Below are 113,508 nucleotides of genomic sequence, written 5' to 3'. Positions count from 1 at the left end.
CGGCGCCTGGCTCGACGTGCTCCCCGGGTGGCTCACCGGATCGGACGCCCTGTTCGAACAGCTGGCGGCCGAGGTGCCGTGGCGCGCCGAGCGCCGCACGATGTACGACCACGTCGTCGACGTCCCCCGACTGCTCTGCTTCTACGGCCCCGAGGACCCGCTGCCCCACCCGGTGCTGACCGAGGCGCGCCGGGCGCTCTCGGCGCACTACGCCGACGAGCTGGGCGAACCCTTCACCACGGCGGGCCTGTGCTACTACCGCGACGGCCGCGACAGCGTCGCCTGGCACGGCGACCGGATCGGGCGGGGCTCGCACGAGGACACCATGGTCGCCATCCTCTCCGTGGGCGCGCCCCGTGACCTGCTGCTGCGCCCGATGGGCGGGGGCCGTGCCGAACGGCACCCACTGGGGCACGGCGACCTCGTCGTGATGGGCGGCTCCTGCCAGCGGACGTGGGAACACGCCGTACCGAAGAGCACACGCGCCACGGGACCGCGCATCAGCATCCAGTTCCGCCCGCACGGCGTGCAGTAGGGCATCCCCGGCACTCGGTCCGCCACCGCGGCCCGGGCGGCCTCGCTCGCGGTGATCCTCGTGGTGTACGAGTACCTGGTGCGCCGGACCCGGGTGACACGGTTCCTGTTCGGGATGCGGACCGACCCGCCGATCAGGCCGGTTTCCTGATCTGCTTTGCTGTGTGCCGTCGGGCACGGACCTCACCACGCGGGACGATCATGCGGGCAGAAGTGCAGCAAGTCGCCGACGGCACCTATCTGGTGCACGGCTCCAACACCAACTGGGTGATCCTCACCGAGGGCGACTCCGCCACCCTGGTCGACACGGGCTACCCGGGCGACCGCGAGCTGGTCCTCGATTCCCTGGCGCAGGTGGGCAGTTCGCCCGAGGCGGTCGCGGCGGTGCTGATCACCCACGCCCACAACGACCACCTGGGCTCGGCGGAGTACCTGCGCGCCGCCCACGGCACGCCGATCTACCTCCACGAGGCCGAAGTGCCGCACGCACGCCGGGAGTTCCTGCACCAGGTCACCGTCGGCGAGGTGCTCAAGAACGGCTGGCGGCCCGGTGTGCTGCCGTGGGCGGTGCACGCGATCCGGTCCGGCGGCACCGCGAAGGCGCCGGTGACCGCCCCCGAGCCGTTCCCGGCGGCCGGCGCGCTCGACCTGCCCGGCCGGCCCGTGCCCGTGCACACCCCCGGCCACACCCTCGGGCACTGCGCCTTCCACCTGCCCGACACGGGGGTGCTGATCTCCGGGGACGCCCTGGTGAGCGGCCACCCCACCTCGCGCGAGCAGGGCCCGCAGCTGCTGCCCGACATGTTCCACCACGAGCGCGGCCGCGCCGTCGCCTCGCTGGACGTACTCGAAGGGCTGGCGGGCGACCTGCTGTTGCCGGGGCACGGGCCGGTGCACCGGGGGACGGTGCGACGTGCGGCACAGCGCGCACGCGAGCTGGCGGTTTAAGGTCGGGCCATGGCATTGCAGATCAGCGCCACGAACCCGGAGCACCCCACGCTCCTGCTCACCCTGCCGTGGCACCTGCCGCTGGAGGAGTGGCCCGAGGAGTACCTGGTGCCGCTGCCGCGCGGCATCTCCCGCCACGTCGTGCGCTACGCCCGTGCGGGCGACGAGGTGATCGCCGTCAAGGAGCTCGCCGAGCGGCCCGCGCTGCGCGAGTACGAGCTGCTGCGCGACCTCGACCGGATCGGCATCCCCTCGGTGGACCCCCTCGCCGTGGTCACCGGACGCCTCGACGGGGTGGGCGAGCCGCTGGAGCCGGTGCTGATCACCCGGCACCTCGGCGGCTCGATGCCGTACCGGTCGATGTTCGAGACGACGATGCGCCCGGCGACCATGCACCGTCTGATGGACGCGCTGGCCGTGCTGCTGGTCCGCCTGCACCTCGCCGGGTTCGCCTGGGGCGACTGCTCGCTGTCCAACACGCTCTTCCGGCGCGACGCGGGCGCCTACGCCGCCTACCTCGTGGACGCCGAGACCGGCGACCTGCATCCGCAGCTGAGCACCGGGCAGCGCGAGTACGACCTCGACCTCGCGCGCGTGAACATCAGCGGCGAACTGCTCGACCTGGAGGCGTCCGGAGCGCTGCACCCCTCGGTGGACCCGATCGAGTTCGGCACGGAGATCTGCGGCCGCTACGGGAGCCTGTGGGAGGAGCTGACCCGCACCTCCGTCTACCCGGCGGGCAAGTACCACTACATCGAGCGCCGGATCCGGCGGCTGAACGAGCTCGGGTTCGACGTGGCGGAGATGCAGATCGAGCACTCCACCAACGGCGACACGGTCACCTTCGTGCCCAAGGTGGTCGACGCGGGCCACCACCAGCGGCAGCTGCTGCGGCTGACCGGCCTGGACACCGAGGAGAACCAGGCCAGGCGGCTGCTGAACGACCTGGAGAGCTGGATGGCCACTCAGGACGACTACGCGCCGGGCGATCCCCTCGCCGCCCGCCCCGAGGTGCTCGCCCACCGCTGGGTGCGGGACGTGTTCCGGCCCACCGTGCGGCAGATCCCCCTCGAGCTGCGCGGCTCCATGGACCCCGCGGAGATCTACCACGAGCTCCTGGAGCACCGCTGGTTCCTCTCGGAGCACGCGCAGCACGACATCGGGCTCGACGTCGCGGTCGAGGACTACATCGAGAACATCCTGCCGAAGGCGCGCGAGACGCTGGTGCCGACGACGCCCGAGTGACGCAGTCGTGCGTCAGTCGTGTGGGACCACGGCGACCGGGCAGTCCGCGTGGTGGAGGACGCCGTGCGCCACGGAGCCGATCCGTGCGCCCACGGCGGTGCGGTGGGCGCGGCGGCCGACGACCATCAGCTGGGCCCGCCCGGCCTCCGACAGCAGGACCTGCCCCGCGCTGCCCATCTCCACGTGCTCGACCACCGGCACGTCCGGGAAGCGCTCCCGCCACGGCTGAACGGCCGCGGCCAGCGCCTTCTTCTCGTACGGCTCCAGGCCGCCGGCCTCGTCGAGCATCTTCAGCGAACCGGGGCTGTAGGCGAAGACGGGCGGCAGCGTCCAGGCCCGTACGGCTCGGACGGTGGCGCCGCGTGCGGCGGCCGTCTCGAAGGCGAACCGCAGGGCCGCGGCGCTGTCGTCGGGGTCGCCCTGCTGGCCGACGACGATCTCGCGGCCGGCCGCCTCGCCGGTGGGCTCGTCGCCGGCGCGCACCAGCACGACGGGCCGGGCGGTCTCGGCGATCACCTGCTGGCCGACGGAGCCGAGCAGGAAGCCGACGACCGGTCCGTGGCCGCGCGATCCGAGGACCAGCAGTTCGGCGTCGGCCGCCGCGGCGGTCAGCGTCTCGACGGGAGCTCCCTCCAGCACCGCCGTGGCGGCCCCGAGACCGGGGTGCCGCTCGACGACCGTCCGCACGGCCTCCTCGACCCCGTCGCGCACCCACTGCTCCTGCGTGGCCCGGTCCGCCAGGTCCGACTGGAACCGCCAGGCGTGCACCACCCGCAACGGCAGTCCGCGGCGGACCGCCTCCCGGGCCGCCCAGGCCAGCGCGGCCAGGCTCTCCTCGGTTCCGTCGACCCCTGCCGTGATCGGGCGCGTCATGCGGATGTCTCCTCGTCTCGTAATTCCCGTGCCTCGGCCCCAGTCTTCACTACGCTGACCGTCATGACCTTGGAATGGGAACAGGTGATCGTCGACGCGACCGACCCCGTGGCGCTGGGCCGCTGGTGGGTTGAGGCGCTGGGGTGGGTGGTGGTGACCGACGCGCCCGACGAGTACGAGATCCGGCCCGCGCCGGACCGACTGCCGGGGCTCCTCTTCGTCCCGGTGCCGGAGGGCAAGACCGTCAAGAACCGGCTGCACCTCGATTTCCGCCCCGACGACCAGCGCACCGAGGTGCACCGGCTGCTGTCCCTGGGCGCGAGGTACGCGGACGTCGGCCAGGGCGAGCAGACGTGGGTGATCCTCACGGACCCGGAAGGAAACGAGTTCTGCGTGCTGAGCGGCCGCGTCTCGCATACCTGAGCGAAGGGGGACGATCGAACATACGATGGCGGAAGCCGGGCCGGTGACATGGGGGGCACCGACCCCTGAACCCGACCGCTCGGGGTGGGAGACGCATGCCAGAGGCCGCCGAAGCAGCGCGGACCGTCATCTTGACCGTGGACGACGACCCGGGAGTCTCCCGCGCCGTCGCCCGGGACCTGCGACGCCGCTACGGCGCGTCGTACCGGATCGTGCGCGCCGAGTCCGGCGAGTCGGCGCTCGAGGCGCTGCGCGAGCTGAAACTGCGCGGGGACCTCGTGGCCGTGATCCTGGCCGACTACCGGATGCCGCAGATGAACGGCATCGAGTTCCTCGAACAGGCCCTCGACGTGTATCCGGGCGCACGGCGGGTGCTGCTGACCGCGTACGCGGACACCAACGCGGCGATCGACGCGATCAACGTCGTCGACCTGGACCACTACCTGCTCAAGCCGTGGGATCCGCCCGAGGAGAAGCTCTACCCGGTCGTGGACGAGCTGCTGGAGGCGTGGCGGGCAAGCGACCACCGGCGGGTCCCCTCCACCAAGGTGGTCGGGCACCGCTTCTCGGCTCGCTCCTCGGACGTACGGGAGTTCCTGGCGCGCAACCAGGTGCCGTACCGCTGGTACTCCTCCGACGAGCCCGAGGGCCGGCGGCTGCTGGCGGCGGCCGGGCAGGACGGTGAGCGGCTGCCGCTCGTGGTCACCCCGGACGGAACGCCGCTGGTCGAGCCGGAGGCGCCCGACCTGGCGGCGCACGTGGGGCTGGCCACGACGCCGACGGCCGACTTTTACGACCTCGTCGTGATCGGCGGCGGCCCGGCCGGGCTCGGGGCGGCCGTCTACGGGGCCTCGGAGGGGCTGCGGACGGTACTGGTCGAGCGGTCGGCGACCGGCGGACAGGCCGGGCAGAGCTCTCGCATCGAGAACTACCTGGGCTTCCCCGACGGGGTGTCCGGCGCGCAACTCACCGACCGGGCCCGGCGGCAGGCGACGAAGTTCGGCGCTGAGATCCTCACCGCGCGCGAGGTGACGGGACTGGAGATCAACGGGGCCGCGCGGGTCGTACGGTTCTCCGACGGCTCGGCCATCGCCGCGCACAGCGTGATCCTGGCGACCGGCGTGTCGTACCGGGAGCTGGGCGCGCCGGGGGCGGACGACCTGACCGGCTGCGGGGTGTTCTACGGCTCGGCGCTGACCGAGGCGGCGTCCTGCCAGGGTCACGACGTGTACATCGTGGGCGGCGCCAACTCGGCCGGGCAGGCGGCGATGTACCTCTCCAAGGGCGCCAAGTCGGTGACGCTGCTGGTGCGCGGTGCCTCGCTGTCGGCGTCGATGTCGCACTACCTGATCCAGCAGATCTCCGAGTCCCCGAACATCTCGGTGCGCTGTGGCACGGTCGTCGAGGCGGCGCACGGCTCGGGCCATCTGGAGCAGCTGACGCTGCGGCACGTGGAGAGCGGCGAGAGCGAACTCGTCGACGCGCAGTGGATGTTCGTGTTCATCGGGGCGGCTCCGCTGACCGGCTGGCTGGACGGGACGGTGCTGCGCGACGAGCGCGGCTTCATCCTGGCCGGGCCGGACCTCACGCCGGACGGGCGGCCGCCGGCGGGCTGGGAGCTGGACCGGCCGCCGTACCACCTGGAGACCAACGTGCCCGGTGTGTTCGTGGCGGGCGACGCGCGCGCCGAGTCCGCCAAGCGGGTCGCGTCCGCCGTCGGAGAGGGAGCCATGGCCGTGATGCTCGTCCACCGGTATCTGGAGCAGTCGTGAGCGGGCGGGCGATGCCGTGCAGCCCCGCGGAGATCGGTTCGCTGTTCCTGTTCGAGAAGCTGACACCCGAGCAGCTCGGCAGCCTGTGCGCCGCGGGGCGGGTGGAGAAGTTCGAGCCCGGCCCGGTCTACTCCGAGGGTGACCCGGCCACCTGCTTCTACGTGATGATCGAGGGCACGGTCGTCATCTCCCGGCGGGTCGGCGGCGACGACGTGGAGGTCAACCGGACCTCGCACCCCGGGGTGTACGCGGGCTCCATGCAGGCCTATCTCGGGGACCGGGTGCCGCAGGTCTACGGCAGCTCCCTGCGCGTGACGGAACCGACGCGGTTCTTCGTGCTGCCCGCCGACACGTTCTCGGCGTTCATGCAGGAGTGGTTCCCGATGGCGGTCCACCTGCTGGAAGGGCTGTTCTTCGGTTCGAAGAACACCCAGCGGGCGATCGGGCAGCGGGAGCGGCTGCTGGCGCTCGGCTCGCTGTCGGCCGGGCTCACGCACGAGCTCAACAACCCCGCCGCGGCGGCCGTGCGGGCGACGGCGACCCTGCGGGAGCGGGTGGCGAAGATGCGGCACAAGCTGGCCGTGATCGCCCAGGGCTCCTACTCCGCCGAGACCCTCACCGGTCTCATCGACATCCAGGAGCGCACCGCCGAACGCGTCGCCAAGGCCCCGGCGCTGAGCCCCCTGGAGGCGTCCGACCGGGAGGACGAGCTCACCGACTGGCTCGACGACCACGGCATCCCGGAGGGCTGGCGCATCGCGCCCACCTTCGTGCAGGCCGGGCTCGACGTCGACTGGCTGGAACAGGTCGCGGCCGCCGTCGACGAGGAGATCCTGCCCGGGGCGATCGGCTGGCTCAACTACACCGTCGAGACCGAACTGTTGATGGACGAGATCGCGGACTCCACCACCCGCGTCTCCCACCTCGTCGACGCCGCCAAGCAGTACTCACAGCTCGACCGCGCCCCCTACCAGGTCGCCGACGTGCACGAACTCCTCGACAGCACGCTGCTGATGCTGTCCGGCAAGATCGGGCAACGGATCAAAGTGGTCAAGGAGTACGACCGTACGCTCCCGAAGGTCCCGGCGTACCCGGCGGAGCTCAACCAGGTGTGGACGAACCTCGTCGACAACGCGGTGTTCGCCATCAACAGCGCGGGCGGGGACGGCACGTTGACGGTGCGCACGGCCCGCGACCACGACCGGCTGCTGGTGGAGTTCCGCGACACGGGACCCGGGGTGCCGTCCGACATCCGCAGCCGTATCTTCGACCCCTTCTTCACCACCAAGCCCGTGGGTGAGGGCACCGGGCTCGGTCTGGACATCTCCTGGCGGATCGTCGTCAACAAGCACCATGGCTCCCTCCACGTCGAGTCCGCTCCGGGCGACACCCGCTTCCAGGTCCTGCTGCCGCTCACCGCGGCGGACCCCGACATCGCAGAGGAGCCGGAATGACCAGCGAGAACGCGATCGACCCCACGGCCCCGCCGAGCGGCGCGGGCTGTCAGGAGTGCGACGCCGGCGGCGGCTGGTGGTTCCATCTGCGGCGCTGCGCGACCTGCGGCCACGTCGGCTGCTGCGACTCCTCCCCCGCTCAGCACGCCACCGCCCACTACAAGGCCACGGGGCACCCGCTGGTGCGGAGTTTCGAGCCGGGCGAGGAGTGGTTCTGGGACTACGCCACCGACGAGCTGTACGAGTCGGGCCCGGACCTGGCGCCCCCGGCGAGCCATCCCCAGGACCAGCCCGTCCCCGGGCCGGCGGGACGGGTACCGGAGGACTGGGCGAGGCAGCTGCACCGCTAGTGCCCCGGCAGGCAACGTTTGCCCGTCAAGGAGCGGCGTCGTGGGGAGCCCTCCCGCTTTAGCGAAGCCGAGAGTGGGGGAGCGTGCTCTCGGCGTGCCGGCCGGAAGCCCTCGTACTGGATGTACTTGGGTTTTCGGCCGGTGCGGCGAGAGGGCGTGCCGGGCGTCGCGACGGGGCGAACGTTGCCTGTCGGGGCACTAGGGCCCCTGGTCGCAGGGGGCGTTGTCGGTCGCACGTGCCAGGATGGAGCCGTGCCGCAGACCGTTTTCACCCCGCCGCTGATCGGCCGGAACGACGAACTCGCCCGACTCGCCGGTGTCCTGGAGCGTGCCCGGGCCGGGGAGGCCCGGGCGGTGCTGCTCGCCGGGGACGCCGGCGTCGGCAAGACGCGGGTGCTGGACGAGGCCGCCGCCCGGGCCGCCGGGGCGGGGACGACCGTGCTCACCGGTCACTGCGTCGACCTCGGTGACGTCGGTCTGCCGTATCTGCCGTTCACCGAGATCCTCGGGGCGCTGTCGGGCGACGAGCGGTTCGCCGCCGTCCTCGCCGCGCATCCCGTCGTCGACCGGCTGCTGGGCGCCGGGACGGACGCCGTGCGGGACGTGGGAGGGCGGCTGCGGCTGTTCGAGGGCATGGCCGGTCTGCTGGCCGATCTGTCGGAGACCGCCCCGCTGCTGCTCGTCCTGGAGGACCTGCACTGGGCCGACCAGTCATCCCGGGACCTGCTGCGGTTCCTGCTCAGCCGAGGCATCCTGCAACGCCCCGCCGGCAGTGCGCCCGGCCACCGGCTCGCGGTCCTCGCCTCGTACCGCGCCGACGACCTGCACCGCCGTCATCCGCTGCGCCCGCTGCTGGCCGAACTGGTCCGGCTGCCCTCCGTGGAGCGCCTTGAGCTGCGGCCCATGGCGGACGCGGAGGTGACCCGGCTGGTGCGTGCGCTGGAGGAGCGTCCCCTGCCCGACGCCACGGTGCGCCGGATCGTGGAGCGCGCCGAGGGCAACGCCTTCTACGCCGAGGAGTTGCTCGCCGCGACGGACACCCGGGCCGGGGGCGTGCCCAGCGGGCTGGCCGACGTCCTCCTCATCCGCGTCGAGCAACTGTCCGACACCGCCCAGCAGGTGCTGCGCACGGCCGCCGTCGCCGGGCGCCGTGTGGAGCACGAGCTGCTGCGGGACGCGGTGCGTCTGCCCGAGGACGAGCTGGAGTCGGCGCTGCGCGAGGCCGTGGGACGCCAACTGCTGGTCGCCGGGGAGGGCGACACGTACGCCTTCCGGCACGCGCTCGCCCGGGAGGCCGTGTACGCGGATCTGCTTCCCGGCGAACGGGCCCGGCTGCACAGCGCGTTCGCGCGGCTGCTCGCGGGGGGCGGCCGGCCGGAGAACGCGGCGGAGCGCGCCCACCACTACCGCGAGAGCCACGAGCTCGCCGAGGCGCTGGCCGCCTCGCTGGAGGCCGCCGACCACGCCCAGCGGGTGGGCGCGCCCGCCGAGGAGCTGCGCCACCTGGAGGCGGTCCTCGACCTGTGGGCGGCGGTGGAACCTGCCGCGCGGCCCTCCGGCGACGGCGTCGAGCGGGTCACCCTCACCCTGCGCGCCTCGGCGGCGGCCGCGCACGCCGGGGACACGCACCGCGCGGTCGCCCTCGCCCGCTCCGCACTGGCCGGGGTCGCCCAGGACACCGACTCCGAGCTCGCCGCCCGGGTGCGCTACACGCTCGCCGGGAACCTGATGAACGTCGACAGCCTGTCGGCTGCCTTCGCCCACAGCAGCGAGGCGCTGGCGATGATCCCCGCCGAGCCGCCGTCGCCCACCTGGGTGTGGGCCGCGGCCACCCACGTCATGGCGGCACGGCACATCGGGGAGAACGACACCGCGCTGCGTGTCGCCCGCCAGGCGCTGGGCGCCGCCGAGGAGCTGGGCCTGGCGGACGCGCAGGCCGACCTGCTGGTGTCGCTCGCCGTCCTCGAGGGCGACGGCCGGCGAAGCGTGCCGGGCCGCGAACGGCTCCGTCAGGCCCGGGATCTGGCCCGGCGGTCGGGCAACGCGCCGGTGGAGATGCGGGCCCTGTTCAACCTCGCCGTCGGCTCCTTCGAGGCCGGGGCCCTGGAGGAGTGCGTGCCCTGGGTGACGGAGGGACTGGACCGCGCCCGCCGCGCGGGGCTGCTGTCGTCGCTGTATCCCCTGGAGATGCGCTACCTCCGACTGCTGGTGCTGTACACGCTGGGCCGCTGGGACGAGTGCCTGCGTGCGGCGGCGGACGACGCCGAGGTGCTGCCCGCGGCGGGCGGATACACGGTCGGGCCCGCGCTGTACGTGTCGCTGGCCCGGGGCGACCTGGGGGCCGCGGAGCGGGCCGAGGCGCTGCTGAAGGGGCGGTTCGACTGGATGGCCGTGCTCGTCGCGGGCATCGTCCTGACCGACGCGGCCGCGCTGCGCGGGGATCCGCAGGGGGCGGTGGCGCGGCTGCGGTCCACCGTCGAGGCCCTCACGGACGACGCGGGCAGCCGCCCCTACGTCACGGTGCGGCTCGCCGCGCTCGCCTTGTCGGCCGTCGCCGACACGGCCTGCGCCGCGCGCCTCAACGGCGACGAGGCGGCGGCGCGCCACTGGGCGGACACCGCGACCGAGCTGGAGGAGTTGGCCCGGCCGACGGTCCTGCGGGAGGGCGTGACGCTCCAGGGACCGGAGGGACTCGCCTGGCTGGCCCGCGCGGAGGCCGAGCGGACACGCGCCACGTCGGGGCCGGACGTGGCGGCCTGGGAGAAGGCGGTCGCCGCGTTCGACCACGGCGACGTGTACGAGCGGGCGCGCTGCCGACTACGGCTCGCCGAGGCTCTGTTGACGGCCGAGCGGCGCGAGGAGGCGGCCGCCGAGGCGGCTGCGGCGCGGGAGACGGCCGTGCGGCTCGGTGCCGTTCCGCTGCTGGAGCGGGTGGACGCGCTGATCCGCCGCGGCCGTCTCACGGAGGCCGCCGCCGGGGGCGCGTCCGCCGACCGCGCCTCGCCGCTCACGGCCCGGGAGCAGGAGGTGCTGCGGTTGCTCGCCCGGGGCCGCAGCAATCGCAGAATCGGCGAGGAGCTGTTCATCAGCGGCAAGACGGCGAGCGTGCACGTCTCCAACATCCTCGGCAAGCTCGGCGCGGCGAGCCGTACGGAGGCGGTGGCGATCGCCTATCGGCGGGGACTGATCGCACCGGAGCCGACGGCGTCCCCGTGACCCACCGGGTCCGCCGTCGGCGCCGGGCTGCCGTCAGTGCCGGTCGGCGGGCGTGTTCGCGGCGGTCACGTTGACGGCCGTCCACGACTTGTTGACCGTCTTGTACTCGACGCTGGTCGCGCCGTAGAGGTCCTTGGCCGCCTTCAGCGTCGCGATGCGCGCGTCGTGGAAGTCGGTCGAGGAGACCATGTAGCGGGTCAGGGCCCGGTAGTAGATGGCGGTGGCCTTGGCGCGGCCGATGCCCTTCACCGTGGAGCGGTCGTAGGTGGGCGAGTTGTAGGTGACGCGGCCGATGGTCTTGCGGCCGCTGCCCTCGGCGAGGAGGTAGTACGCGTGCGAGGAGACGCCGGAGCCGGCGTGGACCTCGGTGTTGTACACGGCCGGTGACCAGTAGTCGATCGCGCCCTCCAGCCGGTCGAGGGACGGGCGGTCCAGGCGGCGCAGGAACTTCTGGTCCAGGCCCAGCTTCTCGCCGACGAGGTAGTTCGGCGGGTTCTTCGGGTTGTTGGCGCTGAACTCGACGTTGGAGCCGAAGATGTCGGCGAGGGACTCGTTCAGGGAGCCGGGCTCGCCGTACTGGTTGCCCTGGCTGTCGACGCGTGTGGGCTCCAGTCGGGCGGTCGCGTCGACGACACCGTGGGTGAGTTCGTGGCCGGTGACGTCGAGGACGACCAGCGGCTTCTTGAGCAGGTCCCCGTCGCCGTCGCCGTAGAGCATGCAGCCGCAGTCCGGGTACCAGAACGCGTTGCCCACCTTGTTGCCGAAGTGGACCATGGCGAGGGCGCCCTTGCTGTTGTTCTTGATGCCCTTGCGGCCGAAGGTCTTCTTGTAGAAGTCCAGGGTCTGGGTGACGCCGTACTGGGCGTCGACGGCGGCGCTGGTGCGGTTGGAGACGGTCCCGTTGCCCCACTTGTTGTTCGTGGAGGTGAACTTCCTGCCCTGCGCGAAGTTCACCAGCTCCTGGCCCTTGGCGTCGCGGGTCTCCGTGCCCCAGCGGGTGGGGTCCTTCAGGAGATAGCTCGTACGGGCCGTGCGGGTGGTGGTGAGCTTGACCGTGCCGGCGAAGAGGGAGGTTCCGGTGCCGGCGGCGGTGGACGGGTAGGCGCCGGCGCCGGGCGCGGGCGCTGCGGTGAGGCCGTCGGCCTGCGGGGCGGTGCCGGTGGCCGGGTCGAGGGTCTCGTCGCGCTCGCGCAGGGTGTCGAGCAGCCGGGGCGAGAGGAACTCGTCGCTGTCGGGCGCGTTGCTGCGCACCTTGCCGGTGAGGGCGTCGACGACGACCGTCCGGGAGCCGCCGGCCCCGGTGGTGTCGGCGCCGGTCACGCGCACCTGGTAGGCGAGGGACGGGGTGGCGCCGCGGGCGTCGACCACGAGTTCGGCGGCGGCCGCCCGGCCCCCCGCGACGGCGGCGGCCTTCGTCTCGGCCTGCCGGGCCGTCAGCTTCGCCTTGACGGTGGCGGGCCGGACGGTGCGGTCGGCGGCGCGGGTGACACCGGCGTACGCCAGCCGCTCGGTGAGGTGCACGACGAGGTCGCCGCCGAGGACGGGCATGCCCTGGTGCGTCCGGACGAACCGGACGTGCCGTGCGCCCTCGGGGTCGATCAGGACGTCCTGGGGCGCCAGTTCGTCGCCGTCGGTGACGCCGGTCGCCGAGGCGTGGGCGAAGGCGGCGGCGCGGGCGGCCTCGACGACGGCCGCGGCCGGGGATCCGGCGGTGGCGGCGGCCGTGGCGCGGGTGTCCCCCGTGGACGGGGCCGCGAACGCCGTGCCCGCGAGGCCCGTGGCGGCCGTCGCCACGGCGACGGCGACCGCGAGGCTGCGTATGTGTGCTCTACGCACGGATGAGGGTTCCTTCGTTCACGGGCGGCAGCGGTCACCGGCCAGGGGTGGCCAACCGCCCAGGGGCATGGCGCGGTTGGGCGCCATGGGGGCTGGTCGTGCCCCGGGGGAAACCCTTACGGATACGTCATGTACATGTAAACCCGAAAGGCCGTATTGAAGGCACTTCGAGGCGATATCCTGCGAATCCGCGTCGCTCAGTGATCAACGGATGACCAACTGTGCGTCGACTGTGGAGATGTGATGGAGCGCGAGAAGGTTGCCCGTTCGGGATGTGATCGATCTCGCACAAAACCGCCGGGCAGGTCTCGGCGGAGAACAGGAGAAGAACCGGATGGTCTCAGCAACGGTGGGCAGGGGTACGGCGCTGGCGGCGGCCCTGCTGTCCCTCCTCGCGGTCCCGGCCCACGCGGCGCCGCAGGAGCCGCTCCCCGACCTCACCGGACTGCGCGACTTCCTGCGCACGGCACAGCAGCAGGGGGCGCCCGGGGCGATGGCGCGGATCGACGACAACGGCACGGTCAGCAAGCTCACCGTGGGGGTGGCCGACCGCACCACCGGGCGCGTCCTGAGCACCACCGACCGCTTCCGCATCGGCAGCGTCACCAAGACCTTCAGCGCCGTCGTCCTGCTGCAACTCGTCGACGAGGGGAAGCTGAGCCTGGACGCCTCCGTCAACCGCTACCTGCCGGGACTGCTGCCGGACGACCGCATCACCGTGCGGCACGTACTGAGCCACCGCAGCGGCCTGTACGACTACACCAACGACATGTTCGCGAAGACCGTCCCCGGCTTCGAGGCCGTCCGCACCAAGGTCTTCACCTACCGCCAACTGCTGGACCGGTCACTGCAGCACGCCAGTACCGGCGCGCCCGGTGCGGCCTACTCCTACTCCAACACCAACTTCGTCGTCGCCGGGATGCTCATCGAGAAGCTGACCGGGCACTTGGTGCGGACCGAGTACCAGAACCGGATCATCACGCCGCTGAACCTGCGCGACACCTTCTACGTGCACCCCGACACGCGCATCCCGGGCCGTTACGCCCGCGGCTATCTCACTCCCGACGAGTCCGGCGAGCCCCTGGTCGACGCCACCGAGCAGACGGCCTCCTGGGCCCAGAGCGCGGGTGCGATCGTCTCCAGCACGCAGGACCTCAACACCTTCCTCTCCGCCCTGCTCGGCGGCCGCCTGACCTCGGCGGCGCGACTGGCGCAGATGGAGCAGTGGCTGCCGGCGGGCACCGGCCAGGCGTACGGCCTGGGGCTGCGCCGCCGTGACCTGTCCTGCGGCGTCTCCGTCTACGGCCACACCGGCACCGTCCAGGGCTACTACACCTACGCCTTCGCCTCGAAGGACGGCCACCGCAGCCTCACCGCCGTCGCCAACACCTCCAACAGCAGCGCCGTACACAACACGATGCTGCGCACCCTGGAGTCGGCGTTCTGCGGCAGACCGACGGCGACGACACAGAGCGCCGGCGCCGGGCTCGTGGAGCGGCACGAGGACATCGCGCCGGGGGTCGTTCGCGACTGAGAGCGGGCCGGGGTCGTACTGGGGCACAACTCTTCGAACCTGAGGAGCAACCCCCACGCGGACAACGACGTCTCGCTCTACACATCGCGTATACACACGTTGTATACGCGGGTTGTGCGGACGAGACGAAAGGCACGCATGTACGGCAAGGCATTCGCCCCCGAGTACCAGGGCGCCCTCACCGCCCTCTCCGTGAATTCCGACCTGGCCGACGTACTGGCCGTAGGCACCGAGCAGCTGCGGGCCGCCGAGCGCGCCGGGCGCAGTGGTGAGGCGGCCCGCTCCGGGCTCGCGGTCGCCGAGGCGCACCGCCGGCTCGGCCAGGTGGGAGAAGCGGACCAGGCGTGGAAGGCGAGCTACCGAGCGGCCCGGGACGCCGGGGACACCGGAGCGATGGCGTGGGCTCTGTGGAGCGGCGGCACGCTGGCCCGGCAGCGCGGCGCGTTTCCGCTGGCCCGGCGACTGCTGGGACTCGCGGCCGAACTCGGCGAGCGCGGCGGCGACATCGTGGTCCGCGGCTACTCGCTGGCGGGCCTCGCCGAGACCGGCCGCATCCAGGGCGACTACGAGGCCGTCGGCAGGCTGCACGAGCAGCTGCTGGCCGAGGCCCGCAGGCGCGGCGAGGCCCGGCACACAGTGTGGGCCCTGGAGGGCATCGCGCAGATGCACCGCAACTCCGGGGCGTACGACACCGCGTACGCGTTGTTCGCGGAGGCGGCCGAGATAGCGGGGCGCGCCGACGACCGGCGCGGGCACGCCTGGGCGCTGCGCGGGCTGGCCGACATCGTCTCGGTGCGCGACGGCGACACCGAGCAGGCGCTGGCCCTGCTGTCCGAGGCGGAGACGACGTGCCGCGCGATGAGCCTGTCCAGCGCGCTGGCGTACAACCACAAGATGCGCGGCAACGTCCTGTACCGGGCCGGGCGTTACGCCGAGGCCCGCGACCTCTACGAGGAGGCCCTCGCGCAGTTCCGCGCGATGCGCGAGCCGCGCGGCGAGGCGCTGTCCCGGCTGGGCCTTGCGAAGTCCCTGGCCCGGCTGGGCCAGGGCCGTGCCGAGACAGCGGCCGAACTGGCCGAACTCGCAGGGATGCTGGGGCGGATCGGGCTCCGGCACGCGCGGGAGATGGTGGCGCGGGCGCAGGACGAGCTCGGCGTGTCAGTCGAGACTGCGGGGGCCGCCCGGTGACGGCGCTGCCCTCCATGGAGCGGACGAGGCTCCCTCTGCCCGCAGTGCTCGCCCGCAGCCGTGCGTTGGTGCGGCCCGCGCTGGCCGAGGCCGTGGGGCGGCTGCATCCGTGGGTGGCCGAGATGGCCGGCTACTCGTTCGGCTGGTGCGAGGTCGGCGGCGCGCCGGCCGTGGCGTCCGGCGGCAAGGGCGTCCGGCAGGCGCTGGCGGTGCTGGGCGCCGAGGCGGCCGGGGCGCCCGGGCGGGCCGGGGTCGCCGCGGCGGTCGCGGTGGAACTGGTGCACACCTTCTCACTGCTCCACGACGACATCATGGACGGCGATCCGACCCGACGCCGCCGCCCCACGGTGTGGAAGGCGTACGGTACGGGACCGGCCGTCCTGGCGGGCGACGCCCTGTTCGCGCTGGCCGTCGAGACGCTCGCCGCGCACCCGTCGGGCGCCGGTGGCGTACGACTGCTGTCCGGTGCGCTCAGCGAATTGGTGCGCGGGCAGGCCGACGACCTGCTGTTGGCCACCCGTCCCTGGACGGGCCCCGGGCGGGTGCGGCCGGACGCGTACCGGGCGATGGCCGAGGCCAAGACGGGCTCGCTGCTGGGCTGTGCCGCCGCGCTCGGTGCGGCGCTCGGCGGCGCTCCCCCGGCGACGGTCGGCGCGCTGGACCTGGCCGGGCGGCATCTGGGGGTCGCCTTCCAGGTGGCCGACGACGTGCTCGGGATCTGGGGAGACCCGGCGGTCACCGGCAAGCCCGTCCACGCCGATCTGCGGGAGCGCAAGAAGACGTTCCCCGTGCTGGCGGCCCTCGACTCGCCCGGCCCGGCGGCCCGGCGACTCGCGGTGCTGCTCGAGTCGGGCGGGGACCCGGGTGAGGCGGCCACGCTGATCGAGGAGGCCGGCGGGCGGACGGCCGCGCTGGCCGAGGCGCGCCGGCACCTGGCCGCCGTGGAGTCGGCCCTCGCCGCCGTGCCGCTGGAGGCGGCGTCCGCCGGCGAGCTGCGGTCCCTGCTGGACTTCGTCGTACGTCGTGATCTCTGAATCGAGTTGACCCCGCCCCGCGCTCGGGTCAGGGTGCGAAGCGGCGCGGACCACCACCCACCGCGCCGGAGGGATGGTTGCCTTGATCGGCATCTCGGACATCGAAGCCGCGGCCGAACGGATCGCCGGGCACGTCGTGCGCACCCCGACGGTGCCGAGCCCCGGCCTGTCCGCACTGCTCGGCGTCCCCGTCACCGCGAAGCTGGAACTTCTCCAGCGCACCGGCTCCTTCAAGGTCCGCGGGGCGACGGCCAAGCTGCTGTCGCTGAGCGAGGCGGAACGGGCCGCCGGGGTCGTGGCGGTCAGCGGCGGCAACCACGGGATCGCCCTCGCGGTCATGGCCGCCACGCTCGACGTCAAGGCGACGGTGGTCATGCCGCGCTCGGCACCCGCGCGTTCCGCCGCACTCGCCGAACAGGCGGGCGCGACGGTGCGGCTGACGGACGACATGGACGGGGCGTTCTCCCTGGTGACGCGGCTGCGGGACGAGGGGCTGACGCTGGTGCACCCGTTCGACGACCCCGTGGTGATCGCCGGGCAGGGCACCGTCGGGCTGGAGTTCGCCGAGGACGCCGAGGACGCCGGTGCACCGACCGACGTACTGGTCAGCATCGGGGGCGGCGGGCTGATCGCGGGCGTGGCTGCGGCGCTGCGCGCGCGGCGCCCCGGGGTGCGGGTCTGGGGTGTGGAGACCGAGGGCGCCGAGGCCATGTCCGCGGCGTTGGCGGCGGGCGGGCCGGTGCGGGTCGCGGTGTCGTCCATCTCGTCCACCCTCAGCGCGCCCGCCGTGTCGCAGCTGACCTATGACCATGTGTCGGCGCTGGTCGAGGACGTGCTGGTGGTCCCGGACCGGGAGGCCGTGCGGGGCTGTCTGGACCTCGCCGAGCACGCCAAGGTGTGGGCCGAGCCGGCCGCCGGCTGCCTCCTCCCGGCGGCCCGCGGGGTGCTGGAACGGGTCGGCCCCGACGCCCGGTTGGGCCTGGTGGTGTGCGGGGGCAACACGACGGCCGGGGACGTGACGGCCTGGGTGGAGCGCTTCGGGCTGCGCCGGTAAATCGGAAAGACGGTCCTGTGGAATACGTCGGCGCCCGGAGTTGGATTTCCGGGCGTCGACGGCTCGGTTTACCGCGGGTTACCACCAGTTCGACGTACGGATATTCGCACCACCGCCCTGCGCGGCGGAATTGCCCGGGCGGCGACGTGCGCGGGCACGGCACGCGTGCTTTTTGTCGCACATATGCTCGCCCCTCTTGAATGAAAGACAAGAAGCGGCCCGGATGTGCGGATATTTTGAACGCTCACCGGCGCACTCGCCGTACCACTGGGAAAGGGCCAGAACCGGGGGTTCAGCGAGGGATGACCATGGTCAAGGCGCACGTCTCCACACACGAGTTGGTCGCCGGAAGGTACCGCCTCCTCGATGTCGTCCACCGGGAGACGAACCGTGTGTGCTGGTACGGCGAGGACGTCGAGACCTCCCGGCCGTGTCTGCTCACCGGCATCGGGTTGCCGCCCGACGCGGGCGAGGAGACCACCGGGCGTGTGCTGCGCATGTCCGAGACGATGGCGCGCCTGTGCCCCGGTCAGGTCGCCCCCGTCGTGGGCGCCTTGACGGAGTCCGGCACCCTGTGGACCGTCACCGACTGCGTCGACGGCACGCCCCTGGGCGAAGTCCTGGCCCAGCAGAGCACGTTGGGCCACGTCAGGGCGGCCCGCATCGGCCTCGAACTGCTCGACGTGCTGGACACCGCGCACGGCCAGGGCATCACCCACGGCGAACTCAGCCCCGGCCAGGTGTTCGTGCGGGACCGCGGCCCGATCGTGGTCACCGGCTTCGGACTGGCGGGCGCGACCCTCGCGCCCCGGCTCACCGCACCGTCGTACGCCTCTCCCGAGCAGGCCAGCGACCAGCGCATCGGCCCCGCGGCCGATCTGTGGGCGCTGGGCGCGATGCTCTACACGATGGTCGAGGGGCGACCGCCCTTCCGGGACCGGGGCCGGCCCGAGGCCACGCTCAAGGGCGTGGACCGGCTGCCGCTGCGCACGCCGGTGCACGCAGGGCCCCTCAACCAGGTCGTGCAGGGGCTGCTGCGCAAGGACTCCCGGGAGCGGCTGACCCGCCCGGTGATCCGCGCGGCCCTCACCCGCGTCCTGACCGAGGAACCGGACGGGATGTTCGAGGAGGAGTCCGAGCCTCTGCTGCGCCGCGCCTACACGGCGGTCGTGCACGCCGGGCCCGGGTGGAGCGGGCGCACCATGGTCGCCGGGACGGCGCTGGCCGTGGTCACCGTCGCAGTCGCCGTCCTCGCCGCCACCGACCAGCTGACCGGCGCCGACAACTCGTCGTCCGACGCACAGGCCCGGCCGTCCGCCTCGGCCGACGCCTCCCTCACCCCGTCCCCTCCGTCGACGTCCGGCAGTGCGTCGGCCCAGAGCCCGGACGGGCAGGCGACCCGGCCGTCCGACACACCGACCGCAACCGCGTCGAAGTCGCCGTCGGCCTCCGCCTCGTTCTCGGCCCCCGAATCCGCGCCCGCCTCCTCCGCCGGTGGTCTGCCGCCCGGCTTCCACCGCTACGACGCGGCGGAGGGCTTCTCCGTCGCCCTCCCCGACGGCTGGAAGCGGCTGCAGACCCAGCGCCAGGGCGACCTGGCCTACCGCGTGACGTACGGCGCGTCGGGCGACCCCCGCACGCTCGCGGTGACCTACAGCCAACGCGTCGGCCCGGATCCGGTCGTCGTCTGGCGCGACGACGTCGAACCCGGGCTCAAGCGGGAGGACGGCTTCCGGCGCATCGGCGACATCGAGGCGACGACCTACCAGGGGTACAAGGCCGCCGACATGGAGTGGCTCACCGACTACGACGGCACCCGCATCCGCACCTTCGGCCGCGGCTTCCTCCTCGGCGGCCACCGCGGCTTCTCCCTCCGTTGGACGGCCCCCGCCGCCGACTGGGACGCCTCACCGAACCAACGCGCACTGGACACCGCGCTGGACACCTTCCGCCCGGCGTCGGACTGACGGGCGGGCCCCGGGTCCGGGAGCGTCAGCCCGACGGCCGCGGCGCGCGCAGCGACCGCAGCGGTGCTCCGTGCAGTGGTTCCGTTGCCCAGCGGGCCGTGAACGTGTGGTCCGGGAGGGAGCAGGTCAGCAGGAGGTGGTGCGGGGTTTCGAGGAACGCCACGTCGAGGGTGAGGGTGTCGGGGTCGGTCCAGCCGCCGCTGACCGCGGTCGGGAGCGGAGCCTCGGCCACGCTCCAGCCACCGTCGCCGAGCGACAGCTCCAGCCGGTTCCCGTCCTCGGTGAGGGTGACCGTCCAGCCGTCCGCACCGGACGCGACGGCGACCGAGCCCAGGGTCCGCTGGGCCGCGCAGACACCGCCGGCCGGGGTGAACTCGGCGGCGGACCACTCCTCGGCCCGCTCCGGCGGTGCGGGCTTGCCGGGGGCCGGTGGCAGCGCGAGCCGGGTCAGACGCTCCCGCAGGGTCGCGTCCGCGTCCTGCCCGTCGGGCAGCGGTCCGTCGGTGAACGCGGGCAGCAGGTGTTCCCAGGCCAGGTCGAGCAGGGCCTGCATGTCCCCGGTCGCCGCGGTGATCGCGATCACGGCGTCGTGCTCGGGCAGGACCAAGCAGAACTGGCCGTACGCGCCGTCGCCGCGGTAGCCGTGCCGTGACTGCCAGAACTGGAAGCCGTAGCCCTGGTCCCAGTCCTGCCGGTCCTCCTCGGGCACGCCGGCCCCCGTCGGGATGTGCTCGCGCGTCGCCTCTGCCACCCACTCCGGGGCCAGCAGGCGCTCGCCGTCCCACACGCCCCCGTTCAGATACAGCTGGCCGAGGCGGGCGACGACGTCCGTGGTGGCGTGCAGCCCGCTGAAGCCCAGCTCGCGGCCGGCCCGGCCGCGCAGCCACGCCACGTCACCGGCGCCGACCGGGTCCAGCAGCCGCGGCCGCAGGTAGTCGGTGAGCGACTGCCCGGTGACGCGCTGGACGATCGCGCCGAGGGTGTAGGTGGCGGGCTGGTTGTAGGCGAAGACGGTCCCGGGGTCGCGCTCCGGCGGCAACAACAGGAACCCCCGGACCAGCTCGTCGCGGTCGAGCGCGCGGGCCCGCTCGTAGGTCTCCTCCTCGTGCCCGCTGGCCATCGCCGCGACGTGCCGCACGAGCATCGCGCGGCTGCGCGGGTCGGTGATGTCGGCCTCGAACTCCGGGAAGTACGAGATCACCGGATCGTCGAGCCGGATCAGGCCCTCGGCGACGGCGAACCCGGCGGCCGTGGAGGTGAAGCTCTTGCTGAGCGAGTACAGGAGATGGAGACGCTCGGGGGTGTAAGGCGCCCACCAGCCGGAGGCCACGAGATGACCGTGGCGCAGGATCATCAGGCTGTGGGGTTCGATGTCCGGGGCGGCGTCGAGGGCATCCAGGAACGCGAGGACCCTGGTGGCGTCGACGCCCTGGGCGGCGGGCGTACTCGAAGGCAACGGGCGAACACTCATACGAGCATCCTGCCCCGGTGATCGGGCGGTGATCGACCCGTTTACCTCATCCCGTTTTCCTCATCCACGACCGGGGACTCGCACCGCATGGTGCAAATCGGATACACGATGATGACCGAGCAGGCCGGCCCCCGAGAGCTCGTGGACCATGTGGTGCGGGCGGAGGAGGCGGGCTTCGACTTCTCGGTGACCTCGGACCACTACTTCCCGTGGCTGCGTTCGCAGGGGCACTCGCCGTACGCGTGGGCCGTCCTGGGCGCCGCCGCGCAGGCCACGTCGCGCATTCCGCTGATGACGTACGTGACGTGTCCGACGTTCCGCTACCACCCGGCCGTCATCGCCCAGAAGGCGGCGACGCTGCAGTTGCTGTCCGAGGGCCGGTTCCGGCTGGGGCTCGGTTCCGGGGAGAACCTCAACGAGCACGTGGTGGGCGGGGGTTGGCCCGCCGTCGACGTGCGGCACGAGATGCTCGAGGAGGCCGTGGAGATCATCCGGGCGCTCTTCAAGGGCGGTCATGTCAACCACCGCGGCACGCACTTCGACGTGGAGTCGGCCCGGCTGTGGGACGTCCCCGACGAGCCGCCGCAGATCGGCGTCGCCGTCTCCGGCGAGCAGTCCTGCGCCCTCGCGGGCAGGCTCGCCGACCTGGTCATCGCCACGGAGCCCAAGGCCAACCTCCTGGAGGCCTTCGACCGGCACGGCGGCACGGGCAAGCCGCGCGTGGGCCAACTGCCCGTCTGCTACGACCCCGACCGCGACGCGGCCGTCAAGCGCGCCCACGAGCAGTTCCGCTGGTTCGGCAACGGCTGGAAGGTCAACTCCGAGCTGCCGCACCCGGACGCGTTCGAGTCGGCCACCCAGTTCGTCACGCCGGACGACGTCGCCGCCTCGATCCCCTGCGGTGACGACCCGCAGGACTTCGTCGAGGCCGTACGGCCGTACGCCGAGGCCGGGTTCACGGAGGTCGCCCTGGTGCAGATCGGGGGCGAGTCGCAGGAGGCGTACACCGACTGGGCGGCGAAGACCCTGCTGCCCGCGCTGCACGACGCCCTGGACTGAGGTGGGCGCACGGGGAGCTGAGTAGGCGTACTCATGCCGTCTCCGCCGCGCGCCGCGACCATGGGGCTCCCACGACAAGGAGCCCCACATGTCCACTGCGCACCCGGTCACCGCGCACCCGGCCCCGCGCCGCCGCCCCCTGCCCGCCCTGCTCGCGGGGTTGGTGGTCGGGGGGCTGGCCCTGTCCGCCTGGGCGCCCCACGACCGCACGACGTGGTTCCTGGAGACGGTGTGGGTGCTCGTGGGGCTGCCCCTGGTCGTGCTGGCCTGGCGGCGGTTCCCGCTGAGCGACCTGCTGTGCTGTCTGCTGGCGGCGCACGCGCTGGTGCTGGCCCTCGGCGGCCACTACACGTACGCGCAGGTGCCGCTGGGCGACTGGGCGCGCGACACGTTCGGCCTGGACCGCAACCCGTACGACCGGTTCGGCCACCTGATGCAGGGCTTCGTGCCCGCCATGCTGGTACGGGAGTTGCTGAGCCGTACCTCACCGCTGCGCGGCAGCCGGTGGCTGGCTCCGCTGACCGTGTGCGCGTGCCTGGCGTTCAGCGCGGTCTTCGAGATGTTCGAGTGGGCGGCGGCCGTGATCGGCGGGCAGGCGGCGGACGCCTTCCTCGCCACGCAGGGCGACGTGTGGGACACCCAGTGGGACATGTTCTGCGCCCTGATCGGAGCGACCGTCTCGCTCCTGCTGCTGAGCCGGCTGCACGACCGGCAGCTGGCGGCCTCGCACCTCACGCCTCGCCTCGCCCCTCAGCGCGACGTGTAGCGGCGCCGAGTCCACAGGGGCAGCACGAACCAGCACAGCATGTACCACAGGACCACCGCGCCGACCAGCCAGGGCACGAACCCGTCGTGGGTCGCCACCCGCAGGATCAGCAGGAGCGCACAGGTCATCGTGCCGAGCAGCAGCACCAGGCCGACGAAGGTCAGCCGGGAGGCCCACTGCACCGCCTGGGGCTTCACCCGGCGCCCGGACACCAGGCGGTGCAGGGAGACGGGGCCTATGAGGGCGCCGGTGGCGCAGGCGCCCATGACGACGGTCACGATGTAGATGGTCTGGTTCGTGTCCGTCAGGGTCCGGTAGACCGGGGTGAACACCACGGTGAGCAGGAAGCCGAAGAGGATCTGGACGCCCGTCTGGGCCACCCGGACCTCCTGGATGAGCTCCCCCCACATCCGGTCGGCTCTCTCCTCCTCCGTCTCGTTGCGTCCCCTGCGCCTGTTCGCACCGTCACCGGTGGCCGTCACCTGTTCCTCCCGGGTTTCGAACGTCCTTACGCCCTCTGGTTCCCGCGAGTACCCCGTGAACGGCCTTTCTGACGGCGCGCCCCGCCGGTCCGCCTACCAGCGGCTCTCCACCTGGCCCTTGATCCGCCCCTCGTAGAGGTCCCGGATCGCGGCCAGCGTCTCGTCGGACAGCTCCGGCAGCCGGGCGGCGGCCGCGTTGGCGCGGGCCTGCTCGGGCGAGCGGGCACCGGGGATCACGGTGGTCACGCCGGGCTGCTGGACGACCCAGCGCAGGGCCAGCTGGGCCGGGGTGTACCCCTCGGGGGCGAGGGCGGCGAACTCGGCGGCGGCCTCCACGCCGGTGGCGTAGTCGACGCCGGAGAACGTCTCGCCCTGGTCGAAGGACTCGCCGTGCCGGTTGTAGGTGCGGTGGTCGTTCTCGGGGAAGACCGTGTCCTTGGTGTACTTGCCCGACAGCAATCCGGAGGCCAGCGGGACGCGCGCGATGATGCCGACACCCGCCTCCCGCGCCGCCGGAAGCACCTCGCGCAGGGGCTTCATGCGGAAGGGGTTGAGGATGATCTGCACGCTCGCCACGCCCGGCCGGGCGATCGCGGTGAGCGCCTCGGCGCAGGTCTCCACGCTGACGCCGTACGCGGCGATGCGCTCCTCCTCGACCAGGGTGTCAAGGGCGTCGAACACCTCGTCGCTGGAGTACACAGGCGTCGGCGGGCAGTGCAACTGCACGAGGTCGACGCGGTCGACGCCCAGGTTGCGCCGCGAGCGGTCGTTCCAGGCGCGGAAGTTGTCCAGGACGTAGTTCTCCGGGATCTGCTCGACGCGGCGGCCCATCTTGGTCGCCACCTGCACGTGCAGGTCGGGCCGGCCGCTGAGGAACGTGGCGATGGTCTGCTCGCTGCGCCCGTCGCCGTAGACGTCGGCGGTGTCGAAGAAGGTCACCCCCGACTCGGCCGCCGTCTCCAGCACCGACAGGGCTTCCTTGTCGTCCACGTCGCCCCAGTCGGCGCCCAGCTGCCAGGTGCCGAGACCGACGACGGATGCGTGCTGACCAGACCTACGGAATTCGCGCTCGTCCATGGCGTCAGTCTGTCACTCGTCACACCTGTCCGCGGACCCGGTCGCTCCGGCGCGGCCCCTCCTCGCCCCTTGTGAATCTTTCACCCACACGAGTGCGGATGTTCGACACGTGGGGATCACGCGTCAACGGACGCCTAGCGTAGGCCCGTGACTGATCGTTCATTGAGCAACTTCCAGTCGGCAGACCCCTCCTGGACCCGTCGGGTCTTTCTGCGCACCGCCGCCGCCCTGGCCGCCGTGCCCGTGCTCGTCGCGGCGGATCCGGCCGTCGCGGCCGAGGAGCTGCCGGACTTCCCCGCGGGCGTCTCCCTCGCGCGCACCGCGTACCGGAACTGGGACGGCGAGATCACCGCGACCGGACTGTGGGCCTGTGCGCCCGAGGCGCCCGAGCAGGTCGTCGCGGTGGTCAACTGGGCCTGGCGGCACGGCTGGACGGTCCGCCCCCGGGGCGCCTCGCACGGCTGGTCGCCGCTGACGATCCCGCCGGACACACCGGCGGACGCCCGGGTCCTCCTGGTCGACACCGCCCCGCACCTCACCGGCCTGTCCCTTCAGTCCCCGACCGCCGTGCGCGCCGGGACCGGGGTCACGCTGGAGTCCCTGCTCACCTACCTGGAGAAGCACGGCCTCGGCGTCACCGCGAGTCCGGCGCCCGGCGACCTCACCCTGGGCGGCGCCCTGGCCATCGACGCGCACGGCACGGCCGTACCGGCACGGGGCGAGGAGCGGACTGCGGGGCACACGTACGGCTCGCTCAGCAACCTCGTCCTCTCGCTCACCGCCGTGGTGTGGGACGAGGCCGACGGCGCCTACGCGCTGCGGACGTTCACCCGTGCCGAGGCCGACTCCGCCGCGCTCCTCACCCACCTCGGCCGGTCGCTGGTCACCGAGGTGGTCCTGCGGGTGGGCGCGAACGCCAACCTGCGCTGTGTCAGCCGTACGGACATCCCGGCGGCCGAGCTGTTCGCGGCGCCCGGGAGTGACGGGCGGACCCTCGCCAGCTTCCTGGAGTCCGACGGGCGGGTCGAGGCGATCTGGTTCGCCTTCACCGAGCACCCGTGGTTCAAGGTGTGGAGCGTCGCCCCGAGCAAACCGCTGACCTCGCGCCGTGTGACGAGGCCCTACCCCTACCCGTTCTCCGACAACGTCCCCACGCTCGTGGCGGACCTGGCCGGGCGGATGGTGTCGGACGCGGCCTGGTACCTGGCGCCGACGCTCGGCAACGCGCAGTTCGACGCGGCCGCGCTCGGGCTGGTGGCGACGCTGTCCGCCGACATCTGGGGGCCGTCGAAGAACACACTGCTGTACATCAAGCCGACCACGCTGCGGGTGCACGCGAACGGGTACGCGGTGCTGACCGGCCGGGACCAGGTGCAGCGTGTCGTCAGCGAGTTCACCGCCTTCTACCGGGAGCGGCTCACGGCGTACGCCGCACAGGGGCGCTTCCCGGTGAACGGCTCCGTCGAGATCAGGATCACCGGTCTCGACGACCCGGCGGACACCGAACTCGCGGGCGCCCGTACGCCGTCGCTGTCCGCGCTGCGGCCGGTCGACGGGCACCCCGAGTGGGACACGGCCGTCTGGCTGGACGTACTGACCCTTCCGGGCACCCCGCACGCGGACGCCTTCTACCGGGAGCTGGAGCGGTTCCTGCTCGACACGTACGACGGCACGCACGCGCTCACCCGGGTCGAGTGGTCCAAGGGGTGGGGGTACACGGACCAGGCCGCCTGGAGCGACGAGGAGGTGCTCGGGACGGCCGTCCCCGCGTCGTTCGGCTCCGCGTGGGACGAGGCGGCCGCCACGCTGCGGCGGCTCGATCCGCACCGGGTGTTCGCCACGCCCCTGCTGGACCGGCTGTTCGCGTGAGGCCAGGGTCCGAGCCTGGACCGTGCGGGCGCCCGTCGCGCTGCCGTACGGGACTGGGCCGTCCACCGTTCGGCCACACCGCGCACCACACGTTCGACACGGACCGATCCGCCACGGACTGAGCGCCGGGACAGTTTGCCCCGCAGGTCAGGGGTACTCGCGGCGACGTACCCGAGAGAACGAAGGAGGAGACGACCGTGACGAAGGTCGAGGAGTCCATCGAGGTCGGCGTCCCCGTGCACACGGCCTACAACCAGTGGACGCAGTTCGAGTCCTTCCCCGAGTTCATGAGCGGGGTGGAACGCATCGAGCAGCTCACCGACACACTCACCCACTGGGTGACCGACGTCAGCGGCGTACACCGGGAGTTCGACGCGGAGATCACCGAGCAGATCCCGGACGAGAGGGTCGCCTGGACGACGGTCGGCGGCGAGGCACGGCAGGCCGGCGTGGTGACCTTCCACCGCCTCGACGAAGAGCACACCAAGGTGATGCTCCAGCTGGACTTCGAGCCTGAGGGCATCAAGGAGACCGTCGGCGACAAGCTGGGGTTCGTGAAGCGGCAGACGAAGGGCGATCTCAAGCGTTTCAAGGAGTTCATCGAGGAACGCGGCCACGCGACCGGCGGCTGGCGCGGCGTGGTCACCTGACCGACGCCGGCCTCGGTCACCCGACGGCTGCCGTCCGGCACTCCGGGTGACCCCAGCCCTGGTCGTTCTTGGCGATCTGTTCCCCGGCCGCGTACGTGCGCCCGCACATGCAGCGGCCGGGGAACTTCGCCTTGATCGTGCGGGACGACGAACCGCCGCCGCGCTGTCGGGGCGCCTTGGCCCCGGCGGCGCGGCGGCGCGTCGTGCCGGACTGCGGGGTGTCGGGCGAGGGCGGCGGCTCGGGTGAGCCGACATCGCTGCCCGCTGCCTGCTGGGTGATCGCCGCCTGGCTGGCGGCCCGGTCGGCGAAGTCGTTGAGCGGGTCGCCGTCGGCCTGGTGGGCGGGCACGTAGCGGAAGTCGACCTCGCGTCCGCCGAGCAGTTCGTCGATGCGAACGACGAGCTCCTGGTTGGCGACCGGCTTACCCGCGGCCGTCTTCCAGCCGTTGCGCTTCCAGCCGGGCAGCCAGGTGGTGACCGCCTTCATGGCGTACTGCGAGTCCATCCGGACCTCGAGCGGCACGCCGGGGTCGGTCGCCGTCAACAGGCGCTCCAGCGCGGTCAGTTCGGCGACGTTGTTGGTGGCCTTGCCGAGCGGCCCCGCCTCCCATCGGGCCGGGGCCTCGGAGTCGTCGGAGACCACCCACGCCCAGCCTGCCGGTCCGGGATTTCCCTTCGAAGCCCCGTCGCACGCGGCCACCACACGTTCACGCATGCGCACGATCATGCCATGAGCCAAGGGGGCGTTCGGCCGTGGCTAGGAGACGTCCGTGGTCTTCGGCATCTCGCCCTCGGTCGTGGTGACGTCGATCACCGAGAAGTTCGCGCCCTGAGGGTCGGTCAGGCTCGCGAACCGGCCGTACGGGGTGCCCATCGGGCCGAACTGCAGGGTCGCGCCGAGCTTGGTGGCCTTGGCGACCGCGTCGTCGCAGTCGGGGACCGTGAAGTAGACGTTGATGTAGGGCGGCACCTCGGGCGGGAAGTCGTCGGTCATCTTCATCCGGCCGAAGGCCATGGCGTCGCCGACCTGGAACATGCGGAAGTCCATCGCCTCGTCCTGGAGCTGCTTCACCCCGTAGGTGAAGACGGCGGGGAAGAACGCGTCCACCTTCCCGGGCTCGCGGGTGAAGACCTCGGCCCAGGCGTACGCGCCGGGCACGCCCGTCGCCTCGAACCCCTCGTGCCGGCCTGCCTGCCACACGCCGAACACGGCACCGCTGGGTTCGCGGGCCAGGACCATCGTGCCGAAGTCACCGACCTGCATCGGCCCCATCAGCACCTCGCCGCCGTTGTCGCGGATCCGGGCGGCGGTGGCCTCCGCGTCGTCGGAGGCGAAGTAGAGGCACCACTGCGACGGTCCCTCCTGCCCCGGCATCGGCGGTACGACGGCGGCGACCGCCTTGCCGTCCGCGTAGGCCTGGGTGTAGTTGCCGTACTCCGACTGGGCATCGCCGAACGTCCAGCCGAGGACGTCACCGTAGAAGCTCTTGGCTCCCTCGACGTCACTGAACATCGCGTCGGCCCAACAGGGGGCTCCTGCAGGTTGTGCGGCCATGGTGCGGCCCTCTTCCCGGTCGATGGGGTGTCCGGAACTGACTTGTCCCAGATCCTCACGCTAGTCACCCGTCGGTCCGCTCGCGCGCCGAATGCCTGCTTCCGCACGAGACTGGAGGTCTCGGGCGGACGGACGGGGCGGTGGCATGGCGGACGCGGACGGGACGATGGGCGCGTGGTCGGTGGTGGCGCCGGGCCCGGTCGAGGACGGCTCCCTGCGGCTCGTCGAGAAGCCGGTGCCCGTGCCCGGCGCCGACGAGCTGCTCGTGCACATGCGCGCGTGCGGGGTGTGCCGTACCGACCTGCACGTCACCGAGGGGGATCTGCCGGTGCACCGGCCGGGCGTGACGCCGGGGCACGAGGTGGTGGGCGTGGTGGCGGGGCTCGGGTCGGCGGTGCGCGGCTTCGCGCTCGGCGACCGGGTGGGCGTGGCCTGGCTGCGCCGCACGGACGGGACCTGCGGGTACTGCGCGCGCGGGTCGGAGAACCTGTGCCCCGGCTCGCGGTACACCGGCTGGGACGCCGACGGCGGTTACGCCGAGTACACGACCGTACCGGCGGCGTTCGCCTACACGCTGCCCGGCGGCGTCGACGACGTGGCGCTCGCGCCGCTGCTGTGCGCGGGCATCATCGGCTTCCGCGCGCTGCGCCGCGCCGCCCTGCCGTCGGGCGGACGGCTCGGCCTGTACGGCTTCGGCGGCAGCGCCCATCTGTGCGCGCAGGTGGCACTGGCCGAGGGCGCCACGGTGCACGTCCTGACACGCGGGGCGGCGGCGCGGCGACTGGCGCTCGGCCTGGGGGCCGCCTCCGCGGGCGACGCGTACGACCCGCCGCCCGAGCCGTTGGACAGCGCGATCCTGTTCGCCCCGGTCGGCGACCTGGTGCCGGTCGCGCTGCGGGCCCTGGACCGGGGCGGCGTGCTGGCCGTCGCGGGCATCCACCTGAGCGACGTGCCGCCGCTGCGCTACGAGAGCGAGCTGTTCTACGAGAAGGAGCTGCGCAGCGTCACCTCCAACACCCGCGAGGACGGGCGGGAGTTCCTGGCGCTGGCCGCCCGGCACGGCGTACGCGCGACCACACACACCTATCCACTGTCGCGGGCCGCCGAGGCGCTGGGCGATCTCAAGGCCGGCCGTTTCGACGGGGCAGCCGTCCTGGTGAACGACCTTTCCTGAGCGCCGCCCTCCGGCGTGCGCACCTCCAGGGCCCTGACGGGGCGTCCAATTCGGTCGACAACCCGGCCGTCGGAACGGTGTCATGGGCACGTGTGTGCCATGAACATGAAGATGCGGCCGGACGAGATCGACCTCGACGCCCCGCTGGTGGCCGGGCTGATCGCGAAGCAGTTCCCGCGGTGGGCGTCGCTGCCCGTGGAGCGGCTGAAGTCCTCCGGCACGGAGAACGCGATGTTCCGGCTGGGCACAGACTTCGTCGTGCGGCTCCCCCGGTATCCGGGTGCCGTTCAGAGCGTGGAGCACGAACAGCGCTGGCTGCCCCGGCTCGGACCGCGGCTGCCCGTCGCGGCGCCCGAGCCGGTGGGACTGGGCGGGCCCGGCGCGGGATTCCCGTGGCCCTGGTCGGTGTACCGCTGGCTCGACGGGCGCAATCCCGTCGCGGGCGCCGTCGAGAAGCCCACGGCGCTCGCCGAGGACCTCGCGGCGTACATCACGGCCCTGCGGGGGATCGATGCGCGGGGCGGGCCGCCCAACCACCGTGGTGTCCCCCTGGCCTCCCGGGACGAGTTCACCCGCTCCGCGATCGACCAGCTGGGGGGCAGGGTCGACACGGACGCGGTGACGGCCCTGTGGGAGGAGGCCCTGCACGTCCCGCTGCGGACCGCGCCGCCCGTGTGGGCGCACGGTGATCTGTCGCCCGGGAACGTGCTGGTCGGGGACGGGCGCCTGGCGGCGGTGATCGACTTCGGCAGCGTGGGCGTGGGCGACCCCGCCGTCGACCTGATCGTGGCCTGGAACCTGCTTCCGGCGTCGGCCCGCGCCACCTTCCGGGAGGCGGTGGGCGCGGACGACGCCGAGTGGGCGCGTGGCCGGGGCTGGGCGCTGTCGATCTCCCTCATCCAGCTGCCGTACTACTGGGACACCAACCCGGTGCTCGCCGAGAACTCACGGCATGTGATCGGGGAGATCCTGGCCGAGGCCGCGTAGCGCCCCGGGCCGCGTGGGGCCGGCCTCGAGGGCATGGGCCGGCCGGGCCCGTGCCCTCGGCGGGTCGGTCACTCGCCGTCGTACGCCTTCTTCAGGGCGGCGATGTCGAGCTTGCCCATGGCGAGCATGGCCTTCATGGCCCGGGCGGCCTTCTCCTGGTCGGGGCCGGTGACCATCTCCATGAGCGCGCTGGGGACGACCTGCCAGGACACGCCGTACTTGTCCTTGAGCCAGCCGCAGGGGCCGGGCTCGCCGCCGCCCTCGAGGAGCTTGTTCCAGTAGAAGTCGACCTCCTCCTGGTCGGCGCAGTCGATCTGGAAGGAGATCGCCTCGTTGAACTTGAACTCGGGGCCGCCGTTCAGTGCGACGAACTTCTGGCCGTTCGCCGTGAAGTCCACGGTGAGCACGGACCCGGCGTTGCCCGGTCCGGCCTCGGTGTAGCGGGTGACCTTCCCGACGCTGGAGTTCTTGAAGATCGACACGTAGTGGTGGGCGGCTTCCTCGGCCTGGCCGTCGAACCAGAGACACGTGGTGAAACCGTCGGTGGTCATGAGTACCTCCTGGGGCGTGGAACGCGGTCACCTGTATCGACCGATCCTCGCCGCGGAACTCATCGGTCGGGCGGCCGACTGATCCGGATGGCCGTAGCACCGACACCCCCTGTGCGGCGCAACGCCGAGCGCACCGAGAACCTGGTGCGCTGGACGGAGTTCGACCGGGGCGGCCATTCCGCGGCGCTGAAGGAGCCCGACCTGCTGGTGGACGACGTACGGGCGTTCTTCCGGCAGCTGCGCGAGAAGAGCTGAGCGCACACTCTGCCCGTGGCGAATCTGCCCCGGGCAGAGAAACCGCCTGCGGACGTCACCGGCGGTCAAGAGTGGGGTCGACGGCATCCCGCGACCACGAGGAGACCCGATGCCTGCACTCAACATGCTTGCCCCGCGGGCCGAGGAGGGCGACACCCCTCCGACCCGCTTCGACGACCATCTGGCCGCCCAACTGCTCGCCCAGCGCATCGTTCTGCTGGGCACCCAGGTCGACGAGATCTCCGCCAACCGGGTCTGCGCCCAGCTGCTGATCCTGTCGGCGGAGGACCCGCGCACCGACGTCAGTCTCTACATCCACAGCCCCGGTGGGTCGGTGCACGCGGGCCTCGCCATCTACGACACGATGCGCCTCATCCCCAACGACGTCTCCACGCTCGCCATGGGGTTCGCGGCCAGCATGGGCCAGTTCCTGCTCTCCGTCGGGGCGCCCGGCAAGCGGTACGCGTTGCCGAACGCGCGCATCATGATGCACCAGCCGTCGGCCGGGATCGGCGGCACCACCGCGGACATCGAGATCCAGGCGGAGAACCTGGAGTTCACCAAGCGGACCATCGAGCGGATCACCGCCGAGCACACCGGCCAGACCCTGGAGACGATCGCCCGCGACGGCGACCGGGACCGCTGGTTCACGGCCGAGGAGGCCAAGGCGTACGGCATCGTGGACCGGGTCGTCGAGTCGCTGACCGACGTACGCCCCGCGTCCGCCCGACGACGGATGGGACTGTGACATGGGGACGTACACGATTCCGAACGTCGTCGAGCGGACCCCGCAGGGCGAGCGGTCCTACGACGTGTTCAGCCGGCTGCTGTCGGAGCGGATCATCTTCCTCAGCACCGAGATCGACGACGGCGTCGCCAACGTCGTCATCGCGCAACTCCTCCATCTGGAGTCGGCGGCGCCGGAGAGCGAGATCGCGATCTACATCAACTCGCCCGGCGGCTCGTTCACTTCGCTGATGGCGATCTACGACACGATGACGTACGTGCAGGCGCCGATCTCGACGTTCTGCGTCGGGCAGGCCGCCTCGACGGCGGCCGTGCTGCTGGCCGGAGGGGATCCGGGGCGGCGGTTCGTGCTGGAGCACGCGCGGGTGCTGCTCGGCCAGCCGGCCAGCGGCGGACGGCAGGGCACCGTCTCCGATCTGGCGCTCCAGGCCCAGGAGATGGTGCGGATCCGCTCCCAGGTCGAGGAGGTACTGGCCCGGCACACCCGCCACGACATCCCCACGCTGCGCGCGGACATGGACCGCGACAAGGTGTTCACCGCACAGGAGGCGGTGGCGTACGGGCTGGCCGACGAGGTGCTGAGCCGGCGCGTCCGGTGACGGTCTGAGGCGCCGGCCCGCGGGGCTCGTCAGGCGGCCAGGCAGAGCCCGTTGTACGCCGTCGTGCTCGGGCGGCCGCTCCTCGCGGAGGTCCGGGTGAGTTCACTGTGCGCCCGCGACAGCAGGTCGCCCAGGCCCAGGCCGAGCGCCTGGGCGGCGGCCGCGAGGACCTCGGAGGAGGCCTCCTTGCGGCCGCGCTCCACCTCGGACAGGTAGGGCATGGAGATCCGGGCGGCCTCCGCGACGTCCTTCAAGGTGCGTTCCTGGGCGAGGCGTTCGCGTCGCAGGACGTCACCGATCAGGTCGCGCCACAGGGGTTCCCGGGGTGCCGGTGCGGGGGCCGGCGCCGCGGGGCGGGCCGTCCCCTTCGGCGCGGGCGCGGGGCGCAGGGGGATGACGCGGGCTTGGTCGGTCGCTCGGCTGGTCACCCCCTCAGACTAGGAGGCCGTGCCGCCGCCGGAGCCGCTCACGCGTTGCGCCCTCGGTGGAATCGGACGAAACGCCACGGCTCCTGATCGGTCACCGGCCCCGACACGGGCTGCGAAGCGGTGATGTCACAACATAGAGTGAGCATCAGCACCCTGCGTGCACGCCGCAGCGATTTTTCGTCACTCCCACGGTTCAGGGGGCATGCGATGCGGAACCCCGGGTATTCGCCGTTCAGAGGGCCACGCGCCCTTCTTTGCGCAGCGGAGAGAAGTACACGTCGAACCGTGACTTTTAGGGAGAGGCAATGCACACCGCCGTGATCGGGTCGGAGGCTCAGGTCGTCGAGAAGACCGCCGGGACCAGCACGGGTGGCGGACCACTGCCCGGTGTCGAGCAACCGCGGAGCGTGGCTCCGCGGGACGCGCGGGAGCTGTCGAGGCAGTTCTTCCGGCGCCTCGCGGAACTCGAAGAGGGCACGCACGAATACCAGTACGCCCGCAACACCCTGATCGAGATGAACATCTCCCTCGTGCGCTTCGCGGCCGGGCGGTTCCGGGGCCGTGGGGACGACATGGAGGACATCGTCCAGACCGGCATGATCGGTCTGATCAAGGCCATCGACCGGTTCGAGCTGTCGCGCGAAGTCGAGTTCACGTCGTTCGCGCTCCCCTACATCGTGGGTGAGATCAAGCGTTTCTTCCGGGACACGACCTGGGCGGTGCACGTTCCCCGGCGGCTGCAGGAGCTGCGCGTCGAGTTGGCCAAGGCGCGTGACGAACTCTCCAGCCGTCTCGACCGGGAGCCCACCGTGGCGGAGCTCGCCACGCTGATGAACCTCTCCGAAAACCAGGTCGTCGAGGCCCAGATCGCCGCCAACGGGTACAACTCCTCGTCGCTGGACGCCGCGCTCACCGGCGACGGCCCCGAGAACGGCGAGGCGGTCCTCGCCGACTTCATCGGAGTGGAGGAGGAGGGGCTGCGACTCGTGGAGGACTTCCAGTCGCTCGCCCCGCTCATGGCCGAGCTCAGCGAACGCGACCGGCAGATCATCCACATGCGGTTCGTCGAGGAGGCCACCCAGGCGGAGATCGGCGAACGGCTCGGCTGCTCGCAGATGCACGTGTCCCGCCTGATCAAGCGCATCATCACACGGCTCCGTGAGGGGATGCTGGGCGAACTCGGCTGCGCCTGACGCCAGGGCGCGCCCCTGGACGACGGATGCCGTCCCACTCGAACGACGGATGCCGTCCCGCTCGAAAGGCGGGGCGGCATCGACGGTCCCGGTCCCGCCGCACGTGCGCCGCGGCGGTCACTCCTCGGTCGGCCCGCCCAGCCGCATCACCGCGCTGACGCGCTTGCCGACCGGCACCCGCTCCGCGGTGACCTCCGCGGCCAGCGCGTGGACGATCTCCAGGCCGTGTCGGCCGACCCGTACGGGGTCGCGCGGGAACCGCAGGGGCAGGGCGACGCTGCTGTCGTAGACGCTCACCGTGACCACGTCGTCGGTGCCTTCCAGCTCCAGGATGTACGGCCCGTTGCTGTGCCGGTCCGCGTTGGTGACCAGCTCGCTCACCACCAGGAGCAGTTCACCGCCCAGCCGCGCGTCGATCGTGGCGCACCACTCGGTCCTGAGCGTGTCGACGAAGTGCGCGGCGAAGGTGCGTGCCTCGGCGATGCATCCCGGTTCACCCGTGTAGTGCGCCGCCCGCCGTAGCGGATCCACGGGGACGTCGAAACCAGTTGGTATCACTGCCCCGTCCAGGTGCTCGATCATGCGGTTCTCTCTCGGAGGCCGGCCTGGCCGGACGCTTGCTGCACCTGTGCTCGTACCCCGAGCCGGGCAGGACACTCCCGGGACAGTTACGCCCTCGTCGAACGTGTGTGGCGTTTCACGATCCGGGCGTCTCGGGCGATGCGGGCGCCGAGGGGGAGTCGGGTGCCGGTGACCCGCTCGTGCCGGGCCGGGAGGACGGCGTGTCGGCGGAGGGTGTGTCGGACGGCGGCGGCTCGGAGGAGGGCGACGACTCGGGGCTCGAGGGTGCCACGGGTGCGGGCTTCGACGTCGGCGGGCAGGCGGGCGAGGAGACGCACGGCGCCGGGGAACCGGATGCGGACGGCGCGGTGGAGACGCTCACGGACGGGGAGACCGGCTTGCCGTGCCCGTCGGTCTTGCGGTCCTTGTGGCCGGTGTCGCCCCGGGGGCGGGCGATCCACTCGTGGCGCTCGGGGTCGTAGAGGACGAACACGTTGATCACCGTCGTCGCGGGTGCGACCACGACGACGTTCGAGGGGCGGTACGACGGCCAGGAGTCGCCCGTCCGCTTCGGGGTGCCCTGCTGGGCGATCGCGGGCGTGAGCGGGTTGCCGCAGGCGCAGCGCACGCGGGGGACGCCGCGGTCGTCGACGAGGACGGCCGTGCCCGCCTGCAGGACGGCCTGGTAGGGGGTGGCGGCGCCGTCGCGGTAGCCGTGATTGGTGACCCTGGTGTCCATACGCAGCTGTACCGGGGTGAGCGAGCGCAGGTGGGCGGGGACGCCGGAGGGCTCGACGCCGACGACCGCGGCGAACGCGCTGTTCTTGCGCGGCTGGGCCCGCAGGGCCTCGATCTGCTTCTCCACGTCACAGCTGGAGACGTTGCGGGTGCCGCCGTACAGCCCCCTCGCGCCGCCGTCCACGCCCCGTACCGCGCCCGCGGGGGCGGAGTCCGTGGCCGGGGGCGGGGTGACCGGCGGGGTGGAGCTGTCCTTGGCCGTCGACTCGGTGAACGGGTCCGGGCCGGTTTCGCCGGCGGCCTGGAGGAAGACCTCACCGCTGCCGCCGCCGGAGCCGCCGTCGGTGCGGGTCAGCACGACGGCCAGGACCACGGCGGCCACGACGGCCGCGGTGGCGGCGACGATCCGGGGCGTGGACCTCCACCAGGGCCTGTGCGGCTCCGGCTCCTCGGCGCCGCCATCGTCGGGCTGCGAGGGCGGGGGCTGCGACGGCGGTCCCGAGGGCGGCTGCGACGGACCGGACAGCGGACCGGAGGGCGGTCCCGTGGGGCGCCCGGAGGACGGCGGTTCCACGCTCACGAGCTCTTCCTCCCGGCAGGGTGACGCACGGACCTACGCCACGTTGTGAGCCGTTTGCCTGCACGTTCATCCATTGTGTGCTCCGGGGCCGCGCCCCTCGCAAGCCGACGGCTCAGCGGCGGGGCGGCTCGGCAGGCGCGGGGAGCGTGGGCTGCTTAGCGTGGCAGGGTGAGTTCGCTGATGCGGTCCGAGCGGGCGGTGGCACGGCATGGCTGGGTGCAGGCCGGGGGCGCCATGCTGGCCGGGGTGGTGGCCATGGGGGTCGTGGCCGCGCTGGGGTTGTGGGCGGCGGGGGCGTCGGACCTGCCGGACGGGGCGTTCCCGCGGGTCGTCGCGGCGACCGTGGTCACGGCGGTCGGCGGCACCGTCGAGCTGTCCGGGAACGCCGGGGACCTCGCCGGCACCGAGGCCGGGCTGACCGTGCTCCCGCTGTCGGTCACCCTGACGGGCGCGGCGGCGATCGCCGCCGGATTCCTGCGGCCGCTGCGGCACCGCGCGGTCACCGGCACCCGGGAGTTCGCCGGCTGGGCGGCCCGGATCGCCGTCGTGTGGCTGCTCGCCCTCCTCGCGCTGTCCTTCGGCGCCCGCCAGACGTTCACGCTCTCCGTGGGGGACGAGACGATCGACGAGCTCGGCGACGTCTTCGGCGTCACTCCGAAGGTCGGCTTCACCACGGACGTACCGCCGACGCTGTTCTTCGGCCTGCTGTGGCTGGCCGGCGTACTGGTGCTCGCCCTGCTGGTGGCGCGCGGGGCGCCGCTGCCGGCTCGTCTGCTGCGCTTCCAGGAGTCGGTGCGTCCGGCCGCGTACGCCATGGTCGCCCTGCTGCTCACGTGCGTGGCCCTGGGGGTCGTCGTCGCCCTCGTCGTCGCGGTGACACGCGGCCACCCGGTGGAGACGCTGGCCGTGATCCTGCTCGGGCTGCCGAACCTGGTCTGGCTCGCGCTGACGATCGGCCTGGGCGCCACCTGGAACGGCCGCGTGGACGGCCCGTTCGGGCTGCCCATGCCGCACGTGCTCGACGAGGTGCTGCGCTCCCCCGACACCGCCACGCTCAACCTGCGCACGCTGGCCGAACAGGACGCCCGGGTGTGGTGGCTCGTCGCCGTCGACGCGGTGCTGCTCCTGGCCGCCGCGTTCGTGATGGCGGCCCGCTCATCGGCCCGCACGCGCCCCTGGCAGCACGCGGTGCACATGGCGGTCGCCCTCGCCCTGGCGGTCCTCATGATCTGCCTGGTCGGCCGGGTCGACGCGCACTACGGCCTGTCGGTGCTGGGCATCGAGGACCTGGTCGGCGGCCTCTCCGGAGAGCTGTTCCTGCGGCCCGAGACCTGGACGGCGGTGGGCCTCGCCCTGCTGTGGGGGCTGGTCGCCGGGTTCCTGGGCGGGCTGCTCGCCCGTGGGGTGCGGCGGCGGGGCGAGGCGCCCGGGGGGTGACGGAGAGCGGTCAGGCCCGTCTGCGGAAGACCGGCTCCGCCCACCCCGGCGGCGGCTTCGGCCCGTCGCTCCGCGCCCTGCGGTCCACCTCCGTCGGCGGGTGCCCGGCCTCGGTGGCCCGGCGCCCGGCCGAGCGCAGGGCCGCGACGAAGGCGAGGCAGGAGTCGTGGCGGTCGTCGGGGCTCTTGGCCAGGGCCTCGGCGAACACGGCGTCGACCTGTGGAGGCAGGTCCGGGCGGGCCTCGGTCAGGGGTGGCGGGTCGGCGTACTGGTGGGCCCAGAGCAGGGCCATGTCGTCGTCGCGCCGGAAGGGCGGGCGGCCGGCCAGGGTCTCGTAGACGACGCAGGCGAGGCCGTAGACGTCGCAACGGCCGTCCACCGGGCGGCCGGAGATCTGTTCGGGAGCCACATAGTCGAGGGTGCCGACGAACTGGCCGACCGATGTGAAGCCGGTCAGGGACAGCGACTTCTTCGTCAGGCCGAAGTCGGTGAGGTAGACGTGCTCGGGATGGTCGCTGTCGGTGCCGCGGGCGACCAGGACGTTGCCGGGCTTGACGTCCCGGTGGACCAGCCCGTGGTCGTGGGCCGCGTCCAGCGCTGAGGCGACCTGCCCCGCGATGCGCACGGCGGTCGGCAGCGGGAGGGGGCCCCGCCGGTCGAGGAGGTGGCGCAGGTCGCTGCCGGAGACGTACCGCATCGCGATGTACAGGACACCGTCGGTCTCGCCCGCCTCGTAGATGGGCACGATGTGCGGGTGGTCGATCGCGGCGGCCACCCGGGACTCGTGGGTGAAGCGCTGCCGGAAGGTGTCGTTGCGGGCGAGTTCCGGGGCGAGCAGCTTGAGGGCGACGGTGCGGTCCAGGCGCAGGTCCCGGGCGCGGTAGACGACGGCCATGCCGCCGCGGCCGATCTCGGCCTCGACGCGGTAGCCCGCGACCCGTCGGCCGATCAGCTCGGCGGGCCGGCCGGAGAACAGGCTGCTCTCGCGCGCCATCAGGAACCGCCGTCGGGCGGCGTCACGACGCGGGTCGGGGCGTGGCCCGGGTCCCCGCCAAAGGGCTCGGCGGCAGGCTGGGCGACGTGCTCCGCGGCGGGCTCCGCGTCCGTGGCGCAGGTGCTCAGGCGCATGCCGTCGCCGTACACCCACCGCCCCTGCACGGTGTCGTACAGCCACACGGACTCCCCGTCGACGACCACCCCGATCCGCAGGTCCTGGGTGCGCTGCCGGAAGGACTCACCGTCCAGGCCTCCGGCCGCGAGGGCTTCGACGGCCGCGCGGTAGTCCCCCAGGGCCTGTTCGGCGCGGGCGAGCAGGGGGCGCGGATCGGCGACGTCCGCGAGGGGGTCGTCGGCGACGGGCGGGTCCTGGGGTACGGCGACCAGGAAGCGGCCGTCGACCCAGGCCGACCAGCCGTTGGCGCACAGGATGTGCCCCCAGTCGCCGCGCCGCTCAAGGAGTTGCACCGGCAGCAGCGGGTCGAGCGGCACGGTGGGGCGGGCCGGGTCGGGGGCCTCCCAGGCGGGCATGCCGTGCCGCGGGACGACGTGCGTGGGCCGGAAACCGGGAGTCGTCATCGCACCGCCCACTTCCTGCTTCCTTCTTCCTGCTTCCTTCTTCCACATCAAGACTCTCTACTTCCGCATCACGACGGGTTCGTGCCGGCGCAGCAGCCGGGACACCACGAAGTAGAAGAGGGCCGACAGGACGACGAGCATGGCGATGTTGAGCAGCCACACCCCCGTCGAGTGCCGGAAGAGCGGGTCTCCGGTGAGGTCGCCGGGCACGATCCGGGCCAGGTCGACGGTCCCGGCCATCGCGCCGAGCGCCCACCGCGAGGGCACCAGCCAGGCCAGCTGCTCCAGGCCGGGCACGCCGTCCAGCTTCAGCAGCGCGCCGCAGAAGACCACCTGGACGATGGCGAGCAGCACCAGCAGCGGCATCGTCACCTCCTCCTTGCGCACCAGCGCGGAGACCAGCAGGCCCAGCATCATCGCCGTGAAGGCCAGCAGGGCGACGGCCACGGCGATCTCGACGAGCGGCGGCAGCAACACACCGTCCCCGCCCGGCGCGTTGAGGTCGACGCCGTAGAGGGCGACCAGGGTCAGCACCACGGCCTGCAGGACCGTCACCGTGCCCAGCACCACCACCTTGGACATCAGGTACGCCGATCTGGACAGGCCCACGGCCCGCTCCCGCTGGTAGATCACGCGTTCCTTGACGAGTTCGCGCACCGCGTTGGCCGCGCCGGTGAGCACGCCGCCGACGCACAGGATCAGCAGCGCGTTCATGGCGGTGTCGCGGGTGAGCGCGCTGCCGGCCAGGGCGCGGGCCATGGCACCCATCACGAAGGGCAGCGCGACCATGATGACCAGGAAGGTGCGGTCTGCGCCGAGCGCGGCGGTGTAGCGGCGGACCAGGGTGCCGAGCTGGGCGCCGCGGCTGCGGGGCCGGGGCGGCATGGTCATGATGACGGGCTCGGAGCGGGGCAGGCGGGGCTGCGCGGTCGCGTCGGCGACGTACTGGTGCTGGAAACGGGAGGCGCGGTACTCCCCCGCCCAGTCCCGTTCGGTGTCCCTTTCGAAGGCCTCGAAGGCCTCCGGCCACTGGGTGAAGCCGAAGAATTCCAGGGCCTCCTGCGGCGGGCCGTAATAGGCGATCCTGCCGCCGGGGGCGAGCACGAGGAGCCGGTCGCAGACGTCGAGGCTGAGGACGCTGTGGGTGACGACGATGACGGTACGGCCGTCGTCGGCGAGGCCGCGCAGCATGTGCATCACCGAGCGGTCCATGCCGGGGTCGAGCCCGGAGGTCGGCTCGTCGAGGAAGAGCAGGGACGGCTTGGTCAGCAGTTCCAGGGCGACGCTGACCCGCTTGCGCTGACCGCCCGAGAGGCTGTGCACGTGCTGCCGGGCGCGCTCTTCGAGCCCGAGTTCGCGCATGACCTCGTCGACCCGTTCCCGGCGCTCGGCCTTGGCGGTGTCCTGCGGGAAGCGCAGTTCGGCGGCGTAGGACAGGGCGCTGCGCACCGTCAGCTGGGAGTGCAGGATGTCGTCCTGCGGGACCAGGCCGATGCGCTGGCGCAGTTCGGCGTAGTCGCGGTAGAGGTCGCGGCCGTCGTACAGGACGGTGCCGTGGTCGGCGGGCCGCTGGCCGGTGAGGGCGTTGAGCAGCGTGGACTTCCCGGCGCCGCTGGGACCGACGACCGCGAGCAGGCACTTCTCCCCCACCGGGAACGACACGTGGTCGAGCAGCGCCCGGCGGCCGTGGTCGACGGCGACGGTGAGGTCCTGTACGTCGAGGGAGACCTCGCCGGTGTCGACGTACTCCTGGAGCTGGTCGCCGACCAGGCAGAACGCCGAGTGTCCGATGCCGACGATGTCGCCGGGGCCGATCCGGGCCCGGTCCTCGACGCGCTGGCCGTTGAGGTAGGTGCCGTTGTGGCTGCCGAGGTCGGCGATCTCGTAGGTGCCGTCCGGCAGGGAGTGCAGCTCGGCGTGGCGGCGGGAGACGACCAGGTCGTCGAGGACCAGGTCGTTGTCGGCGGCGCGCCCGATGCGGACGGCGCGGGTGGGCAGCGGCCGTACGGACGTGGGCTGCCGGTACGTTCCCGTCAGGACGGGGTTCGAGACCGCGGACAGACGCTCCGGTGCCGGCGGTGACCGGCCGGCCAGGACGGCGCACGGGCCGTCGGAGGGACTGCCGAAGCGGATCACGCTGCCGGGGCCCACGCCTCCCTCATGGACGCGGCGGCCGTCGGCGTAGGTGCCGTTGGTGCTGCGCTCGTCCTGCAGCGTCCAGTGGTCGCCGTCCGGCCGCAGGACCGCGTGGTGCCAGGAGACCCGGGCGTCGTCGAGGACGATGTCGCTGAGCGGGTCGCGGCCGACGTGGTAGGCGTGGCTCGGGCTCATCACCACGGAGCCCGTCTCGGTCTCCAGCACGAGTTCGGGCGCGGTCGAGGCGACAGGCCGCTCCGCCATGTCAGGATTCTACCGATTCGCTCACATGTGTGCCCTGCGCGACCGGGGTGGTCAGGCGACAGGGACGACCAGCGCCGGGTTCACCCGCTGCATGCGCAGCGCGTCGACGGACTCGGCGAGCAGTTCGTACTCGGTGGTCTCGTCGCTGACGGCGATCCGCACCAGGCGTCCGGCGGCCAGTTGGTCGGCGACTTGTTCCTGTCCGTTCACGTCGGCACACCAGGCGCGCAGCATGGCGGGCACGTCGGGTGCGGTGTGGACGACAGGGACGAGAGCGCCAGGGGGGAAGGTCCTGCCCTCCGGCCGCGGGTCGAGCCGCTCGGCCATCCAGGAGGCCCGGTCACGCAGCCACCACAGGGCCAGCGCCAGGGTGGGCGCCCGGTAGGTGCCCAGCGGTACACCGATGCGGCGGCCGTCGCAGATGCCGTACGCCGTGACATGGCACAGGAATTCGTCGTGCACGTCCCACTCCCCCGATGCGTCCGATCGCTTGCCGGTGCGGCCTCGCTTCCCGTGCGGCTCGTCTGTCTTTCAACAGTCCCTACTTTGAGTATCGCCACTCCTGACACAGTGTCACCATGACTTTTTGGCCAGTCTGTTGGCATATTCAGCGGATCCCTTGGCCGGATCGCGACGGACCCGGCGCACACGCCGTCGAGGCGGGCTCGTGATCACGCTGCGTGACATGGGGCGGGAGCGATGAGTTCCGCCGCGAGAGGGGGTCCATGGAGTGAGGACCGATGAGGCAACCACGAGCGGAGGACGCCATGAGTACGACCGGGAAGGTGGACGCCGAGTTCACAGCGGTGCTGCGCAGGAGCCCGGACAACGGTGGCTGGACTTATCTCGTCTGGCCGGATTCCGTGGAGTTCTTCGGGACCCGCGGGCTGGTCAAGGTCCGCGGCACGATGGACGGGCATCCGTTCCGCAGCTCCTTCATGGCCCTGGGCGACGGGACGCACAAGCTGCCCGTGAAGGCCGACCTCCGCAAGGCGATCGGCAAGGAGGAGGGCGACACGGTGACCGTGCGCCTGGAGGAACGGCTCGGCTCATAGGCCGGGCTCACAGGCCGGGCTCACAGGCCGGGCTGACAGGCCGAGCTCACAGCCAAAGGGTCCCGGAGGCGGTCCGCCCGCCTCCGGGACCCGTCACGCACGTGTGTGCCCTACCGCTTGATCAGCGCGTCGATCCGGGCCAGCTCGTCCGCGTCGAAGTCGAGGTTCTGGATCGCCCCGACGCTGTCCTCGATCTGCTGCGGGCTGCTCGCGCCGACGAGGGCGGAGGTGACCCGGCCGCCGCGCAGCACCCAGGCCAGGGCCATCTGGGCGAGGGTCTGGCCGCGCGACGTGGCGATGTCGTGCAGGCCGCGCAGCCTGCCCACCAGCTCCTCGGTGAGCGCGTCGGAGTTCAGGAACGGGCTGTCGCTCGCGGCCCGCGAGTCCTCCGGGATGCCGTCGAGGTAGCGCGTGGTGAGCAGCCCCTGCTCCAGCGGGGAGAAGACGATGGAACCGACCTGGAGCTCGTCCAGCGCGTCCAGCAGGCCCCCGTCCTCGGGGCGCCGGTCGAGCATCGAGTAGCGCGGCTGGTGGATGAGGAGCGGGGTGCCGAGCTCGCCCAGGATGCGGGCGGCCTCGCGGGTCTGCTCCGCGGAGTAGTTGGAGATGCCGACGTACAGCGCCTTGCCCTGCTGGACCGCGGAGTGCAGGGCGCCCATCGTCTCCTCCAGCGGAGTCTCCGGGTCGGGGCGGTGCGAGTAGAAGATGTCGACGTAGTCCAGGCCCATCCGCGTGAGGCTCTGGTCCAGCGAGGACAGCAGGTACTTGCGCGAACCCCACTCGCCGTACGGGCCGGGCCACATCAGGTAGCCGGCCTTGGTGGAGATGATCAGCTCGTCGCGGTACGACGCGAAGTCGGCCCTGAGCGCCTCGCCGAAGGCGGACTCGGCGGCGCCGGGCGGCGGGCCGTAGTTGTTGGCCAGGTCGAAGTGGGTGACACCGAGGTCGAAGGCGCGGCGCAGGATGGCGCGCTGGGTGGTGACCGGGCGGTCCGGGCCGAAGTTGTGCCACAGGCCGAGCGACAGCGCGGGGAGCTTCAGGCCGCTGCGTCCGGTGCGCCGGTAGGGCATGTCGGCGTAGCGGTCGGGGTGTGCGGTGTACAACGCGACTCCTGAGAGGTTGGCACGAGTGGCACCGGTGCCCGGGGAACCGGTGCCGGACGCCGGGGTGAATCCGGGTCCACTCTTTCGCGACCTGCGGCCAGTGGTCCAACAGAAGAATCCGATGGGATTCAGCGGATACGCTTCTCAGTCATGGAACTGCGCCATCTCCAGCACTTCGTCGCGGTCGCCGAGGACCAGCACTTCACCCGGGCGGCCGAGCGGCTGCTGGTGTCCCAGTCGGGCCTGTCGGCCTCGATCCGCGCACTGGAGCGGGAGCTGCAGACGCCGCTGTTCGTGCGCACGACCCGCCGCGTGACGCTCACCCCGGCCGGGCGGGCGCTGCTGGGCGAGGCGGAGCGGATCCTGGCGCAGGTGCGGGCGGCCCACGAGGCGGTGGCCGCGGTGCAGGGCGTGCTGCGCGGCATGCTGGCACTCGGCTCCGAGCAGTGCATCGCCGGGGTGAACGTGGCGGGGCTGCTGGCCGCGTTCCGGCGGCAGCACCCGGACGTGGAGATCTGCCTCAGGCAGGCGGGCTCGGGGGCGCTGGCGGAGGAGGTCGCGGCCGGGCGGCTCGACCTGGCGTTCGTGGTGCGGACGCAGGAGGACACCGACCAGCTGAGGTCCGTGCCGCTGACCAGCGAACCGATGACGGTCCTGTGCCATCCCAGCCATCGGCTCGCCGTCGCCGGCGCGGCCGTCACACCGGAGGATCTGGGCGGTGAGGTGTTCGTCGACTTCCACCCTGACTGGGGACCGCGCCGCACCACCGACGCCGCGTTCGCCGCGGCGGGCGTACGGCGGACCGTGGCGCTGGAGGTGAACGACGTGCACAGCCTCCTCGACCTGGTGGACGAGAACCTGGGCATCGCCGTCGTACCACGGCACTTCCGGCACAAGCGCGCGTCACTGACCGCCCTGCCGGTGAAGGGCACCGGCGAGACACCGTACGAGACCATCGCCCTGCTGCCACCCGCGCAGGCCACCAGTCCGGCGGCCCGGGCACTGATGGCCCTGCTGGAAACAGGGGGCCTGGCAACACCCCAGGACGGGGCCCACCCCTCCTGACCCGATCCGTCCCGCGCCGCAGACTCGTGACCGTCCCCGAAGACAACTGCGGTCAGGAGTACCGGAGATGACGAACCACACGCGACGGAACGTGCTGCGCGGCGCGGCGGCGATCACGGCGGCCGGCGGACTCGTCGGGACGGGAGCGGGATCGCGGCCTGCCGTGGCCGTACCTGGCGGAACTGGCGGACCCGCCGCACCCGCCTCTCCTGCCGCTCCTGCCGCTCCTCCGGCGACGCGACACTTCCCCTTCCTGGAGGGCGCGTTCAAGCCCGTCACCGAGGAGTTGACGGCCTTCGGCCTGCCGGTCACCGGCCGCATCCCGCGCGAGCTGAACGGACGCTACCTGCGCAACGGCCCCAACGTCCTGGGCCTGGAGGATCCACGCGCCCATCACTGGATGCTCGGCGAGGGCATGGTGCACGGCGTCCGCCTGCGCGAGGGCCGCGCCGAGTGGTACCGCAACCGCTGGGTGCGTTCCTCCCAGGTGGCGAGGAAGCTCGGCGAGCCCTACCCGCGACCGGTGCCGCCGGAAGACTTCCCCTGCAACACCCACGTGATCCCCCACCGGGGGCGGATCCTCGCGCTCCAGGAGAGCGGGCCGCTGCCGTACGAACTCGACGACGAGCTCAACACCGTGGGGACGTACGACTTCCGGGGCACCCTGGAGGGCGCGTTCGCCGCGCACACCAAGTACGACGCGCACGCCGGTGAGCTGCACGCGATCGCCTACTACCCGACCTGGGACCATGTGCGGCACCTGGTCGTGGACCCGGCGGGCCGCGTGTCGCGCAGCACGCGGATCCCGGTGGCGGACGCGCCGATGATCCACGACTTCGCGCTCACCGAGAGGTACGTCATCGTCCTCGACATGCCGGTGACCTTCGACCCGGCGGCCGCCGAGCGCGGCGACCTGGTGCCGTACGTCTGGAACAGGAAGCACCCGGCGCGCGTCGGCGTCCTGCCGCGCGGTGGCGGCGCGGTGCGCTGGTTCGAGGTGGACCCGGTGTTCTACTCGCACACCCTCAACGCCTACGAGGAGGGCCCGAACATCGTCGTCGACATGACGAACTTCCCCGCGCCCTTCCTCGTGGCGGGCCGGGGGTCGGGCGGACCCTACGGGGCGGGCACCGCGAGGCTCGACCGCTGGACGATCGACCTGCGCCACGGCCGGGTGCGCACCAGGACCCTCGACGACCGTCCGCAGGAGTTCCCGCGTGTGAACGAGGCGCTGGTGTCCCGCCAGCACCGTTACGGCTACTCGGCGGCGTCCGCCGAGATGACGCTGGCCTATCTGGCAGCCGACGGCACCCCGCCCGACCGGGCCTTCGGCAACGCGCTCTTCAAGCACGACCTGCTGCGCGGCACGGTGCAGGCGCACCGGCTGCCGCGGGGCGCGGCGGCGAGCGAGGCCGTGTTCGTGCCGTCCGACGCGACCGACCCGAGGGCGGCCGAGGACGACGGGTACGCGATCGCGTACGTGCACAACCCCGACCGCGGGGCGTCGGACCTGCTGATCCTCGCCGCGCAGGACTTCACAAGTGCGCCGCTTGCCCGGATCCATCTACCGGGGCGGGTGCCGCTGGGCTTTCACGGGAGCTGGGTTCCCGACGCGTGACGCGGCGCGATGCGCGATGGTGGTGCCATGCATGCAAAGGACATCCTCATCGACGGTCACAGCCGCATCCGGGAAGAGGTCCACGCGGCTGTCGAGGGCCTCGGCCCCGACGACCTCAACGCCCGCCCCTCAAACGACGCCAACTCCATCGCCTGGCTGGTCTGGCACCTCACCCGGGTGCAGGACGACCATGTCGCGGACGCCTTCGACCTCGAGCAGGTGTGGCTGTCCCAGGACTGGGAGAAGCGCTTCGGCCTGGGCCTGCCGCGCCGCGACACCGGGTTCGGCCACAGTCCGGCGAAGGTCGCCAAGGTGCGGGTGGACTCCGGTGACCTGCTGACCGGCTACTACGACGCCGTGCACGAACAGACGCTCGAGGTGCTGCGCGGGCTGACCGCGGCGGACCTGGAGCGCGTCGTGGACGAGCGCTGGGATCCGCCGGTCAGTCTGGGCGTACGGCTGGTCAGCGTCCTGTCCGACGATCTCCAGCACATCGGACAGGCCGCCTACGTGCGCGGGCTGCTTCAGAGCGAGGGCGCGTAGCCCGGCAGGACGACGTCCTCGATGAGGGCCCTGCGCTCGTCGAACGGGATGAACGCGCTCTTGAGGGCGTTGACCGTGACCGTGCGCAGGTCCTCGACCGTCCAGCCCGCCTGCTCGACCAGCAGGGACATCTCACGGGTCATCGTCGTGCCCGACACCAGCCGGTTGTCGGTGTTGAGGGTGACGCGGAAGCCGAGGTCCTTCAGGGCCGTGATCGGGTGCTCGGCGATGGAGGTGGCCGCGCCGGTCTGGAGGTTGGACGTCGGGCACATCTCCAGGGCGATCCGGCGGTCGCGCACCCAGCCCGCGAGGCGGCCGAGCTTGCCGTCCGCGAGGTCGGGGATGTCGTCGGTGATGCGGACGCCGTGGCCTATGCGCTGGGCGCCGCAGACCTGGAGGGCCTGGTGGATGCTGGGCAGGCCGTGCGCCTCACCGGCGTGGATGGTGAACGGGACGTTCTCGCGGCGCAGGTGGTCGAAGGCGGCGAGGTGGTCGGCGGGCGGGAAGCCGTCCTCGGCGCCGGCGATGTCGAAGCCGACGACGCCCGCGTCCCGGAAGGCGACGGCCAGGTCGGCGGTCTCCTTGGTGCGGTCGAACATCCGCATACCGCACAGCAGGGTGCCGACCCGGACCGGGGTGCCCGCGGCGGCCGCCTTCGCCATGCCGGCCGCGAGGCCCTCCTGCACCGTCTCGACGACCTCGGGCAGCATCAGCCCGCCCTGCAGCATCAGCTCGGGGGCGTAACGCACCTCGCCGTAGACGACGCCGTCGGCGGCGAGGTCGAGGACGTACTCCTCGGCGGTGCGCAGCAGGCCCTCGCGGGTCTGCATGACGGCGAGGGTGTGCTCGAAGGTGGCGATGTAGCGGACCAGGTCTCCGGAGTTTGCGGCCTCGACGTACCAGGCGGCGAGTTCGTCGGGGTCGGTGGTGGGCAGGGTGTGGCCGACCGCGTCCGCGAGTTCGACGACGGTGGCGGGGCGCAGGCCGCCGTCGAGGTGGTCGTGCAGGACGGCCTTGGGGAGCCGGCGGAGGGTGTCGGTGTCGATGCGGGGCGCGGTCATGTGCGTGTTCCTCGGCAGGTGGTTCTCAGGTGGTGGCGGGCTGGAGCAGGTCCCAGCGGTTTCCGTACAGGTCCTGGAAGACGGCGACGGAGCCGTACGGCTCGTGGCGGGGCTCCTCCAGGAAGGTCACGCCCGCTGTGAGCATGCGGGCGTGGTCGCGGGCGAAGTCGTCGGTGTGCAGGAAGAACCCGACCCGCCCGCCGGTCTGGTCACCGACCCGGCCGCGCTGGGCCTCGCCCTTGGCGCGGGCGAGCAGCAGACCGGTGCCGTCCTGCCCGGCGCCCGGCCGCACGACGACCCAGCGGGAGCCGTCGGGGCGCGGCGCGTCCTCCACGAGTCGAAAGCCGAGTGCCTCGGTGTAGAAGCGGATCGCCTCGTCGTAGTCGTCGACAACGAGGGTGACCAGGGCGATGCGTCTCATCGGAGCCTTCCGGGAGGGGTGATTGACGGGAGAGGTTATACGTAAAACCTCGGGTGCGCCAGTCGCTTCTTGCCGGCCTAGGACTGAGGGCCGAGGCGAGGGTGGGACTCGGGCCCGAGGCGGGGCCGCCGGGGTTGCCGCTAGCGTCCCGGCCATGGAGATCACCAAGCCGTCCCGCGGCCGTGAGCAGCGCAAGCAGGACGTTCTGGGCCGCCTGGAGCGTGAGATCGACATCTGGGTGGCCACGGCGGGCCCGGACGGGTTGCCGTGTCTCGTCCCTCTGTGGTTCGTCTGGCACGACGAGTCCGTGTGGCTGGCGACCCGCCCGACCAATCCCACCGGCCTGAACCTCCGGGACGGCGGGCGGGCCCGGCTGGCGTTCGGGGACACGCGGGACGTCGTACTGATCGACGGCGACGTGGAGACCTTCAGCGCGCGGGAGGTGCCGCCGGACGCGGCCGACGCCTTCTTCTCGAAGACGGGGTGGGATCCCCGCGAGGACGGCGCACCCTACGGCTACTACCGGGTGCGGCCGCGCGCGGTGCAGGCATGGTGCGAGGCACACGAGCTGCCGAAGCGGCACCTCATGCGGGACGGGGTGTGGATCGTCCGGGCAGGTCCGACCGGGGCCGGTGAGGAGTCCTCAGGCCGGACGTGACGAGCCGGGCCCACCCAGGGCGTTGAGGCTCTCCACCTCCGCGTCCGTCAGGCGCAGCGCGCCCGCGGCCACGTTCTCCACGAGGTGGCCGGGGTTGCCGGTGCCGGGGATGGCGAGGACGTGGGGGCCCTGGGCGAGGGTCCAGGCGAGGCGGATCTGGGCGGGGGGCGCGCCGTGGGCTTCGGCGACGGCGCGGACCGCCTCGTCGTGGGTGGCGGTCGCGCCGTGTGCCCCGCCCTCGCCGGCGACGGCGTAGAAGGGGACGAAGGCGATGCCCTGTTCGCCGCAGATCCGCTGGACCTCGTCGGTCACGGGGGCATGGTGGCCGAGACCGTACCGGTTCTGCACGCTCACCACGGGCGCGATGGCCTGCGCCTGAGCGAGATGGCGCGGCTCCACGTCGGAGATGCCGAGGTGGCGGACCAGGCCCGCCTCGCGCAGGTCGGCCAGCGCGCCGAAGTGCTCGGCGATCGAGTCCTGGCGCATGCGGCGCAGGTAGACGAGGTCGAGGTGGTCGCGCCCGAGCTGGCGCAGGTTCTCCTCGACATGGCCGCGCAGGTCCTCGGGGCGGGCCGAGGTGCCCCACTCCCCCGCGTAGTCGCGGAAGGGGCCGACCTTCGTGGCGATGAGCAGGTCGTCGGTGTACGGCGCCAGCGCGCGGTTGATGAGTTCGTTGGCGGAGCGCAGCGAGGAGAAGTAGAAGGCGGCCGTGTCGATGTGGTTCACGCCGAGGTCGACCGCCCTGCGCAGGACGGCGATCGAGCGGTCGCGGTCGCTCGGCGTCCCGAGATGGAAGGCGGCGCTGCCCGTCAGCCGCATCGCGCCGAAGCCGACGCGGCCGACGGTGTGATCGCCGAGTTTCCAGGTGCCCGCGGCGTCCGCGGTGATGATCTCCGAGGTCATCGGCGGAGTCTCGCACAGCCCCAGCCCGCGGGCTGAGGACTTTGCGGACCCGTGGCGCTTCAGCTCAGCGGCTTCTCGAGGACCGCCTTGCGGTGGCTGAAGGTCTCGATGGAGTACCGGCCGTGGTAGCTGCCCATGCCGCTCTCCCCCACCCCGCCGAACGGCAGGTCGGAGACGGTGAGATGGGCGAGCGGCAGACCGTGGCCGAGGCCGCCGGAGGAGGTCTCGGCGGCGATGCGGGCGCGGGTGTCCGCGGACTCGGAGAAGACGTACAGCGCGAGAGGCTTGTCGCGGTCGTTGACGAAGGCGATGGCCTCGTCCAGGTCGTCGACGGTCACGATCGGCAGGATCGGGCCGAAGATCTCCTCCCGCATGACGGGCGCCTTGGGGTCGACGTCGGCGAGGACGGTCGGCGCGATGTACTTGTCCGTACGGTCGCTGCCGCCGCCCACGACGACACGGCCCGAGTCGAGCAGGCCGGTCAGCCGGTCGAAGTGGCGTTCGTTGACGATGCGGCCGTACTCGTCGGAGGCCTGCGGGTCGGTGCCGTAGACCGCCTCGACGGCTCGGGCGAGGGCGGGCTCGAGGGCGGCGGCGGTCTCCGGGTCGGTCAGGACGTAGTCGGGGGCGACACAGGTCTGGCCGGCGTTGAGGAACTTGCCCTGCGCCAGCCGGCCGGCGACCACGTCGAGGTCGGTGTCGCGGTCGACGAACGCCGGTGACTTGCCGCCGAGTTCGAGGGTGACCGGGGTGAGGTGCTCGGCGGCGGCGCGCATGACGATGCGGCCGACGGTGCCGTTGCCGGTGTAGAAGACGTGGTCGAAGCGCTCGGCCAGCAGGGCCGTGGTCTCCGGGATGCCGCCCTCGACGACGGCGACGGCGTCGTTGTCGAGGTACGCGGGCACCAGCCGGGCCAGGACGGCGGAGGTGGCGGGTGCCAGTTCGCTGGGCTTGGCGACGACCGCGTTGCCCGCGGCGAGGGCACCGACCACGGGGGCGAGGAGCAGCTGCGCGGGGTAGTTCCAGGGGGCGATCACGAGGACGACACCGAGCGGGTCGTACTGGGTCCAGACGCGGACGTCGGCACCGAGGTGGGCCGGGGCCGGGGCGGGCTCGGGACGCAGCCAGTCGGTGAGGTGGTCCAGCGTGTGGTCGATCTCGCGGACCGTGAAGTCGATCTCGGTGCGGTAGGCCTCGGTGGTGCTCTTGCCGAGGTCGGCGTGGAGGGCGGCGGCGAGGTCGGGGCCGTTCTCCGTGAGCATCTCGCGCAGGCGGCGCAGCTGGGCGGTGCGCCACTCGACGGGCTTGGTGCGGCCGGTGCGGAAGGTGGCGCGCAGCCGGGCGACGGTGTCGGCGGGCGTCTTCGGATGTGCGGTGGTCACGGTGCCTCGGTTCGGTCGGGATCGGTTCAGCTAGATGCATATACCAACCTTTCATGGACCGAAACACATTCCCGCTCACCCCCCCTGATCCCGATGGATTTCCACATCAACCGTTCGGTTGAACGCGGATTACATCCTGAGCGGGTCCGCCGCTCCGTCCGGGGGACGCGCGGGCCTCCTGCCCGGCCCCAGAATCGTCATCGACCAACGGCGCCGGTCACCCCCTGTCCCCCCAGAGATCAGAGAGGTCTCCGCAGGATGTCCAGCTTTCCCAGCAGACGACGTGTCCTCACCACCGGGGCCGGTGCGGCCCTCGGAGTCGGCGCCCTCGGGTCCGCCGCCTCTCCGGCGGCCGCGGCCGGGCCCGGTGGGTCCCGGTACGCCTCTGGGCCGGAGGAGACCCGCACGCTCGACGAGCTGTACCGGGCCGCCCTCGCGGAGGGCGGCAAGCTCACCCTCTACGCCGGAGGGGACACGGCGACGCAACAGGACGGCACGAAGGCGGCCTTCCTCAAGCGCTTCCCGGAGATCGACCTGACGCTGGTCGTCGACTACAGCAAGTACCACGACGTCCGCATCGACAACCAGCTCGCGACCGGCACCCTCGTCCCCGACGTGGTCCAGCTCCAGACCCTCCAGGACTTCGTGCGCTGGAAGGAACAGGGCCGTCTGCTGCACTACAAGCCGGCCGGCTTCTCCCAGGTGTACGACGGCTTCAAGGACCCGCAGGGCGCGTGGGTCGCGATGGCCGCGATCGCGTTCAGCTTCATGTACGGCCCCGCCGCCGTCGGCTCGGACGTGCCGCGCACGCCGCTGGATCTCGTCGACCCGAAGTGGAAGGGACGGATCGCCTCGTCGTACCCGCACGACGACGACGCGGTCCTCTACCTCTACGCGCTCTACGCCCAGACGTACGGCTGGGACTGGGTGGCCGCACTCGCCGCCCAGGACGTCCGTTTCGCCCGCGGCAGCAACTCGCCCGGCGACGCCGTCCGCACCGGGCAGAAGGCGATCGGCGTCGGCGGCTCGGGCAGCCTGGTCGCGCCCCCGTCGTCCCCCGTGAGGTTCGCCGTTCCCGACGGGCGGCACCCCTTCATGGCCTGGGGTCAACGCGCCGCGATCCTCAAGCAGGCCAAGAACCCCACGGCCGCGAAGCTCTACCTCAACTGGCAACTGTCCACGGCACAGCAGCAGGCCGCCTTCAACGGCTGGTCGGTCCGCACCGACGTCACCCCCGCGGGCGGCCTGAAGCCCATCTGGGAGTACCCGAACGCGCACCTCGACGGCTTCCCCCGGTTCATGGCCGACCGGGCCGCGATCGAGCGCTGGAAGCAGACGTTCGCCCTGTACTTCGGCGAGGTCGAGGGGGACCCGACGCCGGGGTGGCTGGGACTGCACCCCGGGGCCTGAACGCCGGCGGCTGCTCTCACCTCGCCCCTACCGGCGGTGGATAGACTCGGACGCCTGTCCGAGCTGATCACTCCGTCCAAGGGGTCCGCCGTGCCCGACCGCGCTCCCGCCCACGCACCCTCGAAGGTCGCCCGCGGGAGCCGGTCCGGCCTGGCGTATGCCACGCACTTCACCTTCTTCCTCGTCGTCGGCGCGGCGCTGGTGCGGCTCCTGCGGCTGGGCATCCCGCTGTGCTGGGAGATCGTGCTCGTCAGCGGGCTGCTGGCGCTGACGTACGCGGCCGGGCTGGTGCTGTGGGAACGGCTCGGCCGACGCGGCCGTCACCTCTGGGTCGCGGCCCTGCTCCTGCTGTGGAGCCAACTGCTGATCCTCGCGCCGGGGTCGCTGACCGGCGCGTACGCGTGGTGTGCGGTGCCGCTGGCCTGTGTCGCCCTGCGCGCGCTGGGCCTCCGGTCGGCCGGGGTCGCGGTGACCGCGATCACCGGTGTCCTCGTGGGGCAACTGATCCGCACTACCGGCGGGTTCGACCCGGAGCTCGTGCTGATCCCGGTGGCCGCCGTGTGGGGCACCGTCGCGCTCTACCGCGCCCAGCAGCGGGACGCCGCCGAACGCCAGCGGCTGGTTGAGGAGTTGGAGGGCACCCGCTGGATCCTGGCGCGGCAGCAGCGTCAGGCCGGGGTGCTGGCGGAGCGGGCCCGCATCGCCCGTGACCTGCACGACACGCTCGCCCAGGAGCTCTCCGGCAGCCTGATGCTGCTCCAGGCGGCGCAACGGGACTGGAAGAAGCGGCCGGACGTGGCGCTGACCCGCGTGCGCGCGGTCACCGACGGCCTGGACGCGAATCTCGCCGAGACCCGCAGGATCATCCGCGACCTCACCCCGTCCGCCGTCGCGGAGGCCGGACTCGAGGACGCGTTGCGGCTGCTGTGCGCGCGCTCCCAGGCGGACGGTACGGCGGCGCGCGTGCGGTTCAGCTCGGTCGGGGACGACCGGCCCGAGCTGGACGCGCAGGCCGCCGCCACCCTGTTCCGGGTCGCCCAGGGCACGCTGGCGAACGTACGGGAGCACGCCCGTGCGGTGGACGTCCGGGTCACCCTGCGTCAGGACGCGGACCGGGTCGAGTTGGAGGTCTCGGACGACGGTGTCGGCTTCGACCCGGCCGCGCCCCGTGCGGCTTCCCGCCCCGCCCGTGGTCTCGGTCTGCCCGCGGCCCGGGCGCGCCTGCGCGAGTGCGGCGGCGACCTCGACGTCGGCAGCGCGCCGGGAAGGGGCACCCGGGTACGGGCCGTGGTGCCGGCGTTGTCCGGGCCGTCCGAGGCTCCCGGGGCCACCGAGACCGACGAGCCGCGCGCCGTGGCGCCGGTGACCTCGACGACCGCCCGATGACCCCCGCACCGCTGCGCCTGCTGATCGCGGACGACCACACCGTCGTACGGGCCGGTCTGCGAGCGCTGCTGGACGGGGAACCGGACCTCGATGTCGTCGCCGAGGCGGGCAACGGCGAGGAGGCCGTTCGCCTCGCCGCCCGGCTGAGGCCGGACGTGGTCCTGATGGACCTGAGGTTCTCGGGCAACGGGGCAGGAGGCGGTTCGGCAGGCGGCGCGGGGATGGACGGCATCGAGGCGGTACGCCGCCTGGCCGCCGAGGCTCCGGCCGTACCGGTGGTGATGCTGACCAGCTACTCCGGCCGGTCCGACGTCGTCCGCGCGATCGAGGCGGGGGCCCGCGGCTACATACTGAAGGCCGGTCCCCCCGAGGAGCTCTTCCGCGCCGTGCGCGGCGCCGCCGCCGGTGCCCTGGGCCTCGCTCCCGAGATCGTCGGCCAGCTCGTCGGCCAAGTGGTCAGCCCCCGGCAGGACCTGACCGAGCGTGAGGTCGAGGTCGTCCGGCTGATGGCCGAGGGGCGCAGCAACCGGGCCATCGCAGAGGCCCTGTTCCTGAGCGAGGCCACCGTCAAGACGCACCTCGTCCGCATCTACCGGAAGCTCAGGGTCGACAACCGGGCGGCCGCCGTGTCGGAGGCCGTGCGCAGGGGGCTGCTCGACCTCGCGTGAGCGATGCGTGGAGGCTTCTCCGCATCGCTTTCAGCAACTTTCAGTCGCTTTCAGTAATGGCCCGTTACTTTGTGATGCCCCTGAACGTTGCACAGGGCGCCATGGTGCGAGTGGCGCCGGAGTGGACGAGCAGGAGGAACGGGTGTTGACGGAAGCGTTGTCGGGCCTGGCGGCGGCCGGCGGTACGGCGATGGTGGGGGCCATGGCGACCGATGCCTGGCACTCCGCCCGGGGCCGGTTCGCCCGGCTGCTCGGGCGGGGGGAACCGGCCCTGGAACGGGTCGAGGCGGAGCGGCTCGATCGCGCCGCGACCGACATCGAGCAGGCCACCGAGGAGAACAGGGACACGGCACGCCGGAGTCTGCAACGGCGGTGGACCGGCCAGTTGGAACTCCTGCTGGAGGAGCACCCGGACACGGCCGACGAACTGCGTGCCCTCGTCGAGGAGTTGGCCGCCCGGCAGCCCAGCGCCCGGCAGAGCTGGGTGCAGAACAACGTCGCCCACGCGGGCGGAGTCCAGAACATCACCCAGAGCGGCGACATCAACGTCGGCGGGGGAAGCAGGGTCCTCGGGTGAGCGGCGAGGTACGGGACGAGAGCCGGGCGGGGGCTGCTCGGGCCGGCGCACAGGACAACGCGGCGCACGACGGCGGGACGCAGTACATCACCAGGAGCGGTGACGTGAAGAGCGTCAACGTGTTCCTCAACCGCCCCTCTCCGACGGGTGAGACCGACACTCGTTGGGATGACGGGGGGAAGGTGTCGACGAAGATGCGGGCAGCCCTCGTCGGCTCCGGATTCGGCATCGTCACACTCGCGGCCGCGCTCACCGTCTACGCCATCAACTCGCCCCGGACGGCCGAGACGGCCAATACCGGGAGCACACGGCCCAGCGCGACGGCCTCCGCCCCGCCGAGACCGTCGGCCTCCCTCACGCCATCGCCCTCCCCCAGCCCCACACCGACGGCCGCCCCGCCGGCCGCGGCACCGGCGAGGACGAGCGAGCCGGCCGTGCCGGGGACCAGCGCGCCGCCGTCGAAGAGCGGGCCCGCGACGACCCACAGCGACCCCTACCCCTCGAACGACGTGTACTGCGGTTCGTGGCAGGCCACGGACTCGGTGGACGTGGAGGTCAGGGCCTGCACCCAGGCCGTCGACAGGATCGGGCGGGCGCTCTTCGGCGCCGAGATCAGAAACCGCGGCGAGGAGTCGACCAAGGTGTCGGTGCTGGTGGCGTATGTGAGCTCCGAGAAGCCCTTCGACTGTCCCAAGTCCGATCCATGGACCGGCACCGTGATCAACCCGGGTGACAGCTGGCGCAGCGCACTCTCCGAGTGCCTGGTCGACGGCCTCAAGGGGCACGCGGTGCAGGCGTACGCATGGGCGGTGACGGGCGGGGAGGACCCACGCGACGTGAAGCACGCTCCCTCACCGACGGTGCACATCCGGCCGGACGGTACCGTCGTCCCTCCTTCGACCTGAGGAGGAGCCCATGGCGGCCCTGAACCGTCGCGAACGCCTGCGCCGTCAGATGTCGAAGGACATCAGGGCGGTGGCGCGGGAGGTGATCACGCAACAGGGTGTCGAGGCACTCACACTCGCCGAGATCGCCCGCCGGATCGGGGTGACCCCGGCGGCCCTCTACCGGCACTTCGACGATCTCGCGGACATCGTCCGGCACACGGCCCGTGACATCGTCGCCGAGCTCTCGGCCGAGCTGCGGGCCGCGATGGAGGCGGAGGACGAGACGGACCTCGCGGCGCGGCTGATCGCGCCCTCTCGGGTGCTCCGTCGCTGGTCCCTGGCCAACCGTCAGGAGTTCAGCCTGCTCTTCGGCACACCGACCGCGGCCGCGGGCACCGCGCAGAGCGACCTGACCAGTGAGTGGGTCCGGGAGCTCGCCGGCGTCTGGGGCCCGGAGTTCATGCGGTTATGGGCGACCCGCCCGTACCCGATTCTCACCGACGACCAGCTGGACCCCCTGCTGCGCGACCAGATCACCGACTACCGCACCGCCACGGGCGTGGAGATGCCGCTGGGAGCGCTGGTCGTCATGCTGTCCTGCTGGCGCTCCATGTACGGACAGGTGGCCCTGGAGGTGTTCGACCACTTCGCGCCGCTGATCACCGACCAGGAGCCGATGTTCGAGCTGCTGATGCTGGAGTTGGTGACCCGGATGGGGTTGGGGGCGCAGTACCGCCCGCCACGGGACACACCCCCTGGACGAGGCCCTCGAAACGCAGCCCGTCGTTGACCTACCAGTCGCTCGCCTGCGCCTGTTCCCGTGCCCGCGCGAGCTGTTCCTGGGCGTCGGCGAGGTCCTCCTCGGTGGGAGCGTCGTCCTGGGTGAGCTTGAGGCGCCAGTAGCCGGTGAAGTCGACGGAGTGCTTGTCGAGGCCGCGCTCGTCGAGCAGGTGGCGGCGCAGGGCGCGTACGGTACCCGCCTCGCCGGCGAGCCAGGCGAAGACACTGCCGGAAGGAAGGTCGGCTCGGCGCACCGCCTCGACGAGGATGCTGCTCCGTCCCGGGCGGGCCGTACGCCGGTGCAGCCAGTGGAGGGTGAGGTCGGCATGCGTGTCGAAACTCTGCTCCTCCGCCGCGTCGGCGACTTCGACGTAGGCGACGGCCCGAACCCCTTCGGGCAGCGACTCGACGAGCGTGGCGAGCGCGGGCAGCGCGGTCTCGTCGCCCACGAGGAGCAGTACGTCGGCCTCGCCGAGCGGTCGGGCGTACTCGGCGGAAGGGCCCACCATGCCGAGCACCTGGCCGGGTTCGGCGTTCTCGGCCCAGCGCGTGGCCGGGCCGGCGTCGCCGTGCAGCACGAAGTCGATGTCGACGAGGTCGGTGCCGGGGTGACGGCGCCGGATCGTGTAACTGCGCATGACGGGCCGCTCGTCCTCCGGCAGGGCCAGGAACGCCTGGTACCAGCGCATGGCGTCACCGTCGGATGCGGGCAGTCGTGGGCGGTCCTGTCCCGGCCGCGGGAAGCAGAGCTTGACCTGCTGGTCGGGGGCGGCGCCGACGGAGGCCGGGAGGGTGTCGGCGCGGAAGGTCACGCGGGCCGTGCCCGGCGTGACCCGGCCGACTTCAGTGACGGTGACGAGGGAGACGGGGAGCTCCATACCGATATCCTTACGCCGTAAAGAGTTGGGTAGGACACATTACTTTACGACGTAAGGAGTTGCCGCCCGATGGTCGTATTCGCGGGGCAGGGAGACGCACGACGGACGATGGCCCTGCTGTGGCGGACCGACGAGCCGGGCAGCGCGCGCACCGGGCCGGGCCCCAGGCCCGGGCTCAGCGTGGACGCGATCGTGGACGCCGCGATCGGCGTCGCCGACGAACAGGGCATGGCCGCGCTCTCGATGCGCGCGGTGGGCGAACGGCTCGGCCGCACCGCCATGGCGCTCTACACGTACGTCCCCAGCAAGAGCGAGCTGGTGGATCTCATGCACGACCGCGCACTCGCCGAACTGCCCACCGGCTACGACCTGGACGCCGGCTGGCGCGCCGCCGCCACCCGGTGGGCCGAGGACGCCTGGGACTTCTACCTGCGGCACCCCTGGGTGCTCCAGGTCTCCCAGGCCCGGCCGGTACTCGGCCCCCACGAGTACGCCGTGCTGGAAGCCCTGCTGCGGATCCTGCGGGACACCGGGCTCGAACCGCCCCTGGTGCGGCGGGTGGTCGGCACCGTGTTCCAGTTCGTGCGCGCGGCGGCGCAGACGGTCGCGGAGTCGCGGCAGGCCGGGCCGGAGACCGGCGTCGAGGACACCGAGTGGTGGTACACCCGGTCGGCCCTCATGGCGGAGGTCGCCCCCGACTTCGCCGAGCGCTATCCGACGGTGCACTGGCTGAACAGCGCGGCGGCCGACAGCGCCGCGGCCGCCGGCGATGACGACGACGTGCCGTATCTGGTGCGGGAGGCGAAGCGGACCTTCGAGGTGGGGCTGACCGTCCTGCTGGACGGCGTCGAGGCCCGGATCCGGCCGGTGGGTTAGCGCAAGGCCTCGTCCTCTGGCGCCGGCCCTGTCCTCGCCGTCCGCTAGCCCATCAGCCCGGCGGCGACCGTCGCGCCCAGCTCCCAGCACGCCTCGATGTCGGCCTTGGCCGGCTCGCCGGTCACGGTGACCGGCTCGGCCGCGCGGCGCCAGCCCAGGCCCGAGGTGATGGAGTCGATGCCGCGGACCGCGCCCGTGACGTCGTTGCCGCCGTGCACGTAGAAGCCGAAGGGCCGGCCGCGCGTGGTGTCCAGGCAGGGGTAGTAGACCTGGTCGAAGAAGTGCTTGAGGGCGCCGGACATGTAGCCGAGGTTGGCCGGGGTGCCGAGCAGGAACCCGTCGGCGGCGAGCACGTCGGACGCCGTGGCGGCGAGGGCCGCCCGCCGCACCACTTCGACGCCCTCGATCTCCGGATCCGTAGCCCCGGAGACGACGGCCTCGAACAGCGCCTGGCAGTTGGGCGAGGGAGTGTGATGCACGATCAGCAAGGTGGCCACAGCCCCACACCCTGCACGTTCACCACCGCGGGCCGCAAGCGGCGCCCGCCGTGGGCGAGCCGTTCGAAAATCTGTTGCGGGCGCTCGGCCCTCCCCCGGACCCTGACCCCATGTCCAACCCCCTGCGCCCCGCCGCCCTTTCCGACGCGCCCGCCATCACGGCACTGCTCAACGCGGTCGACGAGATCGAGATCGGGCGGCCCGAGACCGACCTGCACACCGTCGAGGCCGACCTCAAGCATCCCGGGACCGACCTCGAACGGGATTCCTGGCTGGCCTTCGACGGGGACCGGCTGGTGGTCTACGGACTGCTGTGGGACGAGTCGGAGGGCGAACGCATCGACATCGACCACTACGTGCTGCCCGACCACCAGCAGGCCGGTATGCGTGTCCTGGACGCGATGGAGGCCAGGGCCCTGGAGAAGGCCCGGGACAACGGTGCGCAGCGGGCCGTGGTGCATCTCCATCTCAATGTGCGGCCGACGCTCGACACCGGCCTGATCGAGGCGCGGGGCTGGCAGGTCGTACGGCGCTACCACGTCCTGCGGCGGCCCGTGGACCCCGCGGCCGACCTCGCGCCGCAGGCCCCGGCCGGGGTGCGGATACGGGCCTGCGCGAGCGAGGCGGACCAGGCGCGCGTGCACGAGCTGTACCAGGCCAGTTTCGCCCGGCACTTCGACTTCCAGCCGCGTGATTACCCCAGCTGGCTCCACGACATCGACGCCGAGCAGCTCGACTGGTCCCTGGTGTGGATCGTCGGCGTCGACGACCTCGGAGACGTCGGCTTCCTGCTGGCCCGCGGCGACCGCGAGGCCATGGGGTGGATCCGCAGCATCGGCGTCCTGCCCGAGGCCCGGGGCCGGGGCCTCGGCGGACTCCTGCTGCGGCACGCCTTCGCGGCCTTCGCCGCGAAGGGGCGCGACATGGTGGGGCTCGGCGTCGACACGGCCAACGCCACCGGCGCTCCCGAGTTGTACGCGCGGCACGGGATGACCCTGCACTACGCGGTCGACACCTGGGAGACCGTGCTCGGTTGACCGGCGGCGGCCGGGACATCGGCTCCTACGAGAACTCCCCCGCCGTCGGCCGACGTGTCGCCGCCGTCGCCCTGCTGACGTCGGTGAGGGGGCGCAGCCGGTAGGTGTAGGAGTAGTCGCGGTCGGCGAACAGCTTGTACTCGTCGTGGGTGTGGGCGCCCCAGCTGTTGTCGCCGCCCACGCCCATCTGACGGTGGTTCAGACGCAGGACGACCTCGTCGCGCGGGGTGAGCTGGTAGTCGTGGCGCACCCCGCTCGACAGGTCCTCCGGGGTGAAGTGCGAGGCGTTCACCTCCAGGAGCGGTTCGCCGGAGACGAGCAGGCCCACGCCGTCGCGGCCGGTCAGCGCGGCCCAGCGGACGTCGGTCTTGTTGCCGTTCTCCTGCGGGCGCAGGTAGGAGGTCCACTGCCCGGCGACGGTGCCGGAGTACAGGCCCACGTCGGTGCCGTTGTTGCGGTCCCACTGGTTCTCCTCGGGACCGCGGCCGTAGTAGTGCAGGCGGTCCAGGCGCTTCGGCAGGAACAGCAGGGTGCCGACCTCGGGGATGTAGGGCAGGCTCGACGCGCCCGGGTGCAGGGTGTTGTCGACCTTGATCTCGCCGTTGCCGAAGACCGTGTACGTGGTGGTGTACGTCGATGCGACGGTCGTCGGCAGGGTGCCGCTGACCTTGATCTCGACGGCCTTGTCCCGCAGGGCGCGGACGGCGACCTTCGTGACCTCGCGCCGGGCGCCGGCGTCGCGCCAGGTCTGGTTGCGGGTGTGCTGGCCGTTGCCCCGGTCGTTGTCGGTGGGCGCCCGCCAGAAGTTCGGCACGGGTCCGGAGGTGATCAGGCGGACGCCTTTGGCCTCGTACGACGTGATGGTCCCGGTGCTCTTGTCGACGGCGACGGAGAATCCCCGGCCCCGGACGGTGACGGCCTTCTCGCCGTCGTCGTGGCGCAGCGGCGGCACGCTCTGAAGGCGTACGGGCGTCACGGCCGGGCTGCTCGCGGCGACGGGGAGTTGCTGCTTGGCCGTCTCGAAGCCGGCCTTCGCCCACTTGGTGGGCTCCTTGGTGGTGAAGGAGAGGTGCAGGAAGTACTCCGTGCCGGGCGCCGGGTTCGACGGCAGCTTCACGGGGACCGTGATGTCCTTGCTGGTGAGCGGCGCGACGTCCAGCTGGTCGCGGCTCAGCCTGCCGCGCTGAACGGTCCTGCCGTCGGCGGCCAGCCACCAACGGCCGTCGAACTCGCGGAGGTTGGTGAACAGGTACTCGTTGGTGAGGGTGACCCGGCCCGAGGTGACGGTGTCGCCGGAGGCGGGCGCGGCGTTGATCGCCTGGTAGATCTGCTTGACCTCGACGGCCTTGCCGGTGCTGCCGCGGTCGGCGGTGACGATGCCGTCCCCGGAGAAGGCGCCGTCGTTGGGGTTGTCGCCCCAGTCGCCGCCGTAGGCGAGGAACGTCTTGTCGCGGGGCCGCTTCTCGGTGAGTCCGACGGTGGCGGCGTCGAACCAGAACCGTACGCCGCCGTCGCCGGGGCCGCGGCCGTCGGAGGCCAGTTCGGCGGCGCTCAGCGCCCGGGCGTACACGCGGGCCCGCCGGATGGTGCCGCTGAACTCGCGGGTCGGGTTGTCCACGTCGGTGGCCAGGGCCAGGGGCGCGGTGTTGACGGCGGGGCGCCGGTTGGCTGTGCGGGTGGCCCGGACCGAGCCGTCGACGTGGAGGGTCAGCGTGCCGGCCTCGGCGTCGAAGACGCCCGCGACATGGTGCTCGCGGCCGGTCCAGTCCTCCGGGAGCGCCCAGCTCGCGGTGATCCACTGGCCGCCGCCGTAGATGAAGAACTCCAGCGTCCTGTCGGTCTGCTTCAAGGCGTACTGGGTGTCGCCCTTGGCGATGATCGGCTGGTGGTAGCCGGTGACGTGCGGGGTGACCCAGGCCTCCAGGGTCAGCGAGCCGGTGAGGTCGAGGCTCTCGTCGCGGGCGAAGACGGTGCCGCCGGAGATGCCCTTGTCACGGGCGAAGGTGCCGCTGGGCGCGATGACCTCGCCGCTCAGGGCGGCGGGCCCCGACTCGGTGAACAGCTGGCGCGTCGGGGTGGGCCAGCTCAGGGCCTGGTCGACGAAGTCCCAGATCCAGCCGCCCTGCAGCACGTCGTAGCGGCGGACGAGGTCCCAGTACTTCTTGAAGTTGCCGCTGGAGTTCCCCATCGCGTGGGAGTACTCGATCATCACGTACGGCCGGGTGTCGCTCGTGTCCTTCGCCCGTGCCTCGACGCGGGAGGGGCTGTCGTACATCTCGGAGCGGATGTCGCTGATGCCCGGCCGGTCGTCGCCCTCGTACTGGATGACGCGGGTGGTGTCGTAGGAGCGGATCCAGTCGTACATGGCGTTGAAGGTGCTGCCGCCGCCCGCCTCGTTGCCGAGGGACCAGATGACCACCGAGGCGTGGTTCTTGTCGCGGTGGACCATGCCCTGTGCGCGGGCCACGCACGCCTCGGTCCAGTCGGCGTGGTTGCCGGGGTACTCGCCGCGGATGCCGTGGGTCTCCAGGTTGGTCTCGTCGACGAGGTACAGGCCGTACTCGTCGGCGAGTTCCAGCCACAGGGGGTTGTTGGGGTAGTGCGAGGTGCGGACGGTGTTGATGTTCAGGCGCTTGATGATGCCGATGTCCTCGACCAGGTCCGCGCGGGTGAGCGCCGAGCCGTGGGTCGGGTGCATCTCGTGGCGGTTGGTGCCTCTGAAGGAGACCGGCTTGCCGTTGATGCGCATCAGCCCGTCCTTGAGGGCGAACTCGCGCAGGCCGACCCGGTGGGAGAGGGTCTCGACCACCCTGCCGGCCGGGTCGCGCAGGCGCAGCACGGCGGTGTAGAGGTACGGGTGTTCGGCCGACCACAGGCGCGGCGCCGGCACGGCCTTCGCGGCCTGTACGGTCGTCTCGTCGCCGGAGTCGACCGCGACCGTCTGCTGGAGCGGCCGGGACCACACCGGGTGGCCGCCGGCGTCGTACAGCTGGGTCTCGACGGAGTACCGGCCGGCGCCCTTGCCGCCGTAGTCGCGGACGCTCGCGGTGACCGACAGAGCGGCGGACTCGTAGTCGTCGCCGAGCGGGGTGTCCAGCTTGAAGTCGCGCAGGTGCACGGCCGGGGTGGAGTACAGGTAGACCGAGCGGAAGATGCCGCTCAGCCGGATCATGTCCTGGTCCTCGAGCCAGTCCCCGTCGGAGTAGCGGTAGACCTCGACGGCGATCTGGTTGGTGCCCCGCTTGAGGTGCTTGGTGATGTCGTACTCGGCGGGGTCGTAGGAGTCCTCGTGGTAGCCGACCAACTCCCCGTTGATCCACACGTAGTGGGCGGACTTGACGCCCTCGAAGTGCAGGAACGTCCGCCGTCCGTCCCAGTCGCGCGGGACCGTGAAGGTGCGCCGGTACTGGCCGACGGGGTTGTAGCGGGTGGGGGCGGCCGGCGGCTGCGCCTCCTCGCCCAGGCCGTTGGGGCCCCACCACGGGTAGTCGCTGTTGATGTAGATCGGGCGGTCGTAGCCGTGCAGCTGCCAGGCGGAGGGGACGGGGAGGGTGTCCCAGTCGGTGTCGTCGAGGTCGGTGCGGTGGAAGTCGACGTCCCGGTCGTCGGGGCGGTCGGCGTAGGCGAACTTCCACGTCCCGTCCAGGCTCAGCCGGTACGGCGAGCGCGTGCGGTCGGCGGTCAGCGCCTGGCCCAGGGTCGCGTACGGCATCAGGGTGCTGTGCGGCGGCTCGGAGCCCAGCCGGAAGACGTTGATGTGGCCGTTCCACTCCGGGGTGCCGTCGGCCGCCTCACGCAGGCCGGCCGCGTACGCCGCGGCGGGCGCCCCGGACAGGGCGAGCGCGCCGAGGACGGCGGCTCCGCCCTCGAGGAGACGACGACGGCTGACGGCCGTGGGAGACACGTGCGGGTGCGGCATGTCCGTGACCTTCCTCGAAGCGAACAGAAACGAACCAATCCTGACTGTGACTCAGCGCAGCTTGCTGGAAGTGAAGATGACGATGCATCAGGTGACTACTGCTGGTGACAGAGGTGTCACCGAGCCAGCCTCACCCTAAAACTCGATCAGAAACGAATCAATGATGCTGTCGGACTTTGTGCGTTCCTGATGGGGCAACGCTGTCCGACACAACTACGTGACGTACGGCGACGTCTGATCGAGAATTCACGCATGGACACTCAACGGGGTGAGTGGGGCGGATGGCTGCCGCCGTCCGAAGTGCGCAACGTCGTGGTGGACAGCACCGTCGAGTACCTGGTCCAGGTGGGGCACATCCACGGCGACCTCGTGGTGAACCTGCCGCCGCCACGCGAACCGGTGGACCTCGCCGCCGAGGAGCTGGCCCGCGCCGTCCGCGCCCGCTGGTCGGCCGAGGCCGCCGCCTGGCAACTCGGGGACACCGCCGCACCGCTGGCCGTTCGGTGGCTCGCCCGGTGGACATCCCCCGCCGAGACCCGGGCGGCCGCGCGCAGCGACCGGCTCGGCGACGTGGTCGACACGCTGGTGGGGCTCGATCCGCGTCGGCTCCTCGTCCTGGGCGGACCCGGCTCCGGCAAGTCCACGCTCCTCGCCATGACGGTCCTGCGGCTGGCGGAGCGTCACCTGGGCGATGTGACCCGCCGGGTCCTCGGCGACCGCGCCACGCCCGTCCCGGTGCTGTTGTCACTGGAGTCGTGGGACGCGGAGCGGGTGTCGTTCCGCGACTGGCTGGTGGGGCGCGTCGAGGACGACCATCCGGGGCTGCCGCGGGTGGACGGGGAGCACCCGGCCCGCCGCCTCGTCCGCGACGGGCGGATCCTCGCCGTGCTCGACGGCCTGGACGAGTTGCCCGACCACCGACGGGCCGCCGTCGTCCACGAACTCGACATCGCCCCGCGGGAGTCGGGCTTCGTACTGGCCTCCCGCACGGACGAGTACCGCGCCCTCGGTCTGCACCTGTCCGGAGCGTCCGACCTGGAGGCGCTCCCGGTCGGCCCCCGGGACGCGGCCCGTCATCTGCTGCGCACCTCCTCCGACGCGCAGCACGACCGGTGGGGCCAGGTCGTCGACGAGCTCGCCGACCACCCCGAGGGGCCGCTCGCCCAGGCGCTCACCACGCCCCTGATGATCTGGCTCGCCCGCCGCGCCTACGCGAGCCCCTACGCCGACCCGGCACGGCTCACCGACCGCTCCTGGTTACCGACCCGCGAGGCCGTGGAGGAGCACCTGCTGGACGCGGTGGTCCCGGCGGCCTTCGCACCCCGCCCGCACGACACGGACCGGCTCCACGCGCCCGGCCATTGGAACCCGGAGCGCGCCCGGGGCTGGCTGACGTTCCTCGCCCGCGAGCTCGACCGGCGGCGCAGCGCGGAGTTCTCGTGGTGGCGGCTGAAGGGTGCCTGGGTGCCCCGGTTCCTGGCGGTGCCGACGCTGGTGGTCGCCTGCCTCGTGCTCGGCGAGACGGCGGTGAACATCACCACCTGGGCACAGGACACCTACGGGGACTCGGTCCTTCCGGCGAGTGCCTTCGAGCGTCTCGACCTGTTCGCCGGTTTCAGTTTCGCCACCGGGCTGCAACTGTCGACGATTCTCTGGTTCGGCGACCGGATCTGGGAGCCGCGGCGCCGGGCCAACCCGTTCATGGCCGGCGCCGCCCTGCGCTCGGCCTCGCGGGCCGCTTCGCTGCGCCGGGGCGTACCGGCCCTCGCCGTCCTCGTCGTCCCGACGGGGCTGTTCATCCTCCTGGCCCAGGACACCACGCAGGCGGACGGCTTCACCGCGCTGGTCCTGCTCGGATTCGCCCTGCCGACACTGCTCATGGCGGTGCTCGGCGCGCCGTCGGACACCGTCGACGCCGCCACGCCCGACGCCCTGCTCCGCGACGAACGCCGCACCGCGCTGCTCACCCTGGGCGTGGTCGCCCCGATGATCGGGCTGGGCTCCGCGGCGCGGGCCCTGTCCGTCGACCAGGGCCCTGTGGAGGTGGGCGCCGCCTTCCTGAAATCCTTCACCGGCGCGGTGATGGTCCTCGTGCTGCTCAGCCCGTGGATGCTGTGGGTGATCTCCAAGGCGTGGCTCGCCGTCCTGGGCCGGGTGCCCTGGTCGCTGATGGAGTTCCTGCGCGACGCCTACGGCCAGGGGCTGCTCCAGCGGTACGGCGGCACGTACCGCTTCCGGCACCTGCGGCTCCAGGAACATTTGACGGGACGCGTGCGGCGCGGCGCGCAGCCCACCCCTGTCGTCCCGGCGCCGCGGCAGCAAGAGCCCCTCGTCGTCACGGGCCCTGTCCCGTCGCGTCAGCCGCCGCCCACCCGCGAGCCGTTGCCCCGGCTTTCGGAGCTGTTCGACCATGCGCCGCCGATGCACGAGCTACCCGGCCACACGGTGATCTCCACGGCCGAGGCCTACGTCGTGTCGAGCCGCCAGCGACGCTTCTCGGTGGCCCACTGGCCGTGGTGCGGTGCGTTCATGGTCCTTGCGATGCTGCGGCTGACGGCGACCGGGAACTGGGCCGTACCCGCCGCCTGGCTCAGCGTGGTGTTCTGGCCCGCCTTCGCCCTGTTCCTCAACTTCGTGATGTTGCTCCTGCCGAGGGTCGCCAAGGAACTGCGCATCGACGCCTGGGGGATCGTGGCCCGCATGGGGCGTCACCGGGTCGCGTACGCCTGGCAGGACGTCCTCTCCGTCCGTGTCCAGCAGGTGCACGTCCGCGGCCGCAACGCGCGCGCGTACGGCCCGCACGTCCGGCTCAGGCCCGGCGCACCGGAACCGAAGAAGATCTTCCGGGGCCGGGACGGCTGGTACGTGGTGGTCCCGATCAACGTGTTCCCGGCCATGCCCCCGGACCTGGTCGAGGCCTTCGTCCGTTTCTCGGGCGGCCGCTGGCAGGGCTGACGCCGCCTCGTCAGCGCACCAGCTGGACGATGCCCACGGTGCCGACCAGCACGATCAGGCTCCGCAGGAACACCGGGCCGAGACGGCGGCCCACCGTGGCCCCGATCTGGCCGCCGAGGGCGGAGCCGACCATGAGGAGGGCGACGGCCGTCCAGTCGAAGTCGGCGACGAACAGGAAGAGGGTCGCGGCGACGGCGTTGACGACGGCGGCGAGCACGTTCTTGACGGCGTTGAGGCGCTGCATCGTGTCGTCGAGGAGTACGCCCATCAGGGACATGTAGACGATCCCCTGCGCGGCGGCGAAGTAGCCGCCGTAGACGCTGGCCAGTGTCAGTCCGACGAGCAGCAGGGGGCCTCCGTCGGGGCGGGCGGGCGTGCCGTTGCGTTCGCGGCGCCGCCGCAGACGGCTGCTGATCAGGGGCTGGAGGACGACCAGGACGAGGGCGAGGGCGACCAGGACCGGCACGATCGTCTCGAACGCCGTGGCCGGCAGGGCCAGCAGGAGCGTGGCCCCGGCGAGAGCCCCGACGGCGGCGCCGACGCTCAGCTTGAGAACGCGGCGGCGCTGGCCCTCGAGTTCCCTGCGGTAGCCGATGGCTCCGCTGATCGAGCCGGGGATCAGGCCGAGCGCGTTGGACACCGTGGCGGTGACGGGCGGCAGGCCGGTGGCGAGCAGGACGGGAAACGTGATCAGGGTGCCGGAGCCGACAACGGTGTTGACGGCTCCGGCACCCAGGCCCGCCGCGAAGACGGCGAGCATCTCCGGCGGGGTCATACTGCGCCTGTGGTCTTGGTGTCCGTGCTGTTCATGAGGCGAGCATAGGAACCGGATGCTTCGGCGCGCGCCGCAGTATCACCGGCCGGACAGCAGCGCCTCCAAGGCCGTAGCCGTGGCGGGGTGGCGGCCGATCAGGGCCGCGCCCCCTGGTGCGGGCTCCGCCGTCTCCCACCCGTCGTCGCAGCCGAGCAGGCCGGCCACCGCGTCGCACGTGGCGGGGTGGGCGGCGAGCAGGGCCACGCGCGGGATGCCGCCCTCGGGACGTGCCGGTTGCGTGGCCTGCGGCACCGGCGCGGCCCGCCACGGCGGCACCCACGCGTCCAGCGCCGCGAGCCGGCCGGGGAAGATCCGCCCGGCCTCGCGGATGAGCAGCGGGGCGAGTTCGGCTCCGCCGGAGCGCAGGCTGGTGATGAGGGTCGGCAGCCACGGAAGCAGCACCGGGTCCGGCAGCCGGGCGAACGCGTTCGACACCGCTTCCACGACGAAGTCGGCGAGGCCCGGCACCGGTTCCAGCGCGTGCAGGAAGCCGCTGAGGTAGCGCGGGTAGGCGGGCACCACCAGGGGGTTGCCCAGCAGTTCGTCGCACCGGGTGCGCAGCTCCGCGCGGGAGAGGCGGCCGAGGTGGGTCTGGGCCGCCCACAGCAGCGCCACCTTCGACGGGTCCTCGGGGTGCGACTGGGCGACCGCCAGCTCCAGTTGGGTCCGGTCGCACCCCAGTGACAGCGCGAGGCTCTCCATGCTGAACAGGAAGCCGAGCATGGCCGCGACCTGGCGTACGGTCGCGTCGTCGTCGGTGAACGCCGTCGGAAGCAGGGTGCAGTAGTGCGCGTAGCCCGTCTTGACGAAGGACTCGATCCACGCGGGCAGCGTCGGCTCGCTGGTCCGGTAGTACGCCAGCAGCCGGCGGACCCGGCGCAGCACCTCCGGCGCGCCGTCGACGCTGCGTTCGGTCGCCAGGACCTCCAGGGCGCGGGTGCCCAGCTCGTCGGCGAGGCGGCGGCTGCGCAGGTGGAGGGTGGCGTCCTCGACGGCTTCGAGGACGGTCGCCGTGGTGGCGTGCGGGCCGTAGGCCGCGCGGCGCAGGCGCTGTTCAAGTACCTGCTCGATGCCGACGCCCTCGTAGCCGAGCTCGATCAGCGCCCGCTGGTGGGTGCCCAGGGCCAGGTCCCACGACTCCTGGATGGGCCGCTCGCCGAGCCGCCGCTCCCCCATGATGGGCCGGGCGGCGCCGTGCGGCATCAGGTACTTCAGCATCCACAGCACGTCGGAGCAGCGCTCCAGCTCCGGCCGTCCCGCGATGTCCAGCAACGCCCGCTGCACACCGCGCTGTTGCAGCTTGAGGCCGAGCGGCTCCAGCCGGTCGTGCACGTCACGGGCGAGGGGTGGCAGGGCGTCGTAGCCGACCTGGCCGATCCGGTCGCCGCCCATCATGATCTCCACGAGGCGGCGCACGTCACGCCGGCCCGGCACGGAGTCCTTCTCGATGCAGGTGACGACCGCGTCCTGGAAGTCGTACGGCGTCGGTCTGGCGCGGTCACGCATTCCGGCGAGGAGGATCGACGTCTCGAAGACGGCGATGGCGTCGGCGGTGGAGGCGAGGTAGCCGTTGCGGCGGGCGGCGCGCACGATCTCCACCGACCAGCCGAGCAGTTCGGCCTCGTCGAGGCGGTCGAGCGCGGGTGGCCGCTGGAGGAAGCCGGACAGCTTGTCGGAGGGAGGTGCGGCCGGCTCGGGCGCCGCCACGGGCTTCCGGGGCTTCTTCGTGCCGGCCTGTCCTTCCAGGCGGAACGGCTTCACGCGGGTGCGTTTGACGTTCTTCGCCCACACTGTGGCGGCGATCGACACCGATCCGGCGGCGAGACCGAACTGGGCCTCGATCGCGGCGTGACTGGACGGGATCAGGCCGTGCTGCCACTTGGTGGCGCTGGGCGGGCTGATCTCGAAGGTGTCGGCGCCGTGGACACCGAACTCGGCGACGCGGCTGGCCGCGTGGAAGGCGCCGCAGACGTAGAGGCAGTCCTCGGGGTCGGTGGCGGTCGCGGCGAGGTGTTCGCGCATCCGGGTCCACATGTACCGCTCACGGTCCTCGTCGACGCGCACGCGGTGCGGGTCGCCCGGGGCGAGGCGCCGGAACAGGCTGCCGATGAGGAGCATCACCTGCCGGTAGGTGTCGTGGTCGCTGTCGCCGAGCGGCAGCTCGACGTACTGGTGCCACCACTCCGACCAGTGCCGCACCCGGCCGTGGCGCAGCAGGTGCTTCTCCAGCTCGGCGAAGCGCGGCCGCAGGTCGCCGATCTCCACGCCGACGGCGTCGCCGTGCAGGGCCGCCTCCTGTTCGGCGGCCGGCGACCCGGCGGACGGCGCGTCCGGGTCGGCCGGTTCGGCGGGTGCCGGGTCGCGGGCGTCCCACTGGAACACGTGGTCGGAGGAGCGGTCGACGAGGACCAGTTCGACACCCGGGGTGTCGAGTGCGTAGGCGATCGCCTGGTACTCGGCGGACGCCTCGGTGATCGGCGCGACCACCGACAGCGGCGCCCATTCGGCGGGGAAGCCGTCGACCTCGGTCGCGTACGACTGGACCGCCACCGGGAGCCGGCAGTTGCGCAGTTCGGTCAGGAGCGGGGCCATGTCCTCGCACAGCTCCAGGTAGACGACCTTCGGCTGTTTCTCCCGCAGCCGGCGCGCCATGGCGAGCGCGGAGGCGGGCGAGTGGTGGCAGACGGGAAAGATCTCGAGCGGCTCGCGCACCGCGCGGTCGACGTCGTCGACGATGCCGAGGAGGATGCCCTCCAGGGCGTCGGGGCCGTCGGCGAGGGCGGTGGCGGCTTCCTGGAGTTGGGCGCGCAGGGCGCCGAAGGTGCCTTCGCTCATGACAGGGTGGCGATCGCGTCACGGCCGCCCTCCAGGAACTCCGGCCAGGAGCCGCCCTGTTCCTTGCTGCGCGGCTCGACGACGCCGTGCAGGTACTTGTTGAGGATGGCGAGGTCCTCCGGTTCGCGCCGGGCCAGCGATCCGACGAGCGAGGAGGCGAGGGTGTGGGCGGTCAGCGCGCGCTCGCCGAAGAAGTTGCTGTGCAGGACGGCGTCCTCGAGGACGCCGATCTGCTCGGCGGTGGACAGCGCGGACTCGAGCTTCTCGTCGTCGCTGCCGGCCGCGGCCGCCGAGGCGCGCAGGTCGGCGAAGCTCTGGAGCAGCACGTCGAGGAGGGTCGGCGGCACGTCCAGCTCGATCTGGTGGCGGCGCAGCAGTTCCTCGGTGCGGAAGCGGACGATCTCCGCCTCGCTCTTCCTGTTGGTCACCACGGGGATGCGGACGAAGTTGAAGCGGCGCTTGAGGGCCGAGGAGAGGTCGTTGACGCCCCGGTCCCGGCTGTTGGCGGTGGCGATGACCGAGAAGCCGGGCTTGGCGAAGACGATGTTGTCGCTGTCGGCGTCGCTGCCGAGTTCGGGAACGGAGATGTACTTCTCGGACAGGATCGAGATCAGCGCGTCCTGGACATCGCTGGTGGAGCGGGTGAGCTCCTCGAAGCGGCCGATCGCGCCGGACTCCATCGCGGTCATGATCGGTGAGGGGATCATCGACTCGCGGGACTGGCCCTTGGCGATGACCATGGACACGTTCCAGGAGTACTTGATGTGGTCCTCGGTGGTTCCTGCCGTGCCCTGCACGACGAGGGTGGAGTTGCGGCAGATCGCGGCGGACAGCAGCTCGGCCAGCCAGGACTTGCCGGTGCCGGGGTCGCCGATCAGGAGAAGCCCGCGGTCGGAGGCGAGCGTCACGATGGAGCGTTCGACGAAGCTGCGGTCGCCGAACCACTTCTGGGAGATCTCCCGGTCGAGGCCGTCGGCGCGCTCCGAGCCCAGGACGAACAGGCGGACCATCTTCGGCGACAGACGCCAGGAGAACGGCTTGGGGTTGTCGTCGATCGACTCCAGCCAGTCCAGTTCCTCGGCGTACTTGATCTCGGCGGGGGCGCGCAGCAGGTCGGACATGTGAGGGCCTTTCCAAGCGTGTGGCTACGAGAAATGAGTGATCAGGCGAGAGACGTCTTGAGTTCCTGGACGAGCCTGCGGATGTGGCCGGAGAGCACCGGTGTGCCGAGGGCCTTGAAGCGCTCCCGGAACCAGGGGTTGACCTCCTGCCGCCCGGAGCTGGTCACCGAGCCGACGGGGATGAACTTCACGCCGGAGCGGTGGACCGCCTCGATGCCCTCGAACAGCGGCTGGGAGCGGTCGAACTCGTAGAAGTCCGAGATCCACACCATCACGGTGTTCTTCGGCTCGGTGATCTTCGGGCGGGCCATGGCCATCGCGACGGGACCGTCGTTGCCGCCTCCGAGGTTGGTGCGCAGCAGCACCTCGAAGGGGTCGTTCACCCAGGGCGTGAGGTCGATGGCGCGGGTGTCGTACGCGATCAGGTGGACGTCCACCTTCGGCAGTCCCGCGAAGATCGAGGCGAGGATGGTGCAGTTGACCATCGAGTCGACCATCGAGCCCGACTGGTCGACGACCACGATCAGCCGCTGCGGTGTCGTCTTGCGGGCGGTGTGGCGGTAGTAGAGGCGGTCGACGTAGAGCCGTTCCTCCTCCGGGCTCCAGTTGGTGAGGTTCTTCCAGATCGTGCGGTCGAGATCCAGGTTGCGGAAGACCCGCTTGGGCGGGACCGACCGGTCGACGGCGCCGACGGTGGCCTTCTCCACCTGGGTGCGCAACACCTCGGCGACCTCGTCGACGAAGCGGCGGATCAGGGCCTTGGCGTTGCTGAGCGCCACGCCGGAGAGGTTGTTCTTGTCGCGCAGCAGCTGCTCGATGAGCGACATGCTGGGGGTGAGCTTGGCGGCGAGCTTCGGGTCGGCGAGTACCTCGCGCAGGTGCATGCGCTTGACGAGGTCGGCCTCGATGTTCCCCAGCTCGGGTCCGATCGCCGGGATCAGCGTGCTCAGGTCGGGCGTCATGCCGTTGCCGCCGGTTGACGTCGTGTCGGGGCCGCGGCCCCGGGTGTTGCCCCCGGAGCGGCCGCCGCGGAGTTCGCCCGGGCGGCAGCCGAGGGCGCGCTCCAGCCAGCCCGCGTCGGCCTGCCAGCGGGAGAGCTGTCCGGCGGTGACCGTGCCGGCGCCGGTGGCGAAGACGTTGAGCAGCACCTTCGACACGAGTGCGGCGCGGCGCACCTCGGCGGTGTGGTCGCGTACACCGTCGGCGCCGGATGGGGCGTCGGGCACCATCAGGCCGTCGAACTCGGCGGCCAGTTCGGGGTGGCGTTGCACGATCGAGTCGACCGAGGTCTGCGGGTCGAGCAGCGCGGGCGGCAGGCCGATGTCCTCTACGACGGCGAGGCTCGCCGATTCGAGCGTGGTCTGTTCATCGGAGTCGAAGAGCCGGGAGAGCAGGCGCCAGTAGAGGACCTGACGGCGGTTGGCCTCGGAGTTGGCCTCGGGCGTCTGTGTCATTTCCGCAGCAGCCTTCCCGCGCGCTCCCGCAGCACCGCCACGGCGTCGGTGGCGGCCTTCTCCGCCTTGACGCCCGCCTTGTCGGTGGTGCCCCCGGCCCACGCGCCGGCGTGGAGGGCGACGGTCTTCTTCCGCACGGTCGTCTCCACGGCGAGCGGCTGGACGGTGAACGCCCCGGCGTCCCAGCGGAGCAGACCGATGCAGGCGGTCGACGCGGTGACGGCCTCGGGCGTGAGCGGTCCCGCGGTCGGGACGCGGTCGGTGTCGACGGCGAGCGGGTGACCGGCGAGGGTGAACGTCCAGGTGTCGTCGTCCTGTTGGGCGGTGTAGCCCTCCAGGAGCACGGGGACGGCGATGCGGGCCGGGTGCCGGTCCAGGGGTGCGGTCGGCGGGGCGGTCGCGGCCGCCAGGGCGACGCGGGCGGTGGCGAAGGCGTCCGCGGGCTCGCCCGGGCGGGCGTGCTCGTCGCTCCAGATCAGGTCGCCCTCGGCGGTGACCGGCATGTCGGTGAGGTCCATGGAGAGGCCCTCACCGACGGCCGCGAGGAGCGACAGGTGCGGCCGCAGCAGCTGCCAGACGCCGACGCCGACGACCGTGTCCGGCTTCGGCACCGCGACGCCGGCCCGCACCAGGCGGGGCGCGGTGCCGTCGGCGGGCTCGAACACGGCGTGTACCTGGGCCTGTGCGGCGGTGGCGTGTTCGTGCAGGTCGACACCGAGGGGCAGCAGGCGGCCGGTGACGGTGCCGGTCGTGGCCGGGGCGGCGGCGCCGGGCAGCGTCAGCAGCATCGCGCGGGACCACAGGTCGGCCCAGCGGCGGGCCGGGATCCGCTCCAGGGTGGCGCCGGGGCAGGACGCGGCGAGTTCGGCTGCGAAGCCGTCGAGGAGGGTCGCGAGACGGCGCAGGTCCGGGTCCGGCAGCATCGCGGAGACGATCTGCGCGGCACCGGAGACCGTGTCGTGGTCCATGCCCTGCCATCCGGCCCGTGCCAGGTCCGACAACCAGGAACGGGCGGCGACCAGCAGGTTGACCGCATGTCCCTCGACGGGCGGCGGGGCGCCGTCCTCGCCCCGGCCGCGGCCCGTGGCCTCGTCGACCCGGGCCATGAGGGCGTCGTGGACGGAGCCGAGCAGTGCGCTGCGGGCGGCGGCGAGGGCGACGAAGTGGTCCTCACCGGCGGCTCCGGCACCCGCCTTCTCGGCCGCCTCGGCGACCCTGGAGGCCAGCGGCGTGCCCGAGACCGCGTGGGCGAGCCGGGTCAGGTCGGCTGCCTGCGCGGGCTGGGGCCGGAGCAGTCCGGCGACCAGCGCCCGGTCGAAGGCGTCGACGGCCGCGAGGGCCTCGTCCAGCCCTTCGACGGAGTGAGCGAGCAGTTCCACATTCATCAGGCCACCGCCCTGGTCGGCGGGAACCACTGCATCTCCGGCAACGGCGCGGTGGTCGGGGCGAGTTCGAGGTAGGCCAGGTGGCGCAGGAACCGGCTGAACACGGGTGCGGCGGCGTTGGAGCCGGCCGGTGCCGGGCGGGCGCCGGTCATGACCTGGGTGAGGGCCGGCGCGTTCGGCTCCCCGTCCGTCACGTCCACCCGCAGATAGCGGGCGACGTGCTCACCGCCGTACTGGAGCACCGCCTCGGTGACCAGGGCGCGGATGTGGTTGCAGAATCCGCCGCGGGCGCCGCCGCAGGGGCGGTTGTTGTTGGTGCTGCACGCGAACGCGTAGGTCCCGGCGGCGACCGACGAGACGTAGACGCGCTCGATGTCCGAGCCGCTGGAGACCACGCCCTGGAGGCGTCCGTCGGCCAGTTCGACGAACGGCACCTTGGCGAGCTTCCGCGGCCGTGCGGGTGGTATCACCCGGGCCGTGCTCGACTGCTCCCAGTCCGACAACGCACCATCTCCTTTGCGCCAGCAGGGGTCCACAAAGAGACCCGTGAAAAGGGGGTCCGAATGGGGTCGTCCCGCCATGTCGGGGGGACATGAAAGAACCTACCGGCGACCACTGACAATGCCTCTGACCTGGGAAGACATGACCACCGGCCTCGGGTCCTCCGTCGGCCCGTGGCGGGGAACCCGGGGCGCGCGTCCGGCGCGACGGGCGGGATGTCCCGGTGTTAGCCCGCCGAGGGCGGGGGCACTCGGGGCTCTGGTGACTCCGCCCGGAGTCGCCACGTACAGGCTGGAGGTGAAGGACATGGGTCACGGTGGAAACATCATCGACGAGTTGACCACCGATCACCGGGAGGTCGAGGAGTTCTTCGGCCGGATCGAGGCGCTGCCGTCCGGTCACAAGGACCGCAAGCTCTACGCCGACCAGGCCACCATGGAACTGGTGCGGCACTCCGTGGCCGAGGAGGCCTACCTCTACCCGGCCGTGCGGGAGCACGTGGCGAACGGGGACGCCATGGCCGACAAGGAACTCGAGGATCACGCGAAGGCCGAGCAGATCATGAAGGATCTGGAGGGCTGCGACGCCGACGACCCCGAGTTCGACCGGCTCATCGGCATGCTGATGACGGAGATCCGCTCGCACCTGGCCGACGAGGAGCAGAACCTCGTCCCGATGCTGCGCGCCTCCTGTCCGCCGGACGCGCTCAACACCCTGGGCGACAAGGTCCGCCAGGCGAAGAAGGTGGCACCCACCCGTCCGCACCCCGCCGCGCCGGACAAGCCGCCGCTCAACAAGCTGCTGGCACCGGGCGCCGGGATGGTCGACCGGGTCCGCGACGCGCTGACGGGACGGGGCAAGAAGGACTGACGGCGCGTCTCGAGGTCTCGAGCTCGAGCGACTGATGCCGCCTTCATGGGCCTGTCGGGAACACCCGACGGGCCCATTGCCGTCGTCCGTCAGGCGATGAGCGCCCGGCCCGGCCTGAGGCGGTTCACGAGCTGGGACTGGTGGAGACCGGCCACCGGGGCGAGGAGGTCGGGGTGGCGCAGCAGCGCGGCCGCCTGCCGGTCGCGCTCGTCCGGCGCGACCAGGCGCCGGAACTCGGCGGGGGCGTCGGTGGTGTGGCCGCCCTCGGCCAGCGCGGCCAGCGCGAGGTCCACCAGCTCGGGGTCGGTGAGCAGGCAGGCCGCCCAGCTCGCCACGACCTCGTCCACCCAGGTGCGCCAGGCGGAGTCCTCGTCGTGCGCGGCTTCCCCGGCCGCGTCGGCGCCGCTGATCCAGTCGAGCCGTGCGGAGCCTCCGGGGCCCGCCATCTGGACCAGCGCGGCGTCCATCGCCGTCGGGTAGCGCAGCCACGCCGCGACCGTCACGGCCTGGCGGGCCTGCGCCTCGCACAGGGCGGAGGCGAGGGCGCCGCCGCTTGCCGGGTAGGCGCAGGTGAGCCAGTGCGCTGTTGCTGCGATGACCGGGGAGAGAGCTGCGAGCAAGCTGGGCCGTCCGGGGTACTGCGGGAACAGGGGTTCCCAGAACGGTAGCGTCCGGGCCCGGCATGGGGACATGGCTCGACGCCTGCCGCTCACGTGGTTTCAGCCACATTGCGCAGGTTGTGTTTCAGGTGCGGGTTGTCCTGTCAGGCGGGCGTACGGTTTGCCGCTCGTAGGTTGTAGACCAGTCCTCCGGTGGTGTGCACACGTCCAGGCCGGCGTCGCGCAGGGTGGCCGCGACCGCTTGGTCACCCCCGGACGCTGCCCGCGGTCAGCCCGCCGACGATGAAGCGCTGGAACAGGGCGAAGACGCCCACGACCGGCAGGCTGATGAGCGTGGCGGTGGCCATCAGGGCTCCCCATGCCGTGCCGTGCTGGCCGACGAAGGCGTTGAGGACGACGGTGACGGGCCGGACGTCGGAGCCCTGGGCGAGGGTGAGTCCGAAGAGGAACTCGCCCCAGGCGAGCAGGAAGGACAGTCCGGCCGCCGCGATCACGCCGGGCACCATGATCGGCAGGACCACCCGCAGCAGTACGCCGGTCAGTCCGCAGCCGTCGACCAGGGCGGCCTCCTCCAGCTCGGGCGGGACCGCGCGCAGCACGGGCCGCAGCACGATCACGGTGAACGGCAGGGTGAGGGTGGTGTCGGCGGCGATCAGGCCGAGGTAGCTGTCGTCGAGTCCGGCCCGGCGTTCGAGGATGAACAGCGGTGCCGCGAGCACGATGGCGGGCGGGAGTTGGGCGACGAGGAGGGCGAGCACCATGGTGCCCGAGCCCCGCATCCGCACCCGGGCGAGCGCGTAGCCGAGGGGGAGGCCGAGGAGCAGGGTCAGCGCCACGACCCCGCTGGAGATCACGAGACTGTTCAGCAGGGCCCGGGTGAGCCCTTCGTAGGACAGGGCGGTGTCGTAGTTGTCGGTCGTGACCGGGGCGGGGATCCACCGCGGGGACGGGACGAGGATGCGGTCGGGTGCGGTGAGGCTGGTCTTGGCCATCCAGTACACCGGCAGCAGGAACACGGCGGTGATCAGTGTCGCGGCCGCGGTGAGCGCCCAGGGCCGGCGCGGTGGTCTCACGCGGCGTCCCCTTCCGTCTCCTCCCGCCGCAGCCGTCGTACGTAGAAGACGCCCGCGAGAAGCGGTACGACGAGCAGCAGCAGGCCGGCGGCGGCTCCCTGGCCGAACCGGAAGAACGTGAAGAAGACCTCGTAGACGTAGAGGGAGAGCACGCGGGTGGCGTCGACGGGGCCGCCGCCCGTCATCACGAAGACGATGTCGAAGACCTTGAAGGTGTAGATCAGGCCGAGCAGCAGGACGGTCACCGAGACCGGCCGCATCAGCGGGAGGGTGATCCTCAGGAAGCGCTGCCGGGCGCTCGCGCCGTCGATGGCCGCGGCCTCGTGGAGTTCGGGGTCGATGGTGTGGAGCCCGACGAGCAGCAGGAGCATGTTGAACGGCACGCCGATCCAGACGTTGGCGAGGACGACCCCGGCCAGGGACGTCGAGGGGTCGGTGAGCCAGTCGTGGGACAGGCCGCCCAGGCCGACGGCCCTGAGCAGGGCGTTGTAGGCGCCGGACTCCGCGTCCAGCAGCCAGCGGAAGAGGGTGCCGCTGACCACCGGGGGCAGCAGCCAGGCCACCAGCAGCAGCGACCTCAGCAGGCCGTTCAGCGGGAAGGGCCGGGCGAACAGCAGAGCCAGGGCGAAGCCCAGCGTGAACTGCAGGACCAGCGAGGCGAGGGTGAACAGCAGGGACAGGCGTACGGAGTGCCAGAAGCCCGGGTCGGAGACGACGGTGCGGTAGTTGGCGAGGCCGTTGAACGGCTCGGGTCCGCCGAGGAGGCTGCCCAGTTCGACGTCGTGGACGGACGTCCACACGTTGTAGAACAGCGGGTACGCCAGGAAGAGGGCGAGGAAGGCCAGGCCGGGCAGGCAGAACAGATATCCCTCGCGGCGGATGCGGGCGGAGGGACCGGGTCGCCTCACCGCTCTCCCAGCGCCTTGTCGATCTTCACGGCCGCGGTCCTCGCCGCGGCGGAGGGGGACGCGGAGCCGGTGAGGGCGGCCTGCTCGGCCTCGGCGACGGCTTGGGAGGCGTCGGCGTAGTGCGGGCCGTACTGGCGGGGCCGGGCGAGGGGCAGCTGGCTGAGGAAGAGCCGCAGGGCCGGGTCGGAGGCCCAGGTGCTCTCGTCGGCGAGGTCCTTGCGGGCGGGGAGGTTGCCGAACGACACCAGGTACGGCACGAGCGCCGACGGTTGCTGGGTGTACTCCAGGACCTCCCAGGCCTTGTCGATGTGGTCGCTCGTCGCCGTGATCACCCAGTTCTCGCCGCCCAGGCAGGTGGCGGCCTCCTTGTCGCGGGGCAGTGCGACGACCTCCCAGTCGAACGCCGCCTTCTTGAGGGTGGGGATCTGCCAGGGGCCGTTGATCTGGAGGGCGGCGCGCTGGTTGAGGAACCGGGTGTTGACGTCCTGTTGGGTCCAGCCCACGCACTGCTCGGAGAGTGAGCCCTTGGCGACGAGGTCGTCGAGGAAGGCGAGGGCCGTGGCGCCGTAGGTGGCGAAGGTGTCCAGGTCGCCGCCCGCCTGCCACAGGAACGGCAGGAACTGGAAGACGCCCTCCTCGGTCTTGATCGCGCTCAGCGCCAGGCCGAACCGGTCCCCGCTGGTCAGCCGTTCGGCGGCGGAGGCCAGCTCGTCCCAGGTGGTGGGGGGCCGCACGCCCGCGGACTGGAGCATGCGGGTGTTGCAGTACAGGGCGAGGCAGTTGCTGTTGTTGGGGATCCCCAGGGTCTTGCCGCCGACCTGGCAGCCGTCCCAGGGGCCCTTGTAGTACTGGTCGGCCTGGCCCCATTTCTCGACGCGGCCGGTGAGGTCGGCGAGGATTCTGCTGCCGCCCAGGGAGTTCATGGCGACGTTGTCCACGATGGCGATGTCGGGCAGTTCGCCGGAGATCGCGCCGAGGGTGATCTGCCGTTCGAGCTCGGCGAAGGGGAAGGTCCGCCGTTCGATCCGTACGTGGGGGACGTTGGTCTCGATGTCCCTGATGAGACGGTTCATTCCGGGCTGGAAGTTGTCCAGCGTGAAGTAGTCCCACCAGGTGAGGGTGACCGTGTCGGTCGTGCCGGAGTCGCAGGACGCGAGGGCCCCGCCGAGGCCGAGGGCGGCCACTGAGGCACTCGCGGCACGCAGGAAACCGCGACGGTCGACCGTGTACGACATGCTCCACTCCCAGTGTCGGTACTCCCAGTGGCGATCACAGAATCCGTCAGAAATCGAAGTCGAGGTCGGGGAAGTCCGGCTCGGGCTCCGAACCCGGCACGGGGCGACAGCGTCCGGTACTGGCGCGCAGGGTGATCAGGGGTTTCAGCAGGATGTGCCGGGGAGGCGAGCCGGGTGAGGTGAGCCGCTCGACCATGAGGTCGACGGCGGCCCGGCTCATCTCCTTGGCGGGTATCTCGGCCGCGGTGAGCGGCGGGTTCACCTGTTCCGCCCAGGGGCCGGCCGCCACGCCGACGACCGAGAAGTCGCGGGGCACGCCGCGGCCGTGCCGGGTCAGCGCGCGGTAGACCCCTTCCAGGGATGCCTCGTTCAGGGTGACCAGGGAGGTGGTGGCGGGGTCGTCCCGCAGCATCCGCTCCACGACCTCCTCCCCGGAGGCCAGGTCGTCGCCGCAGAGGTAGGCGTGCGGGGTGAGCCCCAGCTTCGTCATCGCGTCCAGGTAGCCGTCGTTCCCGAGCCGCGCGAAGCCGTACCCGCTGTCGAACAGCTGCAGTGACCTGTTGACGAAGGCGATCCTGCTGTGCCCCAGGTCGGCGAGGTGCTGCACACAGCCGCTCGCCAGGCCCGAGAAGTCGAGGTCGACCCAGCCGGTCACATCGGCCCTGGGGTTGCGGCCGATGGCGGCGAACGGGAAGCCCACGTCGGCGAGGTGCTCCACGCGGTCGTCGTCCCGGCGGATCTCCATGACGATCACTCCGTCCACGCGCCTCTCCCCCACCATCCGCCGGAACGAGGGGTCGTACGCCGACCCTGACGGCGCGAGCAGCAGGTCGTAGCCGTGGTCGGTGGCGGCCTCGGCGACGCCGCCGATGAAGGCGAGCTGCATGCGGGTGTAGTCGCGGTTGCGGCCGGCCGGCGGGTAGAGCAGTCCGAGCGTGTGGGTCGCGTCGCTCTCGCGTGCCCCGCCCCGTGCCGTCTCCGCCCCCGCGTGCTCACTCATGGTGCGCCGGCCGGGAGCGGTTGTTCGGCCCAGATGGTCTTGCCCGTGGGGGTCTGCCGGGTGCCCCAGCCCTGGGTGAGCTGGGCGACCATGTGCAGTCCCCGGCCGCCTTCGTCGTAGGTGCGGGCGCGCCGCAGGTGGGGGGCGGTGCTGCTGGCGTCGGACACCTCGCAGATCAGGGTCCGGTCCCGGATGAGGCGCAGTCCGATGGGGACGGCTCCGTACCGGATGGCGTTGGTGACCAGCTCGCTGACCACCAGTTCGGTGATGAACGCCGCGTCCTGAAGGCCCCACAGGGCGAGCTGGCGGCTGGCCTGGGCGCGGGCGTCGGCCACGACGGCGGGGTCGGACGGCAGGGCCCAGGCCGCGACCTGGTCGGCGTGCAGGGCGCGGGTGCGGGCGAGGAGGAGCGCCACGTCGTCGTCGCGGCTGTCGGGGAGCATCGCCTTGAGGATGGTCTCGCAGGTGATCTCCAGTGAGGGCACGGGTGAGGCGAGGGCGTCGCAGAGCCGTTCGAAGCCGCCGGAGACGTCGTGGTCGCGGGCCTCGATCAGACCGTCGGTGTAGAAGGCGAGCAGGCTGCCCTCGGGCAGTTCCAGCTCGGTGGACTCGAAGGGCACGCCACCGACGCCGAGGAGCGGCCCCGGGGTGAGCCGGACGATGCTCGCCCTGCCGTCGGGGAGCAGCACGGCGGGCGGGACGTGGCCGGCGCTGGCCATGGTGCAGAGCCGGGAGACGGGGTCGTAGACGGCGTACAGGCAGGTCGCGCCGATCTCGCCGGTGTCGGGCTCGTCGTGGACGACGGCGCCGTCGTCGTCGGAGGTGAGATGGGTGACCAGCTCGTCGAGGTGGGTGAGCAGTTCGTCCGGGGGGAGGTCGACGTCGGCGAGGGTGCGTACGGCGGTGCGCAGCCGTCCCATGGCGGCGGAGGCGTGGATGCCGTGGCCGACGACGTCGCCGACGACCAGGGCGACGCGGGTGCCGGAGAGCGGGACGACGTCGAACCAGTCGCCGCCCACGCCGACTCCGGTACCGGCGGGCAGATAGCGGTGTGCCACCTCTACGGCGGCCTGTTTGGGGAGGTCGCGGGGCAGGAGGCTGCGCTGCAGGGCGAGCGCGGTGGTGCGTTCGCGGGTGTAGCGGCGCGCGTTGTCGACGGCGACGGCCGCCCGTCCCGCGAGTTCCTCGGCGAGGATCAGGTCGTCCTGTTCGTAGGGCCGGGAGCCGTGGGTGCGGACGAAGACGGCGACGCCGAGGGTGATGCCGCGGGCGCGCAGCGGGGTGGCCATGACGGAGTGGAATCCGTAGTCGCGGACGCGGGCTGAGCGCTCCGCGTGGGCGGCGACCCAGCGGGCGAAGTCGGGGTCGGCGGCGCCGCTGAGCACCGGTCGCCCACCGGCCAGCGAGCGGGCGGGGGGTGAGAAGGGAGGGTAGGTGTCGACCCCGCCGATCTCGACGGCGGCCTCGGGGACTCCCTCGGCGGCGGACTGGTGGGCGACCCGGCGCAGCATGACGGCGCCGTCGACGGGGCCGGGGGCGGGTTCCTCGCCCCGGGTGACGGCGTCGAGCAGGTCCACGCTGACGAAGTCGGCGAGGCGCGGCACGGCCAGGTCGGCGAGTTCCTGCGCGGTACGCGCCACGTCGAGGGTGGTGCCGATCCGGGTGCCGGCCTCGTTCAGCAGCGCCAGCCGCTGCCGGGCCGCATACTGCTCGCTGCTGTCGAAGGTGGCCGTGCCGACGCCGGTCACCCGGCCGGTGGCCGGGTCGCGCACGGGCCACAGTTCGATGATCCACGCGCGTTGACGGGCGGAGGCCACCGCGGGGGCGAAGCGCTCGTAGCGCATCGACTCGCCCTGCTCGGCGACCCGGCGGACGCACTCCAGGAAGCCCTGCTCGGCACGGATCCCGCCGAGCAGGTCCGGGTACGGGGTGGTGCGCGCGTCGGTCGCCGGGGGGCGCTCGTCGCCCTCCGCGACCACGTTCAGCTGCCAGGTGCCGGACCCGGTGGTGTAGGTGGACAGGGCGACGGAGGACTGGTCGAAGGCCCACTCCAGCAGCCGCCGGTCCTGCTCCGACTCGCCCGGGGAGGCGGTGACGACGAACCCGTGGGTGGTGCCGTCGGCACCCAGGGAGGGGTGGGCGTGCAGGGCCAGTTCGACACGGTGGCCGTCCCGGTGCCGCAGCGCCGCCGTGCCGCTCCACTCCTGGGACCCGATCGGCGAGACCGCCGTGGCGCCGGACGGTTCCTGTCCGACGAGGAGGTCGGCCGCGGCGCGTCCCACCACCTCCTGGGCGCGGTAGCCCAGCAGCCGCCGGGCCCCCTCGCTCCAGCCGCTGACGTCACCCCCCAGGCCGATGATCGCCGCGACGGCGTCGTTCGACCGCCCGTGGTGATCGGGGCGCCGATCAGAAGCCGCCATTCCCGCTCACTTCACACCCGTGCCGTGACTCACAAGTCCCAGCGTGCCTGGAGGGGCGAAAAGGGACAAGTCAGACTCGCGTCGTCGTCCGGCACTGTTCACGCAGGTCCATGATGAGTGTCACGAGCCGCAGCACCCGTCCTTCCCGCCGGTGCCGGTGACCGCTTCGAGGCGGCAGAAGCAGGACGCCTCGATCGGTACGTCGGCCAGCGCGACGGCGATCTTCAGCTGCTGGGCCACGATCCGCGCCTGAGCCTCCTTGCCCAGCCGGACGAGGCACTCGTGGAGTCCGTGCAGGGACCAGACGTTGCCGGGGTGCTGGGAGGCGCGGGGCAGGGTGTCGTCGAGGCCGAGGTCGGCGCGGTAGACCGCCTCGGCCTCCGTGACGCGTCCCTGCTCCAGGAGCAGGGCGCCGTAGGCGTGCCGGGTCGGCTGCATCCAGCCCCACGGCTCGTCGTAGGGGAGGTTGTCGTCGAGGGCGATGGACCGCTCGAGGGCGGCGAAGGCGGCGTCGTGATCGCCCTTGCGGTACTCCACTTCGCCGTCGAGCATCGCCGAGGCGATCGCAAGGATGTCGGCGCAGGTGTTGTTGAACAGCATGCGCGTCTCCTGGACCCGGCCGACGGCCTCGTGGAACAGCGTGCGCTCGGTCTCGGCCTCGACGACGCGACCGGTGGCGGAGAGGGCGACGCCGCGGGCGTAGTGCCGCATGGCGGTGGTCACGCTGTAGAGCTCGGGGTCGGCGGGCCCCGGCAGCTCCAGGATGTCGGCCCAGCGGCCGAAGCGGATCAGCACGTGGACCCGCATGGCGAGGAACGCCTCCAGCCAGTCGGCCATGGGCGGGCTCTGCACCCGCAGCAGCTCCTCCGGAAGGGCCGTCTCCAGCTGGGCTGCGGTCTGCAGGGCGACCTCGTACTGGCCGAGGAACATCGCGCCGTAGATCTTGAAGTGGTGGTTGTGCGCCCGGTACAGGGTGTAGAAGTTCATCGCCCCGGCCCGCGCGAGGTACTTCTCGTCGGCGGCGATCGCGCGGCTGTTGTCCGCCACCACACCCCGGTAGTCGCCGCAGAGCACCTCCAGGTGCGAGGGCATGTGGTGGAGGTGGCCGGCGTCGGGCACCAGCTCGCGCAGCCGGTCGGCGGCGGGCAGGGCCGTCTCGGGCGTGGGCGACATCTCCATCAGGTGGATGACGAGGTGCAGCACCCCCGGATGTTCGGTACCCGCCTTTGTGGTCAGCGTCCGGTCGAGCGCCGCCTTGGCCTCCAGGGTGCGGGCTCCTTCCGCGGGCCGCCCCGTGCGCAGGTCCCACAGCTGCCAGGGGGTGAGGTTCATCAGGGCGTCGGCGTACAGGGTGGTGACGTCGAGATCGTCGGGGGCCAGCTCGTACACCGCGCGCATGGCGTCGGCGTACGGGGCGTTCCAGACCGAGCAGTCCTCGACGGGGTGCGCCCTCGGGTAGCGGGCGCGCAGGGCGCCGATCAGGGCCCGCTCGACGGGGGTGGCACCGGCCGACCTCTCGTGGGCGAGTTCCACAGCGGCGTGGGTGCGCTCGACGGTCCGGGCCAGGTCCTGCTCGTCGAAGAACTCCCAGGGCTTGTTGTAGTTCGGGCCGAGCGCGTAGGCGATGCCCCAGTGGGCCATGGCGCAGTCGGGGTCGGCCGCGGCGGCGGCCTCGAAGCAGGAGACCGCTTCCTCGTGGTTGAAGGCGTACGTCCAGACCAGTCCGCGGTCGAACCAGGTCTGCGCCTCGGGGGACGAGGTCGTCACGGGGCGGCTGTGCGTGCCGAGGTCGTAGTAGTCCATGCGACTCTCCTGAGAGTGCGGCCGCCCGGTCGTCGGGACGAGCGGAAAGGTACGGGCACGGCCTACCCCCCGCCTCGTAGCGTGACCCCATGACGCGATGGAGTCTCGACCGCTACCGCAAGGAAATCCTCACTCAGACCGACCTGCTGCGCTCCCTGTTGACGGGAGCCGACCCGGCGATCCCCGTGCCGACCTGCCCCGAGTGGAACCTCGGCCAGTTGATGCGGCACGTCGGCGGCGCGCACCGCTGGGTCGAGACCATCGTCCGCACCCGTGCCGCCGACGAGGTCCCCCACACGCTGGTCGACGACGTCTTCGACTACGGCGACGAGGACCCGGCCGAGCTCGGCGCCTGGCTCGACCTGGGCGCACGGCAACTGGACGCCGCTCTGGCGGAGGCCGGGCCCGGCACCCGGGTCTGGACGGTCGTCCCCGACCAGCCCCTGGCGTTCTGGGCACGCCGCATGCTGCACGAGACGGCCGTCCACCGCGCCGACGCCGCGTGGGCCGTGGGGGTGCGCTACGACGTGGACGCGGAGGTGGCGCGGGACGCCCTCGACGAGTGGATGTCCTTCGGCTCCGTTGCCGAGACGTACGAGAGTGACGGCGGGGAGCCGCTGCTGGGCCCCGGCCGCAGTGTCGCCCTGCTGGCCGTCGACGACCCGGCCGGGTCCTGGCGCGTCGACCTCACCGGCGAGGTCCCGGTGTGGGACCGCGGCGACGGCGCGTCGGCCGTCACCGTGCGCGGCTCCCTCGCCGACCTGGTCCATCTTGTCTACGGCCGTCCGGTCGCCGACCGCGTCGAGGTGCTCGGCGACGCCGGACTGCTGGAGCTGTGGCTGAGGCGCTCGGGGTTCTGGCTGCACGAGTGAGCCCCAAGAGCGCAGCAACTCAAGTGGTCCAGCGCTCAAGAGGGAGGGGCTCATATCTGGCCACGGGAGCGCTCCCATGGCACCATGGCGCGGCTCCGGCTCAGCTCGGAGCCGAGCCGATCTCGTCGAACGGAGACCCCCCACATGCAGAACTCCGGACGGTTCTTATTGGCATGCGCACGCCGCCTATGCGTCGTGCTGGCGGTCTGGGCCCTGGGCGCGGCCCTCGGAGTCGCCCCCGCCGCTCTCCCCGCCTCGGCACAGCCGCAGACCGCACAGCCGCGCACGGCGCCGAGCGCCGCCGCGGCCAAGACCGTTTACATTCCCCCGAGTTGGGCCTCGACCGGTGAGGTCCCCTGGGCACAGAACCGCACCCGGGAGTCGGCCAACTTCATCCTGCTCTGGGGCGAGAAGTCGGGCACCGACCCGAGGAACGCCTCCGGCGACTACCGCTTCGACCCCGACAACATCCTCAGCCAGCTGGAGAGCCTGTACTCCTACTACGTGAACACCATGAAGTTCACGCCGGAGACGGGTCTGCTGGCCCAGCACAAGATCGACGTGATCATCACGCGGACCTGGAACCGCACGGCCCTCGACGCCTGGGCCACCGGCGGTTCGGCCGACGGCCGGGTCGGCGTCATCAACATCGCCCCCGCGGCCGCGGCGCCCGGCTCCTGGGGCCTCGCCCACGAACTCGGCCACGTCTTCCAGAACTACACCTTCCTCGGCAAGGGCGGCGGCCTCGGCTTCACCGACCCGTCGGCCGGGACCTTCTGGGAGACCGGCGCCGAGTTCATGGCGATGCAGGTCTATCCCAACGGAGGCGCGGGCGACCTGACCCGGTTCCTGCGCACCGAGAACCTCGCCTACTCCTCCAGCCGCCACCACTACGGCAACTGGATGCTGGTGCAGTACCTCGTCGACAAATACGGCGGCATCAAGACCTTCAACGACATCTGGAACCAGGCGCGCAGCAACGAGCACCCGCTGGAGACCTACCGCCGCATCAACAACCTGACCCAGGCGCAGCTGAACACCCGGATCGCCGAGTACGCCCAGCGCCAGGTCACCTACGACTACTCCAACCGCGCCAACGTCATGCCGTTCATCAACAACGTCTACGGGGCGGGCTTCATCAACGCCTACAACGGCGTGCCGGTGAACGCCGTGAACCAGTCCGCCGGGCACTACGCGATCCCGGACGCCCTGGCCCCGTCGGACTACGGCTACAACAAGATCAAGCTGGTGCCGTCGAGCGACGGCGCGCTGATCAAGCTGCACCTCAAGGGGCACGTCAACGCGGCGGCCGGCTCGGGCTGGTCGTACGCGTTCGTCGCCGTCAAGAACGGCACCCCGCGCTACGGTTCCGTCGCCGGCAGCGCCGACGGGCAGATCAGCTTCCAGACCCAGCCCGGCGAGAAGGAGGTCTACCTGGTCGTCACCGGGACCCCCAACTCCGTGCACCACTACGGGTTCCTCGACGGCTACACCAAGAACCACCGCTACGCGTACGAGTTCCGCATCAGCGGCGCCACCCCGTCCGGCTACGAGCCCGGCTACCAGAAGCCGGCGGCGACGGGCGGCGGCCACTGGCACTCCAACGGCGGCGGCTGGGTCGACAACCGCGCGAACGTCGCCTCCAGCGTCTACGTCGGCCCGCGCGCCGCGGTCTTCGGCAGCTCGACCGTGACCGGCAACGCCCGTATCGAGGGCCTGTCGTGGGTCAACTCCGGGGCCACCATCGGCGGCAACGTCGTCGTGAAGGACAACGCGATCGTCCAGGGCGGCGCCAACTTGTCGGGCAACCTCGTGATCGGCGGTGACGCCGAGCTGTGGATCGCGTGCTCGTCCGGCACGTACCTGATGTTCAACCCCGACCGCGGCTGCGACGGCCGGGGCGGCGAAAGCGACGTGAACCCGGCGCACGGCACGTTCACGGACGCGGAGCTCGCCATCACCATCTAGGACAGGTCCTACAGCGGGCGGGGGCCGTCGTCGTACGGCGTCGTCGGCGCGACGTCGTACGACGACGGGCCCGAAAAGGCCCGCCATGACGGTGCCTTGACCCTCTGCGGACCGGTTCATGGCGTGCCTTTGATACCGCCGTGACCTGCGAAGATGCCGCGTTGACAAGGGGGTCGGCGGGCTTGTAGACGTGTGGGGTTCCCGGGGCGCGAGGGGCCGGTGTGCCGGCCCGGGAAACGCCCCGTCGTGTCTTCAGTGACCTGTGAAGGACAGCCGTGTCCCTTTCCCCCCGTGCCGTGAGATCGGCGCGCCTCATAGGCGTCTCCACCGCCGCGGCGGCTCTCACCCTGGGCGTCGCGAACACCGCGCTCGCCTGCAACATCCGCGACTTCTCCGCCGTCGCCACGTGCGACGACAACGGCAAGGGCGTCATCCGCGTCACGGACACGGACGCGTCCGGCACTCCCGCCGTCGTCACGCTCTACATCAAGATGTCCGTCGAGGGCGAGGACGACCGCAACCTCGACACGAAGACGATCGAGCACCCGACCGCGCAGGGCGCCGGCGTCGACTTCGCGTGGGACTGGTCGCCCGGCCAGACGTACCGCATCCACGTCAAGGCCGGCAATCAGGTCGACGAGGACATCCAGCCCCTGCTGACGACGCCGTCCCAGGGGTGCGGGACGCCGACGCCCACACCGACGCCCACACCGTCGGCCTCGGCCTCGGCCCCGGCGGCCGCCACACCGTCGGCCCCGTCCGCGGACACCCCGTCCGCGACGCCCACCGAGCCGAGCGGCTCCCCCGCCGCGTCGCCCCAGGGCGGCAGCGGCTCACACCTCGCCGAGACCGGCGGCGGCAACGGCACCGGGCTGATCGCCGGTATGGCGGCCGCGCTGGTCGTCGCCGGCGGCGGCGTGGTCTTCACCCTGCGCCGTCGGCGGACGTCCGGCTCCCACTGACACCGGGGCTCCGCACCCCCCTCAAGGCCCCTTGATGTGAGCGGCCTTGAGGGGCGGGAGTCCAGACTTCCACCAAGTGGTCACAACTCAGCACGCATACCACCCCCCGGAGCCTGTCAACTCTCCTGCTGAGAAAGATAAGGCGACGAAGGTCACGTTTACGTATCGGGCATTTGGCCCGTGAATCTTCACACCAGCCTCACATATTGGTTAGGTTGGCGCCCAGCCGCACGGTTCCCTCCGGCGAAAGCGCCGGGTCGCGCGGCCTCCGCCGAATGCAACTGTCCAGCGCGGCACAGCCGTAGGGCACCGTGTCCGAGCCGGTGGCCGACTCGGCAGGCGGAGTACGGAAGGAGTACGGCTTCCATGGCGACGGATCGCAGCCCGCGCACCACCGGCATCGGCCTCCCGGAGGGAGACGCCGAGCCGAGCCGGGAGGAGATCCAGCAGCGGATCAACGCCCTGTACAACCGGGCCGAGTCCGACACCGGGAACTTCAACGCGACCCGCGTCATGGCGACGGCGAGCAGCGTGATCGCCCCGGCGGGCCCCTCCGCCCGCGACAACGTCGCCCGCCAGTGGTTCGACGTGGCGCGCTCCAAGCTGGGCCCGACGGTCGCGGCCGTACTGCCCCCCGACCGGATGCCCCGCCCGACCGACTCCCGCCCCGCCAAGGCGCCGGAGCGCGCGACCGACGCCCCGCAGGCCCGTGAGCTCGCGGCAGCCCCGGAGCGCCGCACCCCCGAACTCACCTCGCGCAGTGCCGTCGCCGCGCTGCCCGCGGCGCCGGAGACCCGGCAGGCAACCCCCGCGCTTCCCGCGCCCGCCGCAACGGCGCAAGAGTCCTCCCCGCGCACCGCCAAGGAACGCAACCGGCGCAAACTCACCACCGCCCGCGACCTGTTGAGCCGCCACGTTGCCCAACGCGCCACCCCCGTCGCGGCACTCGAGGCGGCGCCGGCCCCGCAGAGCTGGGACACCGGGGGGCTGCCGGCGGTCGCGGCTGAACCTCGCCCGGCCGCGCAGACGTGGGACACCGGGTCCCTCCCCGTCACCGCGCCCGAGGCACAGCCGGCCGCCCAGACCTGGGACACCGGAAGCCTGCCCGCCGTGCCGCCCCAGGCACAGCCGGCCGCCCAGACGTGGAACACCGGGGGGCTGCCGGCCGTACCGCCCCAGGCGCAGCCGGCCGCTCAGACTTGGGACACCGGAAGCCTGCCGACCGTGCCGCCCCCGGCACCGCAGGCCTGGGACACCGGGTCACTCCCCGTCACCACGCCCGCAGCAGCGCCGATCCCGCAGCCCTGGGACACCGGCAGCGTGCCGGTCGCCCAGCCGGCCGCGGCCCCCTGGCCGACGCAGCAGCCCACCTCCGCGGGCCAGCCGTTCGCCTCCGTACCCACCGCACCGCCGGTCGCCTCCGTCGTCTCCGCCCCGCCGGTCGCCTCCGTCGTCTCCGCCCCGCCGGTCGCCTCTGTCGCCTCCGCACCCCTCGTCGCCTCCGTTCCGTCCGTCGCCGGCGCGGTGGAGTCGGTGTACCAGGGGAAGGCCGCGAGGGCCCTCGACTTCACCCGTGCGCAGATCGGCAAGCCGTGCGTCTGGGGCGCCAACGGGCCGACGTCGTACGACTGCTCCAGCCTGACCCAGGCCGCCTGGCGGGCCGCCGGCGTGGCGCTCCCGCGTTCCGCGCAGGAGCAGGCCCTCACCGGCACGGCGATCCCCCTCACTGATCTCCAGGTCGGCGACCTGGTCTTCTTCCACGGCGCGAGCCATGTCGGCCTCTACGCCGGCAACGGCATGATGATCCACGCGCCGAGCCCGGGGGCGTACATACGCGAGGAATCGGTCCTTTATGCCGGCGAGTCGGCGGTCCTCGGCGCGGTACGGCCCGCGTAAGCCGCCCGGGCGCGGTGCGGCAGGGGCGGGGGTGCCCGTCGGGCGGTGCATGGTCCCGGCCAGGGAGGGAACCCGGTGGCCGCTGTCCGTACCGACACGTCTGGAGAGGCCATGAGTCTGTTGCGTCTGGTCGGCCGTCCCATGCTCGCCTCCATGTTCATCAGCGGCGGCCTGAGTTCCGTCCGTGAACCCGAGCAGGTGGCGCCGACCGCCGAATCCGTCGTACGTCCCGTCACCGAGCGTGTGCCGGTCCTGCCGGACCGGACCGAGCAGGCCGTGCGACTGAGCGGTGCCGTCCAGGTGGCGGCGGGCTTCTTGCTGGCCACGGGGCGCGTCCCCCGGCCGGCCGCGCTGGCCATCGCGGCCACCCTCGTGCCCACCACCCTGGCGGCCCACCGCTTCTGGGAGGAGGAGGACCCCGCCGACCGTGCCCAGCAACGCATCCACTTCTTCAAGAACCTCTCCATGCTCGGCGGCCTGCTGATCGCCGCCGACGACACGGCGGGCAACCCGTCCCTGCTGTGGCGCGGCCGCCATGCGGCCCACGACGTGCGCCGCGAAGCGCATCTCGTACGGCGTTCGATCCGCGCGACGGCGCGGCCCGCGGCGGCCGCGGGCGGCGTCAGGTCCAAGGTGTTCGGCTGACGGCAGTCCGGGGCCGGGCCGTTCCCCGCCCTCGCACACGCGATCACCCGCACCAGCGCCTTCGGGTGGTCGGCGCGCCGCAAGTTCTCATGTTTCGCTCCGTCCCATCGCCCGCGCCGCCATGAGGTGCAGTGCGGCCGCCGACAGCAACGCGCCGGGCAGTGACCACACGCCCATCAGGCCGGCGGCCGCGGCTCCCAGCGCGAAGCCGGTGATCTTCGCGCTGGCACCGGTCGTGAAGACCTGGCCACGCAGCTGCTCGGGAACCTCCCGGTGGCGGACCGCGAAGAGGGCGGTGAGCTGGGGGCCCTCGCCGATTCCGGCCAGAAGCGCGGCCGCGACGACAGTGACCGGCTGTCCTGTCGCGGCCGCCGCCGGCGCCGCCGCCTGGAGCAGCGCACCGGCCCGGATGACGGTCTCGGGGGCAAGCGCGTGCGGCCGTCTCGCCAGGACGGCGTTGGCCGCCAGGGCGGAGACGGCCGTGCAGGAGAGCAGCAACGCGCCGTGCCCGGCCCCACCGAGGACGCGTTCGCCCAGCAGGGGGAGGCAGGCCGTCACCATGCCCTGAGCCGCGCAGGAGACGACCGAGGAGACGGTGGCCCGGGCCAGACGGTGATTGCCGACGATGAACCGCACCCCGGCAAGCAGCCCGGTACCCACCGAGAACCCCGCTCCCGCTCTCTGTCCCTGTCCCTGTCCCTGTCCCTGCACGGGCTGCCCCCTCCCCGGCAACCCCCAAGCCGCCGGTACCGCCGCCCCGATCAGCACCACCGACACCACCACGGCCGCCGGCGCCCCGGCCGCCCCGGCGACGCCCCCGGCCAGTGCCGGCCCGACCAGGCTTGCCGAGCCGTACGTCATCGCGTCGAGAGCGTTGGCGCGGGGCAGCCGCTCGGGGGGTACGACCCGCGGCAGCTGGGCCGTCCAACCGCCCGACAGTGCGGGCCCCAGCAGCCCGGTGAACGCCGCGACGAGGACGCTCACGCCGAACGGCAGGCGGCCGAGCCCCGCGAGAACCCCCGTCAGGCCCACCGCGTAGAGGACCAGCGCCAGGGACAACAGCCGGCCGGGACGCTCGGCCCGGTCGAGCAGCACCCCCAGCACCGGCCCCCCGACCGCCGCCGCGACGGTGATCGCCGCGAGCAGCGTCGACGCCTGCGTGGCCGACCCGGCGAGGGCGAACCCGGCCAGCAGCAGCGCCGGTCCGGACATGTCGTCCCCGGTACGGGCCGTCACCGCTCCGGTCAGGTACAGGCCCAGCGCGTAACGCTTCCTCATCGACGGGACGTTACGTAAGTAACTCAAAACTCTGCAAGATGCGTTACATTGCGCCGGTGTCCTCCCCCGCCGACGACTGGTCGAGCCGGCACTCCGTGCTGACCATGGCCCGCCGCACCGCCGCCCTCCTCAACGTCCTCGCCGTCGACCGCCCCGACCCCGCCGCGGTCGTCGAGGTCCTGCGCGCCCACGGCGAGACGGGGCCCCTGGATCTCACGCCCCGTGACGTGGACGGGATGCGCACGGCCGCCGTCCTGTTGCGCGACGTCTTCACCGCCGACGGCGTGGACGGTGCGGCTCAGGTGCTCAACCGCCTGCTGCGCCGGCATACCGGAGCGCTGCGCCTGACCTCGCACGGGGGCGGTACGCCCTGGCACCCCCACCTCGACCGCGACGACGACGCCCCGTGGGACGAGTGGTTCCTCGCCTCTTCCTGTATGGCGCTGACCGTCCTGGTCTGGGACCGTCAGCTGCCGCCCGGCAGGGTGTGCGCCTCGCCCGGCTGCCGGAACGTCTTCATCACACAGGGCAGCGGGCCCGAGCGCCGCTATTGCTCACGCCGGTGCGCGACCCGCGAACGGGTCGCCGCCCACCGCCGCGCCGCACGTGGCTCCTCGTAGGCCCGCAGATCATCTCCCCGGCGTGTCAGGACCGTCGGATACAGTGCCCCCTCTGATCGAATTGCAGTTCGGGGTGGGGAACATGTGGCGTCGGGTGGCCGGAGCGGCCTTGCTGGCGGGGGTCCTGACGGGGTGCGGGGCCGCGGAGGAAGACGACAAGAAGGCGAGCGCCTCGTCGGCCCCCGCGAAGGCGACCGGTGCGAGCGGGCAGGCCGACGCGGGCGCCAAGGGCGGCGGCACACTGGGCGGTCCCGGTACGGCCTGCGAGCTGCCCGTCTCGTTCCGGACCGCCGAGCGCTGGACGGCGGAGGCTGTCCAGTCCGGCGGCTCGGGCGGTTCCGGCAGCCCTCAGGACCAGCCGGACGAACTCCTGTACCAGGGCCCGGTCGCCCTCGCCTGCGAGATCGACGCCAAGCCCGCCGGGCACATCGGCTTCATCCGCGTCTACACCGGCAAGCCGGGGAACGCCGACGCACGCGGCGTGCTGGAGGCGTTCGTGGCGGCCGAGAACGGAGCGAGCAAGGAGAAGTACCGCACGTTCGAGGCGGGCGGACTCTCCGGGGTCGAGGTGGAGTACCTCTACACGAGCGAGATCCTCGACGAGACGAAGAAGGAGCACGCCCTCGCCGTGGCCACGGCCGACGGCCCCGTCGTGCTGCACCTCGGCGGGATCGACACCGAGGAGCACGAGGACATGCTGCCGGCGTTCGAGCTGGCGAAGCGTACCCTTCGTACCGTCTGACAGCCGGTCGGCCGGTCAGCCCGCGAGCGGGCCGCACATGCGCTCGGCGGCCCGTACGGCGGCCCCACCGCCGGATCGGCTTGTGTGCCGAAGGCAGCGCGTAATAGCCGGAGTCCACCTCCACGATGCCGAACCTGCCTGCGTAGTACCGCAGTCGCCCCTCGGCGTCCCGTTGCCCGACCGGGTACCGGCCACTGCAGACCAGCGGCCGGTCGGTCCACGAACACGTGCCGACCCGAATCTCGCCCATGGCGCTGCGCGTACCCCGGGACGCCTCACCCGTGCGGCCCGAACGCCGTTCACGCACGGTGACGATCACCCCACGGCCGCGGGTGTCGTCCTGGGTCCGCCGGTCCCTGCGGGTGCGCGGCGGGGGCCGGGGGGCGCATTCTTGCTGTGTCGCCCACCCGGCGGCGCACGGACGAGGTAGGGCCATGACTGGGAGCGCCAAGGGCGAGAACGGCATGCCCGGGCGGTTGGCCGCGCTGTTGACCGAGACCGCGGCGGACGCGGTCGGCACGGCCGACAACCGCGCCGGGGGCGTCTACCTGTGCTCGAGTTCGCCCGGGCTGCTGCGCCTCGCCGTGCTCGCCGGGCTCCCCGGCCACCTGTTCCGGCCCTGGTGGCGCCTGCACGTCGACCGGCCGTTCCCGGTCGCCGACGTCCATCGGCTGGGCGTCCAGGTGGTGCTGCCGAACGCCACGGAGACCATGCGCCGCTATCCCCAGTTCGCGGCCGGTCTGCCGTTCCCGTTCGGGTCCATCCATGTACCCGTCGCCCACGCGGTCTCGACGTTCGGTGTGCTGACCGTGCTCAGGCCGTCCGCCGCCGACGCCGCCGAGGTGCTCGCCGAGCGGGACCGGCTCACCCGGCTGGCGCAACGTCTGGGCGGGGCCCTGCGGCGCCTGGAGCAGGAGGGGTCGTCCGTCCGCTGGGACGACGAGCCGCTGTACGTGCGCCCGCCGGCCACCGGCCCCGCCGCGGCCCGGCTGGCGCGCTTCTCCTGGGACCCCGCGACGGGGGCCCTGGCCGCCGACGATCACCTGCCCGCGCTGCTGGGCGTGCCCGCCGGGCGGGAGCTGAGCCATGTGCGCGACCTCGTGGAGTGCGTGACGGATCCGCCCCGGCTCCAGGACCTGCTGCGGCAGACCGCGGCCGGGCGGCCGCCGGCGCTCCCGGTGCCGGTGCGCGCCGCGAACGGGGAGCCGCGGCTGGTGCAGCTGTGGGGGCCCGGGGACGCCGACGGCGCCCGGTCCGCGGGTGGGGTCGTGCTCGACGCCGGTTCGGGCTCGACGGCCGACGCGGCGGCCGACCTGCTCCCGGACGGTGTGCTCAGCCTGGACCGGCTGGGCGTGGTCGGCTACGCGAATCCGCGTGCGGCCGAGCTGTTGCGCCGCCCGCACGCCGAGTTGGTCGGACGGTCGCTGTGGGAGGGCGTGCCGTGGCTTCAGGAGCCCGCCTACGAGGAACACCTGCGCGCCGTACTGCTGTCGGACCAGCCCGCCCACTTCCACGTCAGACGGCCCTCCGGGCAGGAGGAGCGGCCCGCCGAGGGCGACTGGCTGGCTCTGTCGGTGTACGCGGGCACCGACATCCTCACGTGCACCGTCCGCCCGTCCAGCCGGGTGCCGGAGCCGCCCGTGAACCCCGTGGAGCCCGTGGAGAGCGTGGGCGGCCTGGCATTCGACCGGGGTGCGCGCGACGCCACCACGGCCGAGGACACCGCGACGGCCCCGATGTACCGCCCCATCGCCCTCGCCATCGCCCTCACCGAGGCCGTCACCGCCCGCCAGGTCTCCGCCGTCGTCATGCAGGAGCTGCTGCCCGCGTTCGGCGGCCGCCGGCTCGCCATCTACCTGCTCCAGGAGCGGCATCTGTACCTGGCGTGGGAGCACGGCTTCCCCGAGGGCTTCCTCGCCCCCTTCGACGGTGTGGGGCTCGACACCCGGCTGCCCGGCGTGGAGACGCTCACCACGGGCCGCCCGCTCTTCTTCGACTCGATGCCCCAGTTGCGGGCCGCCTATCCCGGCATCGCCCTCGACGCGACGGAGGGGGCCCGCGCCTTCCTGCCCCTGATCGCCTCCGGCCGCCCGGTCGGCACCTGCATCCTCGGCTTCGACCGCCCCCGCAGCTTCAGCACCCAGGAGCGCACCGTGCTGACCGCCGTGGCCGGACTGATCGCCCACGCCATGGAGAAGGCACAGCGCTACGAGACCGAGGCCGCCCTCGCCCGGGGCCTGCAACAGGCCCTCCTGCCCCACCGTCTGTCGGCGCACCCGCAGGTGGAGACCGCCGGCCGGTATCTGCCGGGCACCCAGGGCATGGAGGTGGGCGGGGACTGGTACGACGTCGTCGAGACCGGCGGTGCCCTGGCCCTGGTCATCGGCGATGTCCAGGGGCACGGCGTGCAGGCGGCCGCGACCATGGGGCAACTGCGCAGCGCGGTGCGGGCGTTCGCGGTGGGCGACCATCCGCCGGACGAGGTGATGAGCGGGACCAACCACCTGCTGATCGACCTGGACCCGGGGCAGTTCGCCAGCTGCTGCTACGTCCGTCTCGATCCCGTCACCGGTGTGGCCCGGGCCGCCCGGGCGGGCCACCCGCTGCCCCTGCTGCGCCGCCCGGACGGGCTCACGGAACTCGTGGACATCCCCGGCGGTGTCGTACTCGGCGTGGACCCGCAGGCCCGGTACCCGGTGACCGAACTGCGCCTCGAACCCGGCGCGATCCTGGCCCTGTACACCGACGGCCTCGTGGAACGGCCCGGCGCGGACATCGACGACGGCATCGCCGCGCTGCGCGTCGCGCTCTCCCGGGCCGGTGGCGGGGAGGTCCGCGCGGACGGCCGCTTCCTGGCCGGGGTCGCCGACCGGCTCACCACGACGGCGCGGCACACCGTCGACCGCCCGGACGACATCGCGCTGCTCCTGGCCACGCGCCGCTCCGCGGCACCGCGTGATGACTGAGGAGCGGCCAACCGGCCGACGCAGGTGGGCCGTAGAACGAGGTGTGACCCTGTGTGACGCCCCTCGCCTCATACGGCGTGGCAGTGTAGACATGGGCACATGGTCCGGATAACGGGTCGACCCGGGTCTCGGCCGACCCGTGCCCCCAGCCCTTTGCGTGCCGCGCGCCCTCATACCCGTGGCCGGGGGTCGCTGAGTGGGCGCAGCGTCGCCGGTCAGGTGTTCTTCCTTCAGGTCGTCATCGTGTTGCTGCTCGTCGTGGCCGCGGTCGTGGCGCTCGTGCTCCAGGTGCGGCACGACAGCAGCGTGGAGGCACGTAATCGCTCCCTCGCCGTCGCCGAGACGTTCGCCAACGCGCCGGGCACCCGCGCGGCGCTGAGCACCCCGAACCCCACGGCTGTCCTGCAGCCGTCGGCGGAGGCCGCGCGCAAGGCGGCGAAGGTCGACTTCATCGTCGTCATGAACCCCGACGGGATCCGTTACACCCATCCCAAGCCGGACCGCATCGGCAAGAAGTTCGTCGGCAACCTGGCCCCCGCCCAGGCGGGCGGGACGGTGACCGAGGAGATCACGGGGACCATAGGCCGGCTGGTGCAGGCCGTCGTGCCGATCAAGGCCCCCGACGGGAAGGTCGTCGGTCTGGTGTCGGCCGGCATCACGACGGCGCGCGTGGGCGGCGCCCTGGACCGCCAGCTGCCGCTGCTGCTGTTCGCCGCGGGCGTGGCGGTGGCCCTGTCCACGGCGGGAACGGCCCTGGTGAGCAGGCGGCTGATGCGCCAGACCCACGGCCTCGGCCCGCACGAGATGACCCGCATGTACGAGCACCACGACGCGGTGCTGCACTCGGTGCGGGAAGGGGTGATCATCGTCGGCGACGAGGGCGACCTGTTCCTCGCCAACGACGAGGCACGTCGTCTGCTGCATCTGCCGGAGGACGCCGAGGGACGCAAGGTGTGGGCCCTCGGCCTCGACCCCGCGATCGCCGACCTGCTCTCCTCGGGACGCGTCGCCACCGACGAGGTGCACCTGGTGGGCGACCGGCTCCTCGCGGTCAACCAGCGGCCCACGAACCTGCGGGGAGGCCCCTCCGGCAGCGTCGCCACGCTGCGCGACTCCACGGAGCTGCGCGCCCTGTCGGGCCGGGCCGAGGCGGCCCGGGAGCGCCTCGACCTGCTCTACGACGCCGGCGCGGGCGTCGGCACCAGCCTGGACGTGACCCGGACCGCCGAGGAGCTGGCGGACCTGGCCGTGCCGCGGTTCGCGGACTTCGTCGTCGTGGACCTGTACGACGCGGTTCTCGCCGGTGAGGAGCCGGAGCGGGGGGCCGGGCTGCGGCGTACCGCGCTGGCCGGCCTCCGTAAGGACGCTCCCCTGTATCCGGCGGGTGAGCGGATCCGGTTCGTGGCGTCGTCGCCGCAGGGGCGCAGCATCGAGAGCGGACGGCCGGTCGTCGAACCGCGCCTGAGCGAGGCTGCCGGCTGGCACGCCCAGGACCTGGAGCGCGCCGCGCAGGTGGTGGAGTACGGCATCCACTCGCTGATCACCGTGCCCGTGCGGGCCGGGTCCCTGGTCCTCGGTGTGGTCAGCTTCTGGCGTTCCGAGAAGCCCGAGCCGTTCGACGCGGAGGAAGTGGCGCTCGCGGAGGAGCTGGTCGCGCGCGCAGCGGTCTCCATCGACAACGCGCGCCGCTACACCCGCGAGCACAGCATGGCCGTGACCCTCCAGCGCAGTCTGCTGCCGCGCAGCCTGCCGGAGCAGAGCGCCCTGGACATCGCCTACCGGTATCTGCCCGCGCAGGCCGGCGTGGGCGGCGACTGGTTCGACGTACTGCCGCTGTCGGGGGCGCGCGTCGCGCTGGTGGTCGGGGACGTGGTGGGCCACGGGCTGTACGCGGCGGCCACCATGGGGCGGCTGCGGACGGCGGTGAGCAACTTCTCCGCGCTGGACCTGGCTCCCGACGAGCTCCTCGGGCTCCTCGACGAGCTGGTCGGCCGTATCGACCAGGACGAGCAGGACGAGGGCGGCAGCGCGCCCATCACCGGCGCCACCTGCCTGTACGCGGTGTACGACCCCGTCTCGCGGCGCTGCACCATCGCCCGCGCCGGCCATCCGCCGCCCGCCGTGGTCCGTCCCGACGGCGGCGTGACGTTCCTCGACGTGCCGCCCGGGCCTCCGCTCGGGGTGGGGGGTCTGCCGTTCGAGACGGCGGATGTGGAGCTGGAGGAGGGCAGTCGGCTCGTGCTGTACACCGACGGGCTGGTCGAGGACCGCGAGCGGGACATCGACACCGGTCTCGAGCTGCTGGGCACGGCCCTGGCCTCGGGGGGTTCCTCGCCCGAGGAGACCTGCCGGGTCGTCCTGGACGCCCTGCTGCCGTCCCGGCCGAGCGACGACGTGGCGCTGATCGTCGCGTGCACGAGGGCGCTCGGGGCGGACCGGGTGGCCGAGTGGGAGGTGCGGATGGATCCGGCGGCCGTCGGTGAGGTGCGCGCCGCGGTGACCCGGAAGCTGGCGGACTGGGGTCTTGAGGAGCTGACGTTCACGACGGAGCTGATCCTCAGTGAGCTGGTCACCAACGCGATCCGCTACGGTGCGGGCCCGGTCCGCGTGCGGGTGCTGCGGGACGGCAGTCTGATCTGCGAGGTCTTCGACGGCAGCAGCACCTCGCCCCATCTGCGTCACGCGGCCATGACCGACGAGGGGGGCCGCGGCCTGTTCCTGGTCGCACAGGTGGCGGACCGGTGGGGCACGCGCTACACGCCGACCGGCAAGATCATCTGGGCGGAACAGCCGCTTCCCGCGGACGCGCGTGACTCATAAACCCGCCTTATGAGTCCATAGGCCGGACCCGCGTACCGACTTAGGCTTGCCTTAGCTTAGGCTTCCCGACGAGTCGTCCTGTCATCGCTCGAAGGGAACCTGATCATGCCGCGCCCCCTGCGGGTAGCCATCGTCGGAGCCGGCCCCGCCGGGATCTACGCCGCCGACGCGCTGCTCAAGTCCGACGTGGCCGCCGACCCCGGTGTCTCCATCGACCTCTTCGAGCGCATGCCCGCCCCGTTCGGCCTGATCCGTTACGGCGTCGCCCCCGACCACCCCCGGATCAAGGGCATCATCACGGCGCTGCACCAGGTCCTCGACAAGCCGCAGATCCGTCTCTTCGGCAACGTCGACTACCCGACCGACATCAGCCTGGACGACCTGCGTTCGTTCTACGACGCCGTGATCTACTCCACCGGCGCCACGGCCGACCGGGCGCTGTCCATACCCGGCATCGACCTCGACGGCTCCTACGGCGCGGCGGACTTCGTCTCCTGGTACGACGGCCACCCGGACGTGCCGCGCACCTGGCCGCTCGAGGCGGAGAAGGTCGCCGTCCTCGGCGTCGGCAACGTGGCCCTCGACGTGGCGCGCGTCCTGGCGAAGACGGCGGACGAGCTGCTGCCGACGGAGATCCCGCCGAACGTGTACGACGGTCTGAAGGCCAACAAGGCGCTGGAGGTCCACGTCTTCGGCCGGCGCGGCCCCGCGCAGGCCAAGTTCAGCCCGATGGAGCTGCGGGAGCTCGACCACTCCCCCAACATCGAGGTCATCGTCGACCCCGAGGACATCGACTACGACGAGGGGTCGATCGCGACCCGGCGCGGCAACAAGCAGGCCGACATGGTCGCCAAGACCCTGGAGAACTGGGCCATCCGCGACGTCGGCGACCGGCCGCACAAGCTGTTCCTGCACTTCTTCGAGTCGCCCACCGAGATCCTCGGCGAGGACGGCGCGGTCGTCGGCCTGCGCACCGAGCGCACCGCCCTCGACGGCACCGGCAACGTCAAGGGCACCGGCGAGTTCAAGGACTGGGACGTCAGCGCGGTCTACCGTGCCGTGGGCTACCTCTCCGACAAACTCCCCAAGCTGCCCTGGGACATCGAGAGCGGCACGGTCCCGGACGAGGGCGGCCGGGTCCTCCAGGAGACCGGCGAGCACCTCCAGTCGACCTACGTCACCGGCTGGATCCGGCGCGGCCCGGTCGGCCTCATCGGCCACACCAAGGGCGACGCCAACGAGACGGTGGCCAACCTGCTGGACGACTACGCAAACGAGCGCCTCCAGACGCCGGCTTCGCCCGCCCCCGAGGCCGTGGACGCGTTCCTCACCGAGCGCGACGTCCGCTTCACCACCTGGGAGGGCTGGTACAAGCTCGACGCCGCCGAGAAGGCACTGGGCGAGCCCGAGGGCCGCGAGCGCGTGAAGATCGTCGAGCGCGAGGACATGCTCAAGGCGAGCGGCGCGTAACGGACTTCGTGGTGCCGGGCCCCGAAGGACCTGCCTTCGGGGCTCGGTGCACGGAGGGCTCGCATCGGGGCCTGGTGCACGAAGGGCTCGCCTTCGAGGCTCGGCACACGAAGGGCAGATCATCCCGGCGGAACCGCTGGAGCGCACCCACATCCCCGCGAGGCGTTCAAGGAGGGCGTGGGGGCCTTCACCCGCCCGTAGCGCGGGCAGGGCCCACCCCGATGCGGATGGTGGGCGGGCCCTGTCCGCGCAGCCGATTCTGGGCGCCGGAGGGCGGCGGGGACACGGGTGAGCGGCGGTCGACTGGTGCGATACCCACGCGCCCCGCGCGCACGCCGTGCGCCCCGTGTGCACCCAGGGACACCGCGCACCCCCGCTTGATCGTGTGCGACGTGGAAAGACGATACTGGGACCCGCACGTTGTTCCCGCCCCACAGATGGACTCATGTCAACGTCCTCCAGCGCCCGCCCCCCGATCCCCTCCACAGTCTGGCCGGCCCGCGGCCGCCACACCGCGGCCGCCGCAGCGGACCTCGTCCGAGAACACCTGCGGCGGCTCAAGGACGACCAGGTCATCGACGACTGCAAGGAAGTGCCCGCCGACGAGAGTCCCGAGGGCCGCAGCGTGTTCGAGGCACGCTGGCGGGTCCCGGAGGAGGTGACCGTACGGGCCCGGCTGACGCTCACGGACGTCCCGGAATCCGGCCCGGACACCGGGCGGGAGTGGACGCTGGTCGCGGAGGCGGAGCGACCGTGGGACCAGCGGTGGCCCTCCCCCGCCACCGTGTTCTGGCCCTGGGAGCAGGACACCGGCCCGGATTACGAGTCACCCACGGGCCTGCGCCTCGGGGACGTCAACCCGCTACCGACCGACGAAACGGACATGCGGCGCGCGCTCCGTGGCGCGCAGCGCGACGGCTGGAGCATCGACGTCGTCGTCCACGAGGCGATGACGCCCGACGCGGTGGGCCGCAGGCCGTTGACGCGCTTCCTGCCGCCGGGACTGCGCCACCGCGTGGTCGAGCACCGGGCCTCGCCGCACCAGCTGCGCGCCGTGAACTACGCGCTGCGGGACTCCGGCGTGGAGGTGCCGCGCGGCGGCGCGGTCGTGCTGCCGGGCACCCCGGCCCCCCTCGACTCCGACCCCGGCGACCTCACCGTACGGACCGTCTTCCTGGACGGCTCGGAGCCGACCGAACTGGTCGACGCGGTGATCCGCTTCGCCGCGCTGCCCAAGCCGCTCCCGGACGGCGCGCAGGAGGCGCTCGCCGCGCTCCGTGAGGACTGGAGCCTGCTGACGCTGGAGGAGGAACTCGCCCGCGAGCGCAGGCTGGTGGCCATGTACGCGGAGGCGCTGGAGGCCATGACGAGGTCGCGCGACCTGTACCGCGAGGCCGCCGAACGGGCCCACGAGGCACTCACCGTCTTCCGCGAGTCCGGCGAGGCCCCCGAGCCGCAGCAGACGGGAACGACCGGCAAGCCCGCCGGCTCCCCGTTGCAGCAGCTCACCCGCACCTTCGAACGCCTCAAGTGGCGGCCCGCTCCCTCCGCGAGCGGCACCACCGAGGCCAAGGAGACGCCCGAGGGCTAGGGCCTGTCCGGCGGATCATGCCGCAGACGCGGGGCTAAGGCCCCGTCGCTTGCGACCTGATCCGCCGGACAGGCCCCTGGGACGCCTGCGGCACAGAACGACAGCGGAACAGGACGTCAACAGAACAGAGGGAAACGGTCGGCGTCCGGTCCCAGGGACCGTCGTTCCGGTTCCGTCAGCGGCAGGCGGCCCGTGCCGGCGCGGGCGTAGTGCTCGTCGCTCCAGTCCACGGGCAGCGGGCGGCCGAGGAGGCCGTCCAGCGTGGTCCGCACCACCGCCAGGGCGGCCGGCGGCGGGCCCGGCGCGGTGGGCAGTCCGACAACGAGGTCGAGCTGGTGGACGGCGGCCTCGACGGTGAGCGTGCTCATCAGGTCGCCGGCGGTCAGGACGTGGCCCTGGGTGGCGACGAGGGCGTCCGGGCGGACCGCCGCGGCGGCGTGGACGGTGGCCGCCGCCGTCTCCAGGTACAGCTCGCGCAGCTGGGCGAAGTCGAGGAACATGCTCGCGGCGACCCGGTTGTAACGACGGCCGTTCGCCGCGCCCCCGGGATGGGGCCGCCAGTCCTGCCAGTACGTCACGGCGTCCCGGTCGGGCTGCCCGGAGGCCGGCGTGTGCAGGGCCACCAGGGCACGCCGGGCGTCCGCGACGAGGTGGAAGACGAGATCGCGCACGGCCCAGCCCGTACAGCCGGTGGGCTGCCAGGACTCCTCGTCGCCGAGCGGGTCGACGACGGCGGCCAGCGCCTCGTAGGCGGTGCGCAGTGCCGGAACCGGATCCGACGGGACATGTGAATGTTCGGGCATGACGGCCAGCCTAGGCAGTCTTGTGCGCCGCAACGAGTGTCAGGTGGCGCAGCGTGGATACGCGGTTCCCACGGCACCGTTCCGCCCGTCCCGGAGGGTCGTCCAGCATGGGAAGCCAGAGCCACGACGAGGACACCGTCGCCTCGCGCCCCCACCAGTCCGACGTCATGCTGCGGGTCAACGGCAAACCGCACACGCTGACCGTCGACCACCGGCGCGTCCTGCTGGACCTGCTGCGTGAGGACCTCGACCTGCCGGGCGCCAAGAAGGGCTGCGACCACGGTCAGTGCGGCGCCTGTACGGTCCTGGTGGACGGGCGGCGCGTCAACAGCTGTCTGCTCCTCGCCGTCTCCCTGGACGGCTGCGACGTCACGACCGTGGAGGGGCTCGCCGGTGACGGCGAGGAGCCGCATCCGCTCCAGCGGGCGTTCCTCGAACGGGACGGCTTCCAGTGCGGGTACTGCACCCCGGGCCAGATCTGCTCCGCGCTCGGCGCGGTCGCCGAGGCCGAGGCGGGCCACCCGTCACACGTCACCGACCCGGCGACACCGTCCGGGCGGCCCGTACCACTGGACCGGGACGAGATCCGTGAGCGGCTCAGCGGGAACCTGTGCCGCTGTGGCGCCTATCCGCGCATCGTCGACGCGGTGGAGGACGTGATCCGGTGAAACCCTTCGCGTACGTACGGGCCGACAGCGTCGAGGAGGCCGCCGACGCCTATGCCTCCCGCCCCGGCGCCCGCTATCTCGGCGGTGGCACCAACCTCGTCGACCTGATGAAGCTCGGCGTGGAGCGGCCCGCCGCCCTCATCGACGTCGGCCGCCTGCCGCTGGGCACGGTGGAGGAGCTGCCCGACGGGGCGCTGCGCGTCGGGGCGACCGTCCGCAACAGCGACCTCGCGGCGCATCCCCTCGTCCGCGACCGCTACCCGGCGCTGTCCCAGGCGTTGCTCGCGGGCGCCTCCGGCCAGCTGCGCAACGCGGCCACCACGGGCGGCAACCTGCTGCAACGCACCCGCTGTCCGTACTTCCAGGACCTGTCCAAACCGTGCAACAAACGCGTGCCGCGCAGCGGTTGCGGCGCTCTGGAGGGCGTCCACCGGGACCACGCCGTGCTCGGGCACTCGGAGCACTGCATCGCCACGAACCCCTCCGACATGGCCGTCGCGCTGGCCGCCCTCGACGCGCGGGTGGAGCTGTACGGCCCCGAGGGCACCCGGAGCGTCCCGGCGGCCGAGTTCCACCGGCTGCCCGGGGACCGTCCGGAGCAGGACACCGAGATCCGGCCCGGTGAGCTGATCACCGGTGTGGTGTTGCCGGGCCGCCCGGCCGGGCTGCCGTCCGCCTACCGCAAGGCCCGCGACCGGGCCTCGTACGCCTTCGCCCTCGCCTCCGTCGCGGCCGTGGTGGAGGTGGCGGACGGAACGGTCTCGTACGTCGGGCTCGCCTTCGGCGCGCTGGCGCACCGGCCCTGGCGGGCGCGGCGGGCCGAGGAGGCACTGCTGGGCGCCGCGCCCACCGCCGCGGCGTTCGAGCACGCCGTCGATCTGGAACTGGCCGCCGCGCGGCCCCTGCGGGACAACGCCTACAAGGTGCCCCTCGCCCGCGGTCTCGCCCTCGACGTCCTGGCCCGCCTCACGGCGCCCGCCAGGACCTGAACCGGCATCCCGAGGAGGACTCCATGGCCGAGCCCGCCACCGTGCCGGGCGCTCCCGCCGAGCGCCGGGAAGGGCGTCTGAAGGTCACCGGCACCGCCCGCTACGCCGCCGAACACCCCTCCCCCGGGCGCCTCCAGGCCCGGCCCGTCCCGGCGGTCGTGGCGCGGGGCCGGGTGACGCGGATCGACACCGCGGCCGCCCTGGAGGTGCCCGGGGTCGTGTCCGTGCTGACGCCCGAGGACGCCCCGCGGCTCGCCGAGTCCGACGACGCCACGCTGGCCGTCCTGCAGGACTCCCGGGTGCCGCACCGGGGTTGGTTCGTCGCGCTGGTCGTGGCGGAGACCCTGGAGGCGGCCCGCGCCGGTGTGGCGGCCGTGAACGTCGTGTACGCGACGGAGGAGCACGATGTCGCCCTCACCGACACGCACCCGGCCGGGTACGTCCCCGAGCAGGCCAACGGCGGGTATCCGGCGGTACGCGAACAGGGCGACCCCGAGGGCGCGTTCGGGTCGTCCGAGGTCCGCGTCGATGTCCGCTACCGCGTGCCCCCGCTGCACAACCACCCCATGGAGCCGCACGCCACCACCGCCCACTGGGAGGGAGACCGGCTGACGGTCCGCACCTCCAGCCAGGGCTCCGGCGTCGTACGCGCCGTGCTCGCCCAGTTGTTCGAGATGCCCGCGGAGCGGATCGCGGTCCACGCCGAACACGTGGGCGGCGGCTTCGGCTCGAAGGGCACGCCCCGCCCGGACGTCGTGCTCGCGGTGATGGCGGCGAAGCGGACCGGACGGCCCGTCACCGTGGCCCTCCCCCGCCGCTACCTCCCGGCCGTCGTCGGACACCGCGCCCCCACCCTGCACCGGCTGCGCCTCGGCGCCGGCCGGGACGGACGCCTCACGTCGCTCCGCCACGAGGTCACCACCCACACCTCGCACGTCAAGGAGTTCGTGGAGCAGGCGGCGACACCGGCCCGCGTCATGTACGCCACACCGAACAGCCGCACGGCCCATCGTGTGGTGCCGCTCGACGTACCGACGCCGTCCTGGATGCGCGCCCCGGGCGAGGCGCCCGGCATGTACGCGCTGGAGTCCGCGATGGACGAGCTCGCCACCGAGCTCGGCATGGACCCGATCGAGCTGCGGATCGCCAACGAGCCGGACACGGAGCCCGACAGCGGCAAGCCGTTCAGCAGCAGGCATCTCGTCGAGTGCCTGCGCGAGGGCGCCCGCCGCTTCGACTGGGACCGCCGCGACCCGCGCCCGCGCGCCCGTGCGGAGGGGCCCCTGCTGATCGGCTCGGGCGTGGCGGCGGCCACCTATCCCGTCCTGGTGTGGCCCTCGAAGGCCTCGGCCCGGGCGCTGCCCGACGGGAACTTCCTGGTGCGGATCAACGCGGCGGACATCGGCACGGGCTCCCGTACGGTGCTCGGGCAGATCGCCGCGGACGTCCTGGAGGTACCGCTGGAGCGGGTACGGGTGGAGGTGGGCAGCACCGATCTGCCCCAGGCCTCCCTGGCGGGCGGCTCGTCCGGCACCGCGTCCTGGGGCTGGCCGGTCCATGAGGCGTGCACCCGCCTGGCGGCACTCCTGGGCGACCGCACGGGCCCGCTGCCGGCACAGGGGCTGGCCGTCGAGGCCGACACGGCGGGCCGGGCCGACGCCGACAGCCCCTACGCGCGGCACGCGTTCGGGGCGCACTTCGCCGAGGTCGCCGTCGACACGGTCACCGGTGAGACCCGGGTACGGCGCCTGCTGGGCGTGTACGCCGCGGGCCGTATCCTCAACGCCCGCACCGCACGCTCCCAGTTCGTCGGCGGCATGGTCATGGGCCTGGGCATGGCGCTCACCGAGGGCAGCACGATGGACGCCGCGTTCGGCGACTTCACGGAGTCCGACCTGGCGTCGTACCACGTCCCCGCCCACGCCGACGTCCCCGACATCGAGGCCCACTGGGTCGACGAGGACGACCCCCACCTCAACCCCATGGGCAGCAAGGGCATCGGCGAGATCGGCGTCGTCGGCACCGCCGCCGCGATCGCCAACGCCACCCACCACGCCACCGGCATCCGCTTCCGCGAACTCCCCCTGACCCCGGACCGCGTACTGCCGGGCCTGACCGCCCACAGGACTTGAGACCCACCATCGCGAGCCGGCCGCGGTGCGGGCGGCTCGGGGAGGGGCACGGGTCACGGGTCACGGGTCACGGGTCACGGGTCACGGGTCACGGGTCACGGGTCACGGGTCACGGGTCACGGGTCACGGCCGACGGTTGATCAGCGGTCGGAGTGATGGTGTCGGCCTTCTCCCCGCCGGTTGCGCCGCGAGCAGGGCGAAGAGGGCGGTCAGAGTGGCGAGGACGGCGGTGAGGGTGGCGAGCCATGGGGGTGCGAGGGCGAGGCCCAGGGCCCGGGAGAGGCCTGCCGAGTGCCACTGGTCCTGGAACAGCTCCGCCGCGACCAGGGCTGCCGGGGCCACGACCGCTCCGGCGAGGAGCAGGGTCGCGGACCGGAACGTCAGCAGCAGGGCCAGCAGCACGCACAGTACGGACGCGCCGAAGGCGAAGCCGTAGATCTGCAGGGACGCGCCGTCCCGGTCCGTCGGGAAGTGGGCCGCGCCGCAGATCGCGAGTGCCGCGACGGTGAGCCAGGTCGGCCAGGAGGGCACCCTCGCGGATTCCAGCGGGGACGGCCCCGCCTCGCTCTGCACGGCCTGTGCGGCCTGTGCGGGCTCCGCAGCGCCCAGAGCCTGCGTGCCTTCCGGTCCGGGTGGCTCGACGGACGAGGCGGGGGCCTCCGTCGGGAATACGGCGGGTGTGTTCGGACGGGATTCGGGAGAGCGGGTGGTCATGCTCAGCTCCATGGACAGGGTGCGGCCGCTCCTGGCCCCCGACATGCGACACGCGACTTTGTGTTGATCATTAGTACGACCCTCTGGGACGTCACGCCACACGAGTGGGCCACGAGGATGAGAACAAGCCATCGGCGGCGTGGGCGACGCACACGCGGGTACCCCGGAGGCAATACGGGCGCCGTAACCGGGAATCCGACGGGAAGGGGCCCGCACCCGGCGGCGCACCGGACCGAGGAGAGCCCGTGGACACGACCACTGCAGTGATCGCCGTCGTCGTGGCCCTCGCGGCGGTGGCCCTCGTCGTGGCCGTCACACTGCTCGTCCGGCTGGTGAACGCCCGACGCTCGCTGCGGCGGGCCGGGTTGCCGACCGGGCCCCGCTGGGTCTTCTGGGGCGCCGTCCTCTATCTCGTGCTGCCGACGGACGTGCTGCCCGACCCGGTGTACCTGGACGACATCGGCGTCCTCCTGCTCGCGCTGCGCACCCTGCGCCGCCCGGTCGCCGACGCACAGCGGCCCTCGCCCCTGGGCAGGCCGAGCGACACCGTCTGATCTCCGCTCAACCTCTCTGCGCCTCCGACCGTCTCAGGTCCGGGGTGCCGAACTCGCCAATGACTACGGAGCGTAAGGAAACCAACCACCCGTTCGATTCGTATAAGTCAATGGAAGCCCAGGTGATCCACCGGGCGAAGCGACGACGCAGCACGACGCGCCATGGCGACGGCTTGGTCGGCGCAGCACGAAGAGGGAGAGACGATGCAACCGTTTGCGCTCAACTATGCACGCCCGGCGGCGGATTTGGACGTTTCCATTCCGTATGCCTACGACTCAGGACTGCAGTTGAACGTACTTCTCGACGGCCGGATCGCCGCCTCGGACCTCGCGCTGCTGAGGGAACTGGGGACCACCACGTCAACCGCCGGTTCGAAGACCCACTTCGACGACTGAACGCGGACCGACGACGATGACCGTGTTGATCCTGACCTGTGAACAGGACGTGACGGCGGACATGGTGGTCGTGCACCTCAACGCGGCCGGGGTCCCGGTGGTCCGGCTGGACCCCGCCGACCTGACGGGCGGGGTCGCCCTCTCGGGCGAGTACGTGCACGGCGCCTTCCGCGGCCACCTCTGGTCCGCGGGTCGCCTGGTGAGCATCGACGGCCTGCGGTCCATCTGGGTGCGCAGGCCGGGCACCCCGGCCACCCGGGTGCCCGAGCCGTCCGACTGGCTCACCGAGGAGTCCTCACAGGCGTTGTACGGCATGCTGCGCGGATCCGGCGCAAGGTGGATGAACCATCCGGACGCCGCCCGCCGGGCCCGCCACAAACCCTGGCAGCTCCGCCTCGCCCAGCGCAGCGGACTGCCCGTGCCGGCCACCCTGATCACGACGTTTCCGCAGGCCGCCCGCGCGTTCGCGGAACGTTTCCCGGACCTCGTGGTCAAGCCGGTCTCCGGCGCACACCCGCAGGATCCGCCCCGCGCGGTGCCGACGAGCCGGGTGGCACCGGACGCGGACTTCGCCGCCGTAGCGTTCGGCCCGACGCTGCTGCAACGCAGGGTCGCCAAGCGGGCCGACATCCGCCTGACCGTCGTCGGGGACCGGATGCTGGCCGCCCGCAAGGAGACGGACCCCGACGCACCCCTGGACGACGTCGATGTCCGCTTCGCCTCCGCCGGTCTGCCGTGGCGTCCCGTCGAGGTACCGACCTGCGCCGTCGACGGTGTCCGCAAGTACCTGCGGGAGGCCCAACTGGCCTACGGCGCCTTCGACTTCGCCGAGGACGCCGACGGCACCTGGTGGTTCCTCGAGTGCAACCAGTCCGGCCAGTTCGGCTTCGTGGAGGTGGAAACCGGCCAACCCATCGCCCGCACCATCGCGGAGTGGCTGGCGGAACCGGGCCCTGGGGAGGGGGCGTGCTGCGGGGGAAGGAGTGGGACGACGGTGTCCTGAGCGGGCGGGGCGGCGCGTGCCGCCCCCGACTCGGGCCATCCGGCTGCCGTGCGGGGCCGTGTACACCCCGGCCCGGTGCGGCAGTTGCCCGTCCGTGCCGATCAGTGCCGGCAGGGCCCCCTCTTCCGGGGTGGCCTCACTCCCCCAGTGTGCGGGCCAGCTCCGTGGTCGCCCGGGCGACCTCCACGTCGTCCTCGGCGAGCAGCCGCGGCAGCACGGCACGGCGGTCGCGGACGGCCCGTCGGGCCGCGCGTTCCCACACGACGTGGTTCTCGCGGCGGTTGAGCAGCTTCGGGTAGACGGCGGCCGTGCTCTCCCACTGCCGGGCGTCGGCGATGCTCCTGAGCAGCTGGATGATCTGCGGCCGACAGGTCACGTGGGGCAGCTGCGCGAGCTCCCACAGGAAGGGCACGGTCGCGGCGGTGGCCTGCTCGACGACGAAGCCGTACTGACAGACGCGACTGCGCAGTTCGGCGAGCGCGGTCCGGGCGGTCTCCTCGTCCCCCCAGGCCACGCTGTTGAGGAGGAGGGGGATGGCGGCCGCGGAGCCGGTGGAGTCCTTGATCTCGCTCCAGGGCACCTGCCCGAGCGTCATGAGGGGCGTGGTCCGTGCCGGCCCGCCTGCGGGCGCGTCGCGGTCCGTGCGCTGGGTGCTCGGCTTTCCGGTCGGAGCGGGGCGCATGTCGGGGGACCCTTCCACGGTGGTGTCGGGCGAGGGACGGATCGACAGCATGGCCCATACGGTCTTGCCCGCAGGGCGTCTGGGCGTCCAGCCCCACCCGACGGACAGGGCCTCGACGATGGCCAGGCCCCTTCCGCGCTCGTCCAGTTCGCAGGCCTCGGCGGAGGCCGCGGGCACGGGTGGGCTGTCGATGTCGTCGGAGACGGTGATCAGCAGATGGCCGGGGGTGAGCGCGAGGCCGAGCCGGACGGTCGGCATGCCACCGGGGATCCGCGGCGCCGCGTGCTCGGCCGCGTTGGCGGCCAGTTCACCCACCACCAGCAGCGTGTCGTCCTCGCGGTGTTCGAGCGACCACTGGCGCAGGATGCCGCGCGTGAAGGCGCGACCGAGGGCGAAACCCTGTCGGCCGCAGCTGATGCGCAGGTCGGCGGAGACGACGGAGGGCGGTGGCGCCTCGCCGTCCGGGCAGGGCTCCTCCTCCGCGTCGGCCGTCAGGACCGCGCGCAGCGGGGCGCGGTCCTCGCCGATCCCACCCGCCCTCGGCGCACCTTCACTCGGCGAACGGGACGCGTGGTACGCAAGCGACGACACGACATCTCCCTGATGCGACGTCAGGATGGGGCGGCAACGCCGGGGTTGACGCCGCAGCTATTATCCACGCCGACGGCGCTCCCGTGCAATTGCACGGGAAATTGCGCGAGATTCAGCCGGGACGGTCGAGGCCCATGGGATGCAGCCCTCTTCCGTCCCGGAGGACCGGGCGCGCGGCACGGAATACGAACGGCAAGGAGACTGCGGTGCCACCAGTGCGGAACGGAGTGCGGGCGAGCTCGTTGGACGCCTGCTGGATCAAGACTCGGCACAGCAACGCCGAGGGGAACTGCGTCGAGGTCGCCGCCCTGACCGACGGGGACATAGCGATGCGCAACTCCCGCGATCCCGACGGACCCGCGCTCGTCTACACGCCGGCCGAGGTCGCGGCCTTCCTGGCCGGTGTCAAGGACGGCGAGTTCGACCACCTGGTGCGGGGCAACGGGTGAGCCGCGCGGCGACGGGACGGTCACCAGGGTCAACTCCGGTGTCATCACGGAGGGATACGGTGAAGGTTCGCCGAGTGAGATAGAGTTTTCCTCACGTCTGCCTGTCTACGGGGAGCCATGATGTCCGCCGCGTCGCCTCGCATCTCGCGCCTCGAGTCGTACCTCGACCGGCCCGAGCCCGCGCCGACCCTGCTGAAGATGCTGGTCGGCGTACAGCTGGCGGGGTTCCGCGAGGACGCGGGCCTCTCCCAGGACCAGGCGGCACGCGCGCTCGGCTTCAGCGGGGCGAAGCTCTCCCGCATCGAGTCCGGCAAGGGCCGTCGCCCACCGACGGAGCGGGACGTCCGGGCCCTGCTGGAGCTGTACGGCACCGATGCCTACGAGGCCTCGGTGCTGATCAAGCTGCTGCAGCGGGCCGGTGAGCCGGGGTGGTGGCAGCGCTACGACAAGCGTCTGATGCCCGAGTGGTTCGACCGCCTCGTGGGGCTCCAGGAGGCGGCGGCCACCATCCGCACCTTCGAGATCCAGTACGTTCCCGGCCTGCTGCAGACCGCCGCCTACACGCGGGCGGTGGTGGAGCGGGGCCTGCCGAACGCGCCTGCCGGTGAGGTGCAGCGCCGGATCGAACTGCGCACGCGCCGGGCCGAGCTGGTGATCCGGGCGGACGCGCCGCAGCTGTGGGCGATCGTCGACGAGTCGGTCCTGCTGCGCGTGCTCGGCGGCAAGGACGTCATGCGCGAGCAGCTCGGGCATCTGATCGAGATGGCCCGCCGTCCCAACGTGACGGTGCAGGTGGTTCCCCTGGACGTGACGAACGCCTCGGCGCCCGCCATACCGGTCACCTATCTCCGCTTCGGCGGCCTCGATCTTCCCGACGTCGTCTACCTCGAGCACATCAGGAGTGCCAACTTCCTCGAGGACCGTGACGAGACGGAGGAGTACCGGCTCGCCCTGGACAGGCTGGCCGACGAGGCGCTCAACCCGCGCGAGTCCCTGGCTCTGCTGCGCGAGACGATGAAGTCGCGTTATCCCGCGCCGTGATCGCGGCGCGTCCTGAGCGGCGACTGCGGAGTGCCGCCGCCCGGGACGTCGACCGCGTCTACGGAAGGCGGGCGACGCCGCCAAACTCGATCCACTCCTGGGTGAGCTGACGGGGCGCCACCTCGCTGTCCGGGCGCCAGGTGGACACTTCCACGAGTCCGGGTTCGAGGATGTCCAGACCGTCGAACAGCGCCTCGACGTCCTTCTCCTGACGCACGCGCCCCCAGTGGCCCTGCGTCGCCTGGTCCATGAAGTTCGTGACGAAGTCACGCACCTTGGCGTCCTCACTGACCAGCTGACACATCAACAGGTAGCTGCCGGGCGCGAGCCGTTCGGTCACCCGCTGGACCACGGCC

General features: G+C 72.3%; 97 protein-coding genes and 3 pseudogenes (2 of these 100 cut by a window edge). 57 read left to right on the top strand and 43 right to left on the bottom strand.

Features of this window, described 5'->3' with window-relative positions; all coding sequences use genetic code 11:
- From ACFYWX_RS23740 to ACFYWX_RS23730, 3 genes are all read left to right on the top strand, one after another.
- On the top strand, positions 1–535 hold the 3' portion of the coding sequence (locus tag ACFYWX_RS23740) for an alpha-ketoglutarate-dependent dioxygenase AlkB family protein (RefSeq protein WP_389426070.1). The gene continues 92 nt to the left of window position 1, outside the view; 535 of the gene's 627 nt are visible here — the last part of the coding sequence; its start codon lies off the left edge, out of view; its stop codon occupies positions 533–535.
- Between the two features lie 200 nt (positions 536–735).
- Positions 736–1,482, top strand: coding sequence for an MBL fold metallo-hydrolase (locus ACFYWX_RS23735; RefSeq protein WP_389426069.1), 747 nt, complete (start codon positions 736–738; stop codon positions 1,480–1,482).
- A 9-nt stretch (positions 1,483–1,491) separates the two neighbouring features.
- Positions 1,492–2,727 carry a DUF4032 domain-containing protein gene (locus ACFYWX_RS23730; protein WP_389426068.1) on the top strand — a complete coding sequence of 412 codons (1,236 nt, stop codon included), beginning with the start codon at positions 1,492–1,494 and terminating at the stop codon, positions 2,725–2,727.
- A gap of 12 nt (positions 2,728–2,739) precedes the next feature.
- On the opposite strand, the gene ACFYWX_RS23725 is transcribed toward ACFYWX_RS23730, so the two are convergent.
- Positions 2,740–3,600, bottom strand: coding sequence for a universal stress protein (locus tag ACFYWX_RS23725; RefSeq protein ID WP_389426067.1), 861 nt, complete (start codon positions 3,598–3,600; stop codon positions 2,740–2,742).
- 63 nt (positions 3,601–3,663) lie between these two features.
- Here ACFYWX_RS23725 and ACFYWX_RS23720 point away from each other — a divergent pair, with 63 nt between their 5' ends.
- The 5 genes from ACFYWX_RS23720 to ACFYWX_RS23700 all read left to right on the top strand — a co-directional run bounded on the left by ACFYWX_RS23720 (position 3,664) and on the right by ACFYWX_RS23700 (position 10,815).
- Positions 3,664–4,023, top strand: coding sequence for a VOC family protein (locus ACFYWX_RS23720; RefSeq protein ID WP_389426066.1), 360 nt, complete (start codon positions 3,664–3,666; stop codon positions 4,021–4,023).
- Between the two features lie 95 nt (positions 4,024–4,118).
- Positions 4,119–5,795, top strand: a complete 1,677-nt coding sequence (locus ACFYWX_RS23715; RefSeq protein ID WP_389426065.1) for an FAD-dependent oxidoreductase — start codon at positions 4,119–4,121, stop codon at positions 5,793–5,795.
- Entirely contained in the window at positions 5,792–7,249 is a 1,458-nt protein-coding gene (locus ACFYWX_RS23710; RefSeq protein ID WP_389426064.1) for an ATP-binding protein, read from the top strand. Before ACFYWX_RS23715 ends, ACFYWX_RS23710 begins: the two co-directional genes overlap by 4 nt.
- Positions 7,246–7,599 (top strand): UBP-type zinc finger domain-containing protein, encoded by a 354-nt coding sequence (locus ACFYWX_RS23705; protein WP_389426063.1) that lies wholly within the window; start codon positions 7,246–7,248, stop codon positions 7,597–7,599. The genes ACFYWX_RS23710 and ACFYWX_RS23705 overlap by 4 nt, the downstream gene beginning before the upstream one ends.
- A gap of 252 nt (positions 7,600–7,851) precedes the next feature.
- Complete coding sequence (locus ACFYWX_RS23700; protein WP_389426062.1) at positions 7,852–10,815, top strand: AAA family ATPase; 2,964 nt, start codon at positions 7,852–7,854, stop codon at positions 10,813–10,815.
- Between the two features lie 33 nt (positions 10,816–10,848).
- Here ACFYWX_RS23700 and ACFYWX_RS23695 read toward each other — a convergent pair whose 3' ends face one another.
- Positions 10,849–12,651 (bottom strand): M4 family metallopeptidase, encoded by a 1,803-nt coding sequence (locus tag ACFYWX_RS23695; protein ID WP_389426061.1) that lies wholly within the window; start codon positions 12,649–12,651, stop codon positions 10,849–10,851.
- Between the two features lie 334 nt (positions 12,652–12,985).
- Here ACFYWX_RS23695 and ACFYWX_RS23690 point away from each other — a divergent pair, with 334 nt between their 5' ends.
- The 5 genes from ACFYWX_RS23690 to ACFYWX_RS23670 all read left to right on the top strand — a co-directional run bounded on the left by ACFYWX_RS23690 (position 12,986) and on the right by ACFYWX_RS23670 (position 19,428).
- Positions 12,986–14,185, top strand: coding sequence for a serine hydrolase domain-containing protein (locus ACFYWX_RS23690; protein ID WP_389426060.1), 1,200 nt, complete (start codon positions 12,986–12,988; stop codon positions 14,183–14,185).
- 138 nt (positions 14,186–14,323) lie between these two features.
- Positions 14,324–15,373 (top strand): tetratricopeptide repeat protein, encoded by a 1,050-nt coding sequence (locus ACFYWX_RS23685; protein ID WP_389426059.1) that lies wholly within the window; start codon positions 14,324–14,326, stop codon positions 15,371–15,373.
- Entirely contained in the window at positions 15,370–16,407 is a 1,038-nt protein-coding gene (locus tag ACFYWX_RS23680) for a polyprenyl synthetase family protein (protein ID WP_389426058.1), read from the top strand. The genes ACFYWX_RS23685 and ACFYWX_RS23680 overlap by 4 nt, the downstream gene beginning before the upstream one ends.
- Before the next feature lie 82 nt (positions 16,408–16,489).
- Positions 16,490–17,461 (top strand): threonine/serine dehydratase, encoded by a 972-nt coding sequence (locus tag ACFYWX_RS23675; RefSeq protein ID WP_389426057.1) that lies wholly within the window; start codon positions 16,490–16,492, stop codon positions 17,459–17,461.
- Between the two features lie 302 nt (positions 17,462–17,763).
- Positions 17,764–19,428 (top strand): serine/threonine protein kinase, encoded by a 1,665-nt coding sequence (locus ACFYWX_RS23670; RefSeq protein ID WP_389426056.1) that lies wholly within the window; start codon positions 17,764–17,766, stop codon positions 19,426–19,428.
- A 25-nt stretch (positions 19,429–19,453) separates the two neighbouring features.
- Here ACFYWX_RS23670 and ACFYWX_RS23665 read toward each other — a convergent pair whose 3' ends face one another.
- Complete coding sequence (locus ACFYWX_RS23665) at positions 19,454–20,899, bottom strand: serine hydrolase domain-containing protein (RefSeq protein ID WP_389426055.1); 1,446 nt, start codon at positions 20,897–20,899, stop codon at positions 19,454–19,456.
- Between the two features lie 87 nt (positions 20,900–20,986).
- On the opposite strand from ACFYWX_RS23665, the gene ACFYWX_RS23660 reads away from it, so the two are divergent.
- Both ACFYWX_RS23660 and ACFYWX_RS23655 read left to right on the top strand, forming a co-directional pair.
- Complete coding sequence (locus ACFYWX_RS23660; protein ID WP_389426054.1) at positions 20,987–21,958, top strand: LLM class F420-dependent oxidoreductase; 972 nt, start codon at positions 20,987–20,989, stop codon at positions 21,956–21,958.
- Between the two features lie 88 nt (positions 21,959–22,046).
- Positions 22,047–22,724 (top strand): DUF2238 domain-containing protein, encoded by a 678-nt coding sequence (locus ACFYWX_RS23655; RefSeq protein WP_389426053.1) that lies wholly within the window; start codon positions 22,047–22,049, stop codon positions 22,722–22,724.
- Here ACFYWX_RS23655 and ACFYWX_RS23650 read toward each other — a convergent pair.
- Together ACFYWX_RS23650 and ACFYWX_RS23645 are read right to left on the bottom strand one after the other, a co-directional pair.
- Positions 22,709–23,134 (bottom strand): DUF6328 family protein, encoded by a 426-nt coding sequence (locus ACFYWX_RS23650; RefSeq protein WP_389426104.1) that lies wholly within the window; start codon positions 23,132–23,134, stop codon positions 22,709–22,711. The genes ACFYWX_RS23655 and ACFYWX_RS23650 overlap by 16 nt on opposite strands.
- Before the next feature lie 165 nt (positions 23,135–23,299).
- On the bottom strand, positions 23,300–24,283 hold the full coding sequence (locus ACFYWX_RS23645) for an aldo/keto reductase (protein WP_389426052.1): 984 nt from the start codon (positions 24,281–24,283) through the stop codon (positions 23,300–23,302).
- Between the two features lie 147 nt (positions 24,284–24,430).
- Between ACFYWX_RS23645 and ACFYWX_RS23640 the strand changes: the two genes are divergently transcribed.
- Positions 24,431–26,152, top strand: coding sequence for a cholesterol oxidase substrate-binding domain-containing protein (locus tag ACFYWX_RS23640; protein WP_389426051.1), 1,722 nt, complete (start codon positions 24,431–24,433; stop codon positions 26,150–26,152).
- 197 nt (positions 26,153–26,349) lie between these two features.
- Positions 26,350–26,802, top strand: coding sequence for an SRPBCC family protein (locus ACFYWX_RS23635; RefSeq protein WP_389426050.1), 453 nt, complete (start codon positions 26,350–26,352; stop codon positions 26,800–26,802).
- Positions 26,803–26,818: 16 nt separating this feature from the next.
- Here ACFYWX_RS23635 and ACFYWX_RS23630 read toward each other — a convergent pair whose 3' ends face one another.
- Entirely contained in the window at positions 26,819–27,529 is a 711-nt protein-coding gene (locus ACFYWX_RS23630; protein WP_389426049.1) for a ribonuclease H, read from the bottom strand.
- Between the two features lie 30 nt (positions 27,530–27,559).
- Positions 27,560–28,357: a VOC family protein gene (locus tag ACFYWX_RS23625; protein WP_389426048.1), complete on the bottom strand. Its 798-nt coding sequence runs from the start codon at positions 28,355–28,357 to the stop codon at positions 27,560–27,562.
- Positions 28,358–28,523: 166 nt separating this feature from the next.
- On the opposite strand from ACFYWX_RS23625, the gene ACFYWX_RS23620 reads away from it, so the two are divergent.
- Both ACFYWX_RS23620 and ACFYWX_RS23615 read left to right on the top strand, forming a co-directional pair.
- A complete protein-coding gene (locus ACFYWX_RS23620) occupies positions 28,524–29,531 on the top strand; it encodes a zinc-binding alcohol dehydrogenase family protein (RefSeq protein ID WP_389426103.1) in 1,008 nt (335 codons plus the stop codon).
- 99 nt (positions 29,532–29,630) lie between these two features.
- A complete protein-coding gene (locus ACFYWX_RS23615) occupies positions 29,631–30,518 on the top strand; it encodes an aminoglycoside phosphotransferase family protein (RefSeq protein ID WP_389426047.1) in 888 nt (295 codons plus the stop codon).
- 68 nt (positions 30,519–30,586) lie between these two features.
- Here the strand turns inward: ACFYWX_RS23615 and ACFYWX_RS23610 are convergent, their stop codons facing one another.
- A complete protein-coding gene (locus ACFYWX_RS23610) occupies positions 30,587–31,069 on the bottom strand; it encodes a VOC family protein (RefSeq protein WP_389426046.1) in 483 nt (160 codons plus the stop codon).
- A 111-nt stretch (positions 31,070–31,180) separates the two neighbouring features.
- Between ACFYWX_RS23610 and ACFYWX_RS23605 the strand changes: the two are divergent.
- The 3 genes and pseudogenes from ACFYWX_RS23605 to ACFYWX_RS23595 form a co-directional block, all read left to right on the top strand.
- Positions 31,181–31,324: pseudogene (locus ACFYWX_RS23605) on the top strand (epoxide hydrolase); the annotation flags it as partial.
- A gap of 109 nt (positions 31,325–31,433) precedes the next feature.
- Positions 31,434–32,072 carry an ATP-dependent Clp protease proteolytic subunit gene (locus tag ACFYWX_RS23600; protein ID WP_389426045.1) on the top strand — a complete coding sequence of 213 codons (639 nt, stop codon included), beginning with the start codon at positions 31,434–31,436 and terminating at the stop codon, positions 32,070–32,072.
- Position 32,073: 1 nt separating this feature from the next.
- On the top strand, positions 32,074–32,670 hold the full coding sequence (locus ACFYWX_RS23595) for a ClpP family protease (RefSeq protein WP_389426044.1): 597 nt from the start codon (positions 32,074–32,076) through the stop codon (positions 32,668–32,670).
- Between the two features lie 29 nt (positions 32,671–32,699).
- On the opposite strand, the gene ACFYWX_RS23590 is transcribed toward ACFYWX_RS23595, so the two are convergent.
- Complete coding sequence (locus ACFYWX_RS23590) at positions 32,700–33,098, bottom strand: helix-turn-helix domain-containing protein (RefSeq protein ID WP_389426043.1); 399 nt, start codon at positions 33,096–33,098, stop codon at positions 32,700–32,702.
- A gap of 305 nt (positions 33,099–33,403) precedes the next feature.
- Here ACFYWX_RS23590 and ACFYWX_RS23585 point away from each other — a divergent pair, with 305 nt between their 5' ends.
- Positions 33,404–34,291: an RNA polymerase sigma factor SigF gene (locus ACFYWX_RS23585; protein WP_389426042.1), complete on the top strand. Its 888-nt coding sequence runs from the start codon at positions 33,404–33,406 to the stop codon at positions 34,289–34,291.
- A 117-nt stretch (positions 34,292–34,408) separates the two neighbouring features.
- Here ACFYWX_RS23585 and ACFYWX_RS23580 read toward each other — a convergent pair whose 3' ends face one another.
- On the bottom strand, positions 34,409–34,873 hold the full coding sequence (locus ACFYWX_RS23580) for an ATP-binding protein (RefSeq protein WP_389426041.1): 465 nt from the start codon (positions 34,871–34,873) through the stop codon (positions 34,409–34,411).
- 115 nt (positions 34,874–34,988) lie between these two features.
- Entirely contained in the window at positions 34,989–36,170 is a 1,182-nt protein-coding gene (locus ACFYWX_RS23575) for a DUF6777 domain-containing protein (protein ID WP_389426040.1), read from the bottom strand.
- 180 nt (positions 36,171–36,350) lie between these two features.
- On the opposite strand from ACFYWX_RS23575, the gene ACFYWX_RS23570 reads away from it, so the two are divergent.
- On the top strand, positions 36,351–37,607 hold the full coding sequence (locus ACFYWX_RS23570; RefSeq protein ID WP_389426102.1) for a streptophobe family protein: 1,257 nt from the start codon (positions 36,351–36,353) through the stop codon (positions 37,605–37,607).
- 10 nt (positions 37,608–37,617) lie between these two features.
- Here ACFYWX_RS23570 and ACFYWX_RS23565 read toward each other — a convergent pair whose 3' ends face one another.
- Genes ACFYWX_RS23565 through ACFYWX_RS23550 form a run of 4 tightly spaced genes read right to left on the bottom strand, consistent with a single transcriptional unit; the run spans position 37,618 to position 42,044 of the window.
- Positions 37,618–38,601, bottom strand: coding sequence for a serine/threonine-protein kinase (locus tag ACFYWX_RS23565; RefSeq protein ID WP_389426039.1), 984 nt, complete (start codon positions 38,599–38,601; stop codon positions 37,618–37,620).
- Positions 38,601–39,182 carry a hypothetical protein gene (locus ACFYWX_RS23560; RefSeq protein WP_389426038.1) on the bottom strand — a complete coding sequence of 194 codons (582 nt, stop codon included), beginning with the start codon at positions 39,180–39,182 and terminating at the stop codon, positions 38,601–38,603. Before ACFYWX_RS23560 ends, ACFYWX_RS23565 begins: the two co-directional genes overlap by 1 nt.
- A 57-nt stretch (positions 39,183–39,239) precedes the next feature.
- Positions 39,240–41,582, bottom strand: a complete 2,343-nt coding sequence (locus ACFYWX_RS23555) for an FHA domain-containing protein (RefSeq protein ID WP_389426037.1) — start codon at positions 41,580–41,582, stop codon at positions 39,240–39,242.
- A gap of 51 nt (positions 41,583–41,633) precedes the next feature.
- Entirely contained in the window at positions 41,634–42,044 is a 411-nt protein-coding gene (locus tag ACFYWX_RS23550; RefSeq protein WP_389426036.1) for a hypothetical protein, read from the bottom strand.
- Between the two features lie 305 nt (positions 42,045–42,349).
- On the opposite strand from ACFYWX_RS23550, the gene ACFYWX_RS23545 reads away from it, so the two are divergent.
- The gene (locus ACFYWX_RS23545; RefSeq protein WP_389426035.1) at positions 42,350–42,637 is read left to right on the top strand and encodes a DUF1905 domain-containing protein; all 288 of its coding nucleotides are present in this window, start codon (positions 42,350–42,352) and stop codon (positions 42,635–42,637) included.
- A 110-nt stretch (positions 42,638–42,747) separates the two neighbouring features.
- On the opposite strand, the gene mgrA is transcribed toward ACFYWX_RS23545, so the two are convergent.
- On the bottom strand, positions 42,748–43,740 hold the full coding sequence (gene mgrA / locus ACFYWX_RS23540) for an L-glyceraldehyde 3-phosphate reductase (protein ID WP_389426034.1): 993 nt from the start codon (positions 43,738–43,740) through the stop codon (positions 42,748–42,750).
- A gap of 150 nt (positions 43,741–43,890) precedes the next feature.
- Here mgrA and ACFYWX_RS23535 point away from each other — a divergent pair, with 150 nt between their 5' ends.
- From ACFYWX_RS23535 to ACFYWX_RS23525, 3 genes are all read left to right on the top strand, one after another.
- Positions 43,891–44,805: a LysR substrate-binding domain-containing protein gene (locus tag ACFYWX_RS23535; protein ID WP_389426033.1), complete on the top strand. Its 915-nt coding sequence runs from the start codon at positions 43,891–43,893 to the stop codon at positions 44,803–44,805.
- A gap of 67 nt (positions 44,806–44,872) precedes the next feature.
- Positions 44,873–46,423: a carotenoid oxygenase family protein gene (locus tag ACFYWX_RS23530; protein WP_389426032.1), complete on the top strand. Its 1,551-nt coding sequence runs from the start codon at positions 44,873–44,875 to the stop codon at positions 46,421–46,423.
- Between the two features lie 27 nt (positions 46,424–46,450).
- Positions 46,451–46,966: a DinB family protein gene (locus tag ACFYWX_RS23525; protein WP_389426031.1), complete on the top strand. Its 516-nt coding sequence runs from the start codon at positions 46,451–46,453 to the stop codon at positions 46,964–46,966.
- On the opposite strand, the gene ACFYWX_RS23520 is transcribed toward ACFYWX_RS23525, so the two are convergent.
- On the bottom strand, positions 46,948–48,027 hold the full coding sequence (locus ACFYWX_RS23520) for an adenosine deaminase (protein ID WP_389426030.1): 1,080 nt from the start codon (positions 48,025–48,027) through the stop codon (positions 46,948–46,950). The genes ACFYWX_RS23525 and ACFYWX_RS23520 overlap by 19 nt on opposite strands.
- Before the next feature lie 25 nt (positions 48,028–48,052).
- Positions 48,053–48,448, bottom strand: a complete 396-nt coding sequence (locus ACFYWX_RS23515) for a VOC family protein (protein WP_389426029.1) — start codon at positions 48,446–48,448, stop codon at positions 48,053–48,055.
- 154 nt (positions 48,449–48,602) lie between these two features.
- Between ACFYWX_RS23515 and ACFYWX_RS23510 the strand changes: the two genes are divergently transcribed.
- Entirely contained in the window at positions 48,603–49,106 is a 504-nt protein-coding gene (locus ACFYWX_RS23510) for a pyridoxamine 5'-phosphate oxidase family protein (protein ID WP_389426028.1), read from the top strand.
- On the opposite strand, the gene ACFYWX_RS23505 is transcribed toward ACFYWX_RS23510, so the two are convergent.
- The gene (locus ACFYWX_RS23505) at positions 49,092–50,009 is read right to left on the bottom strand and encodes an aldo/keto reductase (RefSeq protein WP_389426027.1); all 918 of its coding nucleotides are present in this window, start codon (positions 50,007–50,009) and stop codon (positions 49,092–49,094) included. The two genes, ACFYWX_RS23510 and ACFYWX_RS23505, sit on opposite strands and share 15 nt — an antisense overlap.
- A 59-nt stretch (positions 50,010–50,068) precedes the next feature.
- Positions 50,069–51,391 carry an aldehyde dehydrogenase family protein gene (locus tag ACFYWX_RS23500; protein ID WP_389426026.1) on the bottom strand — a complete coding sequence of 441 codons (1,323 nt, stop codon included), beginning with the start codon at positions 51,389–51,391 and terminating at the stop codon, positions 50,069–50,071.
- Positions 51,392–51,649: 258 nt separating this feature from the next.
- On the opposite strand from ACFYWX_RS23500, the gene ACFYWX_RS23495 reads away from it, so the two are divergent.
- From ACFYWX_RS23495 to ACFYWX_RS23475, 5 genes are all read left to right on the top strand, one after another.
- Entirely contained in the window at positions 51,650–52,801 is a 1,152-nt protein-coding gene (locus ACFYWX_RS23495) for an ABC transporter substrate-binding protein (RefSeq protein WP_389426025.1), read from the top strand.
- A gap of 36 nt (positions 52,802–52,837) precedes the next feature.
- On the top strand, positions 52,838–54,187 hold the full coding sequence (locus ACFYWX_RS23490; RefSeq protein ID WP_389426024.1) for a sensor histidine kinase: 1,350 nt from the start codon (positions 52,838–52,840) through the stop codon (positions 54,185–54,187).
- Positions 54,184–54,855: a response regulator gene (locus ACFYWX_RS23485; RefSeq protein WP_389426023.1), complete on the top strand. Its 672-nt coding sequence runs from the start codon at positions 54,184–54,186 to the stop codon at positions 54,853–54,855. The genes ACFYWX_RS23490 and ACFYWX_RS23485 overlap by 4 nt, the downstream gene beginning before the upstream one ends.
- A gap of 145 nt (positions 54,856–55,000) precedes the next feature.
- Positions 55,001–55,432: a hypothetical protein gene (locus tag ACFYWX_RS23480; protein ID WP_389426022.1), complete on the top strand. Its 432-nt coding sequence runs from the start codon at positions 55,001–55,003 to the stop codon at positions 55,430–55,432.
- 915 nt (positions 55,433–56,347) lie between these two features.
- Positions 56,348–57,109, top strand: coding sequence for a TetR/AcrR family transcriptional regulator (locus tag ACFYWX_RS23475; protein ID WP_389426021.1), 762 nt, complete (start codon positions 56,348–56,350; stop codon positions 57,107–57,109).
- 1 nt (position 57,110) lies between these two features.
- Here the strand turns inward: ACFYWX_RS23475 and ACFYWX_RS23470 are convergent, their stop codons facing one another.
- The gene (locus ACFYWX_RS23470; RefSeq protein WP_389426101.1) at positions 57,111–57,983 is read right to left on the bottom strand and encodes a siderophore-interacting protein; all 873 of its coding nucleotides are present in this window, start codon (positions 57,981–57,983) and stop codon (positions 57,111–57,113) included.
- A gap of 63 nt (positions 57,984–58,046) precedes the next feature.
- On the opposite strand from ACFYWX_RS23470, the gene ACFYWX_RS23465 reads away from it, so the two are divergent.
- On the top strand, positions 58,047–58,853 hold the full coding sequence (locus ACFYWX_RS23465) for a TetR/AcrR family transcriptional regulator (protein ID WP_389426020.1): 807 nt from the start codon (positions 58,047–58,049) through the stop codon (positions 58,851–58,853).
- 44 nt (positions 58,854–58,897) lie between these two features.
- On the opposite strand, the gene ACFYWX_RS23460 is transcribed toward ACFYWX_RS23465, so the two are convergent.
- Positions 58,898–59,350: a flavodoxin family protein gene (locus ACFYWX_RS23460; protein WP_389426019.1), complete on the bottom strand. Its 453-nt coding sequence runs from the start codon at positions 59,348–59,350 to the stop codon at positions 58,898–58,900.
- Between the two features lie 110 nt (positions 59,351–59,460).
- Here ACFYWX_RS23460 and ACFYWX_RS23455 point away from each other — a divergent pair, with 110 nt between their 5' ends.
- Positions 59,461–60,387, top strand: coding sequence for a GNAT family N-acetyltransferase (locus tag ACFYWX_RS23455; RefSeq protein ID WP_389426018.1), 927 nt, complete (start codon positions 59,461–59,463; stop codon positions 60,385–60,387).
- A gap of 25 nt (positions 60,388–60,412) precedes the next feature.
- Here ACFYWX_RS23455 and ACFYWX_RS23450 read toward each other — a convergent pair whose 3' ends face one another.
- Positions 60,413–64,306, bottom strand: a complete 3,894-nt coding sequence (locus tag ACFYWX_RS23450) for a glycoside hydrolase family 2 TIM barrel-domain containing protein (protein ID WP_389426017.1) — start codon at positions 64,304–64,306, stop codon at positions 60,413–60,415.
- Between the two features lie 252 nt (positions 64,307–64,558).
- Between ACFYWX_RS23450 and ACFYWX_RS23445 the strand changes: the two genes are divergently transcribed.
- A complete protein-coding gene (locus tag ACFYWX_RS23445) occupies positions 64,559–67,261 on the top strand; it encodes an NACHT domain-containing protein (protein ID WP_389426016.1) in 2,703 nt (900 codons plus the stop codon).
- A 10-nt stretch (positions 67,262–67,271) separates the two neighbouring features.
- Here ACFYWX_RS23445 and ACFYWX_RS23440 read toward each other — a convergent pair whose 3' ends face one another.
- The 6 genes from ACFYWX_RS23440 to ACFYWX_RS23415 all read right to left on the bottom strand — a co-directional run bounded on the left by ACFYWX_RS23440 (position 67,272) and on the right by ACFYWX_RS23415 (position 75,373).
- Positions 67,272–68,036, bottom strand: coding sequence for a sulfite exporter TauE/SafE family protein (locus ACFYWX_RS23440; RefSeq protein WP_389426015.1), 765 nt, complete (start codon positions 68,034–68,036; stop codon positions 67,272–67,274).
- 78 nt (positions 68,037–68,114) lie between these two features.
- Positions 68,115–70,910 carry a DUF5682 family protein gene (locus tag ACFYWX_RS23435; protein ID WP_389426014.1) on the bottom strand — a complete coding sequence of 932 codons (2,796 nt, stop codon included), beginning with the start codon at positions 70,908–70,910 and terminating at the stop codon, positions 68,115–68,117.
- Entirely contained in the window at positions 70,907–72,031 is a 1,125-nt protein-coding gene (locus ACFYWX_RS23430) for an AAA family ATPase (RefSeq protein ID WP_389426013.1), read from the bottom strand. Before ACFYWX_RS23430 ends, ACFYWX_RS23435 begins: the two co-directional genes overlap by 4 nt.
- Positions 72,032–72,072: 41 nt before the next feature.
- Positions 72,073–73,485 carry a VWA domain-containing protein gene (locus tag ACFYWX_RS23425; protein ID WP_389426012.1) on the bottom strand — a complete coding sequence of 471 codons (1,413 nt, stop codon included), beginning with the start codon at positions 73,483–73,485 and terminating at the stop codon, positions 72,073–72,075.
- Positions 73,482–74,900 (bottom strand): hypothetical protein, encoded by a 1,419-nt coding sequence (locus ACFYWX_RS23420; protein ID WP_389426011.1) that lies wholly within the window; start codon positions 74,898–74,900, stop codon positions 73,482–73,484. The genes ACFYWX_RS23425 and ACFYWX_RS23420 overlap by 4 nt, the downstream gene beginning before the upstream one ends.
- Positions 74,870–75,373, bottom strand: coding sequence for a hypothetical protein (locus tag ACFYWX_RS23415; RefSeq protein WP_389426010.1), 504 nt, complete (start codon positions 75,371–75,373; stop codon positions 74,870–74,872). Before ACFYWX_RS23415 ends, ACFYWX_RS23420 begins: the two co-directional genes overlap by 31 nt.
- A 304-nt stretch (positions 75,374–75,677) precedes the next feature.
- Here ACFYWX_RS23415 and ACFYWX_RS23410 point away from each other — a divergent pair, with 304 nt between their 5' ends.
- A complete protein-coding gene (locus ACFYWX_RS23410; protein WP_389426009.1) occupies positions 75,678–76,241 on the top strand; it encodes a hemerythrin domain-containing protein in 564 nt (187 codons plus the stop codon).
- A gap of 89 nt (positions 76,242–76,330) precedes the next feature.
- Here the strand turns inward: ACFYWX_RS23410 and ACFYWX_RS23405 are convergent, their stop codons facing one another.
- The 7 genes from ACFYWX_RS23405 to ACFYWX_RS23375 form a co-directional block, all read right to left on the bottom strand.
- The gene (locus tag ACFYWX_RS23405; protein ID WP_389426008.1) at positions 76,331–76,861 is read right to left on the bottom strand and encodes a hypothetical protein; all 531 of its coding nucleotides are present in this window, start codon (positions 76,859–76,861) and stop codon (positions 76,331–76,333) included.
- Between the two features lie 245 nt (positions 76,862–77,106).
- Complete coding sequence (locus tag ACFYWX_RS23400) at positions 77,107–77,934, bottom strand: carbohydrate ABC transporter permease (protein ID WP_389426007.1); 828 nt, start codon at positions 77,932–77,934, stop codon at positions 77,107–77,109.
- On the bottom strand, positions 77,931–78,842 hold the full coding sequence (locus tag ACFYWX_RS23395) for a carbohydrate ABC transporter permease (protein WP_389426006.1): 912 nt from the start codon (positions 78,840–78,842) through the stop codon (positions 77,931–77,933). The genes ACFYWX_RS23400 and ACFYWX_RS23395 overlap by 4 nt, the downstream gene beginning before the upstream one ends.
- Positions 78,839–80,077 (bottom strand): ABC transporter substrate-binding protein, encoded by a 1,239-nt coding sequence (locus tag ACFYWX_RS23390; RefSeq protein ID WP_389426005.1) that lies wholly within the window; start codon positions 80,075–80,077, stop codon positions 78,839–78,841. The genes ACFYWX_RS23395 and ACFYWX_RS23390 overlap by 4 nt, the downstream gene beginning before the upstream one ends.
- Positions 80,078–80,123: 46 nt before the next feature.
- Complete coding sequence (locus tag ACFYWX_RS23385; RefSeq protein WP_389426004.1) at positions 80,124–81,077, bottom strand: LacI family DNA-binding transcriptional regulator; 954 nt, start codon at positions 81,075–81,077, stop codon at positions 80,124–80,126.
- The gene (locus tag ACFYWX_RS23380) at positions 81,074–83,497 is read right to left on the bottom strand and encodes a SpoIIE family protein phosphatase (protein WP_389426003.1); all 2,424 of its coding nucleotides are present in this window, start codon (positions 83,495–83,497) and stop codon (positions 81,074–81,076) included. The genes ACFYWX_RS23385 and ACFYWX_RS23380 overlap by 4 nt, the downstream gene beginning before the upstream one ends.
- Positions 83,498–83,617: 120 nt before the next feature.
- Positions 83,618–85,300 carry a hypothetical protein gene (locus tag ACFYWX_RS23375; protein WP_389426002.1) on the bottom strand — a complete coding sequence of 561 codons (1,683 nt, stop codon included), beginning with the start codon at positions 85,298–85,300 and terminating at the stop codon, positions 83,618–83,620.
- A gap of 89 nt (positions 85,301–85,389) precedes the next feature.
- On the opposite strand from ACFYWX_RS23375, the gene ACFYWX_RS23370 reads away from it, so the two are divergent.
- The 5 genes from ACFYWX_RS23370 to ACFYWX_RS23350 all read left to right on the top strand — a co-directional run bounded on the left by ACFYWX_RS23370 (position 85,390) and on the right by ACFYWX_RS23350 (position 91,643).
- Positions 85,390–86,172 (top strand): maleylpyruvate isomerase family mycothiol-dependent enzyme, encoded by a 783-nt coding sequence (locus tag ACFYWX_RS23370; protein WP_389426001.1) that lies wholly within the window; start codon positions 85,390–85,392, stop codon positions 86,170–86,172.
- Between the two features lie 195 nt (positions 86,173–86,367).
- Positions 86,368–88,140: a DUF6055 domain-containing protein gene (locus ACFYWX_RS23365; RefSeq protein WP_389426000.1), complete on the top strand. Its 1,773-nt coding sequence runs from the start codon at positions 86,368–86,370 to the stop codon at positions 88,138–88,140.
- A gap of 296 nt (positions 88,141–88,436) precedes the next feature.
- Positions 88,437–89,102, top strand: coding sequence for an LAETG motif-containing sortase-dependent surface protein (locus ACFYWX_RS23360; RefSeq protein ID WP_389425999.1), 666 nt, complete (start codon positions 88,437–88,439; stop codon positions 89,100–89,102).
- Positions 89,103–89,468: 366 nt separating this feature from the next.
- Positions 89,469–90,998: an NlpC/P60 family protein gene (locus ACFYWX_RS23355; protein ID WP_389425998.1), complete on the top strand. Its 1,530-nt coding sequence runs from the start codon at positions 89,469–89,471 to the stop codon at positions 90,996–90,998.
- A 111-nt stretch (positions 90,999–91,109) separates the two neighbouring features.
- Entirely contained in the window at positions 91,110–91,643 is a 534-nt protein-coding gene (locus ACFYWX_RS23350) for a DoxX family protein (RefSeq protein WP_389425997.1), read from the top strand.
- 87 nt (positions 91,644–91,730) lie between these two features.
- Here ACFYWX_RS23350 and ACFYWX_RS23345 read toward each other — a convergent pair whose 3' ends face one another.
- Positions 91,731–92,921, bottom strand: coding sequence for an MFS transporter (locus tag ACFYWX_RS23345; RefSeq protein WP_389425996.1), 1,191 nt, complete (start codon positions 92,919–92,921; stop codon positions 91,731–91,733).
- Positions 92,922–92,959: 38 nt separating this feature from the next.
- Between ACFYWX_RS23345 and ACFYWX_RS23340 the strand changes: the two genes are divergently transcribed.
- Positions 92,960–93,541, top strand: coding sequence for a CGNR zinc finger domain-containing protein (locus ACFYWX_RS23340; protein ID WP_389425995.1), 582 nt, complete (start codon positions 92,960–92,962; stop codon positions 93,539–93,541).
- Positions 93,542–93,623: 82 nt separating this feature from the next.
- On the top strand, positions 93,624–94,283 hold the full coding sequence (locus ACFYWX_RS23335) for a lipoprotein (RefSeq protein ID WP_389426100.1): 660 nt from the start codon (positions 93,624–93,626) through the stop codon (positions 94,281–94,283).
- A 34-nt stretch (positions 94,284–94,317) separates the two neighbouring features.
- Here ACFYWX_RS23335 and ACFYWX_RS23330 read toward each other — a convergent pair.
- A pseudogene (locus ACFYWX_RS23330) lies at positions 94,318–94,533 on the bottom strand (DUF72 domain-containing protein); the annotation flags it as partial.
- A 184-nt stretch (positions 94,534–94,717) separates the two neighbouring features.
- Here ACFYWX_RS23330 and ACFYWX_RS23325 point away from each other — a divergent pair.
- The 4 genes from ACFYWX_RS23325 (at position 94,718) to ACFYWX_RS23310 (ending at position 103,130) form a co-directional block, all read left to right on the top strand.
- Positions 94,718–97,249 carry a SpoIIE family protein phosphatase gene (locus tag ACFYWX_RS23325; protein WP_389425994.1) on the top strand — a complete coding sequence of 844 codons (2,532 nt, stop codon included), beginning with the start codon at positions 94,718–94,720 and terminating at the stop codon, positions 97,247–97,249.
- 99 nt (positions 97,250–97,348) lie between these two features.
- Positions 97,349–100,069, top strand: a complete 2,721-nt coding sequence (locus ACFYWX_RS23320; protein WP_389425992.1) for a SpoIIE family protein phosphatase — start codon at positions 97,349–97,351, stop codon at positions 100,067–100,069.
- A 105-nt stretch (positions 100,070–100,174) separates the two neighbouring features.
- Entirely contained in the window at positions 100,175–101,539 is a 1,365-nt protein-coding gene (locus ACFYWX_RS23315) for an FAD-dependent oxidoreductase (RefSeq protein WP_389425991.1), read from the top strand.
- 445 nt (positions 101,540–101,984) lie between these two features.
- Positions 101,985–103,130 (top strand): hypothetical protein, encoded by a 1,146-nt coding sequence (locus ACFYWX_RS23310; protein WP_389425990.1) that lies wholly within the window; start codon positions 101,985–101,987, stop codon positions 103,128–103,130.
- A gap of 116 nt (positions 103,131–103,246) precedes the next feature.
- Here the strand turns inward: ACFYWX_RS23310 and ACFYWX_RS23305 are convergent, their stop codons facing one another.
- Complete coding sequence (locus ACFYWX_RS23305; RefSeq protein ID WP_389425989.1) at positions 103,247–103,933, bottom strand: maleylpyruvate isomerase N-terminal domain-containing protein; 687 nt, start codon at positions 103,931–103,933, stop codon at positions 103,247–103,249.
- A gap of 107 nt (positions 103,934–104,040) precedes the next feature.
- On the opposite strand from ACFYWX_RS23305, the gene ACFYWX_RS23300 reads away from it, so the two are divergent.
- The 3 genes from ACFYWX_RS23300 to ACFYWX_RS23290 are packed head-to-tail and all read left to right on the top strand — an operon-like array spanning position 104,041 to position 107,722.
- Entirely contained in the window at positions 104,041–104,601 is a 561-nt protein-coding gene (locus ACFYWX_RS23300) for a 2Fe-2S iron-sulfur cluster-binding protein (RefSeq protein ID WP_389425988.1), read from the top strand.
- Complete coding sequence (locus tag ACFYWX_RS23295) at positions 104,598–105,590, top strand: FAD binding domain-containing protein (RefSeq protein WP_389425987.1); 993 nt, start codon at positions 104,598–104,600, stop codon at positions 105,588–105,590. Before ACFYWX_RS23300 ends, ACFYWX_RS23295 begins: the two co-directional genes overlap by 4 nt.
- Before the next feature lie 23 nt (positions 105,591–105,613).
- Complete coding sequence (locus tag ACFYWX_RS23290) at positions 105,614–107,722, top strand: xanthine dehydrogenase family protein molybdopterin-binding subunit (RefSeq protein WP_389425986.1); 2,109 nt, start codon at positions 105,614–105,616, stop codon at positions 107,720–107,722.
- Between the two features lie 123 nt (positions 107,723–107,845).
- Here ACFYWX_RS23290 and ACFYWX_RS23285 read toward each other — a convergent pair whose 3' ends face one another.
- Positions 107,846–108,436: a hypothetical protein gene (locus ACFYWX_RS23285; RefSeq protein WP_389425985.1), complete on the bottom strand. Its 591-nt coding sequence runs from the start codon at positions 108,434–108,436 to the stop codon at positions 107,846–107,848.
- A gap of 245 nt (positions 108,437–108,681) precedes the next feature.
- Between ACFYWX_RS23285 and ACFYWX_RS23280 the strand changes: the two genes are divergently transcribed.
- The 3 genes from ACFYWX_RS23280 (at position 108,682) to tgmB (ending at position 110,389) form a co-directional block, all read left to right on the top strand.
- Positions 108,682–108,990: a DUF1232 domain-containing protein gene (locus ACFYWX_RS23280; protein WP_389425984.1), complete on the top strand. Its 309-nt coding sequence runs from the start codon at positions 108,682–108,684 to the stop codon at positions 108,988–108,990.
- 204 nt (positions 108,991–109,194) lie between these two features.
- Entirely contained in the window at positions 109,195–109,386 is a 192-nt protein-coding gene (tgmA, locus tag ACFYWX_RS23275) for a putative ATP-grasp-modified RiPP (RefSeq protein WP_133925965.1), read from the top strand.
- A gap of 16 nt (positions 109,387–109,402) precedes the next feature.
- On the top strand, positions 109,403–110,389 hold the full coding sequence (gene tgmB, locus ACFYWX_RS23270) for an ATP-grasp ribosomal peptide maturase (protein ID WP_389425983.1): 987 nt from the start codon (positions 109,403–109,405) through the stop codon (positions 110,387–110,389).
- A gap of 136 nt (positions 110,390–110,525) precedes the next feature.
- Here tgmB and ACFYWX_RS23265 read toward each other — a convergent pair whose 3' ends face one another.
- Both ACFYWX_RS23265 and ACFYWX_RS23260 read right to left on the bottom strand, forming a co-directional pair.
- Positions 110,526–111,071 carry a hypothetical protein gene (locus ACFYWX_RS23265; RefSeq protein ID WP_389426099.1) on the bottom strand — a complete coding sequence of 182 codons (546 nt, stop codon included), beginning with the start codon at positions 111,069–111,071 and terminating at the stop codon, positions 110,526–110,528.
- Positions 111,072–111,137: 66 nt separating this feature from the next.
- Positions 111,138–111,662, bottom strand: a pseudogene (locus ACFYWX_RS23260) (ATP-binding protein); the annotation flags it as partial.
- 206 nt (positions 111,663–111,868) lie between these two features.
- On the opposite strand from ACFYWX_RS23260, the gene ACFYWX_RS23255 reads away from it, so the two are divergent.
- A complete protein-coding gene (locus tag ACFYWX_RS23255; RefSeq protein WP_389425982.1) occupies positions 111,869–112,111 on the top strand; it encodes a DUF397 domain-containing protein in 243 nt (80 codons plus the stop codon).
- Positions 112,112–112,231: 120 nt separating this feature from the next.
- Positions 112,232–113,152: a helix-turn-helix domain-containing protein gene (locus ACFYWX_RS23250; protein WP_389425981.1), complete on the top strand. Its 921-nt coding sequence runs from the start codon at positions 112,232–112,234 to the stop codon at positions 113,150–113,152.
- A 58-nt stretch (positions 113,153–113,210) separates the two neighbouring features.
- Here the strand turns inward: ACFYWX_RS23250 and ACFYWX_RS23245 are convergent, their stop codons facing one another.
- On the bottom strand, positions 113,211–113,508 hold the final stretch of the coding sequence (locus ACFYWX_RS23245) for an SAM-dependent methyltransferase (protein ID WP_389426098.1). Its footprint extends 521 nt past the window's final position; the window shows 298 of its 819 coding nt (coding positions 522–819); its start codon lies beyond the right edge, outside the window; the stop codon is at positions 113,211–113,213.

It is taken from the genome of Streptomyces sp. NPDC002888 (assembly GCF_042888465.1).
GTDB lineage: Bacteria > Actinomycetota > Actinomycetes > Streptomycetales > Streptomycetaceae > Streptomyces.
The sequence above is the reverse complement of the archived record's forward strand: the minus strand, read 5'-3'. Positions and strand labels throughout refer to the sequence as shown.

Coding starts and splice junctions, on each gene's coding strand:
- ACFYWX_RS23305 (WP_389425989.1), bottom strand. CDS start 103,933: ATGCCCGAACATTCACATGTCCCGTCGGATCCGGTTCCGGCACTGCGC.
- ACFYWX_RS23580 (WP_389426041.1), bottom strand. CDS start 34,873: ATGATCGAGCACCTGGACGGGGCAGTGATACCAACTGGTTTCGACGTC.
- ACFYWX_RS23645 (WP_389426052.1), bottom strand. CDS start 24,283: ATGGACGAGCGCGAATTCCGTAGGTCTGGTCAGCACGCATCCGTCGTC.
- ACFYWX_RS23380 (WP_389426003.1), bottom strand. CDS start 83,497: ATGGCGGCTTCTGATCGGCGCCCCGATCACCACGGGCGGTCGAACGAC.
- ACFYWX_RS23655 (WP_389426053.1), top strand. CDS start 22,047: ATGTCCACTGCGCACCCGGTCACCGCGCACCCGGCCCCGCGCCGCCGC.
- ACFYWX_RS23290 (WP_389425986.1), top strand. CDS start 105,614: ATGGCCGAGCCCGCCACCGTGCCGGGCGCTCCCGCCGAGCGCCGGGAA.
- ACFYWX_RS23560 (WP_389426038.1), bottom strand. CDS start 39,182: ATGACGACTCCCGGTTTCCGGCCCACGCACGTCGTCCCGCGGCACGGC.
- ACFYWX_RS23315 (WP_389425991.1), top strand. CDS start 100,175: ATGCCGCGCCCCCTGCGGGTAGCCATCGTCGGAGCCGGCCCCGCCGGG.
- ACFYWX_RS23450 (WP_389426017.1), bottom strand. CDS start 64,306: ATGCCGCACCCGCACGTGTCTCCCACGGCCGTCAGCCGTCGTCGTCTC.
- ACFYWX_RS23725 (WP_389426067.1), bottom strand. CDS start 3,600: ATGACGCGCCCGATCACGGCAGGGGTCGACGGAACCGAGGAGAGCCTG.
- ACFYWX_RS23735 (WP_389426069.1), top strand. CDS start 736: ATGCGGGCAGAAGTGCAGCAAGTCGCCGACGGCACCTATCTGGTGCAC.
- ACFYWX_RS23390 (WP_389426005.1), bottom strand. CDS start 80,077: ATGTCGTACACGGTCGACCGTCGCGGTTTCCTGCGTGCCGCGAGTGCC.
- ACFYWX_RS23325 (WP_389425994.1), top strand. CDS start 94,718: ATGACTGGGAGCGCCAAGGGCGAGAACGGCATGCCCGGGCGGTTGGCC.
- tgmB (WP_389425983.1), top strand. CDS start 109,403: ATGACCGTGTTGATCCTGACCTGTGAACAGGACGTGACGGCGGACATG.
- ACFYWX_RS23650 (WP_389426104.1), bottom strand. CDS start 23,134: ATGTGGGGGGAGCTCATCCAGGAGGTCCGGGTGGCCCAGACGGGCGTC.
- tgmA (WP_133925965.1), top strand. CDS start 109,195: ATGCAACCGTTTGCGCTCAACTATGCACGCCCGGCGGCGGATTTGGAC.
- ACFYWX_RS23435 (WP_389426014.1), bottom strand. CDS start 70,910: ATGAGCGAAGGCACCTTCGGCGCCCTGCGCGCCCAACTCCAGGAAGCC.
- ACFYWX_RS23465 (WP_389426020.1), top strand. CDS start 58,047: ATGGTCGTATTCGCGGGGCAGGGAGACGCACGACGGACGATGGCCCTG.
- ACFYWX_RS23690 (WP_389426060.1), top strand. CDS start 12,986: ATGGTCTCAGCAACGGTGGGCAGGGGTACGGCGCTGGCGGCGGCCCTG.
- ACFYWX_RS23670 (WP_389426056.1), top strand. CDS start 17,764: ATGACCATGGTCAAGGCGCACGTCTCCACACACGAGTTGGTCGCCGGA.
- ACFYWX_RS23515 (WP_389426029.1), bottom strand. CDS start 48,448: ATGAGACGCATCGCCCTGGTCACCCTCGTTGTCGACGACTACGACGAG.
- ACFYWX_RS23265 (WP_389426099.1), bottom strand. CDS start 111,071: ATGCGCCCCGCTCCGACCGGAAAGCCGAGCACCCAGCGCACGGACCGC.
- ACFYWX_RS23285 (WP_389425985.1), bottom strand. CDS start 108,436: ATGACCACCCGCTCTCCCGAATCCCGTCCGAACACACCCGCCGTATTC.
- ACFYWX_RS23585 (WP_389426042.1), top strand. CDS start 33,404: ATGCACACCGCCGTGATCGGGTCGGAGGCTCAGGTCGTCGAGAAGACC.
- ACFYWX_RS23340 (WP_389425995.1), top strand. CDS start 92,960: ATGCGTTACATTGCGCCGGTGTCCTCCCCCGCCGACGACTGGTCGAGC.
- ACFYWX_RS23615 (WP_389426047.1), top strand. CDS start 29,631: ATGAACATGAAGATGCGGCCGGACGAGATCGACCTCGACGCCCCGCTG.
- ACFYWX_RS23445 (WP_389426016.1), top strand. CDS start 64,559: ATGGACACTCAACGGGGTGAGTGGGGCGGATGGCTGCCGCCGTCCGAA.
- ACFYWX_RS23485 (WP_389426023.1), top strand. CDS start 54,184: ATGACCCCCGCACCGCTGCGCCTGCTGATCGCGGACGACCACACCGTC.
- ACFYWX_RS23495 (WP_389426025.1), top strand. CDS start 51,650: ATGTCCAGCTTTCCCAGCAGACGACGTGTCCTCACCACCGGGGCCGGT.
- ACFYWX_RS23555 (WP_389426037.1), bottom strand. CDS start 41,582: ATGGCGGAGCGGCCTGTCGCCTCGACCGCGCCCGAACTCGTGCTGGAG.
- ACFYWX_RS23600 (WP_389426045.1), top strand. CDS start 31,434: ATGCCTGCACTCAACATGCTTGCCCCGCGGGCCGAGGAGGGCGACACC.
- ACFYWX_RS23370 (WP_389426001.1), top strand. CDS start 85,390: ATGACGCGATGGAGTCTCGACCGCTACCGCAAGGAAATCCTCACTCAG.
- ACFYWX_RS23630 (WP_389426049.1), bottom strand. CDS start 27,529: ATGATCGTGCGCATGCGTGAACGTGTGGTGGCCGCGTGCGACGGGGCT.
- ACFYWX_RS23595 (WP_389426044.1), top strand. CDS start 32,074: ATGGGGACGTACACGATTCCGAACGTCGTCGAGCGGACCCCGCAGGGC.
- ACFYWX_RS23625 (WP_389426048.1), bottom strand. CDS start 28,357: ATGGCCGCACAACCTGCAGGAGCCCCCTGTTGGGCCGACGCGATGTTC.
- ACFYWX_RS23345 (WP_389425996.1), bottom strand. CDS start 92,921: ATGAGGAAGCGTTACGCGCTGGGCCTGTACCTGACCGGAGCGGTGACG.
- ACFYWX_RS23525 (WP_389426031.1), top strand. CDS start 46,451: ATGCATGCAAAGGACATCCTCATCGACGGTCACAGCCGCATCCGGGAA.
- ACFYWX_RS23355 (WP_389425998.1), top strand. CDS start 89,469: ATGGCGACGGATCGCAGCCCGCGCACCACCGGCATCGGCCTCCCGGAG.
- ACFYWX_RS23720 (WP_389426066.1), top strand. CDS start 3,664: ATGACCTTGGAATGGGAACAGGTGATCGTCGACGCGACCGACCCCGTG.
- ACFYWX_RS23300 (WP_389425988.1), top strand. CDS start 104,041: ATGGGAAGCCAGAGCCACGACGAGGACACCGTCGCCTCGCGCCCCCAC.
- ACFYWX_RS23335 (WP_389426100.1), top strand. CDS start 93,624: ATGTGGCGTCGGGTGGCCGGAGCGGCCTTGCTGGCGGGGGTCCTGACG.
- ACFYWX_RS23610 (WP_389426046.1), bottom strand. CDS start 31,069: ATGACCACCGACGGTTTCACCACGTGTCTCTGGTTCGACGGCCAGGCC.
- ACFYWX_RS23565 (WP_389426039.1), bottom strand. CDS start 38,601: ATGGCGCGCGAGAGCAGCCTGTTCTCCGGCCGGCCCGCCGAGCTGATC.
- ACFYWX_RS23715 (WP_389426065.1), top strand. CDS start 4,119: ATGCCAGAGGCCGCCGAAGCAGCGCGGACCGTCATCTTGACCGTGGAC.
- ACFYWX_RS23410 (WP_389426009.1), top strand. CDS start 75,678: ATGGGTCACGGTGGAAACATCATCGACGAGTTGACCACCGATCACCGG.
- ACFYWX_RS23660 (WP_389426054.1), top strand. CDS start 20,987: ATGGTGCAAATCGGATACACGATGATGACCGAGCAGGCCGGCCCCCGA.
- ACFYWX_RS23545 (WP_389426035.1), top strand. CDS start 42,350: ATGAGTACGACCGGGAAGGTGGACGCCGAGTTCACAGCGGTGCTGCGC.
- ACFYWX_RS23570 (WP_389426102.1), top strand. CDS start 36,351: ATGCGGTCCGAGCGGGCGGTGGCACGGCATGGCTGGGTGCAGGCCGGG.
- ACFYWX_RS23505 (WP_389426027.1), bottom strand. CDS start 50,009: ATGACCTCGGAGATCATCACCGCGGACGCCGCGGGCACCTGGAAACTC.
- ACFYWX_RS23385 (WP_389426004.1), bottom strand. CDS start 81,077: ATGAGTGAGCACGCGGGGGCGGAGACGGCACGGGGCGGGGCACGCGAG.
- ACFYWX_RS23665 (WP_389426055.1), bottom strand. CDS start 20,899: ATGAGTGTTCGCCCGTTGCCTTCGAGTACGCCCGCCGCCCAGGGCGTC.
- ACFYWX_RS23350 (WP_389425997.1), top strand. CDS start 91,110: ATGAGTCTGTTGCGTCTGGTCGGCCGTCCCATGCTCGCCTCCATGTTC.
- ACFYWX_RS23375 (WP_389426002.1), bottom strand. CDS start 85,300: ATGGACTACTACGACCTCGGCACGCACAGCCGCCCCGTGACGACCTCG.
- ACFYWX_RS23620 (WP_389426103.1), top strand. CDS start 28,524: ATGGGCGCGTGGTCGGTGGTGGCGCCGGGCCCGGTCGAGGACGGCTCC.
- ACFYWX_RS23250 (WP_389425981.1), top strand. CDS start 112,232: ATGTCCGCCGCGTCGCCTCGCATCTCGCGCCTCGAGTCGTACCTCGAC.
- ACFYWX_RS23440 (WP_389426015.1), bottom strand. CDS start 68,036: ATGACCCCGCCGGAGATGCTCGCCGTCTTCGCGGCGGGCCTGGGTGCC.
- ACFYWX_RS23535 (WP_389426033.1), top strand. CDS start 43,891: ATGGAACTGCGCCATCTCCAGCACTTCGTCGCGGTCGCCGAGGACCAG.
- ACFYWX_RS23320 (WP_389425992.1), top strand. CDS start 97,349: ATGGTCCGGATAACGGGTCGACCCGGGTCTCGGCCGACCCGTGCCCCC.
- ACFYWX_RS23730 (WP_389426068.1), top strand. CDS start 1,492: ATGGCATTGCAGATCAGCGCCACGAACCCGGAGCACCCCACGCTCCTG.
- ACFYWX_RS23475 (WP_389426021.1), top strand. CDS start 56,348: ATGGCGGCCCTGAACCGTCGCGAACGCCTGCGCCGTCAGATGTCGAAG.
- ACFYWX_RS23685 (WP_389426059.1), top strand. CDS start 14,324: ATGTACGGCAAGGCATTCGCCCCCGAGTACCAGGGCGCCCTCACCGCC.
- ACFYWX_RS23455 (WP_389426018.1), top strand. CDS start 59,461: ATGTCCAACCCCCTGCGCCCCGCCGCCCTTTCCGACGCGCCCGCCATC.
- ACFYWX_RS23705 (WP_389426063.1), top strand. CDS start 7,246: ATGACCAGCGAGAACGCGATCGACCCCACGGCCCCGCCGAGCGGCGCG.
- ACFYWX_RS23425 (WP_389426012.1), bottom strand. CDS start 73,485: ATGACACAGACGCCCGAGGCCAACTCCGAGGCCAACCGCCGTCAGGTC.
- ACFYWX_RS23520 (WP_389426030.1), bottom strand. CDS start 48,027: ATGACCGCGCCCCGCATCGACACCGACACCCTCCGCCGGCTCCCCAAG.
- ACFYWX_RS23510 (WP_389426028.1), top strand. CDS start 48,603: ATGGAGATCACCAAGCCGTCCCGCGGCCGTGAGCAGCGCAAGCAGGAC.
- ACFYWX_RS23310 (WP_389425990.1), top strand. CDS start 101,985: ATGTCAACGTCCTCCAGCGCCCGCCCCCCGATCCCCTCCACAGTCTGG.
- ACFYWX_RS23430 (WP_389426013.1), bottom strand. CDS start 72,031: ATGTCCGACCTGCTGCGCGCCCCCGCCGAGATCAAGTACGCCGAGGAA.
- ACFYWX_RS23530 (WP_389426032.1), top strand. CDS start 44,873: ATGACGAACCACACGCGACGGAACGTGCTGCGCGGCGCGGCGGCGATC.